Source organism: Rhizobium sophorae, assembly GCF_013087515.1.
Classification (GTDB): Bacteria; Pseudomonadota; Alphaproteobacteria; order Rhizobiales; family Rhizobiaceae; genus Rhizobium; species Rhizobium sophorae.
Genome location: NZ_JABFCN010000019.1, coordinates 55588 through 170531, shown reverse-complemented (window position 1 = coordinate 170531; position 114944 = coordinate 55588). Strand labels below are relative to the sequence as shown.

At 61.2% G+C, this 114944-nt stretch carries 94 protein-coding genes, 1 tRNA gene, 1 other RNA gene and 2 pseudogenes (1 of these 98 running past the window's edge); 44 read left to right on the top strand and 54 right to left on the bottom strand.

Annotated features, from left to right (window positions below; all coding sequences use genetic code 11):
• Positions 1-295: 295 nt before the first annotated feature.
• From G9X64_RS12055 to G9X64_RS12025, 7 genes are all read right to left on the bottom strand, one after another.
• Positions 296-3676 carry a DEAD/DEAH box helicase gene (locus tag G9X64_RS12055; protein WP_171376610.1) on the bottom strand — a complete coding sequence of 1127 codons (3381 nt, stop codon included), beginning with the start codon at positions 3674-3676 and terminating at the stop codon, positions 296-298.
• Positions 3677-3811: 135 nt separating this feature from the next.
• The gene (locus G9X64_RS12050) at positions 3812-5464 is read right to left on the bottom strand and encodes a GNAT family N-acetyltransferase (protein ID WP_171376609.1); all 1653 of its coding nucleotides are present in this window, start codon (positions 5462-5464) and stop codon (positions 3812-3814) included.
• Between the two features lie 267 nt (positions 5465-5731).
• Positions 5732-6223 carry a hypothetical protein gene (locus G9X64_RS12045; protein ID WP_168313615.1) on the bottom strand — a complete coding sequence of 164 codons (492 nt, stop codon included), beginning with the start codon at positions 6221-6223 and terminating at the stop codon, positions 5732-5734.
• 118 nt (positions 6224-6341) lie between these two features.
• Entirely contained in the window at positions 6342-7691 is a 1350-nt protein-coding gene (locus G9X64_RS12040) for an HlyD family type I secretion periplasmic adaptor subunit (protein ID WP_168313616.1), read from the bottom strand.
• Positions 7692-7696: 5 nt separating this feature from the next.
• Positions 7697-9994, bottom strand: a complete 2298-nt coding sequence (locus G9X64_RS12035) for a type I secretion system permease/ATPase (protein ID WP_171376608.1) — start codon at positions 9992-9994, stop codon at positions 7697-7699.
• Positions 9995-10019: 25 nt separating this feature from the next.
• Positions 10020-12056, bottom strand: coding sequence for a hypothetical protein (locus tag G9X64_RS12030; protein WP_171376607.1), 2037 nt, complete (start codon positions 12054-12056; stop codon positions 10020-10022).
• Between the two features lie 141 nt (positions 12057-12197).
• On the bottom strand, positions 12198-13181 hold the full coding sequence (locus tag G9X64_RS12025) for a fibrinogen-binding protein (RefSeq protein WP_171376606.1): 984 nt from the start codon (positions 13179-13181) through the stop codon (positions 12198-12200).
• Positions 13182-14025: 844 nt separating this feature from the next.
• On the opposite strand from G9X64_RS12025, the gene G9X64_RS12020 reads away from it, so the two are divergent.
• Entirely contained in the window at positions 14026-14808 is a 783-nt protein-coding gene (locus tag G9X64_RS12020; RefSeq protein WP_168312034.1) for a helix-turn-helix transcriptional regulator, read from the top strand.
• 15 nt (positions 14809-14823) lie between these two features.
• On the opposite strand, the gene G9X64_RS12015 is transcribed toward G9X64_RS12020, so the two are convergent.
• A complete protein-coding gene (locus G9X64_RS12015; protein WP_171376605.1) occupies positions 14824-15144 on the bottom strand; it encodes a hypothetical protein in 321 nt (106 codons plus the stop codon).
• 383 nt (positions 15145-15527) lie between these two features.
• Between G9X64_RS12015 and G9X64_RS12010 the strand changes: the two genes are divergently transcribed.
• Genes G9X64_RS12010 through G9X64_RS11990 form a run of 5 tightly spaced genes read left to right on the top strand, consistent with a single transcriptional unit; the run spans position 15528 to position 20935 of the window.
• Positions 15528-16550, top strand: a complete 1023-nt coding sequence (locus G9X64_RS12010) for a UDP-glucuronic acid decarboxylase family protein (protein WP_171376604.1) — start codon at positions 15528-15530, stop codon at positions 16548-16550.
• A 1-nt stretch (position 16551) separates the two neighbouring features.
• Positions 16552-17535, top strand: coding sequence for a UDP-glucose 4-epimerase GalE (galE, locus tag G9X64_RS12005; RefSeq protein ID WP_171376603.1), 984 nt, complete (start codon positions 16552-16554; stop codon positions 17533-17535).
• Positions 17532-19403 carry a glycosyltransferase family 2 protein gene (locus G9X64_RS12000; protein WP_171376602.1) on the top strand — a complete coding sequence of 624 codons (1872 nt, stop codon included), beginning with the start codon at positions 17532-17534 and terminating at the stop codon, positions 19401-19403. The genes galE and G9X64_RS12000 overlap by 4 nt, the downstream gene beginning before the upstream one ends.
• A gap of 38 nt (positions 19404-19441) precedes the next feature.
• Positions 19442-19963 (top strand): DUF995 domain-containing protein, encoded by a 522-nt coding sequence (locus G9X64_RS11995; protein ID WP_171376601.1) that lies wholly within the window; start codon positions 19442-19444, stop codon positions 19961-19963.
• Between the two features lie 3 nt (positions 19964-19966).
• Positions 19967-20935 (top strand): glycoside hydrolase family 26 protein, encoded by a 969-nt coding sequence (locus tag G9X64_RS11990; protein WP_171376600.1) that lies wholly within the window; start codon positions 19967-19969, stop codon positions 20933-20935.
• A gap of 64 nt (positions 20936-20999) precedes the next feature.
• Here G9X64_RS11990 and G9X64_RS11985 read toward each other — a convergent pair whose 3' ends face one another.
• Positions 21000-22289, bottom strand: a complete 1290-nt coding sequence (locus G9X64_RS11985) for an ABC transporter substrate-binding protein (protein ID WP_168312041.1) — start codon at positions 22287-22289, stop codon at positions 21000-21002.
• Between the two features lie 145 nt (positions 22290-22434).
• On the opposite strand from G9X64_RS11985, the gene G9X64_RS11980 reads away from it, so the two are divergent.
• Genes G9X64_RS11980 through G9X64_RS11970 form a run of 3 tightly spaced genes read left to right on the top strand, consistent with a single transcriptional unit; the run spans position 22435 to position 26336 of the window.
• On the top strand, positions 22435-23463 hold the full coding sequence (locus G9X64_RS11980; protein ID WP_168317299.1) for a LacI family DNA-binding transcriptional regulator: 1029 nt from the start codon (positions 22435-22437) through the stop codon (positions 23461-23463).
• 9 nt (positions 23464-23472) lie between these two features.
• Positions 23473-25329, top strand: a complete 1857-nt coding sequence (locus tag G9X64_RS11975) for a DUF2264 domain-containing protein (protein ID WP_168317298.1) — start codon at positions 23473-23475, stop codon at positions 25327-25329.
• Complete coding sequence (locus G9X64_RS11970; protein ID WP_168317297.1) at positions 25326-26336, top strand: hydroxyacid dehydrogenase; 1011 nt, start codon at positions 25326-25328, stop codon at positions 26334-26336. The genes G9X64_RS11975 and G9X64_RS11970 overlap by 4 nt, the downstream gene beginning before the upstream one ends.
• A 28-nt stretch (positions 26337-26364) precedes the next feature.
• Here G9X64_RS11970 and G9X64_RS11965 read toward each other — a convergent pair whose 3' ends face one another.
• From G9X64_RS11965 to G9X64_RS11945, 5 genes are all read right to left on the bottom strand, one after another.
• Positions 26365-27642, bottom strand: coding sequence for a Gfo/Idh/MocA family protein (locus tag G9X64_RS11965; RefSeq protein WP_171376599.1), 1278 nt, complete (start codon positions 27640-27642; stop codon positions 26365-26367).
• A gap of 42 nt (positions 27643-27684) precedes the next feature.
• Positions 27685-28515: a sugar phosphate isomerase/epimerase family protein gene (locus G9X64_RS11960; RefSeq protein ID WP_168317295.1), complete on the bottom strand. Its 831-nt coding sequence runs from the start codon at positions 28513-28515 to the stop codon at positions 27685-27687.
• A 137-nt stretch (positions 28516-28652) separates the two neighbouring features.
• A complete protein-coding gene (locus G9X64_RS11955) occupies positions 28653-29816 on the bottom strand; it encodes a dihydrodipicolinate synthase family protein (RefSeq protein WP_171376598.1) in 1164 nt (387 codons plus the stop codon).
• Positions 29817-29819: 3 nt separating this feature from the next.
• Positions 29820-30968 carry a Gfo/Idh/MocA family protein gene (locus G9X64_RS11950; RefSeq protein ID WP_171376597.1) on the bottom strand — a complete coding sequence of 383 codons (1149 nt, stop codon included), beginning with the start codon at positions 30966-30968 and terminating at the stop codon, positions 29820-29822.
• Positions 30969-31099: 131 nt separating this feature from the next.
• Positions 31100-31777, bottom strand: a complete 678-nt coding sequence (locus G9X64_RS11945; protein ID WP_168290922.1) for a TetR/AcrR family transcriptional regulator — start codon at positions 31775-31777, stop codon at positions 31100-31102.
• Positions 31778-31975: 198 nt separating this feature from the next.
• Between G9X64_RS11945 and G9X64_RS11940 the strand changes: the two genes are divergently transcribed.
• The 7 genes from G9X64_RS11940 (at position 31976) to G9X64_RS11910 (ending at position 40702) form a co-directional block, all read left to right on the top strand.
• Entirely contained in the window at positions 31976-33262 is a 1287-nt protein-coding gene (locus G9X64_RS11940) for an ABC transporter substrate-binding protein (protein ID WP_168317292.1), read from the top strand.
• 6 nt (positions 33263-33268) lie between these two features.
• Positions 33269-34228, top strand: a complete 960-nt coding sequence (locus tag G9X64_RS11935; protein ID WP_168312050.1) for a carbohydrate ABC transporter permease — start codon at positions 33269-33271, stop codon at positions 34226-34228.
• The gene (locus G9X64_RS11930) at positions 34221-35108 is read left to right on the top strand and encodes a carbohydrate ABC transporter permease (RefSeq protein WP_131643888.1); all 888 of its coding nucleotides are present in this window, start codon (positions 34221-34223) and stop codon (positions 35106-35108) included. The genes G9X64_RS11935 and G9X64_RS11930 overlap by 8 nt, the downstream gene beginning before the upstream one ends.
• Positions 35108-36205 (top strand): Gfo/Idh/MocA family protein, encoded by a 1098-nt coding sequence (locus G9X64_RS11925; protein WP_171376596.1) that lies wholly within the window; start codon positions 35108-35110, stop codon positions 36203-36205. Before G9X64_RS11930 ends, G9X64_RS11925 begins: the two co-directional genes overlap by 1 nt.
• Before the next feature lie 32 nt (positions 36206-36237).
• A complete protein-coding gene (locus tag G9X64_RS11920) occupies positions 36238-37314 on the top strand; it encodes an ABC transporter ATP-binding protein (RefSeq protein WP_171376595.1) in 1077 nt (358 codons plus the stop codon).
• Between the two features lie 62 nt (positions 37315-37376).
• Complete coding sequence (locus tag G9X64_RS11915; RefSeq protein ID WP_171376594.1) at positions 37377-38255, top strand: choline/ethanolamine kinase family protein; 879 nt, start codon at positions 37377-37379, stop codon at positions 38253-38255.
• Positions 38252-40702: a GcvT family protein gene (locus G9X64_RS11910; RefSeq protein WP_171376593.1), complete on the top strand. Its 2451-nt coding sequence runs from the start codon at positions 38252-38254 to the stop codon at positions 40700-40702. The genes G9X64_RS11915 and G9X64_RS11910 overlap by 4 nt, the downstream gene beginning before the upstream one ends.
• Before the next feature lie 256 nt (positions 40703-40958).
• Here G9X64_RS11910 and G9X64_RS11905 read toward each other — a convergent pair whose 3' ends face one another.
• Both G9X64_RS11905 and uxaC read right to left on the bottom strand, forming a co-directional pair.
• Complete coding sequence (locus tag G9X64_RS11905) at positions 40959-42416, bottom strand: mannitol dehydrogenase family protein (protein ID WP_168312055.1); 1458 nt, start codon at positions 42414-42416, stop codon at positions 40959-40961.
• Positions 42413-43828, bottom strand: coding sequence for a glucuronate isomerase (gene uxaC, locus G9X64_RS11900; protein ID WP_171376592.1), 1416 nt, complete (start codon positions 43826-43828; stop codon positions 42413-42415). Before uxaC ends, G9X64_RS11905 begins: the two co-directional genes overlap by 4 nt.
• A gap of 450 nt (positions 43829-44278) precedes the next feature.
• On the opposite strand from uxaC, the gene G9X64_RS11895 reads away from it, so the two are divergent.
• The gene (locus G9X64_RS11895; RefSeq protein WP_168312057.1) at positions 44279-44488 is read left to right on the top strand and encodes a SlyX family protein; all 210 of its coding nucleotides are present in this window, start codon (positions 44279-44281) and stop codon (positions 44486-44488) included.
• 46 nt (positions 44489-44534) lie between these two features.
• Here G9X64_RS11895 and G9X64_RS11890 read toward each other — a convergent pair whose 3' ends face one another.
• Together G9X64_RS11890 and G9X64_RS11885 are read right to left on the bottom strand one after the other, a co-directional pair.
• Positions 44535-46016 (bottom strand): NAD-dependent succinate-semialdehyde dehydrogenase, encoded by a 1482-nt coding sequence (locus G9X64_RS11890; protein WP_168312058.1) that lies wholly within the window; start codon positions 46014-46016, stop codon positions 44535-44537.
• Positions 46017-46082: 66 nt separating this feature from the next.
• A complete protein-coding gene (locus G9X64_RS11885) occupies positions 46083-47363 on the bottom strand; it encodes a 4-aminobutyrate--2-oxoglutarate transaminase (RefSeq protein WP_065281747.1) in 1281 nt (426 codons plus the stop codon).
• Between the two features lie 167 nt (positions 47364-47530).
• On the opposite strand from G9X64_RS11885, the gene G9X64_RS11880 reads away from it, so the two are divergent.
• The 3 genes from G9X64_RS11880 to G9X64_RS11870 all read left to right on the top strand — a co-directional run bounded on the left by G9X64_RS11880 (position 47531) and on the right by G9X64_RS11870 (position 50920).
• A complete protein-coding gene (locus G9X64_RS11880) occupies positions 47531-48340 on the top strand; it encodes a MerR family transcriptional regulator (protein ID WP_168312059.1) in 810 nt (269 codons plus the stop codon).
• Positions 48341-48526: 186 nt separating this feature from the next.
• Positions 48527-49153, top strand: a complete 627-nt coding sequence (locus tag G9X64_RS11875) for a ribonuclease D (RefSeq protein ID WP_168312060.1) — start codon at positions 48527-48529, stop codon at positions 49151-49153.
• Between the two features lie 231 nt (positions 49154-49384).
• On the top strand, positions 49385-50920 hold the full coding sequence (locus G9X64_RS11870) for a hypothetical protein (protein WP_171376591.1): 1536 nt from the start codon (positions 49385-49387) through the stop codon (positions 50918-50920).
• Between the two features lie 77 nt (positions 50921-50997).
• Here the strand turns inward: G9X64_RS11870 and rpsA are convergent, their stop codons facing one another.
• From rpsA to aroA, 3 genes are all read right to left on the bottom strand, one after another.
• Positions 50998-52701, bottom strand: coding sequence for a 30S ribosomal protein S1 (gene rpsA, locus G9X64_RS11865; protein ID WP_003544285.1), 1704 nt, complete (start codon positions 52699-52701; stop codon positions 50998-51000).
• 176 nt (positions 52702-52877) lie between these two features.
• Positions 52878-53525, bottom strand: a complete 648-nt coding sequence (gene cmk / locus G9X64_RS11860; protein ID WP_168312062.1) for a (d)CMP kinase — start codon at positions 53523-53525, stop codon at positions 52878-52880.
• A 73-nt stretch (positions 53526-53598) separates the two neighbouring features.
• Positions 53599-54957 carry a 3-phosphoshikimate 1-carboxyvinyltransferase gene (gene aroA / locus G9X64_RS11855; RefSeq protein ID WP_168312063.1) on the bottom strand — a complete coding sequence of 453 codons (1359 nt, stop codon included), beginning with the start codon at positions 54955-54957 and terminating at the stop codon, positions 53599-53601.
• 275 nt (positions 54958-55232) lie between these two features.
• On the opposite strand from aroA, the gene G9X64_RS11850 reads away from it, so the two are divergent.
• From G9X64_RS11850 to G9X64_RS11830, 5 genes and pseudogenes are all read left to right on the top strand, one after another.
• Complete coding sequence (locus G9X64_RS11850; protein WP_011649932.1) at positions 55233-55616, top strand: TIGR02300 family protein; 384 nt, start codon at positions 55233-55235, stop codon at positions 55614-55616.
• Positions 55617-55766: 150 nt separating this feature from the next.
• Positions 55767-55842: transfer RNA gene (locus G9X64_RS11845), tRNA-Ala, on the top strand.
• A 101-nt stretch (positions 55843-55943) separates the two neighbouring features.
• On the top strand, positions 55944-56228 hold the full coding sequence (locus G9X64_RS11840; RefSeq protein ID WP_171376590.1) for a GIY-YIG nuclease family protein: 285 nt from the start codon (positions 55944-55946) through the stop codon (positions 56226-56228).
• Positions 56229-56406: 178 nt separating this feature from the next.
• A pseudogene (locus G9X64_RS11835) lies at positions 56407-57128 on the top strand (YoaK family protein).
• Positions 57129-57196: 68 nt separating this feature from the next.
• Entirely contained in the window at positions 57197-57985 is a 789-nt protein-coding gene (locus G9X64_RS11830) for a YdcF family protein (RefSeq protein ID WP_168312066.1), read from the top strand.
• 3 nt (positions 57986-57988) lie between these two features.
• On the opposite strand, the gene G9X64_RS11825 is transcribed toward G9X64_RS11830, so the two are convergent.
• Positions 57989-58462 (bottom strand): hypothetical protein, encoded by a 474-nt coding sequence (locus G9X64_RS11825; protein WP_168312067.1) that lies wholly within the window; start codon positions 58460-58462, stop codon positions 57989-57991.
• A gap of 172 nt (positions 58463-58634) precedes the next feature.
• On the opposite strand from G9X64_RS11825, the gene G9X64_RS11820 reads away from it, so the two are divergent.
• On the top strand, positions 58635-59270 hold the full coding sequence (locus tag G9X64_RS11820) for a trimeric intracellular cation channel family protein (RefSeq protein WP_168312068.1): 636 nt from the start codon (positions 58635-58637) through the stop codon (positions 59268-59270).
• A gap of 22 nt (positions 59271-59292) precedes the next feature.
• On the opposite strand, the gene irrA is transcribed toward G9X64_RS11820, so the two are convergent.
• Entirely contained in the window at positions 59293-59712 is a 420-nt protein-coding gene (irrA, locus tag G9X64_RS11815; protein WP_168312069.1) for an iron response transcriptional regulator IrrA, read from the bottom strand.
• Between the two features lie 301 nt (positions 59713-60013).
• Between irrA and fabA the strand changes: the two genes are divergently transcribed.
• From fabA to fabI, 3 genes are read left to right on the top strand one after another with little or no spacing between them, the layout of a single operon-like run.
• Positions 60014-60529: a 3-hydroxyacyl-[acyl-carrier-protein] dehydratase FabA gene (fabA, locus tag G9X64_RS11810; protein ID WP_017962726.1), complete on the top strand. Its 516-nt coding sequence runs from the start codon at positions 60014-60016 to the stop codon at positions 60527-60529.
• Between the two features lie 45 nt (positions 60530-60574).
• The gene (gene fabB, locus G9X64_RS11805) at positions 60575-61807 is read left to right on the top strand and encodes a beta-ketoacyl-ACP synthase I (protein ID WP_168312070.1); all 1233 of its coding nucleotides are present in this window, start codon (positions 60575-60577) and stop codon (positions 61805-61807) included.
• Between the two features lie 7 nt (positions 61808-61814).
• Positions 61815-62621, top strand: coding sequence for an enoyl-ACP reductase FabI (gene fabI / locus G9X64_RS11800; protein WP_168312071.1), 807 nt, complete (start codon positions 61815-61817; stop codon positions 62619-62621).
• Positions 62622-62714: 93 nt separating this feature from the next.
• On the opposite strand, the gene G9X64_RS11795 is transcribed toward fabI, so the two are convergent.
• The 10 genes from G9X64_RS11795 to rimP all read right to left on the bottom strand — a co-directional run bounded on the left by G9X64_RS11795 (position 62715) and on the right by rimP (position 74987).
• Complete coding sequence (locus tag G9X64_RS11795; protein WP_168312072.1) at positions 62715-63731, bottom strand: class I SAM-dependent methyltransferase; 1017 nt, start codon at positions 63729-63731, stop codon at positions 62715-62717.
• A gap of 75 nt (positions 63732-63806) precedes the next feature.
• A complete protein-coding gene (gene pnp / locus G9X64_RS11790) occupies positions 63807-65945 on the bottom strand; it encodes a polyribonucleotide nucleotidyltransferase (protein WP_168317280.1) in 2139 nt (712 codons plus the stop codon).
• A gap of 342 nt (positions 65946-66287) precedes the next feature.
• The gene (gene rpsO / locus G9X64_RS11785) at positions 66288-66557 is read right to left on the bottom strand and encodes a 30S ribosomal protein S15 (protein ID WP_003544317.1); all 270 of its coding nucleotides are present in this window, start codon (positions 66555-66557) and stop codon (positions 66288-66290) included.
• A 152-nt stretch (positions 66558-66709) separates the two neighbouring features.
• Positions 66710-67561: an alpha/beta fold hydrolase gene (locus G9X64_RS11780; RefSeq protein WP_168312074.1), complete on the bottom strand. Its 852-nt coding sequence runs from the start codon at positions 67559-67561 to the stop codon at positions 66710-66712.
• A 114-nt stretch (positions 67562-67675) separates the two neighbouring features.
• Entirely contained in the window at positions 67676-68608 is a 933-nt protein-coding gene (gene truB / locus G9X64_RS11775) for a tRNA pseudouridine(55) synthase TruB (protein WP_168312075.1), read from the bottom strand.
• Between the two features lie 13 nt (positions 68609-68621).
• Positions 68622-69026, bottom strand: coding sequence for a 30S ribosome-binding factor RbfA (rbfA, locus tag G9X64_RS11770; protein ID WP_129422267.1), 405 nt, complete (start codon positions 69024-69026; stop codon positions 68622-68624).
• A 149-nt stretch (positions 69027-69175) separates the two neighbouring features.
• Entirely contained in the window at positions 69176-71929 is a 2754-nt protein-coding gene (gene infB, locus G9X64_RS11765; RefSeq protein ID WP_168312076.1) for a translation initiation factor IF-2, read from the bottom strand.
• Positions 71930-72030: 101 nt separating this feature from the next.
• Entirely contained in the window at positions 72031-72723 is a 693-nt protein-coding gene (locus tag G9X64_RS11760) for an RNA-binding protein (RefSeq protein WP_171376589.1), read from the bottom strand.
• Positions 72720-74321 carry a transcription termination factor NusA gene (nusA, locus tag G9X64_RS11755; protein WP_168312077.1) on the bottom strand — a complete coding sequence of 534 codons (1602 nt, stop codon included), beginning with the start codon at positions 74319-74321 and terminating at the stop codon, positions 72720-72722. The genes G9X64_RS11760 and nusA overlap by 4 nt, the downstream gene beginning before the upstream one ends.
• Before the next feature lie 60 nt (positions 74322-74381).
• On the bottom strand, positions 74382-74987 hold the full coding sequence (rimP, locus tag G9X64_RS11750; RefSeq protein WP_003544329.1) for a ribosome maturation factor RimP: 606 nt from the start codon (positions 74985-74987) through the stop codon (positions 74382-74384).
• 198 nt (positions 74988-75185) lie between these two features.
• On the opposite strand from rimP, the gene G9X64_RS11745 reads away from it, so the two are divergent.
• Entirely contained in the window at positions 75186-76865 is a 1680-nt protein-coding gene (locus G9X64_RS11745; RefSeq protein ID WP_171376588.1) for an MFS transporter, read from the top strand.
• 23 nt (positions 76866-76888) lie between these two features.
• Positions 76889-77344, top strand: coding sequence for a GNAT family N-acetyltransferase (locus G9X64_RS11740; protein ID WP_168317278.1), 456 nt, complete (start codon positions 76889-76891; stop codon positions 77342-77344).
• A gap of 6 nt (positions 77345-77350) precedes the next feature.
• Here G9X64_RS11740 and G9X64_RS11735 read toward each other — a convergent pair whose 3' ends face one another.
• Together G9X64_RS11735 and recR are read right to left on the bottom strand one after the other, a co-directional pair.
• Positions 77351-78622 (bottom strand): lytic murein transglycosylase, encoded by a 1272-nt coding sequence (locus G9X64_RS11735; protein ID WP_171376611.1) that lies wholly within the window; start codon positions 78620-78622, stop codon positions 77351-77353.
• A gap of 185 nt (positions 78623-78807) precedes the next feature.
• The gene (gene recR, locus G9X64_RS11730) at positions 78808-79413 is read right to left on the bottom strand and encodes a recombination mediator RecR (RefSeq protein ID WP_168317276.1); all 606 of its coding nucleotides are present in this window, start codon (positions 79411-79413) and stop codon (positions 78808-78810) included.
• Between the two features lie 57 nt (positions 79414-79470).
• On the opposite strand from recR, the gene G9X64_RS11725 reads away from it, so the two are divergent.
• Positions 79471-80100, top strand: coding sequence for an MOSC domain-containing protein (locus tag G9X64_RS11725; RefSeq protein WP_171376587.1), 630 nt, complete (start codon positions 79471-79473; stop codon positions 80098-80100).
• A gap of 134 nt (positions 80101-80234) precedes the next feature.
• Here the strand turns inward: G9X64_RS11725 and G9X64_RS11720 are convergent, their stop codons facing one another.
• The 3 genes from G9X64_RS11720 to ffs all read right to left on the bottom strand — a co-directional run bounded on the left by G9X64_RS11720 (position 80235) and on the right by ffs (position 82600).
• Positions 80235-80558 (bottom strand): YbaB/EbfC family nucleoid-associated protein, encoded by a 324-nt coding sequence (locus G9X64_RS11720; RefSeq protein WP_003555794.1) that lies wholly within the window; start codon positions 80556-80558, stop codon positions 80235-80237.
• A 22-nt stretch (positions 80559-80580) separates the two neighbouring features.
• Positions 80581-82458: a DNA polymerase III subunit gamma/tau gene (locus G9X64_RS11715; protein WP_171376586.1), complete on the bottom strand. Its 1878-nt coding sequence runs from the start codon at positions 82456-82458 to the stop codon at positions 80581-80583.
• 45 nt (positions 82459-82503) lie between these two features.
• An RNA gene (ffs, locus tag G9X64_RS11710) (signal recognition particle sRNA small type) lies at positions 82504-82600 on the bottom strand.
• Between the two features lie 89 nt (positions 82601-82689).
• Here ffs and G9X64_RS11705 point away from each other — a divergent pair.
• From G9X64_RS11705 to G9X64_RS11685, 5 genes are all read left to right on the top strand, one after another.
• Positions 82690-83100 carry an HIT domain-containing protein gene (locus tag G9X64_RS11705; protein ID WP_171376585.1) on the top strand — a complete coding sequence of 137 codons (411 nt, stop codon included), beginning with the start codon at positions 82690-82692 and terminating at the stop codon, positions 83098-83100.
• Positions 83097-84056, top strand: coding sequence for an NAD(+) diphosphatase (gene nudC / locus G9X64_RS11700; protein ID WP_168312084.1), 960 nt, complete (start codon positions 83097-83099; stop codon positions 84054-84056). The genes G9X64_RS11705 and nudC overlap by 4 nt, the downstream gene beginning before the upstream one ends.
• A 4-nt stretch (positions 84057-84060) precedes the next feature.
• A complete protein-coding gene (locus tag G9X64_RS11695; RefSeq protein WP_011649958.1) occupies positions 84061-84756 on the top strand; it encodes a helix-turn-helix transcriptional regulator in 696 nt (231 codons plus the stop codon).
• 70 nt (positions 84757-84826) lie between these two features.
• Positions 84827-85087, top strand: coding sequence for a hypothetical protein (locus tag G9X64_RS11690; protein ID WP_168312085.1), 261 nt, complete (start codon positions 84827-84829; stop codon positions 85085-85087).
• 190 nt (positions 85088-85277) lie between these two features.
• Positions 85278-85646, top strand: coding sequence for a VOC family protein (locus tag G9X64_RS11685; RefSeq protein WP_003555800.1), 369 nt, complete (start codon positions 85278-85280; stop codon positions 85644-85646).
• Positions 85647-85759: 113 nt separating this feature from the next.
• Here G9X64_RS11685 and G9X64_RS11680 read toward each other — a convergent pair whose 3' ends face one another.
• Entirely contained in the window at positions 85760-86614 is an 855-nt protein-coding gene (locus G9X64_RS11680) for a prephenate dehydratase (RefSeq protein WP_003544355.1), read from the bottom strand.
• Between the two features lie 10 nt (positions 86615-86624).
• A complete protein-coding gene (locus tag G9X64_RS11675; RefSeq protein WP_168317273.1) occupies positions 86625-87380 on the bottom strand; it encodes a 3-deoxy-manno-octulosonate cytidylyltransferase in 756 nt (251 codons plus the stop codon).
• A gap of 154 nt (positions 87381-87534) precedes the next feature.
• On the opposite strand from G9X64_RS11675, the gene G9X64_RS11670 reads away from it, so the two are divergent.
• Entirely contained in the window at positions 87535-88098 is a 564-nt protein-coding gene (locus G9X64_RS11670) for a c-type cytochrome (RefSeq protein ID WP_168312102.1), read from the top strand.
• Positions 88099-88184: 86 nt separating this feature from the next.
• Here G9X64_RS11670 and G9X64_RS11665 read toward each other — a convergent pair whose 3' ends face one another.
• Positions 88185-89132 carry an AEC family transporter gene (locus tag G9X64_RS11665; protein ID WP_168312088.1) on the bottom strand — a complete coding sequence of 316 codons (948 nt, stop codon included), beginning with the start codon at positions 89130-89132 and terminating at the stop codon, positions 88185-88187.
• A 488-nt stretch (positions 89133-89620) separates the two neighbouring features.
• On the opposite strand from G9X64_RS11665, the gene G9X64_RS11660 reads away from it, so the two are divergent.
• Positions 89621-90613, top strand: a complete 993-nt coding sequence (locus tag G9X64_RS11660; RefSeq protein WP_168312089.1) for an adenosine kinase — start codon at positions 89621-89623, stop codon at positions 90611-90613.
• On the opposite strand, the gene G9X64_RS11655 is transcribed toward G9X64_RS11660, so the two are convergent.
• Positions 90606-91145 carry an SH3 domain-containing protein gene (locus G9X64_RS11655; RefSeq protein WP_168312090.1) on the bottom strand — a complete coding sequence of 180 codons (540 nt, stop codon included), beginning with the start codon at positions 91143-91145 and terminating at the stop codon, positions 90606-90608. The two genes, G9X64_RS11660 and G9X64_RS11655, sit on opposite strands and share 8 nt — an antisense overlap.
• A gap of 185 nt (positions 91146-91330) precedes the next feature.
• Here G9X64_RS11655 and G9X64_RS11650 point away from each other — a divergent pair, with 185 nt between their 5' ends.
• On the top strand, positions 91331-92332 hold the full coding sequence (locus G9X64_RS11650; protein ID WP_171376584.1) for a 2-hydroxyacid dehydrogenase: 1002 nt from the start codon (positions 91331-91333) through the stop codon (positions 92330-92332).
• A gap of 11 nt (positions 92333-92343) precedes the next feature.
• Here the strand turns inward: G9X64_RS11650 and G9X64_RS11645 are convergent, their stop codons facing one another.
• From G9X64_RS11645 to recF, 3 genes are read right to left on the bottom strand one after another with little or no spacing between them, the layout of a single operon-like run.
• Positions 92344-92832: a GNAT family N-acetyltransferase gene (locus G9X64_RS11645; RefSeq protein WP_168312091.1), complete on the bottom strand. Its 489-nt coding sequence runs from the start codon at positions 92830-92832 to the stop codon at positions 92344-92346.
• Complete coding sequence (locus tag G9X64_RS11640; RefSeq protein ID WP_171376583.1) at positions 92829-93653, bottom strand: molybdopterin-synthase adenylyltransferase MoeB; 825 nt, start codon at positions 93651-93653, stop codon at positions 92829-92831. Before G9X64_RS11640 ends, G9X64_RS11645 begins: the two co-directional genes overlap by 4 nt.
• Complete coding sequence (gene recF, locus G9X64_RS11635) at positions 93650-94774, bottom strand: DNA replication/repair protein RecF (RefSeq protein WP_171376582.1); 1125 nt, start codon at positions 94772-94774, stop codon at positions 93650-93652. Before recF ends, G9X64_RS11640 begins: the two co-directional genes overlap by 4 nt.
• Before the next feature lie 380 nt (positions 94775-95154).
• Between recF and G9X64_RS11630 the strand changes: the two genes are divergently transcribed.
• Entirely contained in the window at positions 95155-95520 is a 366-nt protein-coding gene (locus tag G9X64_RS11630; protein ID WP_168312094.1) for a helix-turn-helix domain-containing protein, read from the top strand.
• A 159-nt stretch (positions 95521-95679) separates the two neighbouring features.
• On the opposite strand, the gene G9X64_RS11625 is transcribed toward G9X64_RS11630, so the two are convergent.
• From G9X64_RS11625 to G9X64_RS11595, 7 genes are all read right to left on the bottom strand, one after another.
• Positions 95680-95880 carry a hypothetical protein gene (locus G9X64_RS11625; RefSeq protein ID WP_003544370.1) on the bottom strand — a complete coding sequence of 67 codons (201 nt, stop codon included), beginning with the start codon at positions 95878-95880 and terminating at the stop codon, positions 95680-95682.
• Between the two features lie 323 nt (positions 95881-96203).
• Entirely contained in the window at positions 96204-97331 is a 1128-nt protein-coding gene (gene dnaJ / locus G9X64_RS11620; protein ID WP_168312095.1) for a molecular chaperone DnaJ, read from the bottom strand.
• Positions 97332-97416: 85 nt separating this feature from the next.
• Complete coding sequence (gene dnaK, locus G9X64_RS11615) at positions 97417-99333, bottom strand: molecular chaperone DnaK (protein WP_129422290.1); 1917 nt, start codon at positions 99331-99333, stop codon at positions 97417-97419.
• A gap of 384 nt (positions 99334-99717) precedes the next feature.
• A complete protein-coding gene (locus tag G9X64_RS11610; RefSeq protein ID WP_168312096.1) occupies positions 99718-102072 on the bottom strand; it encodes a transglycosylase domain-containing protein in 2355 nt (784 codons plus the stop codon).
• Between the two features lie 210 nt (positions 102073-102282).
• Positions 102283-102504 carry a hypothetical protein gene (locus G9X64_RS11605; RefSeq protein ID WP_168312097.1) on the bottom strand — a complete coding sequence of 74 codons (222 nt, stop codon included), beginning with the start codon at positions 102502-102504 and terminating at the stop codon, positions 102283-102285.
• A 541-nt stretch (positions 102505-103045) separates the two neighbouring features.
• Positions 103046-103708: an SH3 domain-containing protein gene (locus G9X64_RS11600; protein ID WP_168312098.1), complete on the bottom strand. Its 663-nt coding sequence runs from the start codon at positions 103706-103708 to the stop codon at positions 103046-103048.
• Positions 103709-104095: 387 nt separating this feature from the next.
• Positions 104096-105484 carry a dipeptidase gene (locus G9X64_RS11595; RefSeq protein ID WP_168312099.1) on the bottom strand — a complete coding sequence of 463 codons (1389 nt, stop codon included), beginning with the start codon at positions 105482-105484 and terminating at the stop codon, positions 104096-104098.
• A gap of 214 nt (positions 105485-105698) precedes the next feature.
• On the opposite strand from G9X64_RS11595, the gene G9X64_RS11590 reads away from it, so the two are divergent.
• Positions 105699-108083 (top strand): bifunctional diguanylate cyclase/phosphodiesterase, encoded by a 2385-nt coding sequence (locus G9X64_RS11590; protein WP_171376581.1) that lies wholly within the window; start codon positions 105699-105701, stop codon positions 108081-108083.
• Between the two features lie 109 nt (positions 108084-108192).
• On the opposite strand, the gene G9X64_RS11585 is transcribed toward G9X64_RS11590, so the two are convergent.
• Positions 108193-108609 carry a MarR family winged helix-turn-helix transcriptional regulator gene (locus G9X64_RS11585; protein WP_003583451.1) on the bottom strand — a complete coding sequence of 139 codons (417 nt, stop codon included), beginning with the start codon at positions 108607-108609 and terminating at the stop codon, positions 108193-108195.
• Between the two features lie 545 nt (positions 108610-109154).
• Between G9X64_RS11585 and polA the strand changes: the two genes are divergently transcribed.
• Both polA and G9X64_RS11575 read left to right on the top strand, forming a co-directional pair.
• Entirely contained in the window at positions 109155-112154 is a 3000-nt protein-coding gene (gene polA / locus G9X64_RS11580; RefSeq protein WP_168312101.1) for a DNA polymerase I, read from the top strand.
• Positions 112155-112427: 273 nt separating this feature from the next.
• Positions 112428-114773, top strand: coding sequence for a DNA translocase FtsK (locus G9X64_RS11575; protein WP_171376580.1), 2346 nt, complete (start codon positions 112428-112430; stop codon positions 114771-114773).
• Between the two features lie 36 nt (positions 114774-114809).
• Here the strand turns inward: G9X64_RS11575 and G9X64_RS11570 are convergent.
• A pseudogene (locus G9X64_RS11570) lies at positions 114810-114944 on the bottom strand (GrpB family protein) (it continues 371 nt past the right edge of the window).

Sequence of the window (114944 nt, the reverse complement as noted above, 5' to 3'; positions counted from 1 at the left end):
GTAGCTCGTCAGGCTCATAACCTGAAGGCCGCAGGTTCAAATCCTGCCCCCGCAACCAAACAAACAGCCCGCCTCGCGCGGGCTTTTTGTTTGGTAACGGGTCGAGGATTTAACGCCTAATCAGGGGCCCGCAAGGAGGCAAAGCCGACGCAGCGGGACAGAAAACAACAAATCCTGCCCCCGCAACCAAATTCCAAATAGACCACCATAGACACAAACATGAAAAGCCCGCCTCGTGCGGGCTTTTTGATTCCTGAAGGAATTAAGCCAAGGCTTCATCGCGCAGATTCGATCCTCAGTCCAATCCGTTCTGAGCCAGGAAGTCCGCTGCCTGCATTGTGTCCAAGGCGCCGGCCGTCTCCCCGAAGTAAGGCAGGCCTTCCCAGAGGTTGCGATCGCCGACGATATAGAATCGCCGCTGGGCGCGGGTGAGGGCGACGTTCAAGAGGTTTGGCTTCGATGCGGCCCAGCTCGCCGCCCCGTGATGGTCGGGATCGGCGCCGAGCACCATGAAAACGATGTCTTCCTCCTTGCCCTGGAAGGTATGCACCGTGCCGATCCGTTCCTGCAGCCATTTCGATAGTCTCGGTGGAGACGAGCGCGTATTTCCGTTCCAATCACCCCATGCTGCATGGGCCAGAGCCTGCCTCAGACTGTTCTTGATCTCCTTGAACGGCGAAATGATATAGAGATCCGGCAATGCGCCGTCCCGGCGATAAGTGGCAGTGAGGAGATCGACAATGAAACCCGTCTGTTCTGGAACGGCCTGTTTGCCGGACACCCTTCCCCTGACGTCGATCCAGGCGCTGTCGCCATAAAACGGTGGAGCGTCGCCGGCCGGCCGGCGCTCTTCCAGCCCGAAGACCATCTTGTTCTGATAAGCGATCTGGTTGGCAAGACTGAACATCGGGTCGATGCAGCGACGATGGACCCTGAGGGGGCTGCCGATCCAGAGGCCGTCCGCTTCCTCGCCCTGTACAGTCGTTCCATAGCGGTTGGCCGAATCGGCCAGCATCTGCACCGACGCCCTGTTCGGCGAATAATGTCCCGCGGCGGTGTTGGGCGAGAGCGTAGAGGTGGCGGTGATCAGTGCGCTGGGTAGCGTGAAGACCGGTTCAATCTGCTGGGGATCACCGATCACCATAACGCGTCGCGCCCGCAACAGGGCGCCAACGGCCGCTTGCGGCACTGCCTGACCGGCTTCATCGATGAAGACCCAGCCGATCGAACCGGCTTCGAGGCCATGGAACTGCCGAGCAAAGGAGGCAAACGTCGTCGACACGATCGGAACGATCATGAAAAGGCTCTGCCAGATCAACGCAATGTGCTGGCTGTCGGCGGGACCGTTGTTGGAAAGCAGTTTGTTGATGGCGACGATGTTTCCGCCAAAACCTCCGCCCTTCTTGCCAACATCTGCCAGCCACGCTTCCTGCAGCGTCAACGCTGCTTCCAGCAATGCCGAACGCAGACCTGCCAGCTCGTCCTGATGCCAAAGACCGTCAATCTGGAACCGGTCGGTTTCGAGATCGGCGAGACGCACGGGTAGGGTCGGATGACCGAGAATTGTCCCGAGATGATCGAATTCTTCTCTCTTCCGAGACCAGATTTCCCGTTGCGATCTGAGCGCCAGTTCGGCCCGCTGAAGTCCGCGCAACGCCCGTTTCAGCGCAGGTCCATATGTTTTTGCAAGTTGACGCTCGCATTCCGCCAGTGCCTTGCGCAGTTCCAGCTGCCCGCGCGCATTGGCGCCGACATCTTGCCGATGCTGCCGGACAGGAGTGGTCGGCAACACTCTCTCCCACCACGCAGGAGCGCTGCGGTCGAGCAACTGTTCCTCCTCCTTCAGATGAGACAAACCTTCCCTGATACGAAGTATTTCGGCTTTGACCATGTCGCATCTGTGCTGCGCTTGCCGAAATTCGCTTTCGGCTGCTCTGACCCCTTCAAGGGCCTCGCGGCAGAAGGTATCCTGCGAAACCAGGGCGATTTCGTCACAGAGATCGGCATAGCGTGCACATTGGCCGATCTTGCCGCGGACCGCGCCGTCGGCGGCATGAAAAGCCGCCGACGCTTCGGCAAAGGTCGGTCCTTCATAGCTTTTCAGCCATTCCCAAATGGTCTGTGGCTTAGCAGTGCCAGACCAGCCGGGCTTCGGCCTGTCGGCGATCTCCATAAAGCCGAAACGTTCCTTGAAGGCTCGGCGGTTCCTGGAGTTGCCGAGCGCACAGGCGATCAGACCCCACGGGCGGTCGTCGTCGGAGAGCTTGACGGTGGCACCATTGTCCTTCTGGCAAGCGATCTTGTGTGCGACCGTCTGCAGATATTGGAATGAAGACGTCTTCGCGATTGCGCTCTGCTTGGGAAGGTCACGCGAAATATTCTCCACGGCGGCGTTGTTGGAGGAGGCGACGACCATTTCGAATCCTGCCAGGGCCGGGATCAGCGCCGATATCGAGGCCGTGCTCCGGTCCGAGAAAATGACGCGGCGCGGCGCGCCATTGAAGGCATCGCGCGCCGTCTTCAAGGAGGCCAGGATGCGGGCGCGCCGGACGATATTATCCGCGAACATGTCGCGAAGCAGCGTCGTCTTTCCCGTCCCTGGCGGGCCATTGATCGAGAACAGTCCCGTTTCCGACAAGGCGTCGATTGCCGAATTGATCGCGAACTGCTGCATGAGGCTCATGGCGTGGTGAGGCTCGCTGAGCCAGCGCCCGCGGTTGAGTTTTCCAGGATGCAAGGCCCGAACGATCGCCCGGCGCCCCTCCTCCGAGTAGAGGTCGATCCGTTTCTCACGCGCCAGCGGGGTAAGATATTGCCTGAGCGGCGCGGGGATATCGCCATGCGTGACGCGTATCATCGCCCGCTCGATGTCCTCGATGAAGAAGCTGTTCAGGATGCCGATGTCGTCGTCAACGTTTGCACTCTCGTCCTCCTCGTCGTCGGCATCGAGCGCGTTGCCTTCCGGCGGTGGCGGCAAGAAGATGACCTCGGGTTTTTCCACCCGGTCTCGATAACGTATTTCAACGGCGGCGATGGGCTTTTCCTGCTTCGAGGCAAAGCCGGCCCAATCGCAGAGCAATTCATACAATGTCAGGAGTTCAGTGGCATCGATCGGCTGATCGGCCATGTCCTCGGAAGATGAAGATCTCAGATTCCGTTGTGCCCGAAAGTTTTGAAGCAATTCCGAGAGCTGCCGCTTGCTGTCGGCAAATGCCTCGTAGCCGAGCGAGGAGAGGCCGGATTTACGCACCCGTCCCAGAGCCCATGGCAGCGTGGAAACCGAAAATGTTTCGAACATCGGCTGTCCCAAGGGAGAGAGTTGCAGACTGGCAAAGCAGGTATCGCCATCGAGGTCGCTGCGTTCGGCATCGTCATATTCGGCGATATCGGGCGCAACGTTATCGAAGTGTCTGCGGATATCGGCAATTTCCGACTTGCTGAAAACGCCGAGGAACAAGGTAAAACCCGTGATCTGCTTTTCCTGGGGGATCGCTGGACGGCTGAGTGCGGCACCGTCATCCGCGAGCGTTTTCGCATGTAGCCAGAAAACACTTCGGCCTTCACCGGAGACGACGCGACTGGAGAGATCGTAAGGAATGAAGAACTCGATCTTGTGCCAGAAGTCGAGAATGGCCAGAAGCCGTTCCCTTTCGGCGCCGTCTGCATTTGTCTGCATGACTTCTCACTGAGGAGTTGCAAAAATAGGCTAGCACCTTGCTTTTAGCAACGATCGCAGCTCAAAATCAAAGACCATGGTGACTGCGCTTCCCGGAGCCGCCGAACCGCATTTCCGCACCATGGCAAAGCCACGTCAATGCAGACGGGGTCGGCGCCGCTCGCTGAGTTGCCGTCCCCGGTTCCAGCGGGCGATGGTCTCCGGCACGACGTCCGTCTTGCCAACGGCGGGCTCGGCGATCGAGCGCAGGCGCTCGAGGGCAACACCCGCCTTGGCGGCATAATCGATCGAGGTCGGATCGTCCGAATGCACGTCCTGGATCGCGGCGAAGACGGCCTCCGCCTCGGCCAGCCGTTTGCTGGCCGCAAGGGCGATACCGCGCTTGTAATGTGCCTGGATAAGATGCGGCCCGATCTCGCCGGCCCGGCGGAAGGTCTCTGCGGCCTGCTCATATTGCTGCAGGGCAAGCTGCGTGTCGCCAAGCCGCATTTGGATCGGTGTCGGATCGGGCGCTTGCTCGACGAGAGCCTTGTAGGCAGCCAGTGCCTCCGTCAGTTTGCCGCGGTCGAATAGCAGATTGGCGAGCCCGAATTCCGCGCCGGTATGGCCTGGAGCCGATTGCAGGACCTGGTTGAAGGCGATCTCCGCTTTACCACGGGCGCCGTTGCGGTACATGTCGAGCGCCTGCTCGTAGACGAAACGAATGCTGCGCGGATTGAGCACGCCATGTAGATTCTGGCCGTTGCGAGTGCGGAATAGGGTGCAGCTGATCCGCCTTTCCTCCACCCCGAACATATATTTATAGGGTTCGTTTCCGCGCAGGAAGTCATAGGTCTTGAAGCCGTGCTCGATCGCCCGCCGGATGCCGTAACCATGCAGGATGAGACCGGGGGACGGCGTCTTCCAGTTCTCGTCGCGGCCGGTGATATAAAAGAGGATCGCCTTCTTCTGCCGGTCGACGATATTCGCCAGCGCGCCGAGCGGCTGATCGCCATACCAAAGGACTGGCACTTCGAGATTGCCGCTGTTGAAACAGTCCATCAGCATTTCGCGCGTGGTGATGATCAGCCGTTCGGTCCGCTCCGTGCCTTTGCGGGCACTCCACTTGATCCGCCAGAGATTGAAGAGGATGTCCAAGTCCCGATCGATGGTCTCGGCGGTTGCCATCGTGATCCGGTAAATATCGTTGCCTTCGACCTTGCGCAGGAAGCGCCGGAGCTTCTGGCGCGTCTGGCTGCTCATGCGCTGTTCGAGATAGTCGTCGAAGCTCGCCGGTAGGGGGACGATCGGGCAGATCGTATTGTCGACATTCTCGCTGTTCTTGGGTGAGCTGTCGCGAAACATCACCTCCGGCCCCTGCAGCGCCTCGATCATCTTCTCGCGCCGGCGGGCAGGACCGCTGAAATATTCGAGCTTCAGTTCTGTCCAGTTCTGATGTTTGAGAAACGAAGCAAAGCCGGCAATGGCGTGATGCTCGAAATCCGGTCTGGCGATGAAGCCGGTATAATCGGCCGCAAAATTCCCGGCCATGATGATCTCGTCGTAGAAGAGCCCGGTCTTCTCGTTCAGATGCGTGATCAGGCGCAGCGGAAAGAAGGCGACATAGGCTGCTTCGGGATCGCGTTCGCGAAGGGCGAGAATGAACCAGCGGCGCCGGCGGCAGAGATAATTCTTCAGCCATATCCAGGAGAGGAAATGCTGCGCGTCGGGATCTTCCATGAAGACCTGATCCCAGTTCTCGCGTACCGCCTCGAACCCCGCAATGGTGTCGATGATATCAATGCGCATGTCCGCCCCCATACCCCATACGTCACTCGGGAGGCTTCATTCTAATGGGAAACACCGATCTTCAAATAAACCGTCCGGATAATTTACGGGGCCTAAATGGGATTAGTCCTGAGCCGGCGCACAACCCAAAATCACATCCGGTTTTGGTGAAAATTATGCGCAGATTCAAAGTGATAGAGCGAAACTTGTCCTGAAGGATGCTGCGCTTCAACGGACCTCGCCCGAAAGTGTGCATCGGTTTTGAGGCCTCCATACATAAGGATTAGATCAGAGCTCGCCGGAGATCTGCGGGCTCGCATGGATGAAGGCCCAGAGCGTCCGGCTGATGGCGACGATCTCGGCGATCGACTTTTCGAGAAGGTCGATCTCGCGCGCGTCCATCTGTTCGATCTTGCCGTAGCGGATCTGTTTGTCGTCCTCGACGAGCCGCATCAACTGCGTGCTCGAGATCTCTCCCTTTTCGTCGAAGGAATAGATACAGTGATTGTATTTGTTGCGGACCTTGGATTCCTTCTTCAGCCGCGACATGGCTGAAAGGATCGCCTTCCGGTCGGAAGGGGAGGTCGAAGCGAGCTTGGACAGCCGTTCGATGAGATCTATCCGGGCGCGCGTGGTGTTGAGCGTCAGGAACACGACGATTGCTGCATCCTTTTCGACCCGGAGAAGATGGGCGATGATGTAGATCAGCAGGCTTTCGGTGTTCGTCCAGACATAGTTCAGGCGACCGACCCGCAGCAGGACATCGGACATTGCCGCCATGCTTGACCCTTTCTCCCCGGAGGGGATCATCCCTCAAGGGATGACATGTGGACATTGCATCAGAACAACGGGCAAGTCCGTCATGTTTACCGGACCGCCCATGCCGGATCGTCAGCGATCAGCGCTCCTTGAAAGCCCGGGACATGCTGTCGGTGATCGGTTTGCTTAGATATTCGAAGAAGGTGCGTTCCGACGTCTGAATCAGCACTTCGGCTGGCATGCCGGGAACGGGATGGAAATTGTGCACCCGCGCAATCTCGGAATCGGGTATTGCGACGCGGACGATATAGACGTCCTTGACCGACGCTCCCGAATTTTCCTCGATCGAATCGGCTGAGACGTAGAAGACCTTGCCCTGCAGAACAGGGGTCGTGCGCCGGTTGAGCGCCGTGAGGCGGATCGAGGCCGTTTCTCCCTCATGCAGCTGATCGATCGAGGTGCGCAGTACCTGCGCTTCCAGGATCAGCGGCACATGCGACGGCAGGATCTCCATGATCGGCTTTCCTGTCGTGATGACACCGCCGGCTGTGTGAAAATAGGAGCGCACCACCGTGCCCGACACCGGCGAACGGATGGTGGTGCGTTCGAGCACCCCGGCGGCCTCGCGCATCTGTTCGCGCACACTGTCAAGATCGGTTTCGGCCGTCTCGAGCGCATCGAGTGCCGCCTGCTTGTTGGAGTTGACGGCGATGACGGCTTCCTGGCGGAATTTGGCGATCTCCGCCTCGCTCTCGTTGAGCTCGCCGTTCAGTCGAGCAATGTCGCCCATCGCATCGGCGATCGCCCGCTCGATTGCCAGCAGATCCGTCTTGCGCATATAGCCGACCTTGACCAGCCGAGCCTTGGAGTCGCGTTCCTCGATCAGCAGCGACAGCTGCCTTTCGAAGGATTCTCGCTGGCCCCTATAGCCGGCGAACCGGAATTCGAGCGATGCGATGTTCTTCCCGATCAGATTGAGCTGCTCCTCGAGCTTGATCTGCTTGCTGTGGAAGACGACGTTCTGGCTCTGGATGATTGCGTTGATGTCGGGATCACCGGCCTCCTTCGTCACGATATCGGGAAGCTGGAATTCGCGCAGGCCCTGCGCTTCGGCACGGAGCCTTGCGACAACGGCTTCCAGGCGCAGGCGGCGAAGCTGGAGCATCCGCTCGTTTGAGCGGGATGCTGTGGGATCGAGGGTCAGCAGGATGTCGCCTTCCTTGACCGTATCGCCTTCGCTGACGCGCATCTCCTTGATGATGCCGCCTTCCAGATGCTGGACGATCTTGTTGTTGCCTGTTGCGACGAAGCTTCCCTGTGCGATAACGGCGGAGGCAAGCGGCGCCGTCGCCGCCCAGAAGCCGAAGCCGCCGAAAGACGTGAAGAGAACCGTCAGGCCGACGATGCTGTGCACACGAATCGAGCGCGGCACATCGCTATACCATTCGAGCTGCGCCGGACCGGTTGTCTCCCGATTTTTCCGTCCCATGTCGTTCATCCCTCAATGCGCGGTGCTTGTTGACCGCTATTGCCGTTGTTCTTGGAAAGCGCCTGCAGCACCTCGATCCTTTCACCGAACATGGCGACAGTGCCCTCCTTGAGCACGAGGATCTTGTCGACGCATTGGAGAAGAGCCGGGCGCTGGGTAATGGTGACGGTGGTGATGCCCTGCTTCTTGGCGTGGATCAGCGCCTTGGCAAGTGCTGCCTCGCCCTGGGTATCGAGGTTTGAATTCGGCTCGTCGAGGACGACGAATTTGGGATTGCCGAAGAAGGCGCGGGCCAGCGCGATGCGCTGCTTCTGGCCGCCCGAAAGCGGAGCGCCATCGGCCGCCACGATGGTTTCGTAGCCCTGCGGGAAGCCTGCGATGAGTTCGTGCACGTCGGCCAGCACCGCGGCCTCGTAGATCTGGTGATCGTCGACGTCGTCGCGCATGCGGCAGATATTGGCCTTGATCGTGCCGGGAAAGAGCTGCACGTCCTGTGGCAGATAGCCGATGCTTTCGCCGAACTGGCGCTGGTCCCAGTTGCGCAGATCCATCAGGTCGAGGCGCACATTTCCCGATGTCGGGACGATCGAGCCGACGAGCATCTTGCCGAGCGTCGTCTTGCCGGACCCGGAATTACCGATGATCGCAAGGGATTCCCCCTTCCGGAGCGAGAAGGAGATGCCGTTGAGAATGACCTTCTTTTGCGGTGGCGGCACGAAGAGAATGCGTTCGACATCGAGCCGGCCTTCGGGATTGGGAAGACGCAGGCGCGGGAAGTTCAATGGGGAATTCAACAGCAGTCCCTTGATCCTGCCATAGGCGGCCGCCGACCGGTTGAACTGGTTCCAGCCTTCGATGGCGCCTTCGATTGGCGCCAGCGCGCGTCCTGAGATAATCGAGGCCGCAATCACCATGCCGCCCGTCAACTCGCCAGAGAGCGACAGATGCGCGCCCCAGCCGAGCAGGGCAACCTGGGTGATCATGCGGCAAGCCTTCGATATGCCGGAGAAGATGATGTTGCGGTCCTGTGCCTCGACTTGCGATTTCAGCGAACCCGCCGTTTCCCGGCCCCACATCTTCACGGCCTCGGGGATCATCGCCATTGCGTTGATGATCTGCGAATTGCGCGACATGGAATCGAGATGGAAATTCGCCCGGCTGAGATAACCGTTGGATTCGGCGAATTGCCGGGCGGTGAATTTCTGGTTCAGATAGGCGATGACGAAAAGCACCGCGCAGCAGACCATGATGATGATGCCGAGATGCGGATGTACGAAATAGACGACGACCACGAAGAACGGCATCAGCGGGGCATCGAGAAATGCGATCAGCGTGCCTGATGTCAGGAAGCCGCGCAGCAGCTGCAGATCCTGCAGCGTCTGATAGTCCTTGCCGCTGCCATGCAGCGATGCCCGCGCTGCAGCGCTGAGAATCGGCGCGCCGAGCTGCACTTCGAGCTCCACCGCGGTGCGCATCAGGATGAAGCGCCGCACCGAATCCATGAAGGCCTGCAGCAGCACGGCACCAAGCACGGCGATCGAGAGCATGACGAGCGTGTCGATGGAGCGGCTTGTCAGCACCCGGTCGGATATCTGGAAGAGATAAAGCGGTATCGCCAGCAGAAGGACGTTGATGGCGATCGTGAACATCATGACGACCACCATATTGCGTCGTACCGCCGCCATGCCGCGCGAGAGGCTGGCGGCGAAATTCACAGGCTCGCTGCGCTTGTGAAAACCGCCGCCACTTCCCCCGCCCCCGCCCCCGCCGCCCCCGGGATCGGAATCCTTGCCGTTTCCGCCGCCGCCGGTGCGCAGCCGCCTGTCGTTCTCGCTGATCGGACCGCTTTCACCTTCGATGGTCTTGCCGAAAGGCATCGTCGGGCTCGATTTGAGCTCGGTCTTCTCTTTCGGCAGTTCGGGAGTCACCCGCGCTTCGATCTGCGGTGGGGCCGGCGCTTCCGCCGGTTTTGCTGTCGCCAGGCCCTGCGCCACCGCGACAGGAGGTGCTGTTTCCACTTTAGCTTCCGGCACCGCCGTCTTTTCCGGGAGGGGCGCCTGCGTTGCGCTTGCGCGTCCGGTATCGGCAGCCTCGTTTGCCGCAGCTTCGGACGTCTCCTTGCGCTTATCGGGAGACGAAGCAGCGGCGCCGCTCAGCCTGCGAAGGTTCTCGACCGCCTCGTCGATCGCGGAGATGCACACATCGGCCATCGCCGTTTCCGAAGGGGCAGCGGAAGGAATACTGCCCGACCTCAGATCGAGGGCGCTGCCTGCCGCAAAGACTTGTTTCGAAATCTGGTTCATCGTGGTTCCCTCGCAATACTCAAGGTCAGGCGACCATGGCTTGCATTACGTCGGCGGGATGCGTCGACGACCATGAAAAGTCATGCCCGGCATTCATGACGCCGTCCGCAGAATCGCTGCCTGCCGGATCGTCGTTGTCGAGAAAGGCGATGACCTCGTTGGCGAGCCTGCCGTCGGCCGGGTGCGGCAGTGTCGTGTCATGCTCCACCAGCCCGCCCTGAATGAGGATGGCGTCTGAATAGAGCTGGCCTGCCAGATAGGTCGTCTGGCCGAAACTGTCGTAGTCGACGATCTCGGCGATGTTGATGACCGCATTGCTGCCCGTGTCGATCGTAACCGTTGCATCGGGATTATTGTCGAGGAGCGTCGATGCCGCCTGGGTGACATCGTCGGAATCGCCGAGGATGCTGACCTGCTTTATGATCGTCATGTCATAGAGATTGCCGGTGATGTAGAGCACGTTCAGCCCGGCATATCCTTGGAAATTCGCATCGAAGGACAGCCCCTCCGGCATATTGGGATCGCGATCTTCGACCGCCTTCTGCGCGTCGACCATGTAGTCGGGCATGGCCTCGAACGGGCCGCCGGTCCCCACATTGTGGATCGAGGCGAAATTCCAGATCAGGTTGTTGCCCGTTTGTATGTCGGCGCCGGGATCGAGGTCGCCCTCTGCCCGCACCCAGTCATTGTCGTAGAGCAGCGAGACCTGGGTGATGCTGTTGATATCGAGCACATTGCCGCCGATGATCACCAGATCATATTGCAGGCCCATCTGGAAAAAGGAGGAGAAATTGATCGAAGTATTGCCGCCCGTCAGAACCGTGGTTTCGGACCCTGAGGTGGTGACCGTCATCGTGTCGTTGTCGGTGACGAAGTGATACTGCTCGATCCACTGGACGAAGGATACGTCGCCGTCGATGACGCTGACGCGCCAGCTGTTGGGGAACGTCGGCTCGGCAGGATCGGGTTCGGCATAGCTCGATGCTTCGAAGGTGCTTTGTTCGAAGACGGCGATATTCTTGGCGATCGTTCCGGCTTCCTCGGCCGAGTGACCGGATGAGCGCAGCGCCGAGGCGATCTCGTCATTGTCGCTGTAGACGAAGGCCTGGGAGACCGCGTCGATCTGATGATAGTCGCCCATGACGGCGGTGACCGACGCAATGACGCCGGTATGGATCACGGAGGCGACGTTGACGACGACGTTCGAACCGGCGGTCACCTCAAGGCTGTTGCCGCTGGGGTCGGTCTGCTCGACGGATGTTTGGGTGTCGTCGGGCTCTTCCGGGAGCTTGGCGAGACCGCGATCGGGCAGGAAGTCGTCGAGGACCGGTATATCGGTCTCGGCCTTGCCGTTGATGTAGACGGTGTCGTTGACCTCGGGGTCGAGGCGGACAAAATCATGCGTCGCGTCGGTGCCGAGCGAGGTTGCGCCGCTATCCTCGGTATTCTGGGCATTCTGGATATAGCTTTTGAGATCCTCGGCGATCTTCAGGGCACCATCATACGTATCGGTGCGGTGGAGGCTTGCAAAAGGCGTGAAGATCTCGGCCTTGGTACTGAAATCCGCCAGCCGCTCGATGACGAAACTCGTGTCTCGAGGCGCATGGACGCCGTCCGTCATATCGAGATAGTCGTCGTCATAGAGGGCGTTGACCTGCAGGACATGACTGATCGCCGAACCAGGCCCGGCAAAGACTGTCAGTTCCGGCTCCTCCGTGAGCACGATATCGGTAGGATCGCCGAAATGCGGTAACGGGATGTCCTTTCCGGCAATCGCCGCCAGCTTCTCGATGCTCTCTTCGAAGACGCGGCCGAAATGGCGCGCCGGGCCAAATTCGATTTCGTAGCTGCCGCTTTTGTAATTGATGCCCGGATCGTAATCCTTGAGCTGGAGATCGGAAGCGAAGGCGGCGGTAAAGGCATCCTGATCCGGCAGAGCCGTTCCATCCGCGCCCGGCCCTGCGCCTTCGGCATAGTTGGTGCGCAACCTCATCTCGTCGGTCGTCATCTCGAAGAGACCGATGAAGTGCGCAATGATTTCCGAAATTTTCTCGATATGCATGGTTCGGCCCTCCCATTCGAGATGACGATCGGCCTAAGGGGCGCCCGCCGGGAGCCGTGGTGTGGTCGTCAAATCGTTTTCAAGCAGTCAAACTGCACCGGCGGAGCCGGTGCAGTTCCTCTTGGTCGTTGGAGGTCAGTATCAGGTGCCGGTATCCTCGCCGACGTCGGAGGCGTGAGAATTGCCGCCGATGACGCTGGAGTCGACCGTATTGCTGAGCAGGTTCGCACCCTGAACGAGCTCGAGGTGGAAGCCGGAATTGGCAAGGATCGCCGAAGCATCGGCCGCGCTCGAACCAGCGGCGTCGTCGCCGGCCTTGAGATCCCAGCCTTTGCCGTCCATGTCCAGGCCTTCTGCACTATTGGCGGTGCCGCCATTGGCATTCAGGTGGTTCTGGGCTCCTTCGTTCTCCATCTTGATGTTCCAGGCGCTATCCTGGTCGGCCAGATGGTTCGCCTGGACGGCGCTGAAGCCGCTGTCATTGCCTTCGCCGGTCAGCGAATTGTTCAGAATGCTGTCGACGTCGAGAGTGAAGGAGAAGTCGTCCCCGAGGTTGAAGGTGAGGTCGTGTCCGGCAACGCCGAGATTGGAGTCCTTGACGTCCTCGATGACGGCGAAGTCTGTGTCCGTCTTGTTGAAGCTGTCGGAGGTGTTGTTGCTGTCGGTAACCGTCTTCGTATCCGTATCCGTCTCGGTAACGGTCTTGATGTCGGTATCGGTCACGGTCTTCGTATCGGTGTCCGTGATCGTCTTGGTGTCGTTGTCGCTGTACGACTTGCTGTCATAGCTCCAGTCGTAGTCGGTCTTGGTGTCGGTATCGGTGATCGTCGTGGTCTTGGTGCTCGTATCGTCGTCGGACTTGTAGCTCCAGTCGTATTCGTTGTCGCGGTTGTCGCCATTGTTGGTAGCGACATCGATTTCCGCCTTGACGTCGACGTCGACGCTGTTGTCGGTATTGTCGCGATTGTCGCCATTGGCGAGGCCGCCGACATAACCGGTCGAACCGTCGTCGATTTCAGTCGAATTGATGGCACTGTTGGCAAAGCCGTCGGCGAGCGCCCCGACCTTTGTGATTTCGGTTTCGTCGCCCGAGGATTTCGGGTCGTGCTTGTAGTCGTCAGACATTGCACTCTCTCCAGAAAAAAACCGGAGCAGCTTTTCGAAATCCCTCTCATCTCAAATGGGATTTTACGCGCGCTAGCTCCGATGCGGTTAACATCGGCAGATGTATTCGATACTATTCATCTGCAGCTTCCTCGCGATTTGTTGATCAAACCGTTGGTATTGGGAACGTACGTACTCAGTACAAGGCCGCACATATCCGGCTCCGAATCCTGCAAAGGATGGGAGTAGTCAGGTTTTCTTTTCGTTGAGTTGCCCTATAATGGAGGCCAGCATCAAGAACGCATAACGATGCCTGGCTTTTCCATGTCGCCACTTGGACGACGATCACAGGATGCTGGAAAAAATGCGGATCCGATAGACACCAATTCGGGCTAAGGAGGATCTGCCCTGCCCGAATAGCCCTCGGAAAGCTCCTGTCGTCGGAGCGCTAAGATCTGTCGGCGGCGGCGTCGGCGAGCAGCGATAATCCGGGGCTCCCGGCATTCGCCGCAGGGTTGAGGGGCACCTTTCGTCCTTTCCCTGTCTCATATCCGGCTCGTCCTGCATGACGGAAATATGACAATTTGTACTGAAATATTACACTCAACTGTTCTTCTATAGTCGGAGAAAATATAGCCTTGAAGTATCTATTGCGGTGAAAATACAACCGAAGATTTGTATCGTGTCGTTTTTCGTCCGCCAAAACTAATTACTTTGGGCCATTTCCTTCCTTCTCAATCCGTATTAACATAATTAAGAAATGTCTAAAAAATAAGGCGATGACATTCGGGGCCGGCATTTCATACTATCTAATACCCGCCATCGCTCCACGTTTGAGTAAAGTGTAACGCTAGGGGAGGCGTATATGTTCATGACAGGCTCAGGAATGGAGAATGCGGACCAAGGGAGGAAGTTGAGTTCGTCCGGAGATACTATACTAGTGGTAGCCAAGGCGGATCTGTTTTCAGAATGCATGGTAGAAGCACTGGCAAAGAAATTTCCGAACTGTGAAGTGGCAAGCATAACGAGTACAAAGCCGATACTGGAAAAAGATGCCAGCGATCTGAAACTCGTTTTATTCTATCATATACCCGGCCCGGAGCTTCATGAAGCGCTGCAGGCTGCCCGCGAAAACCACCCTGAAACCTCGATCGGACTTGTCGTCGAAGCTATCGACATGCTCGAGCCCTATGTCAGCCGGCTGGTAGAAGCGCGGATCATCGATGGCGTCCTGCCACTCAACCTGCGGCTTGATGTCTTCATGGCTGCAGTGGACCTGCTGATGAAGGGCGGCGAACATTTTCCGTCAGCACTTCTCAATCGTCTCACCAACAAAAACGCCCAGCTGGAGCCTTCGCTCTATCAGACAAAATCGGTCGATGCGGCCCGCAGCAATGCGCTCAAGCTGAGACGCGACAGCATCTCCGCTTTGACCACCCGGGAGGTTCAGATCCTGGATCTCATATGCAAGGGCACGCAGAACAAGATCATCGCCGACAAGCTACATCTTTCCGAAAATACCGTGAAGGTTCACGTCCGCAACATCTACAAGAAGATGAATGTCCGAAACCGCACGGAAGCTGCGTCCCGTTTCTTCAATGAGCATCCCGGCGGTGAAGACGATATGTCCGGCCGTTGGCGCAATTGACCTGACGCTTTTGCTTCAGATCGAGGGGCGTGCAAAGCAGCGTGACTTCTGTCCGAAGCCGCTTGGAGAGCAGATATAGGGCGCCGAGCCATGATAGGCTACGGTGCGGACCGTTGCCCCCGCCGGGCGCTCGGCCCGATTTGCCGGATAGGCATAGGCCTTGGAAACGCGCGGCGCCTCGACCACGGCGATATTCTTCTTCGCGACGACCGCGATATCGTCGCCGACGACCGTGCAGGCCGTCGGTCCGATCGCAAGAAGCGCCGTTCCCCAGGCAAACATCGCCGAGCGGATACGCCGGCCTTTCATCTGCGCTGCATCTTGTTTTTTCAACATGCCAAAACCCCTCGCATATGGCGCTTCCGGATGCAAGACCGGCGGTGCAGCTGAGCGCAGCCAATCTCCCGTCTTCCCTTTTATATTAGCTGCGTTGAGTGAAGCTTGAGCGCGGGCGAGAGCATTGTCGCGGAGAAGGGTTAAGTGTGATTAATCATCCGTTATCTTGAAGAATACTTGTGTAATTATTTTGGATACTAGAACTTTTTAAAGTTGATCTTCACGCTAATCGTCTTATCATTTGAGTAGTAAATCAGTTATGTGAAGAATAACTATAAAGTTATTCATGTCTTGATAGGGGGTTCACGAACATCCAGACGGATAAGGAAGACTTGATGTGCATAAATAAATCAAAAGACTAAATACATGGGAAGGAGTTTGTAATGCGTAGTTTCGTTCCCAGCGAAAGCTATTCTGAAGTGTCAGGCATACCGGTCGCGCAAGCGTTGCGCACCGTTCTTGTGAATGGCGGGGGAGGTTTCCTCGGTTCACATCTCTGCGAGAGGCTTCTGCAGCGCGGCCACCGTGTCATATGCCTCGATAACTTTTCCACCGGCCGCCGCGCGAATGTCGATCACCTTGCGTCGAACACTCGCTTCCACATCGTCGAGCATGATGTTCGCCAGCCCTTCGACATCGAAGCGTCGCTTATCTTCAATTTCGCCTCTCCGGCCTCTCCGCCCGACTATCAGCGGGATCCTGTGGGAACGCTGCTCACCAATGTGCTCGGCGCCGTCAACACCCTGGATTGTGCGCGAAAGACCGGTGCGATCGTCGTCCAGTCGTCGACGTCGGAGGTTTATGGCGACCCGATCCACAGCCCGCAGCACGAATCCTATTGCGGTTATGTCAACCAGATCGGACCGCGCGGCTGCTACGACGAGGGCAAGCGCAGCGCCGAAACCCTGTTTTTCGATTATCACAGGACTTATGGCGTCGACATCAAGGTCGGCCGCATCTTCAACACCTATGGACCGCGCATGCGCCTGGACGACGGGCGGGTGGTTTCCAATTTCATCGTGCAGGCCCTGCGCAACGCGGATCTGACGATCTATGGCGATGGTCAGCAGACCCGTTCTTTCTGCTACGTCGACGATCTCGTCGAAGCTTTCCTGCGTTTTTCGGTTGCCGGCAGCGCCTGCAACGGCCCGATCAACCTCGGCAATCCTGCCGAAATGACCGTTCGGCGCCTGGCGGAAGTCATCCGGGACCTGACGAACTCGCGTTCCCGGATCGTCCACCTGCCTGCGGTCACCGACGACCCCCGTCAGCGGCGGCCGGATATTTCCCGGGCCATGGCCGAGCTGGGCTGGCAGCCCCGCATCGGGCTCGAAACCGGCTTGGCTCGCACCGTCGACTATTTCGACGGACTGCTCGCCGGCACAGAGAAGGCTGAGGTCGTATGAGATGCCCCGCTACATTCTCGTCACCGGCGGCGCCGGTTTCATAGGCAGTCATATCTGCAAAGCGCTGTCGCGCGCCGGCATGATCCCGGTTACCTACGATAATCTCTCGACGGGACATGCCGACAGTGTCCGCTGGGGGCCGCTCATCCGGGCGGAACTTGCCGATGCAGCCACGCTGCGCCGGACTCTTGAGGAGTTTTCGCCCGATTGCGTCATCCATTGTGGCGCCAATGCCTATGTCGGCGAATCCGTCGACATGCCCAGGAAATATTACCGGAATAACGTCGTCGGCAGTCTGACACTGCTCGAGGCCTGCCTCGATCAGGATATCGACCGGATCGTCTTTTCGAGCAGCTGCGCCACCTATGGCGTTCCCGCCTCGCTGCCGATACGGGAGGAAAGCCCGCAGCACCCGGTCAATCCCTATGGGCGCACCAAACTGATCTTCGAAATGGCGCTCGAGGATTTTGCCGCCGCCTACGGCATCCGCTTCGCCGCACTGCGTTATTTCAATGCGGCCGGAGCAGATCCAGACGGCGAGCTCGCCGAGCGTCATCACCCCGAGACCCATCTCATCCCGCGCGCTCTTCTCGCCGCCGCCGGCAGGCTGGAGCGGCTCGATATCTTCGGCACCGATTATGCGACCGAGGACGGAACCTGTGTTCGCGACTATATTCATGTCAGCGATCTCGCGCAGGCGCATCTCGCCGCCGTCAATCATCTCTTGGCGGACGGCGGCTCGCTCAGCGTCAATCTCGGCTCCGGCCGGGGCACCTCGGTGCGCGAGATTCTCGAGGCGATCCATCGCGCCAGCGGCCGCGAAGTCCCCGTTCGTTATCGCTCCCGCCGCGCCGGCGATCCGCCGATCCTCTTTGCCAATACCGCAAGGGCGAAAGCGGAACTCGGCTTCGCGCCGGTTTTCTCGGATATCGATACGATCATCCGCACCGCCGGTCCCACCTTCGGACTGGAGATGACGGCATGAGCGACGCTTCGCAAATCGGCCACGGCGTCGGGATGGCGAAAGCCGCTACCGCGGCCGATGCATTCGATCCTGTTTTCACCGGCTGGAACCGGGTCGCCTATGGCTTCGGCATCCTCTGCTGGCTGACGGCACTCGGCTATTTCTGGATCTGGTGGTGCCAGTTCGCCCATATCATTTCCTGGGCCGCCTTCGTGCTCATCACCCTCGTGCTTGCCTGGATAACGCTCGTGCCGGCCTATTTTATCCTGATCTTCCTCGATGCAAGGACGGTCAGCCCTCGCGCGCAGCTGCCGGAAGGGCGGGTGGCTATGGTCGTCACCAAGGCGCCGTCCGAGCCCTTCGCCGTCGTCCGCGCCACGCTGCAGGCGATGCTCGACCAGATCGGCGTCGATTTCGATGTCTGGCTCGCCGACGAGGACCCCTCGGAGGAAACCAGGCGCTGGTGTGCGGCGCACGGCGTGCTGATCTCCAGCCGAAAGGATGTGGCGGAGTATCATCGCACCACCTGGCCGCGCCGGACGCGTTGCAAGGAAGGCAACCTTGCCTATTTCTATGACCACTTCGGCTATGCGCGCTACGATTTCGTCGCCCAGTTCGATGCCGACCATGTGCCGACGCCGACCTACCTCCGTGAAGTTCTGCGCCCCTTCGCCGATCCTGAGATCGGCTATGTCTCCGCTCCGAGCATTTGCGATGCCAATGCCGGGACAAGCTGGGCGGCGCGTGGCAGGCTCTATGCGGAGGCAAGCCTGCATGGTTCGCTGCAGACGGGTTACAATAATGGCTGGGCGCCCCTTTGCATCGGCTCCCATTATGCGGTCCGCACCGCCGCCCTTCGTCAGATCGGCGGCCTCGGCCCGGAACTTGCGGAAGACCATTCGACGACGCTGATGATGAATGCCGGCGGCTGGCGTGGCGTGCATGCCGTCGATGCGATCGCGCATGGCGACGGACCGGCGAATTTCACCGACCTCGTCGTCCAGGAATTTCAGTGGTCGCGCAGCCTGGTCACCATTCTGTTGCAGCATTCGCACCGCCACATCATGCGCCTGCCCTGGCGGCTGAGGTTCCAGTTCGTGTTCTCGCAACTCTGGTACCCGCTCTTTTCCGCCTTCATGGCCATGATGTTCCTGCTGCCGGTTGCCGCGCTGCTGACGGGCCGTGTCTTCGTCAATGTCACCTATCCGGATTTCCTGCTGCATTTCGTGCCGATGTCGATCGTGGTGACGCTGTTTGCCTTCTTCTGGCGGGCAACGGCAACCTTCAGGCCGCACAATGCGAAACTGCTCGGCTGGGAAGGGCTTGCCTTCATCTTTCTGCGCTGGCCATGGTCGCTCGCCGGCAGCCTTGCCGCTGTTCGCGACCATATCTCCGGCTCCTTCGTCGATTTCCGCATCACGCCGAAGGGAAGGCAGCAGCAGCGGTCTTTGCCGCTGCGCGTCATCGCGCCCTATATCGGGCTCGCCGGCCTTTCCGCCGCCGCAATGATGTTTGCGACCGATGCCGCGGCCGCCCAGGGTTTTTATGTTTTCGCCATGATCAACCTCTCGGTCTACCTGTCGCTGACGGTACTGATCGTCGTGCGCCATGCGGTCGAAAACGATCTGCCGCGGCTGCCGCAATCGCGCGGGCTGTGGCTTGCTACAGCCACCGGGCTTGCGATTTTTGTCGCCGGCGGCACGCAGGCGGGGAGCCACGGCCTGCGCGGCCTCGAAGCTCTTTCGCATGGCCAGACGTTCGTCAGTTTCACCGAAACGCAATTTGCCGTGGCCGGCGCCGGCCTCGGCGGCGGCAAGACCAGGATCGTGAAATTCCACCTGAGATGGAATGGTTTCGGCAGAACCGGCCGAGACGAACAGGGTGCGTGAGCCGGCGGAACCGGCAAGTGTCGAGTATGGAGGAAGTAATGAGTATCGGATCGAGACTATGGGGAGCAGCGCTTGCTCTCAGCCTGTGCCTGCCGGTGGCAGCGCACGGCGTCGAGGTGGCCAAAAAGAAGGCGCCGACGCCGCTCAGCGCCTATGAGCTCTATCGGATCTACGGCGACAAGACCTGGACCTGGAACACCGGCGGCGGCCGTTTCTTCGATGACGGCCGGCGGTTCGTCGCCTGGAGCAACGACAAGGGGAATCCATCCTTTGCTGAAGGCAGATGGGTGGTCGACGATCTCGGCCAGCTCTGCATGCGCGCCACCTGGACGAATGCCGAGGGTGCGGCCCGCGCCAGCACCTGTTTCGGACATCGCAAGATCGGCAACACGATCTACCAGCGGCGCCAGCCGAACGGCGAATGGTATGTCTTCCGCCACGCATCGGTCCGTCAGGATGATGAATTCCAGAAGCTTGTTCCCGCCGATACCGTGAGCGCGAAGGCAAGCGAAGTGAAGCAGATCCTGCTGAGCCAGGAAGTAGCCCGAAAAGGAGGGTGAGCCGTGAAGAAGCTGATAAAAAACCACCTCTCGACCGCCGCGATAGCGCTGCTGCTACTGTGTGTCGCGGATCTGCCGGGCCGAAGCGAAGTGCAATATGCCGGCATTGCCCCGAACCCGGCCGCGGCCGTGCGGACGATCATCGACAAGCGCCCCGTGCTTCACGCCGGCGGCATCAAGTTCGGTGCCTACGATCCCCACGGCGATTTCGGCGCGCAGGCGAATGTCGCGACCGAAGCCCTGTTCCTGCCATGGGAGGACGTCGACCTCGAGACGTTGCGCGTCGCCGATGCCTATGCGCAGGCCAGAGGCCGCAACCTGCTGATCACCGTGGAGCCCTGGTCCTGGGACGTCGATTGGCGGCTGACCTCCGCTGAGCTCCGCGCAAAGGTCCTGCGCGGCGACTACGATGTCAACATGCGTGCGATCGCACAGATGATATCTGAGCTGGAAAGCCCGGTGATCGTCCGCTGGGGGCAGGAGATGGAAGACAAGTCGGGGCGGTTTTCGTGGTCCGGCTGGAGCCCGCAGGACTATATCACGGCCTATAAGCGGATGATGGATATCGTCCGCGAGGAGGCGCCCGGCACAGAGATCATGTGGTCGCCGAAGGGAGAGCCTGGCCTTGAGGCCTATTATCCCGGCGACGATTATGTCGATCTCGTCGGACTCTCGGTCTTCGGCCTGCAGCGCTATGACGAGCTTGCCTATAATGAGCACCGGACGTTCTCGGAAGCGTTGAAGCAGGGCTATGGTCTCGTTGCCGGCTACGGAAAGCCCATCTGGGTAGCGGAACTCGGTTATGAAGGCGGCGACGCCTATATGAAGCCTTGGATCGAAACCGCCACGTTGAAGCAGAGCGCCTTCCCGAATCTGCAGGAAGTGGTCTATTTCAACGACCGGGATGTGCATGCCTGGCCCTTCAATCTCGGCCGGCCGGACTGGCGCGTGGTCGAAAGCCTGGGCAACTGACATTCTGAAAAAAGAGAGGTCCGCCGGGGTGTTGCGGGCCTCTCCTCTCATGTCCGGCGACCGATCATCCCTTGATCGTTGCCTTACCCTCTTCGATCAGCCGGGTTGCCGCATCGGCGGGCGAGACCCGTTCGAAGGCGAGTTCGTCACAAATCGGGCGCAGCACGCGCTGATCGAACTGCGTCGATCCCATCGGCGCCGGCGCCGGATACTCGCCGACCTGATCCTTGAGGAGATTGACGTATTTGACCGTTTCCTGCTCCGTCGGGTTGAGCTGGGGCAGGATGGCTTCGCGCACCGTCGGCGACATCGGCACGCCGCGCTCGACGCCGAGGATCTTGCCGGCCTCGACATCGTTGACGAAGAAATTGATGAATTTCGCCGCCTCTTCGGCGTGTTTGGTCGTGGCCCCGATGCTCCAGATCAGCGCCGGACGGTAATAGTGGCCAGACGGCCCGCCTTTCTTTTCGCGCGGAAGGGTGGTGATGCCGATCTTGTTCTTCATGATCAGCTGGTAGCCGACCATCTGGTTGGAATAGGCCATGCCGATCGCCGATTTGCCGAGGGCCAGGCAATTCGTGTCGATTGTGTTCTGGTCGAGCGTCTGCACGTCGGCGGCGACAGTGCCGCCTTTCTTGCGCAGCTCTTCCCAGTAACTGAACCATTCCTTGGCGTCTTCGGCATTGAAGCCGAGGGCGCCGCCTTGGTAGAGGCTCTTGCCGCGCTGGCGCAGCCAGGCGTCGAAAACATAGGCGTAGCGGGCCGCGTACGGTCCGCCGGCAAAACCTTCCTTGCCGGCTGCCTGCGTCAGTTCGACGGCAAGCTTGGCGTATTCTTCCCAGGTGAGATCGGGCGTCGGCAACGGCAGGCCGGCCTTTTCGAAGGCAACGGTGTCGAAGAACATCGAGAAGGAGTTGAGACCGAGACCGACGCCGTAGAGCTTGCCGTCGACGGTGGTGAGCTTCAGCATGTCGGCGCCGAAACTATCGACCTTCAGCGTCGCGGGCACGAATTCGTCGAGCGCCAGGCTGGCGCCGCGCCTCGAATAGTCCGAAATCGTGCTGGGCTCCAGCTGGAAGACGTCGGCGACGGCGCGGCCGGCCATCTGGGTGGCGAGCTTCGTCCAGTAGCCGTCGCCGGAGAGCGATTCACCCACCACGGTCACGCCAGGCGTTTTCGTCTGGTAGAGCTTGGCGACATCAAGCGTGCGCTTGGCGCGGTCGTTGGACCCCCACCACATGGCGCGTAGCTGTGCGTCTTCGGCAAAGGCCGGAATGGCGCTTCCGGCGCCGAAGGCGAGGCCGGCGGCCGCACCGGCAGAACCCATCAGGAATGAACGGCGATTGACCTGCATGATATCCTCCTTGTTCCAATATGCCCGGAGCCATCCTCCAATGGCCTTACCGGACATTTCAGCAAACAGAGTACGCAAAAAAAATTCTATTGCAAGAACCAACCATTTTCTTGCAAATTTGCATTATTTGCATAATGTTTGTTGTATGAACGACCAAAAAATCAGACGGCCGCGTCAGGCCGATATAGCCACATTGGCCGGCGTCTCGGTCTCCACAGTGTCACGCGTGCTCGCCAACGAACCTGGCATCAGCGAAAGCGTGCGCCGGCAGATATTGAAAGTGGCAGCCGAGAACGGTTATCCCGTCAAGCCTGCTTCCGAAGCCGTTGCGGGGGGACTGGCACTGATCGCCAGCGACGGCGTCACCGGCACTCTCAGCGTCTTTTATGAAGCGATCGTCGACGGCCTGCGTGCCGGCGCTGCCGAAGCGGGCATGCCTTTCGAAGTCCGGCTGGTCCGCGAGGATCGAACCACGCCGGATGCCGTGCGCGACTATATGCAGACCGCGAGCGCTGAAGGTCTCTTTCTCGTCGGTATCGATCCGAACGACATGTTGCGCGGCTGGCTGCAGGCTAGCATGACTCCCACCGTTCTCGTCAACGGCACCGACCCGAGGATGCAGTTTGATGGCGTTTCGCCGGCTAATTTCTTTGGTGCCTATGAGGCGACCAGCCGGCTGATAAAGGCCGGCCATCGCCGCATCCTGCATTTGAGCGGCTCTCACCGCCATACGATCCGGGAGCGAGTGCGCGGTTTCGAGGCGGCCATCGCCGCCGTCGCCGGCGCCGAGGGCCGCCTCGTGTCCCTGGCCCTTCAAGGCAGCGCCAGCCGGGAGGCGCATGAACGCACGGCAGAAGCACTTGCCGAGAATGCCGGTTTTACCGCCGCCTTCTGCATGAATGATTTCATCGCCGTCGGCGTGCTCGAGGCCGTCACCGAGGCCGGGCTGCGTGTGCCGGAGGATTTTGCGATTGTCGGCTTCGACGATCTGCCCTGCGCGCTGATGACCAATCCGGCGCTCTCCACCATGCGTGTCGACCGCGCCGCCCTCGGGCGCGAAGCCGTTTTGTTGATGCTGTCCCGTTTCCGCAACAGGACGGCCTTGGCGCGCCATATCTGCCAGGCGGTCGTTCCCATTCCGGGAGGAACCGTTCCGAACATCGAAAACCCGTGAGTGATGCCGATGACCTATGATCCCGCCAGCGCCAACCCGCTCGCAGGCAATCCGCTGGAAACCCGCGCCGATATGAGCCGTGCTCTGCTTGCGCTCTTCGATCCGCTGCTTGCCTGTTTCTCGAAGGGCAATGCCCGCGTTAGGCTCAATGGCGGCGGCGCCCATTTCGACCGGGCGGCGGCCGATCTCGAAGGGTTCGCCCGCCCGCTGTGGGGATTGGCGCCGTTTGGCGCCGGCAATGGCGACTTCGCCGATTGGCATCGTTTTGCCGAAGGCCTCGCAAACGGCACGGACCCCGCCCATCCCGAATATTGGGGAGCGGTCAATGGCCGCGATCAGCGGATGGTCGAGCTTGCCGCTCTCGGTTTTGCCCTGGCACTGGTGCCGGAAAAGATCTGGGAGCCGCTCGATGCCCGCGCTCGCAGCAATGTCGTCGCCTATCTCAAACATGTAAGGCAGTTCGATTATGCCGACAACAATTGGAAATTCTTCCGGATCTTCGTCGATATCGCGCTCGATCGCCTCGACGCCGATTTCGACCGCAGCCTGACACGGCAATATCTCGAGGAGCTTGAAGGCTTCTATATCGGCGACGGCTGGTATCGCGATGGAAACGTGCGCCGTATCGACCACTACATTCCCTTCGCCATGCATTTCTATGGCCTGATCTATTCGAAACTCGTCGACGACGATTATGCAAAGCGCTACCGCGAGCGCGCGGTCCTCTTCGCCCGGGATTTCCGGCATTGGTTTGCCGCTGACGGGGCGACGATCCCCTTCGGCCGCAGCCTGACCTATCGTTTCGCCTGCGCCGGCTTCTGGTCGGCGCTTGCCTTTGCCGATCTCGAGGCTCTGCCCTGGGGCGAGGTCAAGCATCTCTGCCTGCAGCATCTGCGCTGGTGGAAGGATAAGCCGATTGCAGATCGAGACGGCGTGCTGTCGATCGGTTTCGGTTATCCGAACCTACTGATGTCGGAGAGTTACAATTCCGCCGGCTCGCCCTACTGGGCCTTCAAGGCCTTCCTGCCGCTGGCGATCGCTGAGGATCACCCGTTCTGGACGGCGAAGGAAAAAGTGCCGGAGCAAGCACCTGACATCGTCTCCCAGCGTCATCCCGGCATGGTGATCATGCGGGCAGGCGGCGATGTCGTGGCGCTGTCTTCCGGCCAGGAAAACCTGCAGATGCGGTGCGGCACGGAAAAATACGCGAAGTTCGCTTATTCCGCCCGCTACGGCTTCAGCGTCGAGGCCGATGAGCGCGCCTTTGCGCTTGCCGCCTTCGATTCAGCGCTTGCCTTCAGCGATGACGGCCTGCACTACCGCGTGCGCGAAACGAATGAAGAAGCCAAGCTCGCAGGCGAGGTGCTGTTTGCGAAATGGTCGCCTTTTGCCGATGTCGACGTCGAAACCTGGCTCGTGCCCGCCGCACCCTGGCATATCCGCCTCCACCGGATCAGGACAAGCCGATCGCTACGGATTGCCGAAGGCGGATTTGCCATCGGCCGCCGGGACTTCGAGCTGGATACGCTGTCGGCTTCGGATGGGATTGCCTATGCGGTCGGCGAAGCCGATTTCACCGGCATTCTCGATCTCGGCTCTTCGGTCAAACGTGCGGGCCTCGTCCAGAAGGCAATGCCCAACACCAATGTGATCGTCGCGAAAACGCTGGTGCCGCAGCTGCGCGGGCAGATTCCGCCCGGTGAAACCATCCTGATGACGGCGGTGCTGGCGCTCGACGATCCCGCTGCCGTCTCGTCTGCCTGGGCGACACCGCCGAAAGCGCCTGACATCGCAACGCTGGAAGCCTTGGTGAGGGAAAAGGGCGTGACAGTCAGCGCCATCGAAGCGCCTGGGCAAATGCCATGAGCCAGCCGGCCATTATCCTTGCCATGCAACCGTCGCGCACGCAGCATGTCCTGCCGGATGAAGTCCTGCGCCGGCTGGACGACATCGGTCGCCTGCTGGATTCCAAGCCGCTGCAGCGCTTCGACGACGAGCGTGCGAGACGTCTGCTGGCCCAAGCCGAAATCCTGATCACCGGCTGGGGCGGGCCTTATGTCGGGCCTGAAATCCCCGCCGCGGCGCCGCATCTCAAGTTGATCGTCCATGCGGCGGGTACGGTCAAGGGCGTCATCGACGACGCCATCTTCGAAGCGGGTATCCCGGTCAGCCATGCGGCCGAGGCCAACGCCGTGCCAGTGGCCGAATTCACGCTGGCGGCGATCATCTTCGCCGGCAAGCGTGTTTTCCGTTTCCGCGATCTCTACGTCGCCGATCGAAACCGCAACCGGACCTATCCGATGCAGCGCGAAGCGATCGGAAACTACCGCCGCACTGTCGGCATCGTCGGCGCTTCGCGCATCGGGCGGCGCGTGATCGAGCTCTTGAAACCGTTTGACTACAGGCTGTTGCTCTCCGATCCGACGCTTGATGCCGCCGAGGCCGCCGGCCTCGGAACGGAAAAGGTCGATCTCGACGAATTGATGCGGCAATCGGATATCGTTTCCCTGCATGCGCCATCGCTGCCGTCGACACAGCATATGATCGATGCGCGAAGGCTGTCGCTGATGAAGGACGGCGCGACGCTCATCAACACGGCGCGCGGCATTCTCATCGATGAGGCCGCCTTGCTTTCGGCACTGAAGACCGGCCGTATCGACGCGGTCCTCGATGTTACCGATCCGGAGATCCCGGAGGCGGGTTCTGCTTTCTATGATTTGCCGAACGTCTTTCTAACGCCGCATATCGCTGGCGCCATCGGGCTGGAACGGGCGCGCCTCGGCGAGATGGCGGTGGACGAGATAGAGCGCTTCGTGACCGGCCAGCCGCTGCTCTATCAGATCCATCAGGCAAATCTCGAAAACATCGCCTGAGTCGCGTCGAGGGCTTAGGCGAAGGGTATCAGCGCGACGTCCTCAGCGAATTTGGCGAACCGTCATTGGCAAGTTCAGGCATGAGATCGGCAATGTTGACCACCTTGCCGGTGCGCGAACTCGTCAGTGCCGCAATGCCGCAGAGCACCGACATGGCGCCGGCCCGCGTACCGGCGCGCTGGGCAAGCTTGTCTTCCATTTCGGGCTTGAAGATCATGTTGCGCATCCGGTCGTCGCCGCCGTAATGGCCGCCCGTGAAATGAGGAACGACGATGCGCTCCACCGCCTCCTTACCATCAGGGAAATTGCGGATGAGCTGGATCGTGTCCTCCTTCGGCTCTTCCCAGGGCTGAGCCTCATATTGACGAAGCTCGATCCGCCCTTTGGTGCCGTTGAAGGCAAGGTGATGGCCTTCGATCGGCTGGAAGGTGTTCAGCGAATAGGAGACATGGACATTGTTGCGATAACGGAGCGACACCACCATCGTATCGGGAATGTCGATGTCCTCGCGGAAGACGCAGCCGTCTCGGAAGTAGCCGTCGATCTTCGAGGGATCCTCGTAGAGTGAATCGAGAAAGGGATCAGCCTCGAGATCGAGATAGTAGTCGCATTCATGCGCATGCGGACAGAGTTTGCAGCGCGGGCCGCGGAACGGGCCCTTGCGGCCGTAATTCTGCAGGTCGGCGAAGGAGGTAACGGCTTCGGGATCGCTATCGAGATACCAGTTCAGCAGATCGAAGTGATGCGTCGCCTTGTGGACGAACAGGCTGCCGGAATTTTCCGTATAGGCATGCCAGCGGCGGAAGTAGTCGGCACCGTGCTTGGTGTTCAGATACCAGTGAAAATCGACCGAGGTGACCCGGCCGATCTCGCCGGCATTCAGCAATTCCTTGATCTTCGCAGCCGTCGGCGCATAGCGATAGTTGAAGGACACGTCGACCCGGCGACCAGTGCGCTTTTCGGCATCCAGAATCCGGCGAATTTTTTCGACCGAGGTCGTCATTGGCTTTTCGGTAATGACGTCGATACCGGACTCCAGCGCCCGCACGACGATATCATCATGCGTATGGTCGGGCGTACAGACGATGACGAGATCCGGCTTCTGCTCGGCAAGCATAGATTCGATGTCTTCATAGAGCGGCGCATTGCTGCCGATCATGTTGCGGGCGCGCTCGCCGCGCAGCGAATTCTTCTCGACGATCGCGGTCAGGTCGACATGTTCGCGCCAGCCGGCAAGCAGATCCTTGCCCCACATGGTGGTGCCGCGGTTTCCCGTACCGATCAGGGCAAAACGGCGTTTCTCCATCGAATGATCCTCCTGCATGCGTGATGAAACAAATACTGAAAATCAGATCTGGCAGCTGCTCCGGAAGCGTTCGACGCAGGTGGCGATCACTTCATCGGCCGGGCGTTTCCACCAGGTCTCGGCCGAAAAGATCTCCACCTCCTGTGCGCCGAAGAAGCCGGCAGCCTCGATCATCCGTCTTATGCCTTTGAGGTCGATGATGCCATCGCCCATCATGCCGCGGTCGAGCAGCATGTCCTTTGTCGGCACCAGCCAGTCGCAGATGTGATGGGCAAAGATGCGTTTCATGCGGCCGGCGCGGGCGATCTGATTGGCAAGATCGGGATCCCACCAGACATGATAGACATCGACCGCAACGCCGACATCCTCCCCGAGCTGTTCACACATGTCGAGCGCCTGACCGAGCGTGTTCACGCAGGCACGGTCGGCGGCATACATTGGATGCAGCGGTTCGATGGCGAGCTTCACGCCCGCAGCCTGGGCATGCGGCAAAACGGCGGCAATGCCGTCGAACACCATCTGGCGAGCCGCGACGATATCCTTCGAACTATCAGGCAGGCCGCCAACGACGAGCACGAGGCAGTCGGCCGACAATGCGGCCGCCTCGTCGATGGCGCGCCTGTTGTCGTCGAGATTTTTCTGCCAGTCGGCATCGTTTGCCGCCGGGAAGAAACCGCCGCGGCAAAGCCCGGTCAGCTTGATGCCGTTCGATTTGACGATCCGCACCGCCTCGTCGAGACCGACCTTGGCGACCTGGTCGCGCCAGGGGGCGATCGCGGTGATGCCGTGTTTCAGGCAGATATCGACGGCCTCGGCAAAGCCGCATTGCTCGCGGATCGTCGCCAGGTTGATCGAAAGTCCTTCGACGTGCATGTCATTCTCCTCCCATCACTACAGCGCCGCGCGTCTCTTCAGATGCGCAAAGGACGCTGTAGCACTTTGAATTGCTGCATAATTTTGTCCTCAAATCGGTTCCCACTTAAGGGCAAAATTATGCAGCAGCTCGTGCTTCAGTTGACGCCGTGGACGGCAAGCACCTGTTTCATGCGCGTCGTTGCGAGTTCCGGATCGGCGAGAACCCGGGCCTTGTCGGCCAGGCGGAAGAGTTCGGCCAGATGCGTCAGCGAGCGGGTACTCTGCTGGCCGCCGACCATCACGAAATGGTCCTGCAGGCCGTTGAGATAGGCGAGGAAGACGACGCCGGTTTTATAGAAGCGGGTCGGCGCCTTGAAGATGTGGCGCGACAGCGGCACGGTCGGCTCCAGCAGATCGAAGAATTCATGGTTGCTCTTGCGGCCGAGCGCTTCGAGGGCTGCCGAGGCAGCCGGAGCGATCGCATCGAAGATGCCGAGCAGCGCGTCGGAATGGCCCTCTTCATCGCCGGCGATCAGTTCGGCATAGTTGAAATCATCGCCGGTATACATGCGCACGCCTTTCGGCAACCGGCGGCGCATCGCCACTTCCTTCTCCTTGGAAAGCAGCGAGATCTTGATGCCGTCGACCTTGTCGGCATGGGCCTCGATCACCTCGAGGCAGGTGGACATGGCCTCGATATGATCACTGTTGCCCCAATAACCCTCAAGCGCCGGATCGAACATTTCGCCGAGCCAATGGATGATGACGGGTTCCTTGACCTGGCGAAGGATCCGGTCATAGACGCGGATATAGTCGTCCGGCCCCTTGGCGGCGGCGGCAAGCGCCCGGCTCGCCATCAGGATAATGCGGCCGCCGGCCGCCTCCACCGTTTCGATCTGCTCCTCATAGGCCCTGAGGATCGTGTCGACGGTGACGTCGGGTCCCGGCGTCAGATGGTCGGTGCCGGCACCGCAGGCGATCAGCGCGTCCTTGCGGCCGGCCGCCTCACTGAGCGCCCGGCGGATGAGGTCGCGCGCTTCCGGCCAGCCGAGCCCCATGCCGCGCTGCGCCGTATCCATCGCTTCGGCAACGCCGAGGCCGAGATCCCAGAGGCGGTGGCGGAAGGCGAGGGTGCGCTCCCAATCGATCGCCGGCGTCAGCCAGGGATCGTTGTCGGCGAGCGGATCGGCGACGACATGGGCGGCGGCAAAGGCGATGCGCGGAAAGGCCTTGGCGTCGCGCTTGGCGAGCGCGATCGGCGTGCTGGTCAGCGTGTAGGGAACGATCTTGCCGTCGAGAGGGAGATTGATCGTCGTCACGGCTCAGAACTCCAGTGCGGGAACGTCGAGCCAGCGCCGCTCGACCCAGGATTTCAGGCCGAGTTCGGCAAGCTGCACACCCTTGGCGCCGGCTTCCAGGCCATAGGGCCACGGCGCATTTTCGACGACATGGCGGATGAACATTTCCCACTGCGCCTTGAAGCCGTTGTCGAAGGCCTGCGTGTCCGGAACCTCGTCCCAGGTCTTGTAGAAGTCGATCGTCTGCGGTTGGTCCGGGTTCCACACCGGCTTCGGCGTGTTGACGCGGTGCTGGCTCCAGCATTTCGTCAGGCCGGCGACGGCCGAACCATGTGTGCCGTCGACCTGGAAGGTGACGAGGTCGTCGCGGCGGACGCGAACGGCCCAGGAGGAATTGATCTGCGCGATAGCGCCGCCTTCGAGCTCGAAGGTCGCATAGGCCGCATCGTCGGTGTCGCAATCATAGGGCTCGCCCTGCTCGTCGATGCGCCGGCCGATATGAGTGGCGCCGAGGCAGGAGACAGCCTTGACCTCCCCGAACAGATTGTCGAGCACGTAGCGCCAGTGGCAGAGCATGTCGAGGATGATGCCGCCGCCGTCGCACTTGCGGTAGTTCCAGGACGGGCGCTGCGCGGGCACGCCCCAATCGCCTTCGAAAACCCAGTAGCCGAATTCGCCGCGCACCGAGAGGATCTTGCCGAAGAAGCCGGAATCCCTGAGCAGCGCCAGCTTACGCAGGCCGGGCAGGAAGAGTTTGTCCTGCACGACGCCATGCTTGAGGCCGGAGCCGCGCGCCTTGCGGGCAAGTTCGAGTGCCACCTGCAGATCGTCGGAAATCGGCTTCTCGCAATAGACATGCTTGCCGGCATCGAGCGCCTTGGACAGAAGTTCGGCGCGCATCAGCGTCGTGCCAGCGTCGAAGAAGATCGTGTCGTCGGGATTGGCGAGCGCGGCATCCAGATCGGTCGACCAGCGCTTGATGTTATGCTTCTTCGCCAGCTCTTCCATCTTGGCGCCGTTGCGGCCGACGATGATCGGGTCGATCTCGAGTTTCTCACCCGATTTCAGCGCGATGCCGCCTTGGTCGCGGAAGGCGAGAATCGAGCGCACCAGGTGTTGATTGTAACCCATGCGGCCCGTGACGCCGTGCAAGATGATCCCCAAGCGTGCCATTTTTTCCTCCCAGCAAATTTTTGCGGCGGGAGCGGGCATCCTCGTCCGGTCCTCCCGAGCCGGTAACTAAACAGTTACTTGATGGCAGAAGAGCGGCGCGGCTGTCAATAGTCAAATCCGATTTTAGAAATTCAGCGCTTGATCGAGGCGAGCGTGACGTGGACGATATGTCTTTCCCAGGCATTGAGATGGGTCGGCTCGATCAGGTCGCGGCCGAAGATCGTCGAAAGCGTGTACTGGTTGGACAGGTAGAAATAACCGAGCGAGGCGATCGTCAGGTAGACATGCAGGGGATCGGCGGTCTCGATGAAGACCCCCTGCTTCTTTCCCCGCTCGAGCACGTCGGAAAGCTCGCCGATCAGATGCGAATGCAATTCCTTGAGCCGGACGGACTGGCGCAGCCAGCGGGCGCGATGCAGATTTTCCGTGCCGAGCAGGCTGAGGAATTCCGGGTGCTGCAGAAAGTAACGCCATGTGAAGAGCGCCAGTTCGCCAATGCCTTCCTCGGGGCTGCGGTCGCCGATATGCAGCGCGCGTTCGGCGGTGCGGATGCCGACATAAGCCTCTTCGAGCACTTTGAGGTAGAGCTGCTCCTTGTCGCCGAAATAGTGATAGAGCATCCGCTTGTTGGTGCCGGCGCGCTCTGCAATGGCGTCGACACGAGCTCCGCCCATGCCGTTTTCGGCAAATTCCCGGGTTGCCGCGTCAAGGATAGCGGCGCGCGTCCGCTCCGGATCGCGTTGGGTCGTCCGTTCCGCGGGTGGGCGCCGAGACCTTTTCTTGTCCCCGTTCTCGCCGCTGTCGTTCATTTCTCCGCCTCCGCCTTCATATGTTGCGCTCATAAGCCTTCGGTGCGAAATTGTAAAAACCGAATTTGAAAGCCCCGCGAGCGACACCGCTTGACACGCTCGCCGCTTTGCCCGTAGCTTGTAACCAATTAGTTATTTATGCAAGGGTAACTAGGTTTCGGAAGCGTGTGGAGGCGCTTCCCTTTGGAGGAGGAAAAAATGAGCCTACGTGTAAGCAGACGTAATTTCGTTGCGGGAGGAGCGACGCTTCTTTCGCTCTCGGCGTTGGGAACCAGCGCTTTGGCACAGGAAACGCGCCTGCGTCTCCTGTGGTGGGGCTCGCAGCCGCGCGCGGATCGCACCAATAAGGTCTCGGAACTTTACAAGGCGAAAAATGCCGGCACCACCATCAACGGTGAGTTTCTCGGATGGGCCGATTATTGGCCACGACTTGCGACTCAGGTCGCCGGCCGCAACGCCCCCGACATCATCCAGATGGACTACCGCTATATTGTCGAATATGCCCGGCGCGGCGCCCTTGCCCCTCTGGAATCCTATATGCCGTCGAAGCTGCAGCTCGAGGATTTCGATCCTGCGCAGATCGAAGGCGGCAAGGTCGATGGCCATTTGTATGGTGTCAGTCTCGGCGCCAACTCGGCCGCAACCGTGGTGAACGCCGCGGCCTTCAAGGAAGCCGGCATCGATATGCCGACGCAGAAGACGACCTGGGAAGAATTCGGCAAGATCGGTGCTGAGATGACCAAGGCCGGTAAACGCAAGGGTTACTTCGGTTTTGCCGACGGCAGCGGTGTCGAACCGGCCCTTGAAAACTACCTCCGCCAACGCGGCAAGGCGCTCTATACGGCGGACTCGAAGATCGCTTTCGGTCCTGAGGAAGCTTCTGAATGGTTCGATATGTGGGCTAAGTTCCGCGAAGCCGGCGCTTGCGTCACCCCTGATATCCAAGCCCTATACAAGGATACGATCGATACCAGCCCCCTCACCGTAGGCAAGGCTGCTTGCGACTACGCACACAGCAACCAGTTCGTAGGCTATCAAGCCATGGTCAAGGATAAGTTGGCCCTGACCAACTACATGCGCATCACGCCGGACTCAAAGGGCGGTCATTACCGGAAGCCATCGATGTTCTTCTCCGTCTCGGCGCAGTCGAAGGTGATGGATCTGGCGGTCGACTACGTCAACTTCTTCGTCAAGAATCCGGATGCCGCGGTGATCCTCGACGTCGAGCGCGGCATTCCGGAATCGAAGGCAATGCGCGATGTCGTCGCCACCAAGCTCGACGAAACCGGCAAAGTTCCGCTCGACTATGTCGCCGGCCTCGGTGATCTTGCCGGCCCACTGCCGCCCCCGCCGCCAACCGGCGCAGGCGAAGGCCAGCTCATTCTGCGCAACATCGCCGAACAGGTAGCCTTCGGACAGCTGACTCCTTCGGATGGCGGTAAGCAGCTTGTCACCGAAATTACGCAGATTCTCGCTCGAGGCTGATCCCGTATGAGCAATGCGATGCGCACGCCCGCAGGGGCCATCAATGTGGAAAGATATCAGGGGGCCGTGGCCGAAGGACGCTTCCGGCGCCTTTGGAATGCCAATGCTCCCGGTTATCTCTTCCTTCTGCCATGGCTCGTCGGCTTTTTCGGGTTGACGCTCGGGCCGGCCCTGATGTCGCTTTACCTCTCCTTCACCGACTTCGACATGCTCCAGTCGCCGCGGTGGGTGGGAATGGCGAATTACGTGCGCATCGCCACGGCGGATCCGAAATTTTCGGCCGCCATGCACGTCACTTTGACCTATGTCGTCTTCTCGGTCCCGTTCAAGCTGACCTTCGCATTGCTGGTCGCCATGGCGCTGAATCGCGGCCTCCGCGGGTTGCCGATCTACCGCGCCATCTTCTATCTGCCGTCATTGCTGGGCGGCAGCGTGGCGATCGCCGTGCTCTGGCGTCAGCTTTTCGCCAGCGATGGCCTCGTCAATGCCGCGCTCTCGCATTTCGGCATCGAAGGTCCGAGCTGGATCTCGCATCCGAGCTATTCGATCTATACGCTGGTGGCTCTGTCCGTCTGGCAGTTCGGCTCGCCGATGATTATTTTCCTGGCCGGCCTGCGCCAGATCCCGCAGGATATGTATGAGGCGGCCAGCCTCGACGGCGCCTCCAAGTTCCGGCAATTCTACAAGATCACCCTGCCGCTTCTGACGCCGGTGATCTTCTTCAATGCCGTCGTCCAGACGATCGAAGCCTTCAAGGCCTTCACGCCGGCCTTCATCATATCAGGCGGAACCGGCGGTCCGATCAACTCGACGCTCTTCTACACGCTCTACCTCTATCAGGAAGCCTTCGGCAATTTCCGCATGGGCTATGCCTCGGCGCTCGCCTGGATCCTGGTGGTGATCATCGCGATCTTCACCGCCTTCTCCTTCCTGACCTCGCGTTACTGGGTGCACTACGATGACTGAGATGACCGCTTCCGTCACTGCGGCCAGGCCGCCATCTGATATCACCAAACGCAGCCTGCCGGCGTCGCTCATCATCCATGCGCTGCTGATCGCCGCTTCGCTTCTCATGCTTTATCCGCTGTTGTGGATGGTTTCGGCATCGGTCAGGCCGGAAAACGAGATCTTCTCGTCGACCTCGCTCATCCCGTCGTCGATCGATCTCTCCTCCTATGTCCGCGGCTGGAATGGCCTCGATATCAGCTTCGGCCGGTTCTTCTGGAATTCGCTCGTCATCTCGCTGCTGGTGGTGACCGGCAATGTCATCGCCTGTTCGCTGACGGCTTTCGCCTTTGCGCGGCTGCGTTTTGCCGGCCGGAATTTCTGGTTCGCGATCATGCTCGGCACGCTGATGATCCCCTATCACGTGACGCTGATCCCGCAATATGTGCTCTTTCTCGATCTCGGCTGGGTCAACACCATCCTGCCGCTTGTCGTGCCGAAGTTCCTGGCAAGCGATGCCTTCTTCATCTTCCTCATGGTGCAGTTCTTCCGAGGTATCCCGCGCGAATTGGACGAGGCGGCGATGATGGATGGCTGCAGCGCTTGGCGCATCTACTGGAAGATCATGCTGCCGCTGTCGCTGCCGGTGCTGGCAACAGCCGCGATCTTCTCCTTCATCTGGACCTGGGACGATTTCTTCGGCCCGCTGATCTACCTAAACGACATGAACACCTATACGATCCAGCTCGGCCTGCGCACCTTCGTGGATTCCACCAGCGCATCGGATTGGGGCGGTTTGTTCGCCATGTCGACCCTGACGCTCGTGCCGGTGTTCTTCTTCTTCCTGTTCTTCCAGCGCCTGCTGATCGAGGGCATCGCCACGACGGGCATGAAGCGTTGATGGCGATGACGGGAAAGAGCGACATGAGCATCAGGACGGTCGCGATCGTTGGCTGCGGCATCGGCCGCTCCCATATCGTCGAGGGTTACCTGCCGCATTCCGACAAGTTCAAGGTCGTGGCGGTCTGCGACCTGAACGAGCAACGCATGGCAGCGGTCGGCGACGAGTTCGGCATCGAACGACGCACGACTTCCTTCGCGGAATTGCTGGCCGACGACACGATCGACATCATCGATATCTGCACCCCTCCCGGTATCCATCTGGAACAGGTGGTCGCAGCACTTGCCGCCGGTAAACATGTCGTCTGCGAAAAGCCGCTGACGGGCTCGCTTGCTGCCGTCGATACCATCATGGCAGCGGAAAAGGCCGCCAAAGGCGTGCTGATGCCGATCTTCCAGTACCGTTACGGCGACGGCATCCAGAAGGCCAAGCGGATCATCGACGCCGGTATTGCCGGCAAGCCCTATACCGCTTCGGTCGAAACCTTCTGGCTGCGCAAGCCGGAATATTACGCCGTTCCTTGGCGCGGCAAATGGGCGACGGAACTCGGCGGCGTTCTCGTCACCCATGCGCTGCACCTGCACGACATGCTGATGCATCTGATGGGTCCGGCGGCAAGGGTCTTCGGCCGCGTCGCCACCCGCGTCAACGATATCGAGGTCGAGGATTGTGCCTCCGCCAGCCTGCTGATGGAAAGCGGCGCCTTTGTCTCGCTGTCCTGCACGCTTGGTTCGCAGGAACAGTTGAGCCGGCTCAGGCTGCACTTCGAGAATGTCACTTTCGAGAGCAGCCACGAGCCCTATACGCCCGGCAAGGATCCCTGGAAGATCATCGCCGCGAATGACGACGTGCGGGAGCAGATCGACAAGGTGGTTGGCGACTGGCAGCCGGTCGCGCCGCGTTTCACCACGCAGATGGGCCAGTTCCACGCTTTCCTTAGCGGCCATGCGCCGCTGCCGGTGACGACAAAGGACGCCCGCCGCGCGCTGGAACTCGTCACCGCCATCTACCAGTCTTCCGACAGCGGCGCCGACGTGCCGCTGCCGGTCGGTCCCGATAGTCCGAAATACGCCGATTGGCGCGCAAGAACGAAGTAACCGACAAAATAAAAAGAGAGGGTTTTGAGAAGATGGCAACCAGTGTCGTTCTTCAGAAGGTCGAGAAGCGCTACGGCGCGATGGATGTGATCCATGGCATCGACCTGACGATCGATCCCGGCGAATTCGTCGTTTTCGTCGGCCCCTCCGGCTGCGGAAAATCGACCCTTCTGCGCATGATTGCCGGCCTCGAGGAGATTTCGGGCGGCGCGCTGCTGCTCGACAGCGAGCGCATGAACGAGGTGGCGCCGGCCAAGCGCGGCATCGCCATGGTTTTCCAGTCCTACGCGCTCTATCCGCATATGTCGGTTTACAAGAACCTCGCCTTCGGCCTGGAGACGGCGGGTTACAAGAAGGCCGAGATCCAGCCGAAGGTGAAGCGCGCCGCCGAAATCCTGCAGATCGAGAAGCTGTTGGAGCGCAAGCCGAAGGCGCTCTCCGGCGGCCAGCGCCAGCGTGTCGCCATCGGCCGGGCCATCGTGCGTGAGCCGCGCATCTTCCTGTTCGACGAGCCGTTGTCGAACCTCGATGCCGAACTGCGCGTGCAGATGCGCGTCGAGATCTCCCGCCTGCACCGCAGCCTCGGCAATACGATGATCTATGTCACCCATGACCAGGTCGAAGCCATGACGATGGCGGACAAGATCGTGGTGTTGAATTCCGGCCGTATCGAGCAGGTCGGCGCGCCGCTCGATCTCTACAACAACCCGGCCAACCGCTTCGTCGCCGGCTTCATCGGCAGTCCGAAGATGAATTTCCTGAAGGCGCGCATCGAGCAGGTCGGCGAGACCGAAACCAGCATCCATGTCTGCGGCAATTCTGTCCGCCTGCCGCGCCGGCTGAGAGGCGAGGCGGGAGAGGAGGTCACCTTCGGCATCCGTCCCGAGCATCTTTCGCTGGCCGAAGGCGCAATCACGCTCTCGACCGTCAACGTCGATCTCGTCGAAAATCTCGGCGGCGCCACCATGCTCTACACCACGACGCCGGATAACCAGCTTCTGACCGTCGCGCTCGACGGCCAGCAGAAGGTGGAGCGCGGCGCCAATGTGAAGACCTTCTTCGATCCGGCCCGCTGCCACGTCTTCGATGCCGCCGGCAAGACGATCTAATCCCGCTGCTTGACAGCCGATCCCTCTCTGCCCCATCATTTCCACAGGGCAAGGGGGATAGCATGACGCCTGAAGATAGGATTCATGCGCTCGGCATCTGGCAGGGCCCGATCGACATTTCGCCGATAGCAGGCGGCATCACCAATCGGAACTATCTGGTCAGCGATGCCGTCGCGCGTTGCGTGGTGAGACTCGGCACCGATATCCCGATCCATCACATCAACAGGCAGAACGAGCTTGCCGCAAGCCGTGCGGCCCATGCCGCCGGCATTTCGCCTGCCGTCATCCACCATTCGCCGGGCGTGCTGGTGCTCGAATATATCGAGGCGCGATCGCTTTCGCCGGAGGATATCAGGGCGCCACAAATGCTCGCCCGGGTCTTGCCGCTGGTGCGTGCCTGCCATCGCGACATCGCCCGGCATTTCCGAGGTCAGGCGATGATCTTCTGGGTCTTCCACGTCATCCGCGATTACGCCGCCAATCTGAAGGCGTCGGAGAGCGCCTATCTTCCTCTGCTGCCGGGGCTCGTCGGCCGGGCAGAGACGCTGGAAGAGGTGGCAGGGCCTTTCGAGATCGCCTTCGGCCACAACGACCTGCTGGCCGCCAACTTTCTCGATGACGGCAAGCGGCTCTGGCTGATCGACTGGGACTATGCCGGTTTCAATACACCGCTTTTCGATCTTGGCGGATTGGCCTCCAACAATGAACTCTCGCAAGCGGCCGAGCGCACGATGCTGGAGACCTATTTCGACCGGCCGCTGACCGATGATCTCGCCACGCGCTATGCCGCGATGAAATGCGCCTCGCTACTGCGCGAGACGCTCTGGAGCATGATTTCGGAAATTCATTCCAGCATCGATTTCGATTACGTCGGCTACACGGCCGAAAATCTCGCGCGCTTCGAACGCGCTTATCAAGCCTTTGAACGGGATCATAAATGACGAAGGAATTACCGAAGACGGCGAAAGCCGTGGTCATCGGCGGCGGCATCATCGGCTGCTCGACAGCCTATCATCTCGGCAAGCTCGGCTGGACCGATACCGTGCTGCTGGAGCGCAAGAAGCTTACCTCGGGCACCACCTTCCATGCCGCCGGCCTTGTCGGCCAACTGCGCACCAGCGCCAACATCACCCAGCTTCTCGGCTATTCCGTCGATCTCTACAAGGGGCTGGAGGAGGAAACGGGTCTCGGCACCGGCTGGAAGATGAATGGCGGCCTGCGCCTTGCCTGCAACGAGGAACGCTGGACCGAGGTCAGGCGCCAGGCGACCACCGCCCAGTCCTTCGGCCTCGAAATGCAGTTGCTGACCCCGCAGGAAGCCTTCGATCTCTGGCCGCTGATGACGGTCGACGATCTCGTCGGCGCTGCCTTCCTCCCGACCGACGGCCAGGCCAATCCCTCCGACATCACCCAGGCGCTGGCAAAGGGCGCCCGCATGTCGGGCGTTTCGATCTTCGAGGATACCGAAGTCCTCGACCTTGAAATCGACAGGGGGAAGATTCGTGCCGTCGTTACGGCGCAAGGGCGCATCGAATGCGAGCGCGTCGTCGTCTGTGCCGGCCAATGGACGCGCGCCTTCGCCGCCCGCTTCGGCGTCAACGTGCCGCTGGTCTCCGTCGAGCACCAATACATCATCACCGAATCTTTCGGCGTGCCCTCTAACCTGCCGACGCTGCGCGATCCCGATCGCCTGACCTATTACAAGGAAGAGGTCGGCGGCATCGTCATGGGCGGCTACGAGCCGAACCCCATCCTCTGGGCGAAAAACGGTATCCCCGACGGTTTCCACTACACGCTGCTGGACAGTAATTTCGACCATTTCGAGCAGATTATGGAACAGGCGCTCGGGCGCGTTCCGGCGCTGGAAAATGTCGGCGTCAAGCAGCTGCTGAACGGCCCGGAAAGCTTTACGCCGGATGGCAACTTCATTCTTGGCGAGGCGCCGGAGCTGAGGAATTTCTTCATCGGCGCCGGTTTCAACGCCTTCGGCATCGCTTCGGCCGGCGGAGCCGGCATGGCGCTGGCCGAATGGGTGACGAAGGGCGAGCCGCCCTATGATCTCTGGCCGGTCGATATCCGCCGTTTCGGCCGGCCGCATTTCGATACCGACTGGGTGCGGACACGCACGCTTGAAGCCTATGGCAAACATTACACCATGGCCTGGCCGTTCGAGGAACATTCGAGTGGCCGCCCCTGCCGCAAATCGCCGCTCTATGACCGGCTGAAGGCGCAGGGCGCCTGTTTCGGCGAAAAGCTCGGCTGGGAACGGCCGAACTGGTTTGCCGATCTCTTCGCCAACGAGGAGCCGAAGGATATCTACAGCTACGGCCGCCAGAATTGGTTCGACGCCGTTGGCCGCGAACACAAGGCGGTGCGCGAAGCGGCCGTCATCTTCGACCAGACGTCCTTTGCCAAATTCGTGCTGAAGGGCAGGGATGCCGAGGCAGCCTTGTCCTGGATCGCCTCCAACGATGTCGCAAGGCCTGTGGGATCGCTCGTTTACACACAGATGCTCAACGACAAGGGCGGCATCGAATGTGATGTGACGGTCGCCCGCATCGCCGAGAACGAATATTACATCGTCACCGGTACCGGCTTCGCCACCCATGACTTCGATTGGATCGCACGTAATATCCCGGCGGCGATGCATGCCGAACTGGTCGACGTCACCTCCGCCTATTCCGTGCTGTCGCTGATGGGACCGAATTCCCGTGCCGTGCTGGAAAAGGTGACGGGCAGCGACGTCTCGAATGCGGCCTTCCCCTTCGGCAAGGTCAGGACCATCGGCATTGCAGGCTGCCCGGTGCGGGCGCTGCGCATCACCTATGTCGGGGAGCTCGGCTACGAACTGCATGTTCCCGTTGAATATGCGACCACGGTCTACGACGTGCTGATGGCATCAGGCGGCGAGCTCGGCCTCGTCAATGCCGGCTACCGCGCGATCGAGAGCTGCCGCCTGGAAAAGGGTTATCGCGCCTGGGGGTCGGATATCGGTCCCGACCATACGCCGGTCGAGGCCGGTCTCGGCTGGGCGGTGAAGACGCGGAAGAATATTCCCTTCCGCGGCCGTGAGGCGATCGAGCAGCAGCTTTCGGGAGGCGTCAAGAAGCGCCTCGCCTGCTTCATTCCCGAGGATGCGGATGCCGTGCTGCTCGGCCGCGAAACGATCTATCGCGACGGCAAGCGCGTCGGCTGGCTGTCGAGCGGCGGCTTCGGTTATACGCTGGGCAAGCCGATCGGTTACGGCTACGTCCGCAATCCCGACGGCGTGACGGAAGATTTCGTCCTCTCCGGCACCTATGAGCTTGATGTCGCGCGGGAACGCATCCCCTGCAAGGTATCGCTGTCGCCGCTCTACGATCCCGATATGGCGCGGGTGAAGGCCTGACAACACAGGTGACCCGGGAGAGGGCGTACAGTGTGGTACCCCCCTCTGCCCTGCCGGGCATCTCCCCCACAGGTGGGGAGATCGGCAGGAGGTTGGATCATCGTTTCCTCTCTACCGTATTGGGAATCGTCCTACCTTCATTGTTTGGGGAAGCCATCTCGCCCATCCGATCTCCCCCCTTGTGGGGGAGATGCCCGGCAGGGCAGAGGGGGGTACCGCATGACACACCCTCTCTTTCGCCAGCAAGCTCCAAATCTCAGAACAGCGGCAACCGGTCGTCCTGGATCAGGATCTCCAGTTTGTCAGCCACATCCTGCGTCCACGCCCGGTGGCCTGTCAAAGCCGCCGGGAAAAGTCCGGGAAGGGTAAAGAGAGCCGCCGAGATCGCAAGGCCAGTGCGCGGGACATCGGCGATGAGGGCGGCGATTTCGCCAGCCCTGGGATCGCGCAGTTCGTAGCGCTCGCCGTTGCCGTGTTCGCCGATCGCATAGCGCATCCACGCCGCTACGGCGATCGCATAGGTCTCCGCCCTGTCGCCATGCGCCAGCGCCTCGCTTGCCGGCTCCAGCAGCCGCTGCGGCAGTTTCTGCGTTCCGTCCATGGCGATCTGATAGGTGCGATGGGCGATCGCCTTGTTTGCAAAGCGTGCTATCAATTCATTGGCGTAGGCATCGAGATCGATGCCGGGCACCGCGTCGAGCGTTCTGGCGGCCGCATGCATGTGCCGGTAGGCCAGTGCTGCCAGGGCTGCATCGTCCATCACGTCGCGGATGAATTCATAGCCGCCGATATAACCGAGATAGGCAAGCAGCGAATGCGCGCCATTCAGCATCCGCAGCTTCATCTTCTCGTAGGCCGAGACCTCCTCGACCATCAGTGCGCCGCGGACCTTTTCCCAGGCCGGCCGGCCATTGGCGAAATGGTCTTCGATGACCCATTGCGTAAAGGGTTCGGTCTCGATCGCCGCCATATCCGTGCGGCCCGTCAGCCGTTCGGCATCGGCATAGGTCGCCTCGGTGCTGGCCGGCGTGATGCGGTCGACCATCGTCGACGGGAAGGGCACATTCGCTTCGATCCAGCGATGCAGGTCGGGATCTATGCGGGAGGTGAATTCCAGCACCAGGCGCTTCAGCACAGCGCCGTTGCTCGGCAAGTTGTCGCAGCTCAGCGGCGTAAAGGGTGCGATCCCCTTCTGCCGGCGGCGCGCAAGGCCTTCGACGAGGTAGCCGATGACGCCGCGCGGCGCATGCCGGCTGGCGAGGTCGGCGACGATATCGGGGTGCTTCAGGTCGAGGCCGCCGGTTGCCGGATCGAAACCATAGGCCTTTTCCGTCACCGTCATGCTGACGATGCGGATAGCGGGATCTTCGAGCCGCGCCAGCAGGCCAGCCGGATCGCGCGGCGCCACATGTGCCTTCAGGATCGAGCCGACCACCTCAGCCGTCGTGCCTGAGGTATCGCGGATCAACGTCGTATAGAGCCCGTTCTGGGCGCTCAGATTGTCGGCGACATCGGGCGTGCGCAGGCTTGCCACCTCGATGCCCCAGTCTCCGCCTGCGGCTGCGAGCGCGCCGTCCGTGAAGGGCGCGAAATGGGCGCGGAAGAAGGCGCCCGGGCCGAGATGCAGGATGCCGGCCTTCAGCGCATTCCTGTCATAGGCGGGAAGTTTCGCCGTCGGCGCAAGGCCGGTCAGGTTTTGTAGTCTGTCGCTCACAGCTTGTAGGCCTTCTTTGCATTGCCATAGGAGAGCTCGCCTGCGACGATCTCGGCTTCCCGCTTGGAAATCCGGTGCTCGGCGGCGAGCTGGGCAAGGAAGCGGCAGACTTCGCGGCGCCAGACGTCATGCCGCGCCGGGATCGAAAGCAGCGCCCGAGTATCGTCGTTGAAACCCGCCATATTGGCAAAACCCGCCGTCTCCACAACCTGGTCGAGGTAACGGCGGATGCCGAGCGGGCTGTCGTGGAACCACCATGGCGGGCCGATCATCAGGCAGGGCCAATGGCCAGCCATCGGCGCCAGCTCGCGTGCATAGGTCGTCTCGTCGAGCGTGAAGAGCAGCACACGCAAACCCGGTGCGTGACCATACTTTGATAGCAGCGCATTCAAGCCGCCGACCCAGTCCGTGGGTGTGGGGATATCGGCGCCCATATTCGGGCCGCGGGTCGCAAACAGCCCGCTGTCGGTATTGCGTCGCGAGCCGGCATGGATCTGCATTACCATGCCGTCCTCGGCCGAAAGTCCGGCCATCTCGGTCATCATCTGGCCGCGGAAGAGCTCGGCATCCTCGGCCGAAAGCGGACCCTTCAGCGCCTTGTCGAGCAGCGCTTGTTTTTCCGCAAGCGGCAGATCTGATGTAAAGGCGGTAGGCACGCCGTGATCGGTCGCGGTGGCGCCGAACTGGCGGAAATAGGCGCGCCGGCGCCGATGCGCCTCGATAAGACCGTCCCAGCGTGTTACCTCAGTGCCGGTGATCTCTCCGAACTTGATGAGATTGTCGCGGAAGCCGACGGCATCGGGATCGGTGACGCTGTCCGGCCTGTAGGTGGTGCGCACCTTGCCGATCCAGCCGTCGGCCGCCATCTTCTGGTGATGCGCCAGAGGATCGAGCGCTCCATCCGTCGTCGCGATCGTTTCGATGCCGAATCGCTGATGCAGCGCCCGCGGGCGGAATTCCGGAAGGGCAAGCTGGGCATTGATATGATCGTAGAGCGCATCGGCATTGTCTGATGTCAGCGGCTCGGTGCAGCCGAGCACGGCCGACATGGCGTGGTCGACCCAGAGGCTCGAAGGCGTCCCGCGGAAAAGGCGGTAGTGTGCGGCAAAAGTCCGCCAGATCGCCCGTCCCGTTGCCACCGGCTTGCCGTCGAGCCGCGGCACGCCGAGCTCGTCCAATGTGACGCCGACGCTGTGCAGCATGCGGAAGAGATAGTGATCGGGAATGACCAGCAGCGAGGCCGCGTCTTCAAAGGGCTTGTCGTCGGCGAACCAGGAGGGTTCGGTATGCCCGTGCGGACTGACGATCGGAAGATTGCGCACCGTCTCGTAGAGGTCGCGCGCGATGGTCCGTGTTGCCGGATCAGCCGGAAAAAGCCGGTCCGGATGAAGAAAGCCGTTTCCTGCATCCATCAGTATTCCTCCCTGATGGATAACGGCCTACCCCACAACATCAGGCACGGCAAGGTCTTTTAGTAACCAAACGGTACAGTTTTGCGCATGGCCGCGCCGGGCATGGAAAGCATTGACGAGGCGACCTATTTCCGCTTTGCAGAACCATCTGTTCTGCCGGTTTCGGCAAAGGAGGATGTAGAGCCTTTCCGGGTTAGATTGTAGCATTCTGTTGGCTCAAACGGAGTCGGATGGTCGACCGGCCGGCGCGCGTGGTAGCCCGGTTCTACGGCCAAGCCGGCCGGTCGAGCAGGCGGCCCGTTTCAGCCAACCCGAAGGGCCGGGCATCTTTTCGCCAGGGCAAAGGCGATCGGCTCGGACGTACCAAGAGGTATGCCCTTCGCCAATCGCCTTTGCCCTGACGAAAATCTGCTCCGGCAGAATGCTGCAATCTAACCCGGAAAGGCTCTCATGTCCGACGAGACGAACCGCATCACCCGGCTGGAAGAAATGCTGGCCTACCAGGCAAAGACGATCGAAGAGCTTTCCGATCAGCTCGCCGAGCAATGGAAAACGGTCGAGCAGATGCGCACCAAGCTCGACCGGCTGACCGAACGCTTCCTGTCGCTGGAGGAGCAGTCGCTGGACGCGCCAGCGATCACCCGCCCGCCGCATTATTGACGACACGCGGCTGAATGCCGCGTGCCCTTCTCACTAGGATGGTGAATCAAACGCCGCCGATGCAGAGATATTTCATTTCCAGATAGTCGTTGGCGCCGTGCCGCGAGCCTTCGCGGCCGAGACCGGATTGCTTGATGCCGCCGAAGGGTGCCGTCTCGGATGACATCAGGCCGGTATTGATGCCGATCATGCCGTATTCCAGCGCTTCCGCCACCCGCCAGACCTTCTTCAGATCGCCGGCGTAGAAATAGGCGGCGAGGCCGAACTCCGTGTCGTTGGCCTGTTGAATGACATCCTCGACCGTGTCGAAGCGAAAGAGCGGCGCCACCGGCCCGAAGGTCTCCTCGCGCGCCACCTTCATGCCGCGTGCAACGCCTGTCAGCACCGTCGGCGTGAAGAAAGTGCCGGCGCCGTCGATGCGCTTGCCGCCGGTCAGCACCTTGGCGCCCTTGGCAAGCGCGTCGCTGACATGATCTTCCACCTTGGCAAGGCCTTGCTCGTCGATCAGCGGCCCGATCACGACACCCGGCTTGAAACCGTCGCCGACCGACATCTCGGCGACCTTGCCGGCAAGCTTGGCCGCGAAGGCGTCATAGACGTTCGACTGGACATAGAGGCGGTTGGCGCAGACGCAGGTCTGACCGGCATTGCGGTATTTCGAAGCGATCGCGCCCTCGACGGCAGCGTCGAGATCGGCATCGTCGAAGACGATGAAGGGCGCGTTGCCGCCGAGCTCCAGGCTCACCTTCTTGATCTGGTCGGCGCACTGCCGCATCAGGATGCGGCCGACCTCCGTCGAACCGGTGAAGCTGATCTTGCGCACCTTTTCGTTGCCGCAGAGCTCGCGGCCGATTGCCGGACCGTCGACCCCGACGATGACGTTGAAGACGCCGGCCGGAATGCCGGCCTGCTCGGCGAGCACGGCAAGCGCGATCGCCGTCAGCGGCGTCTGCTCGGCGGGCTTCGAGACCACGGTGCAGCCGACGGCAAGCGCTGGGGCGATCTTGCGGGTGATCATCGCCGCCGGGAAATTCCACGGCGTAATCGTGCCGACGACGCCGACCGGCTGCTTGATGACGATCATCCGTTTATCGTCGGAAGGCGCGGGGATCGTCTCGCCGTAGATGCGCTTTGCTTCCTCCGCATACCATTCGATATAGGCCGCGGCGTAAAGGATCTCGCCGCGCGCTTCCGGGAACGGCTTGCCCATTTCGGCGGTCAGGATTGCCGCGAGTTCGTCAGCATTGGCAACCATCAGGTCGAACCATTTGCGCAGGATCGCGCTGCGCTCCTTGGCCGGGCGGGCAGCCCAGCCCGGCTGGGCGGCATGGGCTGCGTCGATCGCCGCCCGCGTCTCTGCCGCACCCATATCGGGCAGCGAGGCGAGCAATTCGCCGGTTGCCGGGTTCAGCACGTCGAAAGTCCTCGTGGCATCGCCTGATGTCCAGACGCCGTCGATATAGCCGGCATCGCGCAGCAAGGGCGAGGAGAAGGGAACGTGTCTGGTCAGTGCAGTGGTGAAAGCCATGTCATATCCTCCTTGGGAGTGCGGCTGCCGGTTGCCGGCAGCCATTGAAATCCGGTTCGGGTGCGCTTAACGGCCCGCGCTTGCTTCCAGCATCGAAGCTTCGAGGATATCGAGCGCTTCGCCGAGGATCTCGTCCTGGATGGTGATCGGCGCGAGGAAGCGGATGACGTTTCCGTGGACGCCGCAGGTGAGCAGGATCAGGCCCTTGTCGAGCGCGATCAGCCGCACCCGGTTGGCGAATTCCGCGCTCGGCAGTCCCGTCGTCCGGTCGTTGAATTCGACGGCGTTCATGAAGCCCGGTCCGCGGATATCGACGATCTCCGGCACCGTCTCGCGCAACGATTCCAGCCGCTGCTTCAGCCGTCCGCCAAGCTGGTTGGCGCGGTTGCAGAGATCTTCGTCAGCAATGACGTCGAGCACGGCGTGGGCAGCGGCGATCCCGAGCGGATTGCCGCCATAGGTGCCGCCGAGCCCGCCCGGTCCTGGCGCATCCATGATTGCGGCGCGGCCGGTGACGGCGGCGAGCGGAAAACCGCCGGCAAGGCTCTTTGCCATCGTCGTCAGGTCGGGCGCTACCTCGTGGTGATCCATTGCGAACATCCTGCCGGTGCGGGCAAAACCGGTCTGCACCTCGTCGGCGATCAGCAGGATGCCGTGCTGGTCGCAGAGCTCGCGCAGCGCCTTCATGAAGGCGGCGGGTGCGGAGTAGAATCCGCCTTCGCCTTGTACCGGCTCGATGATGATGGCCGCGACGCGCTGCGGATCGACATCGGCGGCGAAGAGCTTCTTCAGCGCCGCCAGCGACTGGTCGGCGGTGACGCCATGCAGCTCGACTGGGAAGGGAATATGGAAGACATCGCCGGGCATCGCGCCGAAACCGACTTTGTAAGGCACGACCTTGCCGGTCAGCGCCATGCCCATGAAGGTGCGGCCATGGAAGCCGCCGCCAAAGGCGATGACGGCCGAGCGGCCGGTTGCGGCGCGCGCGATCTTGACGGCGTTCTCGACAGCCTCGGCGCCCGTCGTGACGAAGATCGTCTTCTTCTCGAAATCACCAGGCAGCAGCGCGTTCAGCCGTTCGGCAAGGTGGACGTAGCTTTCGTAGGGCACCACCTGATGGCAGGTATGGGTGAAGCGGTCGAGCTGATCCTTGACCGCTGCGATGACCCGAGGATGGCGGTGGCCGGTGTTGAGAACGGCGATGCCGGCGGCAAAATCGATGTAACGGCGGCCTTCCTTGTCCCAGATCTCCGCATTCTCTGCACGATCGGCATAGATCTGAGTGGTCATGCCGACGCCGCGTGAAATAGCGGCGTTCTTCCGGTCGGTAAGGCTTGTCGCGTTCATTGGTGGCTCCTGCGCGGAAAGGGTTTGAAAGTTATCTTGTATAATTTCTGCAAGATGCATATAAAACTCCTACATTTTTCCTGCAAGAAAACAAGAGGCATTTTTTGCTTCAAACATCACGCTTTTTGATGGAGGCTCTGGGCGATTGGAATCGGGGATAGTTTCGGATGAATGATATTGGGCCTGTACGCTACAAGGTGGCGGAAGCCGCGCGGCTGGCGGGTGTTTCGGCCTCGACGCTGCGCCTCTGGGAAAGCCAGGGTCTGGTGGTTCCCGGTCGTTCGGAAACCGGCCATCGGCAATACAGCGCCGACGATGTGGCGCGGCTGAAGCGCATCTCCTGGTATCGTGTCGAGCGCGGCCTCAATCCCGCGGCAATCCGCGAGGCGCTGGAGAGTGAGGAACCTTCCGCCGACGGCGCCGAGGCAAGCCAGGATACCGGCCTCGGCCGCAAGCTGCGCAGCCTGCGCCATGCGAGCGGCAAGACACTCGATCAGGTGGCCGGCGACATCGGCGTCACCTCGTCGACGCTCTCGACGCTGGAGCGCACCTCGCAGGGCGTCAGCTTCAAGACGCTGCACGATCTGGCAGAGTATTACGGAACCACCGTCTCGCGCCTCTCAGGTGAGAAAAGCGGGGACGTGTCAGAGCTGGTGCGCGCCGGCGAATGGCGCGCTTGGCCGGAAACGACGCCGGGTGTCGCGGTGCAGCTCCTCGCCGAAGGCCGCCGGATGATGGATTGCCATCGTTTCGTGCTGGCGCCGGGTGCTGCCAGCGAGGGCGCTTATCGCCACGAGGGCGAGGAATTCATGCATGTTCTGTCCGGCCGGCTCGAACTGGTGCTCGACGGCGATCAATTCTTCGATCTCGGACCCGGCGATTCACTCTATTTCGAAAGCCGCCGCGATCATTCCTGGCGCAACCGCCACGATGGCGAAACCGTGCTTCTCTGGATCAATACGCCGCCGACATTCTGAACCGCAGCGCCTCGGCCCGAAAAAATCGAAATCGATTTCCGGAAAGCGCGATGCAGAGATTAAAAAAGGTAGAGCGTCCTTTGTGCGTCCAGAGGACACATGGCGCTCTACCGCAGCAAAGCGGTTTCGCACTCTGCGCCTTTGCGCTATAGCCCAAAGAGATGCATTCGTACGAAAGACAGTCTCATGGCAGCGACCATACGTTATCACGAAGGCGATATTTCCGCGGTCGATGCCGCCCGCTACACCGGCGCGATTGCGATCGACACCGAAACGCTCGGTCTGGTGCCGCGCCGCGATCGGCTCTGCGTCGTCCAGCTTTCGCCGGGTGACGGCACCGCCGATATCATCCGCATCGCCGCCGGTCAGAAAGAGGCGCCCAATCTCGTCGCCCTGCTTGAAGACCCCACCCATCAGAAGATCTTTCATTACGGCCGCTTCGATATTGCCGTGCTCTTCCATACCTTCGGCGTCACCACGACACCGGTATTCTGCACCAAGATCGCCTCGCGCCTGATCCGGACCTATACGGATCGCCACGGCCTCAAGGACAATCTCAAGGAGATGCTCGACGTCGATGTCTCCAAGGCGCAGCAATCTTCCGATTGGGCGGCCGAGACGCTGTCTCCGGCCCAGCTCGAATATGCCGCCTCCGACGTGCTCTATCTGCATGCGTTGCGCGATAAGCTGACGGAACGGTTGATCCGCGACGGCCGCTACGATCATGCGACGGCCTGCTTCGAATTCCTGCCGACCCGCGCCAAGCTCGACCTGCTCGGCTGGGAAGAGGCCGATATCTTCGCCCACAGCTGAGCGAATTGCTTTCATTCTACGGTTGCGAATAGCCGTGCGGCAGGCTTGCCGGCGGCCGTTAGCGATTCGTTAACGCCTGTTCATTAATATTCCTGTTAATTTTTATGCATTTCGATGACGCCGGAACTGCGTCATGCGGACAGGAGGATCTGCTGGGATGCAAGGGGACCGGATGAGCGCGGTCCTTTTCTAGAGCCTGCTTTCATCGTCACTTTGCGAAAGGAGCATGCCATGTTGACTCCCGTTCGTGCAGCGTCCAATGCAAGCTTTTCGTCCCAGGGTCAGACAGCGGCGATCGTCGCCGGTGGTATCGGCCACTCGGTGATCGCCCCAGCACCTGTCAACGCCGTCGAAGCAGCCGACCTCAATTCCGCCATTGCCGGCAAGCTCAATATTCTGCTCCTTGCCGCGCGCGAGCGCATGGTCGAAGCGCTTTTCGATGTCATCGATGCGGCAGGCCGCTCGATCTCGCTGGATCGTGGCGAGGACGAGAGCAATCTTGCTTTCGCCTCCCGGCTTGCCGATGCCATCCGGCGGCTGCCAGCAGCCAGGATCGATGAGGTCGAGCGCCAGCTCACCGAGCAGGGGCATAGCGTGCCGCTCCGGACGATCGCCGAAGCCCTGAAGAACCCGACAGGCCCTGAAGCCGCCCGCATCGTCGCCTATCTGGAAATCGTCCGCTACAAGGATCGCGATCTCGCCGCCCGCGCCGTCGTCCGCTCCTATGGCCAGAACGATGCATCGCCGATGCGCGCCGAAGCTCGCCCCGAGATCCAGCTACATGAGGACAGCCTGCCTGCCGCCATTCGCCAGTCGGCAGACAAGCTGCCCATGCCCGCCGATTCGCTGATCGAGGTCGCAACACCGGTGACTGTCGAGGAAGCGGTCATCGCCGAAGCCGTGGAAGCTGCCGATCCGGAAATGCCGAAGGGTGAAAACCGGGCTCAATCCGCCCCGGCGACGGCAAAGGAGATCGCCCCGGAAAAATTTGCGTCGCAGGAGATCGAAACCGCGCAACCCTTGCCGACGGAAGCCGCAGCGGCAGACGAAACGCCGGAGCCGCCTGTCATCCAACCCAGCGCGACGCCGGAAAAGGTCGATCCTGTCATTCCCAGGAACTGGGCAGGAATTGTCGCCTCCATGACGGAAGAAGTCTCCGAGATAATCGCCACCATCATCCGCGAGCAGGACGTCGAAACCGTGCTGGAGGATGTTCCCGTCGAGGCGGCGGTGGAGATCGATACGATCCTCGACGACGCCGTCATCAGCGATGCGACCGAGACCTTGACCAGGCAGCCGGCCGAATTCACCGCACCCGATGCGCGCCAGTCCGCAGCACTCCGCCCATCGCAGATGGATATCGAGACCGTGGCTGCGGCTGTCCGTCAGCCGAAAGAAATCTCCGCGCAACCGCAGCTGATGCCGGTTCCTGAGACGGCCGAGGCTTCCTATGTGCCGCTGGTGGCAAGGATGCCGGAAGGACTTGCCTATACCCAGCTGCCTTATCAGTTCGCCAAGGATACGCCGTCGAAAGAGAAGGCGGGCGAAACGCACCACCAGCATCAGCATCACCGCGACGACGCTCAGCAGGACGAGCAGCAGGCGCAGTCCGGGGGCGAGGATGCCGAGCCCGATGCCGAAGAAACCGTCGCCACACCCGAGCGTAGGACGCCGAGGATGATCGATACCGAACCATCGGCCTATCAGCCAGGCGCGGCCGCCGATCCGGTCTATGCGCTCTATCAGCGCATGGTTGGTTGGGAATAACACATTTCATCGCCTGAAAATGAAGAACCCGCCGGATCGCTCCGGCGGGTTCTTCAATTCAAAGGCGGATGCGAGGATTATTCGCCGCCGCGGTTCTTCAGGGCTGCGCCCAGGATGTCGCCGAGCGAAGCGCCGCTGTCGGACGAACCGAACTGGGCAACGGCTTCCTTCTCTTCCGCAATCTCCAGAGCCTTGATGGACAGCATGATCTTGCGGTCCTTCTTGGAGAAGTTGGTGACGCGGGCGTCGAACACCTGGCCGACCGAGAAGCGCTCAGGGCGCTGCTCGTCGCGGTCGCGGGCGAGGTCGGCGCGACGGATGAAGGAAGTGATGTCTTCGTGGTTGACGAGCTTCACTTCGACGCCGCCGTCGTTGACCGCGATCACTTCGCAGGAAACGACTGCATTCTTGCGCAGGTCGCCAGAAGCAGCGGCGTCGCCGACTGCATCCTTGCCGAGCTGCTTGATGCCGAGCGAGATGCGTTCCTTCTCGACATCGACGTCGAGAACGACGGCCTTGACGACGTCACCCTTGTTGAACTCCTCGATGACCTGTTCGCCCGGACGGTTCCAGTCGAGGTCGGAGAGGTGCACCATGCCGTCGACATCGCCGTCGAGGCCGATGAACAGGCCGAATTCGGTCTTGTTCTTGACTTCGCCTTCGACTTCAGTGCCGGCCGGATGGCTGCGGGCGAATGCTGCCCACGGGTTTTCCAGCGTCTGCTTGAGGCCGAGCGAAATACGGCGCTTGGACGGATCGACTTCGAGAACGACGACTTCGACTTCCTGGCTCGTGGACAGGATCTTGCCGGGGTGAACGTTCTTCTTGGTCCAGGACATTTCCGAGATGTGGATCAGGCCTTCGATGCCCGGCTCCAGCTCGACGAACGCACCGTAGTCGGTGATGTTCGTGACGGTACCGGAAATCTTCTTGCCTTCCGGATACTTGGCCTGGATGCCATCCCACGGATCGCTCTCGAGCTGCTTCATGCCGAGCGAGATACGGTGGGTTTCCTGGTTGATGCGGATGATCTGGACCTTGACCTGCTGGCCGATGTTCAGGATTTCCGACGGATGGTTCACACGGCGCCATGCCATGTCGGTGACGTGCAGCAGGCCGTCGATGCCGCCGAGGTCAACGAACGCACCGTAATCGGTGATGTTCTTGACGACGCCGTCGACAACCTGGCCTTCTTCGAGGTTCTGAACGATTTCAGAACGCTGCTCGGCACGGGATTCTTCCAGAACCGTACGGCGCGAAACCACGATGTTGCCGCGGCGCTTGTCCATCTTGAGGATTTCGAAGGGCTGCGGGTTGTGCATCAGCGGGGTCACGTCGCGGATCGGGCGAATATCGACCTGAGAGCGCGGCAGGAAGGCGATCGCACCGTCGAGGTCGACCGTGAAGCCGCCCTTGACCTGGTTGAAGATCACGCCTTCGACGCGCTCGCCAGCTTCGAACTTGGCTTCGAGCTTGACCCAGCTTTCTTCGCGGCGAGCCTTCTCGCGCGACAGAACGGCTTCGCCAAGCGCGTTTTCGATGCGCTCGACATAAACTTCGACTTCGTCGCCGACCTTCAACAGGCCGTCCTTGGCGCGCGCGCCGAATTCCTTGAGCGCGATGCGGCCTTCAACCTTCAGGCCGACGTCGACAACGGCGACGTCCTTCTCGATGCCCGTGACGATGCCCTTGGTGACATAGCCTTCGGCCAGGTCGTTCTTGGCAAAGGACTCTTCGAGAAGAGCCGCGAAATCCTCGCGGGAGGGGGTGGCTACTGACATAAAATCTCCTGCGTGTCCTGAAACGGAAGCGGACACGTATGCGCCGGTTGGTTTGCGTTGAACGGGCCTGAACCCAGTCCGCCCTCTCTGACGAAGGCAATCCGGCGCTTGGACGGAATTTCAGGCTTGCTGTATTAGAAGCGATCCATGCTCAGAGCACGCAAAATCGCTTGAATTTAGGCATTTCGGCTCAAGACCGCATCGATGATCGATTGAGCAGCTTGAAACGCGGCCTCTATACTCATTTCCGACGTATCAAGCAAGTGCGCATCGTCAGCTGGTTTCAAAGGGCTGTCGGCCCGTCCCATGTCGCGTTCGTCGCGCCGCTTGACGTCCTCGAAAATCGCATCGAAATCCGCCGTCAGGCCTTTGCCGAGGATCTCGTCATAACGGCGTCTTGCGCGGACCTCCGGCGACGCCGTTACATAGAGCTTCACCGGCGCATCCGGGCAGACAACCGTGCCGATATCGCGCCCGTCGAGCACGGTTCCCGGCGCTTTCGCCGAAAACCGGCGTTGCGCCTCGACCAGGGCCCGGCGCACCGCCGGCATGACGGCAATCTTCGAGGCAGCTTCGCCGATCTCATGTTTGGAAAGTATATCGCGATCCAATCCAGCGAGTTCAACCTCTCTTGCGATCTTTTCCGCCACCGCCTCGTCGTCGAGCGGCAGGCCGGCATCGAGCACCGCCTTGGCCGTGGCGCGATAGGTCAGGCCGGTATCCAGATGATGGAAGCCGTAGCGCTCTGCGATGAGGCGCGAGAGCGTGCCCTTGCCCGCTGCCGCCGGGCCGTCGATGGCGATGGTGAAGGTCTCGTTCGTCATCAAATCAATCCTGCGGCAGCGCACGATCGCGGCGAAGGAGATCGTCTTTGCGGAAACTCGGCAGCTGGTACCATTATTCCGGCACCTCTTCGATCCTTGCCCCGAGACCCTTCATCAACGTCATGAATTCGGGAAAGCTGGTCGCGATCATCGCCGCGTCGTCGATCGTGACAGCATGCTCCGAGGCAAGCCCCATGACAAGGAAGCTCATGGCGATGCGATGGTCGAGATGTGTGCTGACCCTGCCGTCGGCAGCGTTGCCGAGGCCCTTGCCGTCTGGCCGGCCGCGCACGATGAGAAAATCCTCGCCCTCGTCGCAATCGACACCATTGAGTTTTAGCCCGTCGGCGACGGCGGAAAGACGGTCGGACTCCTTGACGCGCAATTCCTCAAGCCCCTTCATGGTGGTCACGCCCTCGGCGAAACAGGCAGCGACGGCGAGAATAGGATATTCATCGATCATCGACGGCGCGCGGTCTTCGGGAACGGTCACGCCCCTGAGCTCGGAATGGCGCACGCGCAGATCCGCCACGTCCTCGCCGCCGGCAAGACGTGCATTCAGCACCTCGATATCGGCCCCCATCTCCTGCAGCGTCAGGATCAGCCCGGTGCGGGTCGGGTTCATCAGCACGTTGACGATGGTGATGTCGGAGCCGGGGACAAGCAGCGCTGCAACCAGCGGGAAGGCGGTGGAAGAGGGATCGCCCGGAACGTCGATCACCTGGCCCGTCAGCTTGCCGCGCCCTTCGAGCCGGATTGTGCGTACACCCTCGCTATCCGTCTCGACGGAAAGGGCAGCACCAAAGCCCTGCAGCATCTTTTCGGTATGGTCGCGTGTCATCACCGGCTCGATGACCGTGGTGACACCCGGCGTATTGAGGCCGGCAAGCAGCACGGCCGATTTCACCTGGGCGGATGCCATCGGCACGCGATAACGGATCGGGCTCGGTGTTCCCGGGCCTCTGAGCGTCACCGGCAGCCTGTCGCCCTCGGAGGCGCTGACCTGGACGCCCATTTCGCGCAGCGGATTGAGCACGCGGCCCATCGGCCGTTTCGAAAGCGAGGCGTCGCCTGTGAAGATGGAGTGAAAGTCGTAGGTGCCGACCAGGCCCATGGTCAGCCGCACGCCGGTGCCGGCATTGCCGAAGTCGAGCGGCGCGTCGGGCGCAAGCAGCGCACCGTTGCCGGTGCCGTCGATCACCCACTGCGCGCCCTCCTTGCGAATCCTGGCGCCCATCGCCTGCATCGCCCGGCCGGTATTGATCACGTCCTCGCCTTCGAGCAGGCCGGTGATCCGCGTTTGCCCGGAAGCAAGCCCGCCGAACATGAAGGAACGATGCGAGATCGACTTGTCGCCCGGAATACGGACGCTGCCGGTAAGACCGGCGGATTTGCGGGCGGTGGCGGGCCTGGGCGCGGAGCCGTGCAGCATGCGTAATCCTTTGCAAATGCAGTCTATTTTTGCCGCAAGATAGGCTTGGCCGGTCGCAACTCCCGTCCGCTTCTGCAGCTGTTGCGGCTCGTTAACATAAACCCGCCGGGCGGTCATCCGCCGGCTTGCCAAAAACCCGGCGCTCGGATCGCAAAGTTTGGCTTTGACATGGGAAGCCACAGCGATTAAGGGGACCGGCTTATAAATTCCGATGGAACGCCGGCTTGAACGGCATCTGCCGAATCTCATATTCGGCTATTCACACGAGGCTTATAGTGGCGAAAGCGGAACTTGGAACCAAGCGTACCGATCCGGAAACCGGCAAGAAGTTTTATGATCTGAACCGGGATCCGATCGTCTCTCCTTATACCGGCAAGTCCTACCCTCTGTCCTTCTTCGAAGAAACCTCGGCGATCGCCGAAGTTGCCGAGGAAGACGAGGTCGCGGAAGTCGATACTGAAAACACCGAAGTCGAACTGGTTTCGCTCGAGGATGCTGATGACGCCGCCTCTGGCGACGACATCCCCGATATCGGCGACGACGATGTTGAAATCGAAGGCGATGACGACGACGATACCTTCCTTACACCCGACGAAGACGATGACGACGACGACATGAGCGATATCATCGGCGTGACCGGCGACGAAGACGAAGTCTGAGACTGCATTTCGGCCCGGCGAGGAAAAAATTCTCCGGGCCGCATTTTTTTAGGCTTGCTATCTCCGGAATCCGGAAGTAAGAAGCCGCCACTCCGAAGGGCACGCGCCTTGAGGAACATCCCAGGACCGGCCAGACCGGACCACCTTGATGGGGCTATAGCTCAGCTGGGAGAGCGCTTGCATGGCATGCAAGAGGTCAGCGGTTCGATCCCGCTTAGCTCCACCACGCTTCGCCCTTACGGGCTTCGCGTGGCGCAGCCGCGGGAAACCGTTAGGCCGAAGCAGTGCCCGGCATAGCCCGAAGGGCGACGACGGGCTGAAGCGCTGATGTGGTACGTCTATATTCTCCGCAGCATCGAATTTCCCGATCAGGAATACACCGGGTCTACCGCAGATCTGAAACAGCGGCTTGCGGCCCACAATGCTGGAAAATCCACCCACACCGCCAAATTCGCACCATGGAATTTGCTTTGGTATTGCGCCTTTCCTGACAAGCACAAAGCGCTTGAATTCGAAAAATGCCTGAAATCGCATTCCGGCAGAGCTTTTGCCAGCAAGAGATTGGTCCAGTCGAATCTGGATCCGGGTCGCCTCGCCAATTGGAAGGACTGATTCCGATTAAGTGCCGCCTACCGCCGTGCAAAGTGTTCCGCAACGCCGACCAGCAGGTCGCGCGTTGATTGAAGTAAACGCTCCCATCCAGCTTCCAATCGCCTTTGCCAATTCCTCAATAGGACGATGTATGTTTGTTGCCGCAATCTCAGTGATTCGGCTTCAGGACCTTCAGCCAATGACCAGAGCAAGACGCCGCCGCATCATCCGGACCCGACGAACCCTGACCGGGCTCGCCCTTGTCGGCTCGATCTCGTTTCTGGCCGGCATGACCGATGCCACCGGTCTTCTGCTGACCGGCGACTTTGTCTCCTTCATGACGGGGAACACGACGCGGGCGGCACTGGCCTTGAGCGAGGGCAATCTTTATCACGCCGCAGTCCTGATCTCTGCCATCGTCGTTTTCGTGCTTGGCAATGCGGCAGGCATCGTCATTTCCCATGTCTCGCAACGCCGCATTTTCGTGGTGCTTGGCTGCGTCGGGCTGGTTCTGGCGCTCGCCTCGATGATGACGGTGCAGAACATGCTGTTCGTGCGGTTCTATATGATCGTTTTTTCCATGGGGATGGTGAACGCCGCCGTCGAGCATATCGAAGGCCTGCCGATCGGCCTGACCTATGTGACCGGCGCCCTGTCGCGCTTCGGCCGCGGCATCGGTCGCTGGATCATCGGCGATCGTGATGTCGAATGGACGATCCAGATCGTGCCCTGGGGCGGCATGGTGCTCGGCGCGATCGTCGGCGCCGTGCTGACGCGGCTGACGGGCGCGCATGCATTGTGGCTGGTCTCCCTCTTCGCCATGGTGCTTGCGCTTGCCGCGATGCTTATCCCGCGGCCGCTTCAGCGGCGCTTTAACCAAAGATTGCGCCGCATCGATCCGCCGTTGCGCGGATGAAATAGAACCGTCGCATTCCTGTTACCGTCGAATCGGATAGGAAGGACCGCCGCCAATCCTCGAGGAGTAGGTCTTGTTCGTCATTTCGAAGCTTGTCTGGATTTTCGCTCAGCCGCTGTCGCTGGCATTCTTCCTCGTCTTCTTGGCCCTCATTGCCGGCCTTCTGCGCTGGCGGATCTTAAGCATCCTCGGCGCGACTGGTTCGGCCCTCATCCTCTTCGTCACGCTCTACACCACGGTCGGCAACCTGCTGATGCAGGGCCTGGAGCAGCGCTTCGCAAAGCCGGCTGCCGATCCCGATAGCCTGCAGTGCATGATCGTGCTCGGCGGCGCCTTCGAAAACGAGGTGAACACGGTCCGCCACGGCATAGAATTCAACGCCGCGGCCGACCGCTTCGTCGAAGCCCTGCGGCTCGCGCAGAAATTTCCGCAGTCGCGCATTCTGGTATCGGGCGGCGACGGCTCCCTCTCCGGCATCTATGAAGGCGATGCGGCGGCATCCGAGCGTTTCTTCCCGCTCTTCGGCGTTGGCAAGGATCGCCTGATCGAAGAGAGACAATCGCGCACGACCTTCGAAAACGCCGTCAACACCAAGGAATTCCTGGCAAGCCAGGGGCTTTCCAATTGCCTGCTGATCACCTCGGGTTTTCATATGCCGCGATCCGTCGGCATTTTCCGCAAGCTCGGCATCGATATCGTGCCCTGGCCGACCGATTATCGTACCGACGGTGAGGTGCGGCCACGGCTCGATTTCACACAGCCGAACCTCAATGCGCAGAACTTGGCAACCGCGATCCGCGAATGGTACGGCCTGGTCGGCTACTATCTCGCCGGCCGCACGTCGGAACTCTATCCAGGCTGAGAGCTATTTCTTCGAGATCGTGACGAATTTCGTGCCGCGGACACGCGCCGTCACGATACAGGGATCACCTTCGGTGCGGTCGCAGAAGCGCGGATGCATCTTCATCGCCAGCACCATGTTGCCAAAGCGCTGGACGAAATCGTAGCCATAGATCTGCGCCGTCGCGATCATGAAATAACCGCCCTCGGCGACCTGCAGATAGAAATTATAGGTGCAGCCGTCGTCATTGCATTGCGGCCCCTTCTGCCCGTCGCAGGTCAGCTGGCCCTCGTTGACCACCGCGTCGATCAGGCCGTCATTGTTGATGTCCTGCCGGGTGACGAAGCCGTCGGCAAACTCGGCCGTCTTGCACTGCTCCTGGAAATGTTTCTTCTCGTAGATCTCAGGGTCGGAGATCAGCGATTGCTGACCGAAGGCGGCAGCCGGCATGGCAAGCAGCAGGACGATATTCAGAACGGCGAGCACCAGCGTTTTCACGGCTTTCCTCTTTCGGATAAAGGTCCCCAATGCATGTCGCCCAAAGTGTGCAGCGGTTTTGGGACAACGACATGCAGCAAACAAAGACTTCACCTTTATGGCCGCGCCGCCTTGCGCCGCCCTTGCCGCCGTGGTTCTTTCCGGAAATTGTTCGCCGGTTCCGGGGGGCCGCATGTCCTTGCTCGTCTATCTCGATTATGCCGGCATTGCGCTGTTTGCCGCGACAGGCGCGCTCGCCGCCTCGCGCAAGCAACTGGACCTGATCGGTTTTTTGTTTTTCGCCATGGTGACGGGAACGGGCGGCGGCACCGTGCGCGATATCGTGCTCGGCCGCGTGCCGGTCTTCTGGGTGCTGAACCCCGCCTATATCCTCGTCTGCTGCATCGTGGGCGTCATTGTCTTCTTCACCGCCCACCTGCTGGAATCGCGCTATCGCCTGCTGATATGGCTGGATGCGATCGGCCTTGCCGCCTATTGCGTGATCGGCGCCGCCAAGGGCCTCGCCGCCACCGGTTCGCCCACGATTGCAATCGTCACCGGCACGCTGACGGCGACCTTCGGCGGCATCCTGCGCGATCTGATGGCAAACGAGCCTTCGGTGCTGTTGCGGCCGGAAATTTACGTGACCGCAGCCCTTATCGGCGCCGGTGTGTTCACGGCCGCCAATGCGCTCGGAATGCAGCTCTATCTGGCGTCTGCCTGCGGCGTCGCGGCGGCCTTTGCGGTGCGCGGTGGAGCCCTGTGGTTCGGCTGGACCTTCCCGACCTACAGGCACAAGCCCGGCCGACATCCCGACGATGTCATGTGAGGCCTATAATTTAGAAGTGTCGTCAGGCCTGCTTCGCCCGCAGGCGGATCACCACGTCGACATGGGCGATCTCCATGCCCTCAGGCGGTTCCGGCAGATTGGCGATCGTCAGGTTGCTGACGGGAATGTCGAGCACCTCGTTCTCGCCTTCGACGAAGAAATGGTGATGATCGGAAACATTGGTGTCGAAATAGGTCTTGGCGCTCTCGACGGCGAGAACGCGGATGAGACCGGCTTCCGTGAATTGGTGCAGCGTGTTGTAGACGGTTGCCAAGGACACCGGCACGCCGGCGGCAACCGCCTCTTCATGCAGTTCCTCGACGGTCAAATGCCGGTCGCCCTTGGCAAACAGGAGATCGCCGAGCGCGACGCGCTGGCGGGTGGGGCGCAGGCCTGCACCGCGCAGCCTTACCTCTATTGCGATCGGGAATGCACCCGTCATCAAAACCAACTCCGGTTATTCTGGCATAAAGCAATCATGTTTCTTTAAGCGGTATAACTTTTGCATCGGAGCCTTTCAATAGTTCAATGGGGACGGGAGCCCGATAAACGCGGCAAAAACGGGCTTTTGACGCAAATAGGTCTGGTCCCAGCCCTAGCCTTCCTGTATGCGACCACCAAATAATGGCGCAAGCCTGGTCCGGGGCGATGAATGAAGCTGCCTTGCTTGTGCTTCATTTTCTGAAGAACTTGGACTACACGTTCACATCCATCGGCTTGACGCGGGGGGAAAAAGAAACTTTATGACGACCAGACAGTCCAGCTTCTCGTATGAAGAACTCATCGCTTGCGCACATGGCGAGCTGTTCGGCCCCGGCAATGCGCAGTTGCCCCTGCCGCCCATGCTGATGGTTCACCGCATCACGGACATTTCCGAAACGGGCGGCACCTTCGATAAGGGCTACCTCAGAGCGGAATACGACGTACGCCCGGACGACTGGTATTTCCCGTGCCATTTCGAAGGCAATCCGATCATGCCGGGCTGCCTCGGTCTCGACGGCATGTGGCAGCTGACCGGTTTCTTTCTGGGTTGGCTCGGCGAAGAAGGCCGCGGCATGGCGCTTTCGACCGGCGAAGTGAAATTCAAGGGCATGGTCCGGCCACAGACGAAGCTGATCGAATATGGCATCGACTTCAAGCGTGTCATGCGCGGCCGTCTGGTCCTCGGCACTGCCGACGGCTGGTTAAAGGCGGACGGCGAGACCATATATCAGGCGGCCGATCTTCGCGTCGGTCTATCGAAAGACAAGACGGCCTGAAACCGCATTTCGAGCGGCTGACGAAAACAACAAAGGTTTGATCAGATGAGACGGGTAGTTGTCACAGGTCTGGGTGTCGTGTCCTCGATCGGAAACGACGCGGCCGAAGTCACCGAATCCTTGCGGCAGGCAAAGTCGGGTATCTCCTTTTCGAGCGATTTCGCCGAACATGGGTTCAAGTGCCAGGTCTGGGGCAGTCCGAAGCTCGGTTCGGCGGAGCTTGCCGAACTGGTCGACCGCCGCGCCATGCGTTTCCTGTCGCAGGGCGGCGCCTGGAACCATGTCGCCATGAAACAGGCGATCGCCGATTCCGGCCTGGAAGAGAAAGACTACGCTCAGAACGAGCGTACTGGCATCATCATGGGCTCTGGCGGTCCGTCCACTCGCACCCTGATCGAGGCCGCCGAAATCACCGTCAAGAACAACAGCCCGAAGCGCATCGGCCCCTTTGCCGTGCCGAAGGCGATGTCCTCGACTGCATCGGCCACGCTCGCCACCTGGTTCAAGATCCATGGCGTCAATTATTCGATCTCGTCGGCATGCTCGACGTCGGCGCATTGTATCGGCAATGCCACCGAAATGATCCAGTGGGGCAAGCAGGACGTGATGTTCGCCGGCGGCCACGAAGATCTCGACTGGACGATGTCCAACCTCTTCGACGCCATGGGCGCCATGTCCTCCAAGTACAACGACACGCCGGACAGCGCCTCGCGCGCCTATGACGTCAACCGCGACGGATTCGTCATCGCCGGCGGCGCCGGTGTGCTGGTGCTCGAGGAGCTGGAGCGCGCCAAGGCCCGCGGTGCCAAGATCTATGCCGAAGTCGTCGGCTACGGCGCAACCTCCGATGGATACGACATGGTCGCCCCCTCGGGTGAAGGCGCTATCCGCTGCATGCGCCAGGCGCTCGCCACCGTCAAAGGTGATGTCGACTACGTCAATACCCACGGAACCTCGACGCCGGTCGGCGACAGCAAGGAAATCGGCGCCATCCGCGAAGTATTCGGCTCAAAGATCCCGCATATCCAATCGACCAAGTCGCTGACCGGCCATTCGCTGGGCGCTGCAGGTGTGCAGGAATCGATCTATTCCCTACTGATGATGCAGCAAGGCTTCATCGGCGAAAGCGCCCATATCACCGAGCTCGATCCCGAATTCGAAGGCGTGCCGATCGTGCGCAAGCGTATCGACGACGCGAAGATCGACATTGCCCTCTCCAATTCCTTCGGCTTCGGCGGCACCAACGCCACGCTCGTCTTCCAGCGCTATAACGGATAATAACAATATGACGGGAATCATGCAGGGTAAGCGCGGGCTCGTCATGGGCGTCGCCAACAACCACTCGATCGCCTGGGGGATTTCAAAAGCTCTCGCCGCACAGGGTGCGGAACTCGCCTTCACCTATCAGGGCGATGCGCTCGGCAAGCGCGTCAAGCCGCTTGCTGCCGAGGTGAACTCGGATTTCGTCCTGCCCTGCGACGTCGAGGACATCGCCTCGATCGATGCCGTCGTCGACGCCATAAGCGAGCGCTGGGGCAAGCTCGATTTCATCGTCCATGCCATCGGCTTTTCCGACAAGAACGAGCTGAAGGGTCTCTACGCCGATACGACGCGGGAGAATTTCAGCCGCACCATGGTCATTTCCTGTTTCTCCTTCACCGAGATCGCCAAGCGCTGCGCTCCGTTGATGGAAGATGGTGGTGCGATGCTGACGCTGACCTATAATGGCTCGACGCGCGTCATCCCGAATTACAACGTCATGGGGGTTGCCAAGGCAGCGCTCGAGGCGTCGGTGCGTTATCTCGCCGCCGACTACGGCCCGCGCGGCATCCGCGTCAATGCCATTTCCGCCGGCCCGATCCGCACGCTTGCCGGCGCCGGCATCTCCGATGCGCGCGCGATCCTCTCCTGGAACCAGCGCAATGCGCCGCTACGCAAGACCGTGACCATTGATCAGGTCGGCAACTCGGCTCTCTACCTGCTTTCCGACCTTTCCGCCGGCGTCACCGGCGAAATCCACTTCGTCGACGCCGGCTTCAACGTCACCTCCATGCCGACGCTGGAAACGCTGCGCAAAGCGGACGTCGAGTAAACACTAGTCGATTGAAACTCAAAGGCTGTGCGCAGATGATGCGCACAACCTTTTTCTATCGGCAAAAATGATCGTATCGCGGCCGCTTGAGCCTTATTTCTTCGCCCAGAGAACCTTGAACCGGGCGTTGCGGCAGGTTTCGCCGCTTTCCCTGAAATTCGCCGCCAGAACCGGCTCGTAAGGCAGGCCGCGATTGGCGACAAGCATCAGGCGGCCGCCGCCGCGAAGGGCGGATGCGGCAGTCTTGATCATTGCCTGGCCGAGCGCCGGCTCGGCCGCGTGCCCCTCATGGAAGGGCGGGTTCATGATGACGAGATCGTATTTATCCTTGACCGGCTCACCCGCCAGATCGTGCCAGAAGAAGCGCACAGGCGCGTTCGGGCAGTTTTGAGCCAGATTATCCCTGGCAGCCTCCAGAGCCGCGTGATCGGCCTCGTAGAGGTCGAGGCGCGTTAGTCCACGCGACTTCCGCGCCATCTCGACGGAGAGATAGCCCCATCCGGCACCGAAATCCGCCACGTCGCCGGTGAAATCCTCAGGCAGGCGCGAGGCGAGCAGCTCCGATCCGGCATCGATGCGGTCATGCGAGAACATGCCGGCGGTTGCATTGAAACGGCCGTCGACGCGGACCGGCGCCTTTGCCAGCTTGGAGATAATCTCGTCTGCATCCGCCGGCCGGCCGAACCAGAAGGCGACGCCGTGATATTTCGGCATATGGTCGACTGCGAGATTGAAACCTTCCATCCGCTTGCGCAGCGGCTGGATGCCGTCCTCCTTGGCGCCGGCAACGACGATCAGGCCGCCGAGCCGCGTACGGGCGATAGCGGCAGCAAGATTGGCCTCGTTCTCACCCTTGTGCTTGGTACAGAGCACCAGAGCCGCATCGTAGTCCTCGCCGTCGATCTCCGGCCTCGCGTCGATCCGCTGGGCCAGCAGCTGCCGATAGAGCGGCCGGAAGCCCTGGACGGCGCTGAGCGAGGCGGCAAAGCCGTCCGGCAGCGCAAAGCCTGCCTCGGCGCCGAGGAAGAGCACGCGCTCGCCCTCGCCGGGCGCCGCGACTGTGCCGCTGGCAAAGGGATGGAACAGGGTCTTCAGCGTCTCGCTGCTCATGGTCTCGTCTCGTCTTCTCATACAAAAAAGGGCGCGGAAGCATTCCCGCGCCCGGTATTGAATCTGGAAGGCGGCTTATTCGGCCGCTTCTTCCTTCTTCTTCTCGTTCGGGATTTCCTGGCCGGTGGCCTGGTCGACGACCTTCATCGACAGGCGAACCTTGCCGCGTTCGTCGAAGCCGAGCAGCTTGACCCAGACCTTGTCGCCTTCCTTGACGACGTCCTGCGTCTTGGCAACACGCTCGGAAGCAAGCTGCGAGATGTGGACGAGACCGTCACGGGCGCCGAAGAAGTTGACGAAGGCGCCGAAGTCGGCGGTCTTGACGACCGTGCCTTCGTAGACCTGGCCGATCTCAGGTTCGGCAACGATCGAGTGGATCCACTTGCGGGCCGCTTCGATCTCCTTGCCGGAGGAGGAGGCGATCTTGACGGTGCCGTCATCCTCGATGTTGATCTTCGCGCCGGTCTTTTCGACAATTTCGCGAATGACCTTGCCGCCGGAGCCGATGACTTCACGGATCTTGTCGACCGGGATGTTCATGACTTCGATGCGTGGAGCGAATTCGCCGAGTTGGCCGCGGCTTTCGGTGATGGCCTTGGACATTTCGCCGAGGATGTGGGCACGACCGCCCTGGGCCTGGCCAAGGGCGACCTTCATGATCTCTTCGGTGATACCGGCGATCTTGATGTCCATCTGCAGCGAGGTGATGCCGTCGGCGGTACCGGCGACCTTGAAGTCCATGTCGCCGAGGTGGTCTTCGTCACCGAGAATGTCGGAGAGGACAGCGAAGCGATCGCCTTCCAGGATCAGACCCATGGCGATACCGGCAACCGGCTTTGCCAGCGGAACGCCGGCGTCCATCAGAGCGAGCGAGGTGCCGCAGACGGTCGCCATCGAGGACGAGCCATTCGACTCGGTGATCTCGGAGACGACGCGCAGCGTGTAGGGGAACTGCTCGGGCGTCGGCAGCATCGGACGGATCGCGCGCCATGCGAGCTTGCCGTGGCCGATTTCGCGGCGACCCGGGGAGCCCATACGGCCGGTCTCGCCAACCGAGTAGGGAGGGAAGTTGTAATGGAGCAGGAAGCGCTCCTTGTACATGCCCGTCAGGCTGTCGACATACTGCTCGTCTTCGCCGGTGCCAAGGGTGGCAACGACGATCGCCTGGGTTTCACCACGGGTGAAGAGCGCCGAACCGTGGGTGCGCGGCAGAAGACCGACTTCCGAAACGATCGGACGAACGGTTTCGAGGTCGCGGCCGTCGATGCGGCTCTTGGTGTCGAGGATGTTCCAGCGGACGATCTTTGCCTGCAGGTGCTTGAAGATCGCGCCGACTTCCTCGGGCGTGTACCGGGCTTCGCCTTCCTCGGGGAGGAAGTGTGCCTTCACCTTCGCCTTGACGGCGTCGACGGCGGCGTAACGGTCAGCCTTCTGGGTGATCTTGTAGGCTTCGCGAAGTTCACCTTCGGCAAGGCCGAGCATCTCGGTTTCGAGAGCGGAGTAGTCTTCCGGCTGGAAGTCGCGCGGCTCCTTGGCGGCCACTTCGGCGAGCTTGATGATCGCGTCGAGAACCGGCTGGAAGCCCTTGTGGCCGAACATGACGGCGCCGAGCATGACGTCTTCGTTAAGTTCCTTGGCTTCGGATTCCACCATCAGCACGGCGTCGTAGGTGCCGGCGACGACGAGGTCGAGGCTCGATTCGTCCATCTCGTCGAGATGCGGGTTGAGAACGTATTCGCCGTTGATGTAGCCGACACGCGCACCACCGACCGGGCCCATGAAGGGAACGCCGGACAGCGTCAGTGCTGCCGAGGTGGCAACCATCGACAGCACGTCGGGATTGTTTTCAAGGTCGTGCTGGATGACGGTAACGACGACCTGCGTGTCGTTCTTGTAGCCTTCCGGGAAGAGCGGGCGGATCGGGCGGTCGATCAGGCGGGAAACGAGGGTCTCGTTCTCGCTCGGACGGCCTTCACGCTTGAAATAGCCGCCGGGGATCTTGCCGGCCGCGTAGGTCTTTTCCTGGTAGTTGACGGTGAGTGGGAAGAAGTCCTGGCCGGCCTTCGGCGCCTTGGCCGAGACGACGGTGGCGAGAACGACGGTTTCGCCGTAGGTGGCGAGAACCGCGCCGTCGGCCTGACGGGCGATCTTGCCGGTTTCGAGCTTCAGTGGGCGGCCGGCCCACTCGATTTCCACTGTGTGTGTATCAAACATGTCTTGTCCTTCAATGCGGGAGCACGCGCCATCGCCGATTGTCAGGCGCAGCGCACAGTCGACCGCAATCAATGTGACGTATCACGGGCAAGACAACGGGAGGCTTTTCATCCTCAGTTTCCTCGGGCGAGAAACCGGGCCAAAGCTCATTGACAAGCCCTGGCCGAAAGCATCCGGCAATCCTGCCCCATGACAGGTCAACGGTTGGTTTGGCAGATACGGCCCATCCGGGTCTGCCGGTCGTTCCACCGCTAAAAGATAGGGCGCGGCTGGAACATTTCATCGGGAGCCTTGTCCCGAAACAGATGCGGCGGGCGCTCGGAAAGCGCCCGCCGGACAATCTTAGCGGCGGATACCCAGGCTGGTGATCAGCTTGGAATAGCGGCCTTCATCCTTCTTCTTGAGATAATCAAGAAGCGAGCGGCGGCTCGAAACCATCGTCAGCAGGCCACGGCGGGAATGGTTATCCTTCTTGTGGTCCTTGAAGTGTTCGGTCAGGTTGTTGATGCGTTCGGTCAGGATCGCGACCTGGACTTCCGGAGAACCGGTATCGCCTTCAACGGTCGCATATTCCTTGATCAGCGCAGACTTGCGCTCAGCAGTGATCGACATCGGGTGATCCTTTCTAAGAGGAGGAGATTAAAGTCGCCAAAAGCCGGGATGTCGTCCAGCTTTGGCCGTGAATGCAAACAGGCGTACCCGATGCTGGCGCTGCCTATAAACCAAATATGGATCGATGGAAAGAGGGGTCGTCCTTGGCGGCTTCAACGGCCCGCCATGGCGCCCCGGATCATCCCGTCATAGGCTGCAGGATCCTGCAGCATGGCGAAATGGCTCACATCTTTCAGGATGACGAGTTTGGCGCCCGGAATCTGTTTTGCCATCATTTCCGTATGGTCGAGCTTTACGGCTTCATCATGATCGCCGATGGCAAGTGTGACCGGCACCGAGATCTTGCCAAGATCGGCGGCCGTCCAGGTCGGCTGGGTTGCCCACATTTCGGAGATCTGCTTGACGAAGGCGTCGTATTCGTTCGGCGTCGGCGAAAGCTTCCGGTACTGCTCGCCGGCGACGTCGATGTAGTCGTTGAAGGTCTTATTGTCCATGACGTCAGCCTTGACGCCGTCTGTCGTGACGTTGGCTGCCTGGGCAATGACGCGAGTCAATTTTTCCGGGTGTTTCATCGCCATGTCGATGCCGATGATGCCGCCGTCCGACCATCCGACAAGCGTCACCTTGTCGATCTTCAGATAGTCGAGAAGTGCCACATAATCCGATGTCATCAGGTCATAGCCGAAGGGCTGCTGGCTGCGCGTCGAACGTCCATGGCCGCGGCTGTCGGCAACGATGACCAAGTGGTCCTTGGCAAAATCGGCGACCTGATGACCCCAGACCTCGGCATTTCCAAGTCCGCCGTGAATGAACAGGATGGGGTCGCCTTCGCCGTATTCGGCATAATACATCTTGATGTCGTTCACTTCGGCCATGCCGCTCGTCTTTGCCGCCGGCATCGAAGGAAAGGCCGGGAGCTCGGCCCAGCGCTCGGCGGATCGAGCGCCGGCGACGGCGAGAAACATCGAAAAGAACGTCAGGATTCCGATAGCAGTTCCACGCATGATCTTTCCCTCTGTCTGGCCCCCATGGCCCCTCGGGCCGCTATGGCCCGACAGGGAAGATATCGCATCGCTACCGGCTGACAATCGCTGTCGTTGTCAGAAAGCAAGATAGGCTCAGGCGAAAACCCGCTTCGGGCGAAACTCGCCCTGGCCGATCTCGCCGATCGCGATCAGCTTGCCGCGGGCCGTCGCATAGGCTTCGCTTTCGGCAACCGGCGCATCGCGGCCACGCACCAGGATCGGGTTGCCCATCTTCAGCCGGTGCGCCTGGTCGTCGTTGATGACGAGATGGGGCAGGGAGGATAGCGCTTCGCAGGTGTCGATCAGCAGCGCGTCGAGGGCCGCCAGGCGCTCGTCCATATCCTCAATCGCCTCCAGTGCCACGAGATCCGCGAGCGGCACCATGGCCTCTTCCGCGAACGGCGCGACGAAGGTGCGCCGCAGCCCGGACACATGGCCGTAGCAGCCGAGCTCGCGGCCGAAATCGCGCGCCAGCGCCCTAACATAGGTACCCTTGCCGCATTCCACTTCGAAATGCGCGCTGTCGGCGTCCGGGCAGGCGAGCAAGGTCAGCCGGAAGATATCGACCTCACGCGAGGGGATTTCGACGGTTTCGCCTTCGCGCGCCAGATCATAGGCGCGTTCACCCGATATCTTGATAGCGGAGAACTGCGGCGGCACCTGGCTGATGGTGCCGATATATCCAGGCAGGATATCGCGAATCTGCTGTTCGCTCGGGCGATTGTCCGAACTCTTGGTCACCTCGCCCTCGAGATCGTCGGTCGCGCGCTCCTCGCCCCAGCTCACCGTGAATTCATAGATCTTGCGGCCGTCCATCACGTAGGGAACGGTCTTCGTCGCGTCGCCGAGCGCGATCGGCAGCATGCCGGAGGCGAGCGGGTCGAGCGTGCCGGCATGACCGGCCTTCTCAGCCTTATAGAGCCACTTGATCTTGGAAACGGCTTCCGTCGAGCCGAAATCCACCGGCTTGTCGAGGATCAGCCAGCCGGAAATCGGCCGGCCCTTGGGTTTGCGTGGTTTGGACATGCGTCTCTTCTGTTTATTGTTCGTCATTATCGCCGTCGAGGTCGCGGCTCACCTCGGGCGAACGCAGCAGCTCGTCGATCTTCTTGTAGTTGTCGAAGCTGGTATCGTCGCGGAAGCGCACCTCCGGCATGTATTTCATCTGCCGGAGCTGCGGCCCGAGCCGGCCGCGGATGAACCTCGCATGGCGGTTCAGGGCCTCGATGACGATGCTGTGGTCGGAAACGCCGAGCGGCGTCACATAGGCGGTGGCGATCTTGAGGTCCGGCGACATGCGCACTTCCGAGATCGAGATCACGGTCGCCTCGATGACGTCGTCACGCACTTCGCCGCGCTGCAGCACCTGGGTGATAGCGGCGCGAACCTGTTCGCCAATGCGCAGCATGCGCTGTGAAGGCGCGGAAGAAGTTGCTCTGGTCATTGTTATCTCTATTTGCCGATGCGGCTGGGAATCGAACCCGTCAAAGGAGAGCGTCCATGACTCTTTTGGTCGAAAAGGTCAAGTCGGCAGATGCCCGAAAGCCATCCGCCGGTGGCGGATGGCTTTCGGAAAAGTTCAGGCGCAGTTGTTTAGAGCGTGCGCGTGATATGCTCGACGCGGAAGCACTCGATGACGTCGCCGGCGCGCATGTCCTCGTAGTTTTCGAAGGCCATGCCGCATTCCTGACCCATCGGCACTTCGGACACTTCGTCCTTGAAGCGCTTGAGCGTCTTGAGCTTGCCTTCGTGAACGACGACGTCGTTGCGGATGAGGCGGACGCCGGCACCACGTTCGACCTTGCCTTCGACGACACGGCAGCCCGCGACCTTGCCGACCTTGGTGATGTTGAACACCTCGAGGATCTCGGCATTGCCGATGAACGTTTCGCGCCGCTCCGGAGACAAGAGGCCTGACATCGCTGCCTTCACGTCATCCACGAGGTCGTAGATGATGTTGTAGTAGCGGATCTCGATGCCTTCGCGCTCGGCGAACTGGCGTGCTTGCGTATTCGCACGAACGTTGAAGCCGATGATGGCCGCGTTCGAGGCTTCGGCGAGCGAGATATCCGACTCGGTGATGCCGCCGGCGCCCGAATGGACGATGCGGGCACGGACTTCGTCGGTGCCGAGCTTCTCCAGCGCGCCGGCAATCGCTTCGATCGAACCCTGCACGTCGCCCTTGATGACCAGCGGGAACTCCTTGATGCCGACGCTCTGGCGCTGCATCATCATCTGTTCCAGCGAACCGCGCTGTCCCGACTGGCGGGCAGCCGCCTTGTCGCGGGCCAGACGCTGACGATATTCCGAGATTTCGCGGGCGCGGCTTTCGCTTTCCACCACGGCGAACTTGTCGCCCGCCTGCGGCGTGCCGGACAGGCCGAGAACCTCGACCGGCGTTGCCGGACCTGCTTCCTTCACATGGTCGCCCTTGTCGGTGACGAGAGCGCGCACGCGGCCCCAGACGTCGCCGGCGACGATGATCTGACCCGGACGCAGCGTACCCTTCTGGACGAGCACGGTCGCGACCGAACCACGGCCACGATCGAGCTGGGCTTCGATGACAGTGCCTTCCGCGGTTCGGTTCGCATTGGCCTTGAGATCGAGAATTTCTGCCTGCAGCAGGATCGCCTCGAGCAGCTTGTCGAGGTTCTTGCCGGTCTTAGCCGAAACCTCGACGTCAAGCACTTCACCGCCCATGGATTCCACGAAGACTTCGTGCTGCAGCAGCTGGTTGCGGACCTTCTGCGGATCAGCCTCGTGCTTGTCGACCTTGTTGATCGCCACGATGATCGGAACACCGGCCGCCTTGGCGTGGTTGATCGATTCGATCGTCTGCGGCATCACGCTGTCGTCGGCTGCGACGACCAGGATCGCGATGTCGGTCGCCTGCGCACCGCGGGCACGCATTGCCGTGAAGGCGGCGTGGCCGGGCGTATCGATGAAGGTGATCTTCTGACCGTTCTGCTCCACCTGATAGGCGCCGATATGCTGCGTGATGCCACCGGCTTCGCCGGAGACCACGTTGGCATGGCGGATGGCGTCGAGCAGGGAGGTCTTGCCGTGGTCGACATGGCCCATGATGGTAACGACGGGTGGGCGCGAAACCAGTTCGCCATCGTCGTCGGACACGTTGAAGATGCCGAGTTCGACGTCGGATTCCGACACGCGCCTGACCGTATGGCCGAATTCGCCGGCGATGAGTTCGGCAAGGTCGGCGTCGATGACGTCGCCCGGCTTCATCATCTGGCCTTCCTTCATCAGGTACTTGATGACATCGACGGCGCGTTCGGACATGCGCTGCGACAGTTCCTGAATGGTGATGGTCTCGGGCAGAACCACCTCGCGGGAGATCTTCTCGCGGGTTTCCTGCATCTGGCCGCGGCGGAACTTCTCCTGCCGGCGACGCATTGCCGAGAGCGAACGACCGCGGGCATTGTCCTCGCCGTCGACGTTGGCAGTGGTGATCGTCAACTTGCCGCGACGACGCTCTTCATCCGTCTTCGGACGAGTCGTGACCGGTTTTGCGGGTTCCGGGCGAACAACGCGGCCACGGACCGGACCGCCGCGCGCTGCGCCACGATCGTCGTCTTCCTTTTCCTCGCGACGGCCGCGAACGGCGCCGGGAACAGCAGCGCCGGGTGCCGGACGGGCAGCAGGCGCTCCGGCCGCATCGGGCCGGCGTGCGACCGGTGCCGACGATGCGGGCTGCGGCGGCCGTGGCGCGTCGGAGCGTGCTTCGGCCGGAGCCAGTTCTGCGGCTGCGGGTTCGGCAACAGCAGGTGCTTCAGCCTGCCGGATAGCCTCTTCAGCGGCCCTGCGGGCAGCTTCTTCTGCTTCGGCGGCCTTGCGGATCACCTCTTCGGCGGCACGGCGCTTTTCTTCCTCGGCGCGGCGGATCGCATCCTGGGCGTCACGCGCCTGGGAGTCGGCAAGCGCGCGGCGGCGGGCGTCCATCTCTTCCGGCGACAGATGGTTCAGCACCACCGGGCGCGGACGATCGTTCTGGCGCGGCGGCTGGTGAGACTGCTGCGGCGGACGTTGGTTCGTCTGGTTGTTGTTGCCCTGCTGAACCCGCGGTGCCGGCGTCGGCTGTTGCGGACGCGCCTGCACGGGTGCGGGCGCCGGTTCGGCTGCGCGGACGGGGGCCGCCGGAGAGACGGGCGTGATCGGCTTTTCATCTTCCGGGCGCATCGGGCGCCGCTTACGGGTCTCGACGACGACCGCCTTGGTGCGACCTCGACCCATATCCTGGCGAACGGTGCCCTGGCTCATCCCCGATGGTTTCAGGGTGAGTGTCTTTTTGCCCGCTACGCTGATTGTCTTGTCGTCGTTACTATCGGTCATTCGTTCCCGTTCCTTCGGACAGGGAGCGATGACTAGATCAGACCCTGTCGTTCAATACTGTCGATCAATGAGGATGGGACCGGCCGATGCCGGTGACCGCCTCATTGTTTTTGCCGGCCAGCGCCGCCCGCTGCCCGGGACTGACCGCCAATACGGTACTGTTCGAGCATCTTTGCGCGCTTCACTACACCTTCACCCGCCTGCCCTGCAAGCACTGCGGCATGGATAAAAGCATTCTGGCCCATCAGGCCTTCCATTTCGCTCTCCGAGAAGAGACGGAAGGAAGGTATCTCCTCCTCGGTCTCCATTCCGAGGTGCCAGGCCTTGCGGGCCTGGTCGATTTTCCGGACGCCGTCGTCCGCTGCGCCAGTCGCGTGGAACACCGCAAGGGCTGCTCCGCTTCTGACCGCGGCATCCACTTTCGCGGACCCGCTGACGAACTGGCCGGCTTTCCGCGCCATGTTCATCATCTGCATCAATTGCGCCGCGAGCAGCCGATCGACGCTCGCGCCGAGATCGTCCGCCGCCTTCACATCCATTTTCAGCGCGCGGGCGAAGAGCTTCTTCGCCACCGCCCTGTCGACCAGCGACCGGTCGATCTTCACCCAGCATCCGCGTCCCGGAAGCTCGCGCTTCAGATCGGCGACAACTGTTCCATCGGGAGCGGCGACGAAGCGGATCAGCTCTTCCGGCGATCCGCTTTCGCGCGTCACGATGCACATGCGTCCGTTCACGTCATAACCTGCAAGATCGTCGTCCTCGAGAGGAGCGTCCGGTTCATGCGCGGTCATCATGCTTCTTGTTCGGCTTCGGTGACCTCTTCTTCGGTCCCCTTCGCCAGGTCCTCTTGGGTGATCCAGCCAGCCGAAAGGCGGGCCTGGACGATCATCTGTTCGGCCTCGACGCGCGAAACGTCGAACTTCGAGAACAGACCCTCGAACTTCTTCGTTTCGCCGTTCTTGCGCTCTGTCCAACCGACGAGATCGTCGGCAGCGCAGCCGGCAAAGTCTTCAATCGTCTTGATGCCGTCTTCGCCGAGCGCCACCATCATCTGGGCGGTCATGCCGTTGATTTCACGCAGTTCGTCCTGGACACCGAGCGCCTTGCGCTTCTCGTCCATCTCGGCTTCGAGACGCTCGAGGAATTCGCGGGCGCGCTGCTGGATTTCCTGCGCCGTCTCCTCGTCGAAACCGTCAATCGAAGAAATTTCGTCGAGATCGACATAAGCCAGTTCTTCAACCGCGGCAAAACCTTCCGAAGCCAGAACCTGGCCGACCATCTCGTCGACATCGAGCGAATCCATGAACAGGTTGGTGCGCTCGTTGAATTCCTTCTGGCGGCGTTCCGATTCCTCGGCCTCCGTCATGATGTCGATATCCCAGCCGGTCAGCTGCGAGGCGAGGCGGACGTTCTGGCCGCGGCGACCGATCGCAAGCGACAGCTGCTCGTCGGGAACGACGACTTCGATACGCTCGGCATCCTCGTCGAGAACGACCTTGGCGACCTCAGCCGGCTGCAGGGCGTTGACGACGAAGGTCGCCGGATCTTGGCTCCACGGAATGATGTCGATCTTTTCGCCCTGGAGCTCGCCGACGACGGCCTGAACGCGTGAGCCGCGCATACCGACGCAGGCGCCGACCGGATCGATCGAGCTGTCGTTCGAGATCACCGCGATCTTGGCACGCGAACCCGGGTCGCGGGCGACCGACTTCACCTGGATGATGCCGTCGTAGATTTCAGGTACTTCCATGGTGAACAGCTTCACCATGAATTGCGGATGCGTGCGCGACAGGAAGATCTGCGGGCCGCGCTGCTCGCGACGGACATCATAAACATAGGCACGGACGCGATCGCCATAGCGGACGTTTTCGCGCGGGATCATTTCGTCGCGGCGGATGATGCCTTCGCCACGGCCGAGATCGACGATGACGTTGCCGTATTCGACGCGCTTGACGGTGCCGTTGACGATTTCGCCGGTGCGATCCTTGAATTCGTCGAACTGGCGGTCGCGCTCGGCTTCACGCACCTTCTGCACGATCACCTGCTTGGCCGACTGTGCGGCGATGCGGCCGAAATCCATCGGCGGCAGCGGATCGGCGATAAAATCGCCGAGTGCGGCGTCCGGGTTGCGATCGCGGGCCAGCTCCAGCGGGATCTGGGTCGAATAATCCTCGGCCTTCTCGACGACTTCGAGCAGGCGCTGCAGGCGGATTTCGCCGGTCTTCGGATTGATGTCGGCCCGGATGTTCGACTCGGTGCCGTAACGGGAGCGTGCCGCCTTCTGGATGGCATCGGCCATTGCGGCCAGCACGATCTCGCGGTCGATGACTTTTTCGCGCGCCACTGCATCTGCGATCTGCAGAAGTTCGAGCCGGTTCGCACTGACTGCCATTGTCTTGTTTCTCCGTCTTTACTCGCCGGGTTCCCGTCCCTGGAGCGGTCTGTTGATCGGTTATTCTTCGTCGTCCGCTTCGTTCTGATTGGCGGCCTGGGCTTTCGCCAGCTTGTCGGCGCGCAACGCGTCGCGGATCAGGTCGTCGGTCAGAATGAGCTTCGCATCGCTAAGCGCCGTGAAGGGAATGGTGACCTTCTGCTCTTCCCCATAGGCGATCTGGTCACGCTCAAGCGTGAAACCATCTGTGCCTGCTTCGACGATCTTGCCGCGGAAGCGTTTGCGATTGTCGATCAAGATCGACGTCTCGCATTTCACAAGGTGGCCCTGCCAGCGGACGAAATCGGATTTCCGCACCATCGGACGGTCGATGCCGGGCGAAGACACTTCCAGATGATACTCTTTATCGACCGGATCTTCCACATCGAGGACGGGAGAAATCGCCATCGAGACTTCTTCGCAATCCTGAACCGTCATCGTACCGTCGTTGCGTTCGGCCATGACCTGCATCGTCGCGCCGTTCTGGTTCATCATGCGGACGCGGATAAGCCGGAAGCCCAGGTCGACGAGAACGGGTTCGATGATATCGGCAAGACGCTGGTCGAGCCCGGTTTCGGTAATCAGCCGCGGCTCACGTTCATTGTCTGCGTTTGTCAGATCCGACAAGCGGTGCGCTCCTCGCAATTTCATGCTTTTTCGGCGATCGCGCTAATAAAAAAGAGCGGGTCCTTGCGGCCCACTCTTCATCAAGCGATCAAGAATTTGAGAGGCATATAGTCGGGTTTTTCCGAAATTGCAAGGTCTGCGACCGATTCGGCCAATTCGCTTCCGGCGGCGTGAACAGGCCTATGGCCAGCGCCGGTCTTGCGCATATATTGCCGTTGGCGCGCAATAACAAAAGCGGGAGAAATCGTGGCCTACACTTCGTCGACATTGGCGCCTCTGCGGCACGATGCCTACCGCACCATCTGGTTCGCGAGCCTTTCTTCGAATTTCGGCGGCCTGATCCAGGCGGTGGGAGCCGCCTGGATGATGACGACGATCACCGCCTCAGAGGACATGGTAGCGCTGGTGCAGACCGCGACGGCGCTGCCGATCATGCTGTTTTCGCTGATATCGGGTGCGCTGGCCGACAATTATGACCGCCGCCGGGTCATGCTGACGGCGCAGTGCATGATGCTCACGGTCTCGGCGCTGCTGACGGCCTCAGCCCTTCTCGGCTGGATCACGCCCTGGCTGCTGCTCTTCTTCACCTTCCTGATCGGCTGCGGCACCGCGCTCAACAATCCCTCCTGGCAGGCCTCGGTCGGCGACATGGTGCCGCGCGCCGATCTGCCGGCCGCGGTCACGCTGAACAGCATGGGTTTCAACATCACCCGCAGCGTCGGCCCGGCGATCGGCGGCGTCATCGTCGCCGCTGCTGGCGCGGCCGCGGCCTTCGCGGTGAATACGCTGAGTTACCTCGCCCTGATCTATGCCCTGCTGCGCTGGCGGCCAGCCGCGCCCGTCTCGACCCTGCCGCGAGAGGCGCTCGGCAGCGCCATCTTTGCCGGCCTGCGTTATGTCTCGATGTCGCCCAATCTCGAAAAGGTCCTCGTCAGAGGGCTGCTCTTCGGCATCGGCGCCAGCTCGATCCTGGCGCTGCTGCCGGTCGTCGCCCTCGATCTCGTTGCCGGCGGCCCGCTGACCTATGGTTTCATGCTCGGCGCCTTCGGTATCGGCGCGATTGGCGGCGCGGTGCTGAATGCGAGGCTTCGCCAGGTGCTTTCCAGCGAGGTGATCATCCGCCTCTCCTTTGCCGGCTTCGCATTGAGCGCGGTCATCGCAGCCGTGAGCCCGAGTGCCGTCCTCACCTCTGCCGGGCTGCTTGTTTCCGGCGCCTGCTGGGTCTCTGCACTATCGCTGTTCAACACCATCGTCCAGCTTTCGACGCCGCGCTGGGTGGTCGGCCGGGCGCTGTCGCTCTACCAGACCGTCACCTTCGGCGGCATCGCCGGCGGCAGCTGGCTGTGGGGCGTTGCCGCCGATCGCTACGGCGTCGCCGATGCGCTGCTGATGTCATCCGTCGTCATGCTGCTCGGCATCGCGATCGGCCTGCGTTTTTCGATGCCGGCCTTCGCCTCGCTCAATCTCGATCCGTTGAACCGCTTCACCGAACCGGCCCTCAGTCTCGACATCACGCCGCGCAGCGGCCCGATCGTCATCCAGGTCGATTACGAGATTGCCGATGATAACCTTGCCGAGTTCATGGAACTGATGGGCGAGCGCCGCCGCATCCGCATCCGCGACGGCGCCCGAAACTGGGCACTGATGCGTGATCTCGAAAATCCCAGCCTGTGGACGGAAACCTATCACACGCCGACCTGGGTCGAATACATAAGACACAACCAGCGGCGCACGCAGGCCGATGCCGAAAACACCGACAGGCTTCGTGCGCTTCATCGCGGCGAAGGTCCGCTGCATGTCCACCGCATGATCGAACGCCAGGCCATTCCACCGGGCGACGACGTCTTCCACAAGGCGCCGATCGATCTGCATCATTGAGACCAGGTGTGCAGAGGTTAAACATGTATAGATTCAGGCTCGCCCGCCAATCCGATCTGGCCGCCATCATCCGGCTTCTGGCCGATGACGATCTTGGCACCACCAGGGAGATCGTTTCGGATCCAGTCGACGCGCGTTATCTCTCGGCCTTCGCCGCGATCGAGGCGGACGCCAATCAGCTTCTGGCCGTCGCCAACGACGCTGCCGATCGGGTCGTCGGCTGCCTGCAGGTGAGTTTTGTTCCCGGTCTTTCGAGGACGGGCATGTGGCGCGGCCAGATCGAAAGCGTGCGTATCGCAAGCGATCTTCGCGGTTCTGGCCTCGGCGCACAATTCATCGAATGGGCGATCGCCCAATGCGCCGAGCGCGGCTGCGGATTGGTGCAGCTGACATCGGACAAGAGGCGAGGGGATGCGATCCGCTTCTACGAGAGGCTCGGTTTCGTCGCCAGCCATGAAGGTTTGAAACGCAATCTCTGAATCTGCTTACTTCAGCTTGCCCTTCATCGCAGCCTCCGGAAAGCATGTCGGCTTCATGCCGTTCTTTGCCTGCCACTGGCCGATCGAACGCCGGGTCTTGTAGCCCGGCAGACCGTCGGAACCGCCGACATCATAGCCCTGCCGTTCCAGCGCCTTCTGCATGGCGGCGACATCCGAGCGCAGCATCTTGCCGACATCGCCCCATCTGCCCTGGAAGGCGCCGCCGTTATAGGCGATCCGGTCGGCAAGATTGCCGATATAGAGCGCATAGAGATCGGAATTATTGTATTCCTTGATGATGTAGAAATTCGGCGTGACGATGAATTCCGGTCCGTCGCGGCCGGCCGGAACCAGCATCATGGCCTCAGCCTTCATTTCGCCGGAGGGAAAGCCCTTGCCGGAGATGCGGTCGATGCCGAGCGAGGCCCAGTGCGACAGTGGCTTTGCCAGATCAGGTCCCTCCTGCGCGCAGGAGACGGCCTCCGGTATCGACACCTCGAAGCCCCAGTCGCGGTTGCGCTGCCAGCCTTTCTTGACCAGGTAATTGGCGATCGAGGCGAGCGTGTCGGGCACCGAGGTCCAGATATTGCGGTGGCCGTCACCATCGAAATCCACGGCATATTTCAGATAGCTGGTCGGCATGAATTGCGGCTGGCCGAGTGCGCCCGCCCACGAACCCTTGAAGTTGGCAGGCGTGACGTCGCCGCCGTCGAGAATATGGAGTGCGGCCATCAGCTCGGTGCGGAACATCTCCTTGCGCGTCGACATGAAGGCCTTGGTCGCCAGCACCTCGATCGCCGAATTCGGGATCTTCGCCGCACCGAAGCCCGTCTCCCGGCCCCAGATGGCAAGCACGATCGAGCCCGGCACGCCATAGGTCTTTTCGATCCGCTTTAGCGTCGAGCCATATTGGGCGGCAAAGCCGCGTCCCGTTGCGGCAAGCTTCTTCAGTTGGTCTTCGTTGAAATAGGGAGCGGGCGAGGAAAATTCGGCCTGCGTCTGCTTCTGTTCCTTCGGCGGCGGGAAACCGGGCGGGGCGAGATCGGGCAGGTTCCAGTTCAGCGTGATGCCGGAGAAAGCGGCTTGAAAGACCTTCTCCGAAATGCCGTTCGCCTTCGCCTCCGGCCAGAGGTCGCTCTGCACCCATTTCTCGAACTGCACCTCGACATCGGCTTTCGAAGGAGCCGCGTATGAGGGGAGGGGGAGGAGAGCGGCGGTTATAGCGAGTGCGAATATCCGGAGCCGCCGTGGAACACCCCCCTCTGCCCTGCCGGGCATCTCCCCCACAAGGGGGGAGATCGGCAAGACGCGGCGGCCTGGCCAAATATTGATCGTGTGCCAAGCGGCTTCGGCCACTTGTGATCTTTGATCCGGGCGAGCGGGCGCTCCCAGCCAATCTCCCCCCTTGTGGGGGAGATGCCCGGCAGGGCAGAGGGGGGTGTGGTGCAACATACGAAAGCCTCTCATATCACCGTCCGCGCTCGAAGCGCGGCCGCAAGCGTGCCCTCGTCGAGATAGTCGAGCTCGCCGCCGACGGGCACGCCATGCGCCAGCCGCGTGATCTTCACGTCGAGCCCCTGCAACTGGTCGGTGATGTAATGCGCCGTCGTCTGCCCCTCGACCGTGGCATTGACAGCAATGATCAGTTCCCGGATGCCGCCTTCGCCGATCCGGTCGATCAGGCCGCGAATGTTGAGATCGTCGGGCCCGATCCCGTCGAGCGGCGACAGCGTGCCGCCGAGCACGTGATAGGCGGCGTTCATCGCGCCTGCCCGCTCCAGCGCCCAGAGATCCGATACGTCCTCGACGACGATGATGACGGATTGATCGCGTTGCGTGTCGGTGCAGACGATGCAGGGATCGACCGTATCGACATTGCCGCAGCGCGAGCAGATCTTCACCTTGTCATAGGCCTCGCCCATTGCATTCGACAGCGGGCCAAGCAGCTGGTCCTTCTTCTTGATCAGATGCAGTGCCGCCCGGCGCGCCGATCGCGGCCCGAGGCCCGGCACCTTCGCCAGAAGCTGGATGAGTTTTTCGATTTCGGGTCCGGTGACTCGTTTTGCCATGCGCCGTTCTTAACTGATATGGAACGAAAACGGAATCGCGGAAGGATCGGTCATCCCATGAAAATCCTGGCCTTGTGCACCGGCAATCCGGAAAGACTGCCGGGCAAGAGTTACAAGACCGGCATCTTCAAGCACCCCGTCAACGGCGCTGTGATGATCGACGCCGAAGGTCTTGTCGGCGATGCGATCTGCAACCGTAAACACCATGGAGGCGTCGATCAGGCGGTCTATGTCGAGGGATCGCTGACGCTCGACTGGTGGGCGCAGGAGCTGGGCCGACCCTACGAGGCCGGTACTTTCGGCGAGAACATGGTGATATCAGATCTGGACAATCGCGACGTCGCCGTCGGCGACCGCTTCGCCGCTGGCGATCTCATCCTCGAGGTCACAGCATGCCGTATGCCCTGCGCCACCTTCGCCGCCAGGATGGCCGATCCGAAATTCGTCAAGCGTTACACCGCCGCCGCCCGTCCCGGCATCTATTGCCGCGTCATCCGGGGCGGCGTGGTCGAGCCCGGGATGCCGATGGAATACACGCCTTTTTCGGGCGACAAGATTGCGATGCCCGAGCTAATGGAGACCTTCGGCCGAAGGCTTCAAGGCGCAGATCGGGCGCGATATCTCGCGGCCCCAATTCACTACAAGCTTCGGACCATGCTGGAATCCCAAGCCGACGAAGCGTACTAGAGCGGTTCAGCTTTTCATGGAAACGCAGAACCGCTCTAACCTTTTGTTTTCACGCAATTCCGGACGGAAAACCGCTTCGCACTTTTCCTGGAATTGCTCTAGATCACGCATTACACCTTGATATGTGGGCCGCCTCAGAACGGCAGCTTGAAGCCGGGCGGGATCGGCAGGCCGGCCGTCAGCGCCTTGGTCTTCTCGGCGGCCAGCGCCTCGGCCTTGTCCTTGGCGTCCTTGTGAGCGGCGACGATCAGGTCCTCGAGGATCTCGACATCGTCTTCCTTGAACAGCGACGGATCGATCTTCAGGCTCTTCAGCTCGCCCTTGCCTGATATGACGACGGCGACGAGCCCGCCGCCCGCCTTGCCTTCGGCCGTGAGCTCGGCGATTTCCGCCTGCATCTGCTCCATCTTGGCCTGCATTTCCTTGACTTTGCCCATCATGCCCATGATGTCGCGCATCGTCTCGCTCCTTGTTGAAACTTTAGAATTCTATGTCATCGCCCGGCAGGATGTCACCTTCCTCGGATTCGGCGGCGGCCGGCGGCGTCGCCTCGCCCTCCTCCTCCGCTTCGGGCGCCCGCACGCGCACGTCGATGATCTTAGCACCGGGGAAATGCGCAAGGATTGCCGCCACGTCAGGATCCTGGCGCGCGTCGATCACATGCTGTTCCCGAGTCCTGGCCTCCGCCTCCACCTGCGTCGGCTGGCCCTCGTCGCGGCTGAGGCTGACGATCCAATGGATGCCGGTCCATTCCTTCAGCTTGACGGCAAGCTCGTTGAGCAGCGTCGTCGGTGCACCGGGAGCCAGGCTGACGTCGAGCCGGCCGGCTTCGATCCGGACCGGGCGCAGGAAGGTGCGCACCATCGCCTTCAGCTTCGGATCGCGTTTCTCGGTGGCGAGGTTGACGATATCATTGACCGAATTGACCGGGACGAGCGGCTTCAGGGCTTCCGCCGGTTTTGGTTCGATCCGCCCGACAGCCATCGTCTCTGGCTGGCTGCTCGGCACGGCACGCAACATCGCCACCGGCGCCGAAGGCGGCGGCTGGCTCGGTGCGGTTTCCGCGGCGCGCGCCGCGACACTGTTCTGATAGGAAACCCGTGTCCCGTTGCCGCCGCCATTGCCGGACGGCGGAACCGCGGGCCGGGGGCCGGCATTGTCGCCCGAAAATTCGGCAAGCCGCCGCGCGGCATCCTCGGGCGCCGGCAGATGCGCGGCATGCGCAAGCCGGATCAGCACCATCTCGGCTGCCCCTGCCGTCCGCGACGAGCCTTCTGTCTCCGGAATGCCTTTGAGCAGCATCTGCCAGATCCGCGACAGCGTCGTCACTGCAACGCCCTTGGCAAATTCCGCCGCCTTGGTGCGTTCGACCTCGCTGAGCGAAGGATCGTTTGCCGCATTCGGCACATATTTCAGCCGCGTCACCAGATGGGTGAAATCGGCAAGGTCGGTCAGCACCACCACAGGATTGGCGCCGGCTTCGTACTGGTTCTGGAACTCGCCGAGGGCTGAGGCCACATCGCCTTTGACGATATGCTGGAAGAGATCGACGATCCGGGCGCGGTCGGCAAGGCCGAGCATGCCGCGCACGGCTTCCGCCTGCACGACGCCTGCGCCATGAGCGATCGCCTGGTCGAGCAGCGACAGGCCGTCACGCGCCGAGCCTTCGGCCGCACGCGCGATCATCGCCAGCGCTTCCGCTTCCGCCTCGATGCCCTCCTTGGCCGCGATCGTCGTAAACAGCCCGACGAGATCCGACGCACTGATGCGGCGCAGGTCGAAGCGCTGGCAGCGCGACAGCACGGTGATCGGCACCTTGCGGATTTCTGTGGTAGCGAAGATGAACTTCACATGCTCCGGCGGCTCTTCCAGCGTCTTCAACAGGCCGTTGAAGGCCTGCGTCGACAGCATGTGCACTTCGTCGATGATATAGACCTTGTAGCGCGCCGCAACCGGCCGGTAGCGCACCTGCTCGATGATCTCGCGGATATCGTCGATCCCGGTATGCGAAGCGGCATCCATCTCGATCACGTCGACATGCCGGCCTTCCATGATCGCCTGGCAGTGTTCGCCCGGCGTGCGAAGGTCGATCGTCGGCTTGTCGATCTCCGATGTCTTGTAGTTCAGCGCCCGCGCCAGGATGCGCGCCGTCGTCGTCTTGCCCACACCGCGCACACCCGTCAGCATGTAGGCTTGCGCGATGCGGCCGGTTTCGAAGGCGTTGGTGAGGGTCCGGACCATCGGCTCCTGGCCGACCATCAGGTCCGTGAAATCCTTGGGGCGGTATTTGCGAGCCAGCACTCGGTATCCGGTGCCCGTCGAGGCGGCATCTTTTGATTGTCGCTCGGTGTCGCTCATCGCCCTGCTTGTCGCCCGGACTGTCGGGCACTTCGTGGAGAGAAGGTGGGAGGCTGGCACGATGACCCGTGCCGGGCTCGTTAGGGCTGCTTCCTTCCGGACCTGACCCGGTTGGCGAGTGGCTCGTCCACCACCAACCTCCCGGATGCACATATCGGCAATATCGCCATCAAAAGCAAGCCAACATGCAAAAAAACTGCTAGTCATTGGAAAAGACAGGAGGAATGCCCTTTGAACGGTTTCGTGCTCGACCCCAGGCTGGAAAATGACAGCGTCAGCATCATGCTCACCGGCCTCTGCGATCTGAGATTGTCGAAGGACGCCCGCTGGCCCTGGCTCATTCTTGTGCCGCGCCGGGCTGATATAACCGAAATCTTCGAACTGACGCCGCTCGACCAGGTGCTGCTTGCCTTCGAGACGGAGCTGGTCGCCAAGGCGCTGAAGAAGATCACCGGCGCGACAAAAATCAATGTCGGGGCTCTTGGCAACATCGTCCGCCAGCTTCATGTTCATGTCATTGCCCGCTTCGAAGGCGATGCCAACTGGCCGGGTCCCGTCTGGGGCTTCGGGCGCGCGCAGCCCTACGAAGACGGAAAGAGAGACGAATTTACAGCGAAGCTGCGGGAAGCCCTTTCATCATGAGTCATTCGCTTTTCGATTCGGATGTGCCGCATCCGGAACCCAGCAATCTCACGGCCTTTGCCGCCAACGACCTCAACCGCGATTCCGAGCATCGCGACGAACAATCCGTCGAAAAGGCGCTGGCCAAGGAAGGCACCCATATCTTCGCCTTCGCGGGAGATAAGCTGGTGCTGAAGCATGACGGCCAGGTGCTCGATCCGCTCTTTGCCCGCTACGAGCTGCAGGAATTGCAGCCGGATTGGGACGAGACGGTGCTGCTCGGCTACCGCAAGACCGGCGAGCCGCGCCTTGCCGTTCCCGTCAGCATCGACGTCGACGACCTCACCAGCCACTACAAGCCTGCCGACGGCCGCACGCTGTTTCGCGAAATGCTGATCGACGAGGTTTTGCTCGGCGAATTCGCCCAGGCCGCAAGCCTCATCCGCTGGAATGGCGACAACCGCTTCTGCGGCCGCTGCGGCTCGGCGATGGAAATCCATATCGGCGGCTACAAACGTGTTTGCACCGCCTGCGAGCACATGATCTTTCCCCGCACCGACCCCGTCGTCATCATGCTGACGGTTGACGAGCAGCGCGACCTCTGCCTGCTCGGCCGCAGCCCGCATTTCGCGCCCGGCATGTATTCCTGTCTTGCCGGCTTCCTCGAACCCGGCGAGACGATCGAGAACGCCGTGCGCCGCGAAACGCTGGAGGAATCGGGCATCCGCACCGGCCGTATCCGCTACCACGCCTCGCAGCCCTGGCCGATGCCGCATTCCCTGATGATCGGCTGTTACGCCGAGGCGAAATCCACCGAAATCAGCCGCGACGAGACCGAGCTGGAAGATTGCCGCTGGTTCACCCGCGAGGAAACGATCGAGATGCTGGAACGCCCGAGCGCGACAGGCAGGGCTTCGCCGCCGAAAGGGGCGATCGCCCACCGCCTGATGCGCGACTGGGTGGAGTGGAAGCGGTAGCGCCATGCCGGTCGCCCGCTCGGAACGGCTGCTGACGCTGCTCCAGACGCTCCGGCGTTACCGGCGGCCGGTGACCGGCACGGTGCTGGCACAAGAGACCGGGGTCAGTCTGCGCACGCTCTATCGCGATATTGCCAGCCTGCAGGCCCAGGGCGCGATGATCGAAGGCGAAGCCGGCATCGGTTATGTGCTGAAGCCCGGCTTCATGCTGCCGCCGATGATGTTTTCCGAAGAAGAGCTGGAGGCATTGGTCCTCGGCTCGCGCTGGGTGGCTCGCGCCGCCGAGCCGCGCCTTGCCGGCGCCGGTGCCGACGCCTTGGCCAAGATTGCCGCCGTGCTGCCGGCCGATATGCGCGAGATGATCGATTCGGCAGCGCTTTTCGTCGGTCCCAAACGCAGGGACGAGGACAAGGCTGACGTTTCGGCCATCCGCAGGGCGATCCGCCTGGAGCGGATCCTCGAATTGCATTATGGCGACGAGCAGGGCCGTATCTCGCGCCGCCGCGTCTGGCCTTTCGGGCTCGGCTACTACGAGCATGTGCGCGTCCTCATGGCCTGGTGCGAACTGCGCCAGGATTTCCGCCATTTCCGCACCGACCGTATCATCGACATGGCTTTGCACGAGGTGCGTTATCCGCGCCGCCGCACGGTGCTCCTCAAGGAATGGCGCGAGACGCAGGACGTACCGATGGAGAACTGAACGCTGCTGCCATAAACTGTCAGCAGATGGAGTTATTATCGGTACAGTTCACCAGGAAGGAGTACTGATCATGGTAACGCCTCCAGCCATTCATTTCACCAACGACCGTTTTGCAGCCGAGTCCTTTGCCGATGTCATTTCGGCCGAGACTTTTGCCGATGTCCGCCAGTCGGCGCGCTCCGGCCTGCTGCAAGTGGTCATGAGCGTTTTCCGCTTTCGCAGGGGAGATCGCACCAGCCTCGACCTTGAAGCGACACCGGATTATCTGAAGCGCGACCTCGGCTTCATCGACGGACGCGACCCGCACTGCGAGGACCGTTTCCCGCTCTAAAGCATATCGCGCAAAAGCGCAGCGGTTTTGCGACAACGAGATGCGCGACCGCTTTAGGTCGCCTATCCTTATCAACATTCTACTCGACGAGAACGGGCGTTGCGATCGCAACGCCGTCGATTGTCTGCTGCCATGATTTGTCAGCAGACGATCTCTCGCGGCGCCATTCTTAAACAACGGGAGAACCGAAATGACCAGCCCCAATCTCATCATTCTTTACGTCAAGGACCCGGGTGAAAGCGCCAGCTTCTACCGGAATCTGCTGAACCGCGAACCGGCCGTGGAAGCGCCGAATTTCGTCGCTTTTCCGCTTGAGGGCGGTTTCACGCTCGGTCTCTGGCGGCGCAGCAAGGTCGAGCCGCAGCCCTCCGCCATCGGCAATCGCGGCGAAGTGGCGTTCATGGTCGAAGGAGAAAATGCCGTCGCCAGGCATTATGAAGACTGGCGCCAGCGCGGCCTGCCGATCGCCCAGGAACTGACCGAATTGGATTTCGGCCCGACCTTCGTCGTGCTCGATCCGGATGGGCATCGGCTGCGTGTCTGTGAGCCGGATAAATAATTCAGGCGACTTGCGGGGCTTGCCTTGGAGCATGATGCCGAAAAGTGTCAGCGGTTTTCGGACAACATCATGCTCTAACTATTTAATTTAGAACAGGATGACTTCATCCTGTTCTAAAGTAGGCCTCGCATCGCATGCCCCTTGTAGACGCCGAGGATGCGGACTTTCTCGGAAAAGAACCGCAATTCCTCCAACGCCCGGCGCACGTTCGGATCGTTCGGATGGCCTTCGATATCGGCGTAAAACTGCGTCGCCACGAATTTTCCGCCGAGCTGGTAGCTTTCCAGCTTCGTCATGTTGATGTTGTTGGTGGCAAAACCGCCGAGCGCTTTGTAGAGCGCGGCCGGAATGTTGCGGACGTTGAAGACGAAGGTGGTGACGACCTTTTCTTCCGCCGAATTCCGCTGCGCCCATTCCTCGTCGCGGGACAGGACGACGAAGCGGGTGACGTTGTTTTCCGTATCCTCGACATTTTCGGCGATGATCTCGAGCCCGTAGAGATCGGCGGCAAGACGTGGCGCCAAGGCGGCCATCGAGCGGTCGCCGGTTTCCTGCACGAGTTTCGCCGCCCCTGCCGTATCGCCGGCGATCACCGGCTTCCAGCCATTGGCGCGAACGATCTTGCGGCACTGGCCGAGCGCGTGGATATGGCTGTGCACCGTGCGGATCTCGTCCTTGGTAACACCGGGCAGCACCATCAGCTGGAAGCGGATCGGCATGAAATATTCGCCGATGATGTGCAGTCGCGACTCCGGCAGCAGATGGTGGATATCGGCGACGCGCCCGGCGATCGTGTTCTCGATCGGGATCATCCCAATATCGGCATCGCCGTTGTCGACCGCCGTGAACGCATCCTCGAAGGTCTGGCAGGGCAGCGGCTCCATGGTCGGAAACATGTCGCGGCTGGCCATGTCGGAATTGGCGCCGAATTCGCCCTGAAAGGCGATCCTGTTGGTCTTGATGTTCATGATGGTTCCGTCAGTTCGACTTTGCGGAGAGGATGCGCCGCGCTTTTTCGAGGTCGGCGGGAGTATCGACACCGAGCGGAACCGTGTCAACGATCTCGGCGTCGATGCGCATGCCGGCTTCCAGCGCCCGCAGTTGCTCCAGCGATTCGCGCCTTTCGAGCGTTGAGGGGCCGAGCGAGACGAACCGTTCGAGCGCCGCGCGCCGATAGGCATAAAGGCCGATATGATGGTAGAGCGGCCCCTGGCCGTAAGGGGCGGTTGCCCGCGTGAAGTAGAGCGCGTGCAGCCGGGCGGCGGAAATCGGCGAGCCGACGATCTTGACGATGTGCGGCGCGGTCTTGTCCTCCTCATTGTCGATTTCGGTCGTCAGCGTCCCGATATCGACCGCCTCGTTTTCGAGCGGGCGCAAGGCCGCGCGCACTGTTTCTGGATCGATCGTCGGCAGATCGCCCTGGACGTTGACGATGATTTTCGCCTTTCCATCCGGATCGACTTTCGTCAGCGCCTCAAAGATCCGATCGGAACCCGATTGATGATCCGTGCTGGTCATGACGACCTCGAAGCCGGCAGCGGCCACGGCATCGAACACCTGGGTGTCGTCGACGGCGACGACGACGCGGCCGATGGCTGCTTCCCTGGCGCGCATCGCCACCTGCACGATCATCGGCAGGCCGCAAATATCGGCCAGCGGCTTGCCCGGAAGGCGGGTGGAGGCCATGCGCGCCGGGATCAGCACCAGCACGCCATCTAAATTTGAATCACTCATTGTTCAGGCCTTCTATTCCGGGCTGGAAAGTGTCAAAAAGTCTCACGCGCAAGACCATTTAGACAGTTGCAACGAACAGCCAAAAGACATAGGTTCCGCGCGATTTCAAGATGGTCCGGTTTATGATCTGCCGGCTGCAAGGGGAGCATTGCAGATGAATTCATACGTCAATACGGCCGTCGGGGCGCTGCTCGGAACGATTTTCGTTCTGATGTCGGTCTCTATCGCGTCCGAAGGAATCTTCCATTCCGAAGCACCGGAAAAGGAAGGTTTCGCGATCGTTGCCGAAGAGGCGCCCGCTGCTGGCGGCGAGGCTGCGCCTGCCGTTGCCGTTCCGATTGCGCAATTGCTCGCTTCTGCAGATGCCAAGGCCGGCGAGACGGTCTTCAAGAAGTGTCAGGCCTGTCATGACGCCACCAAAGGGGGGCCGAATAAGGTCGGTCCCAACCTCTTTGGTGCCGTTGATCGCCCGATCGCCTCGCATGAAGGCTTTGCCTATTCCGCTGCCATGAAGGATTTCTCCAAGGGCGGCAGCGAGAAGTGGACCTTCGAAAACCTCAACAAGTTCCTGCTGGCGCCAAAGAAGGACATTCCAGGCACCGCAATGGGCTTCGCCGGTCTGGCGAAGGATCAGGACCGCGCCAACGTTATCCTCTACCTGCACACGCTCGCCGATTCGCCGGTGCCGCTGCCGGATCCGAACGCCGCGACGCAGTAGCACGGCAGACATCGCAGGACGTTGAAGCCCGGCCCGCAAGCCGGGCTTTTTCGTTGTGCGGTAACAACATGCGTAAAGCAAAGACCTCAGGCGCCGAGGAAATAGGCCCAGAGCGAAACCGTGATGGCGCCGAGCGCCGTCGTCACCGTGATCGTCGAGGCGGCGAGGCTGTGACCGACGCCGAAGCGATTGGCGATCAGCCAGGCGTTGACGCCTGTTGGGACGGAGGAGGTCAGCACGATCGCTGCCGTCCATTCGGAGCTGAGACCGAGAAGACGGCTCGCCGCCCACACGCAGCCGGGCAGCAGCAGCAGCTTCAGGCTCGAGGTGACGCTGGCGATGCCGAGATTGCCGGAGACGCCGTATCTCTCCAGCGCCATGCCGAGCGATATCAGCGCCGCCGGGCCGGCAATGCCGGCGATCTGCCCGACGACCGTTGCCATCGTTGTCGGCATGGTGAGACCGGAAAGGTGCATGGCCATGCCGGCCGCAAGCCCGATCACCAGCGGGTTGCGTACGAGATTGACTGCGATCTGGCGGAGCACGAGCATCATGCTGCGATCGCTTTTGCCGGCGATCTTGCGCTCGGCATGCTCCATCAGCACCGTGCCGGCGACCATCATCACCGGCAGATGCACGGCAAGCAGGATCGACAGCGCCACCAGCCCTTCGTCGCCGACGGTCCGCTCGACGAGCGGCAGGCCGATGAAGATATTGTTGGCGAAGGCCGAGGACACGCCGGCCAGCACGCCGATCCGTTCGTCGCGGTTAAAGAGGCGTGTGGCGGCGATATGGCCGGCCGTCCAGGTGATGGCGACGCCGGAAAAATAGACGATCCAGAGCCGGAAGGGCGAGGCGCCATGAAAATCCGCCTCGGCGATGGTGCGGAAGAGCAGAAGCGGCACGGCGATCTTGAAGACGAATTCGCTGAGCGCTTCGCCGACATTCGACGCCATCAATCCGCTGCGAACGATCACCCAGCCGATGAGAATCAGGATGAAGATGGGAAGGACGTCGAAAATGATGGCTGACATGCGGGAGGCTGCTCTGCGCGGGGGAGTATACGACTTCTACAGCGCCGCGTCTCTTCCAGAGGCGCAAAGGACGCTGTAGTACTTAGAATTAAGGATTATGCAGTAGCAGCAAACGGCTTGGATTGAAAAGCCAATCGCCGCCCGATCCGGCAGCCCGGGCATCCGAAAGCAAAAAAAGCGGGCACAGCCCGCTTTTCCGCTCCGGCCTTGCCGGATATCCGGATCACGAAGCTGCCAGTTCATCCGTGGTCAGCATCGCGCCGGTAAGATCGAAGGGATCATCCCTCGTAAGCCCGGCTGCAACTGAAAGCTGCTCCATGCCGGTCTTCTTGCGAGTATTTCTAGATATTGAAAATGACAGGGACATGACGAATAGGCGGCACTTTTGCGAAGAAATAGGGAGGCCATCCACCATTTATCCTTCCAAACCGCGGAAATTTCGCTAAGACCAAACCCCGGCTATCACAAACTCCGGGATCCCCCATTTCATGACAAGATTCGATGTTCTGACAGTCGGCAACGCAATCGTGGATATCATTGCCCGTTGCGACGACCAGTTCCTCATTGACAACCAGATCACCAAGGCGGCGATGAACCTCATCGATGCCGAACGCGCCGAACTCTTGTATTCGCGCATGGGACCGGCGCTCGAAGCTTCCGGCGGCAGCGCCGGCAACACGGCGGCGGGCGTTGCCAACCTCGGGGGCAAGGCCGCCTACTTTGGCAATGTCGCCCAGGATCAACTCGGTGACATCTTCACCCACGACATCCGCGCTCAGGGCGTCCACTACCAGACTCGGCCGAAGGGCGCCTTCCCGCCGACGGCGCGTTCGATGATCTTCGTCACCGAAGACGGCGAGCGTTCAATGAACACCTATCTCGGCGCTTGCGTCGAACTCGGCCCGGAAGACGTCGAGACCGACGTCGTGGCCGACGCCAAGGTTACCTATTTCGAAGGTTATCTCTGGGATCCGCCGCGTGCCAAGGAAGCCATCCTCGATTGCGCCCGCATTGCCCATGAAAACGGCCGCGAGATGTCGATGACGTTGTCGGACAGCTTCTGCGTCGACCGCTATCGTGGCGAATTCCTCGATCTGATGCGCTCCGGCAAGGTCGATATCGTCTTCGCCAATCGCCAGGAAGCGCTGTCGCTCTACGAGACCGACGATTTCGAGGAGGCGCTGAACAGGATCGCCGCCGATTGTAAGATCGCCGCCGTGACGATGAGCGAGGATGGCGCCGTCATCCTGAAGGGCCGCGAGCGTTTTTACGTCGATGCGATCAGGATCAGGGAAGTGGTCGATACGACCGGTGCCGGCGATCTTTTCGCCTCCGGCTTCCTTTATGGCTACACGCAGGGACGCTCTCTCGAGGATTGCGGCAAACTCGGTTGCCTGGCCGCAGGCATCGTCATCCAGCAGATCGGTCCGCGCCCGATGACCTCGCTTTCCGAGGCCGCCAAACGGGCAGGGCTTATTTGAAGGCTTCGCCGGGATAGGCGCCCCAGATCTCCGACTGCGCCACCCAGCCCGAGGCGCCGTCGGATTCGGCGCGGCACCAGTCGCCGTTGCATTCGCCGATCGTCAGCATCACGCCGGGTTCGAGCTTGGCGATGATCGAGGCGGAGGGCTGCGCCTCGCGGCGCAGATTGACATAGATGCCCTTGCCCTTGGTCTTCATCCACGGGGCGGCGATCGCCGCGCGCTGGCCTGACAGCAGCGACTGGTTGACCCAGCCTTCGGTGCCGTCGGCATCGCGGATGCGGCGCCAATTGTCGTATTCCTGGATGATCTCCACCGGCAGGCCGGATTTCAGGTACATCCACGACACGGCGTAATCCGTTCCTGGACCGATGCGCAGGTTGACGCGCTTGGATTTCAGCGTGACGAAACGCGGCAATGGCAGTCCGCTTGGCCCCTTGGCCGCCTGCGCATGGGCGAACTCGACGCCTCCCATGGATGCAGCCAGAGCGATGGCAAGGGCGAGGCAGGACTTTAGGACTTTGCTGCGCATGGAAGTTTCCGTTTGCTCGAATTCGCGGGCAGGCCCGGCCTGCTCGCGGTCCGGGCTCTGACATTCCCCGGCTGCACCACGAGTTTTGTTTGTCTTCGCGTGCGGGTCTGGTAGAAAATGCCCGGAATGGGAAAATTATCACCCCTCTTGGTTAAAGACCTCTGAACAAGGCACCACAGGCAGCCATGACAGCGAAGAAAAAACCGAAGGTCTACATCACCCGCAAGCTGCCGGATGCCGTCGAAACCCGGATGCGCGAACTCTTCGACGCCGAGCTGAACATCGACGACGCGCCGCGTTCCGTTCCCGAGCTGATCGCCGCGGTCAAGACCGCCGATGTGCTTGTGCCGACCGTCACCGATCGCATCGACGCAGCGCTGATCGAGCAGGCGGGGCCGCAGATGAAACTGATTGCGAGCTTCTCCAACGGCACCGATCATATCGACGTCGAGGCGGCTGCGCGCAAGGGCATCACCGTCACCAACACGCCGAACGTCCTGACCGAAGACACCGCCGATATGACCATGGCGCTGATTCTCGCAGTTCCGAGAAGGCTCGGCGAAGGTGCGCGCGTACTGACCGACAAGCCGGGCGAATGGGCAGGCTGGTCTCCCACCTGGATGCTCGGCCGGCGCATTCACGGCAAACGCATCGGAATCGTCGGCATGGGCCGCATCGGCACGGCGGTGGCCCGCCGCGCCAAGGCTTTCGGCCTGTCGATCCACTACCACAACCGCAAGCGCGTCAATCCGGCCGTCGAGGACGAGCTGGAGGCGACCTATTGGGAAAGCCTCGACCAGATGCTTGCCCGCGTCGACATCGTTTCGGTCAATTGTCCGTCGACGCCGGCGACCTTCCACCTGATCTCGGCCCGTCGTCTGGCACTGCTGCAGCCGACGGCCTATCTTGTCAACACCGCGCGCGGCGATGTGGTCGACGAAGCTGCGCTGATCAAATGCCTGAGGGAGAGCCGGATTGCCGGCGCCGGCCTCGACGTCTTCGAAAACGAGCCTGCGGTCAACCCGAAGCTCATCAAGCTCGCCAATGAGGGCAAGGTCGTGCTGCTGCCGCATATGAGTTCGGCGACGATCGAAGGGCGCATCGACATGGGCGACAAGGTCATCATCAATATCCGCACCTTCATCGACGGTCACAGGCCGCCGAATCGGGTACTGCCGGGGCGTTGAAGCTCTGTAAATCAGGTGACGTGGATCGGAGCCGCAAGAGCCTTGCGCATCTCGACAAATGTCGTCCTGGCAAAGCCGGGATGGGCCTTTTCGGCGGTTCTGGAAAATCCCCAGGCGGCAAAGACGGCGTGGTTGTCGGTGAGTTCGATGCGCGTTTCCAGCCGCAAGGCGGGAAGGTCGAGCGCCGCAGCGGTCTCCTCGGCAATTGTCAGCAGCCGTTTGCCGAGGCCCTTGCCCTGCACCTCAGGCAGAACGGCGAGCTTGCCGACGTAGAGACAATCGGCTTCCGGCCGCAGGAAGAGGCAACCGACCAGCTTTTCGCCGTCGATGGCGACGTGGCCGATCTCGGTCCCGGCCTTCTCGGCCAGTGATGCCGTCGTCAGCTTGAGCGCCGAAGATGGCGGGTCGATCCGGCCGTTCATGGAGGCGAAGGCGGAAAGGATGAGTGCCAGCAGTTCATCCCAGCGCGTGAAAGTCTGATCAAGCGGAACGATCCTCATCCCGCCTGTCTCTGTGTTGTGCGGCGTCGTTTGTAGCGGATGGTGTCGAAGCGGGCCGAGAGCGCGTCGTAGAGCAGCAACCGTCCGACCAGCGGTTCGCCGGTGCCGGTGACGAGCTTGATCGCCTCCATCGCCATCATCGTGCCGATGACGCCGGTCAGCGCGCCGATGATGCCGGCCTCGGCGCATGCGGGAATCAATCCGGCCGGCGGCGCTTCCGGAAACAGGTCACGATATCTAGGGTTGGGCGTTCCGTCCTCAGCCGTTTCATAGGGCTTGAGAACCGTCAGCGAGCCGTCGAAGCGCCCGACGGCGCCGGTGACGAGCGGAATGCGCGCTTCATCAGCCGCATCGGCTGCGGCATAACGGGTGTCGAAATTGTCGGAGCCGTCGATCAGCAGATCGAAGCCCGAGAGCTGACGGCGGGCGGCCTCCGGGGAGAAGCGTTCCTCGAAGCGGATCAGTCGGACATGCGGATTGAGCCTGGCAATGGCGAAGGCGGCGCTCTCCGTCTTCCATTCGCCGATCGTGCCGGAATCATGGATCACCTGGCGCTGCAGGTTCGACAGCGACACCCGGTCGTCGTCGACGATACCGAGCGTGCCGACACCGGCTGCGGCCAGATATTGCAGGACCGGTGCACCGAGGCCGCCGGCACCGATCACCAGCACGCGGGCGGCTTTCAGTTTCTGCTGGCCGGCGCCGCCAATCTCGGGCAGCAGGATGTGGCGGTGATAGCGCGCGATTTCTTCCGGGCTGAGCGGTTCCATGGCTCCGATGTTATCATGACGCCCAACGCCGGGAAAAGCCGCCTCCGTCATTCGAACACCCTTCCGTCGGCCACCGTGAAAAACTGTGCCCTGTCGCCGAGTGCCGAAAACATCGCGCGATCCGTTCCGGTCATGAAGGCCTGGCCGCCCAGCCCGTCGATGAGGTCGAATAGCGCGGCGCGGCGGCCCTCGTCGAGATGGGCCGCGATCTCGTCGAGCAGCAGGATCGGCGCATGGCCGGTGAGATTGCCGACGAGCCGCGCATGCGCAAGCACCAGGCCGACAAGCAGTGCTTTCTGCTCGCCGGTGGAGCAACGCTCCGCCTCCATCGCCTTTTCGCGGTGATGCACGATGAGATCGGCCCGGTGCGGCCCCTCAAGCGTGCGCCCTGCGCCGGCATCGCGGTAGCGGCTCTCCGCCAGCATCGCCGCGTAGTCGTCCTCGAGATCGACCGAGGGGCGCGAGAACTGACCGTCGATGAAGCCCGAGAGCTGCAGCGATGCCGAAGGGAAGGGCGACGTTTCGCGGGTTTCCTCGATCAGCCGGGTCAGCAGGCCGAGCATCTCCTGCCGGGCGAGCGCCATGGCGATGCCGAGGCTTGCCATCTGCTCCTCGATACCGGCAAGCCAGGAGGGATCGAAGCGCCCTTCATCCAGCAATTTGTTGCGGCTGCGCATGGCGCGCTCGAAATCGCTGGCGCGGCGGCCATGGGCGGGATCGAGCGACAGCACCAGCCGGTCGAGAAAGCGGCGCCGGTCGGAAGAGGCGCCGGTAAAGAGCCCGTCCATCGCCGGTGTCAGCCAGAGAAGGCGCAGATGGTCGGTCAGTTCGTCGGCAGTCTTTGCCGTCGTGCCATTGATGCGCAGCCTGCGGGCGGTGGTCTCCTCGCCCGTTTCGATGCCGGTGCCGATCTCGACGTCGCCCTCCATGCCGTCGAGCGCGGCGAAGATCGAAAAGCCGCCGGCCGCGCCGACGCGGGTAATGTCGCCATAAGCCGCGCGGCGCAGACCGCGGCCAGGCGAAAGCAGCGAGACTGCCTCCATGAGATTGGTCTTGCCGGCGCCGTTGTCTCCCGTCAGCACGGCATGCCGACCGTCAAGGGCAAGGGCCGCCGCCGCATAGTTGCGGAAGTCTGTCAGCTTCAGACGGGAAAGAGAAACCTTGTGCGGCATCGAATGTCCGGAATCGTAAAGCGTGACAGCTAAGCCCAAGCGGCGCTGATGGCAAGGCTGGCAGCTTTTTGGCCGCGGATCGTGTACCGCCGCTGCTGCCGAACGTCCGGACGCGGCGGCTGGCGCCACAGCCATGGACTTTCGAAATTCGGTTAAAAGTACAGCCATCGGAGATGGCCTGACATCGCCAAACCGATCCCGCCGACAGTCATTGCCAATGTCTTCCAGCTCCGGATATTCAGGGTTTGCCGCCATCCTCTAAGGCTACTGACGTTACGTAAAGCCCAAAAAAAGTTGGTTGAATTTTGCAACTGTAGGGTTGAGTTATCCGATGCAAACGATATGGTAAACGGACCGTTTATGTATAAGAGAGTGATGAAGTGCCAGATCCGGTTGATATTATCGTCGGTCGCAACGTCAGACAGTTTCGCGCCCTTCGCCGTGTTTCCCAGCTCGAGCTTGGCGAAGCACTCGGACTGACTTTCCAGCAGATCCAGAAATACGAGAAGGGGGCGAACCGCGTTTCCGCCAGCAAGCTGCATCAGATCGCGGTTTTTCTCGACGTCGACATCTCCGCTCTCTTCGAGGGTGCCGGCATGTCGCCATTCGGCAGCCGTGTCGAACTCAGCCCCGACGCTTATGCGCTTGCGCTGAGCTACGACAAGCTGAACTCACCGGCAGGCAAGGAAGCGGTCAAGACCATCGTCACCCTCATGATGGGCGAAACGGCCGAAACCACCGCCTGATTCCACCGCAGCAATCACGGTTCCCACGGAAAGCACGACCTATTCAAGGTCTGGATGGCTTCCGGGACACCTGCGGGTGTGCAGCAATATTGGGGGATGACCTGCATCAGAACAAAGACCGGAAGCAGACCGCCTGATTGAGGTTTGATGCCGCACGCTTCAGTGAATCTCGCATTCGTGCAGCGCCATCAGCAGATCGTCCTGCGTCTGGTGGCCGGCATGATAGAGGTCGATCGCGATGCTGGCGATGGAAAGGCCTTGCTGGCTGCGAAGCTTGATGTTGCGCTCGGCGCACCATGTGTAGATGGCGCCGGCGAGAACGTCGACGTCTTCGGACTGAGAGGAAAAGGCTGGCGCCATGGTCGATACCCTTGGGTTTGGTTGTCCCTCGCTAGAGCGCCGCGCTAAGGACGCTCTATCACTTTGATGTGGTGCATGACCCCGAAAATCGATTCCGATTCTCGGGGTCATGCACTGACGGCAGAGACTGAATTCATTTGGAAAACTTGCAAGCGGCATCATCTGGCTGCGTTAACGCAAGTCGTCGTCCCGTCCGCCGCCGTATCGATCCGGGACAGATTCGCCGGCGTGGACGGTGAATGTCGCAAATTGGGACTCGCGCAACAAAAAAGCCGGAGACGCTTCCGTCCCCGGCTTTTCGTAATGGGCATGTCGATCACAGCTCAGCCTTCGAAGAATTCCTTCATGCGGGCAAAGAAGCCCGTCGATTCGGGATTGTTCTCCTTGGAGGAAAGCTGCTCGAATTCCTGAAGCAGTTCCCGTTGGCGCTTGGTGAGCTTTTGCGGCGTCTCGATCTGGATCTGGATGTAGAGGTCGCCCGTCTGCACCGAACGCAGCACCGGCATGCCCTTGCCCTTGAGGCGGAACTGTTTGCCGACCTGGGTGCCCTCGGGCACGGTGACGCGCGACTTGGTGCCGTCGAGCGTCGCCACGTCGAAGGTTCCGCCGAGCGCGGCCGTCGTCATCGAGATCGGAACGGCGCAATAGAGATCGGCTCCGTCGCGCTGGTAGAATTCATGCGGTTTGACGGACAGGAAGATATAGAGGTCGCCTGCCGGTCCGCCGCGGGCGCCGGCCTCGCCTTCGCCCTGCAGCCGGATGCGGGTGCCGTCCTCGATGCCGGCGGGAATATTGACCGAGAGCGAACGCTCTTCCGTCACCCGACCCTGGCCATGGCACTTCGGGCAGGGATCGGGAATGATCTGGCCGCGGCCATGGCAGGTCGGGCAGGTCCGCTCGATCGAGAAGAAGCCCTGTGCCGCGCGCACGCGCCCCGTTCCCTGGCAGGTGCCACAGTTCTTCGGCTGCGTGCCGGGCTTGGCGCCCGAGCCCGAACAGACGTCGCAGGTGATCGACGTTGGAACCCGGATCTGCGCCGTCTTGCCGGAGAAAGACTCTTCCAGCGTTATTTCCATGTTGTAGCGAAGATCGGCGCCGCGCTCGCGGCCGCCTGACGAGCGCTGGCGCGCGCGCCCTCCACCCATCATCTCGCCGAAGATGTCCTCGAAAATGTCGGAGAAACCGCCGCCGGCAAATCCGCCAGCGCCGCCGCCCATGCCGCCATGCTCGAAGGCCGCATGACCATACCGGTCATAGGCCGCCCGCTTCTGCGGGTCCTTGAGCATCTCGTAGGCTTCGTTGATTTCCTTGAACTTCCGTTCGGCGTCCTTGTCATCCGGGTTCTTGTCCGGATGGTATTTCATCGCCAGTTTGCGAAAGGCGCTCTTCAGCTCTTTCTCGTCCGCCGACTTGGCTACACCCAGAGTTTCGTAAAAGTCCGCTTTTGCCATTAAGGATTAAACCCCGGAAATGGATTTCCGGCTGCCATGGTGAGCAGCCGGATCAGATGTTGAAGCATAACCACGCCGTCGCGGATTACGCGGACTTCTTGCGGTCGTCGTCCTTGATTTCCTCGTAGTCGGCATCGACGACATTGTCGCCGCCTTCCGCGGAGGCATCGCCAGCAGCGCCGCCTTCGGCCTGCTGTGCTTCATAGATCGCCTGGCCGAGCTTCATCGACACTTCCATCAAAGTCTGGGTCTTGGCCTTGATGTCGTCGGCATCGGGCTCGGATGCTTCCGACGCCGTCTTCAGTGCGGCGATCGCATCCGAGATCGCGGTGCGGTCGGCCTCGGAAACCTTGTCGCCATAATCCTTCAGCGACTTTTCCGTGGAATGGATCAGGCTTTCGGCCTGGTTCCGGGCTTCGACGGCCTCGCGGCGCTTCTTGTCCTCGGTGGCATGGGCTTCGGCATCCTTCACCATCTTCTCGATGTCGGCGTCGGAAAGACCGCCGGAAGCCTGGATACGGATCTGCTGTTCCTTGCCGGTGCCCTTGTCCTTGGCCGAAACCTGCACGATGCCGTTGGCGTCGATGTCGAAGGTGACTTCGATCTGCGGCATGCCGCGCGGCGACGGCGGCAGGCCGACGAGATCGAACTGGCCGAGCAGCTTGTTGTCGGCAGCCATTTCACGCTCGCCCTGCGAAACGCGGATGGTCACGGCCTGCTGGTTGTCTTCGGCGGTCGAAAACGTCTGGCTCTTCTTCGTCGGGATCGTCGTGTTGCGTTCGATCAGGCGGGTGAAGACACCGCCGAGCGTCTCGATGCCGAGCGACAGCGGGGTCACGTCGAGCAGCAGGACGTCCTTGACGTCGCCCTGCAGAACGCCGGCCTGGATGGCGGCACCAAGGGCCACCACTTCATCCGGGTTGACGCCCTTGTGCGGCTCCTTGCCGAACAGTTGCTTGACGACTTCCTGTACCTTCGGCATGCGGCTCATGCCGCCGACGAGAACAACTTCGTCGATTTCGGCAGCGGTGACACCGGCATCCTTGAGCGCTGCCTTGCATGGCGCGATCGTGCGCTGGACGAGATCGTCGACCAGGCTTTCGAGCTTGGCGCGGGTCAGCTTCAGCGTCAGATGCTTCGGACCGGATGCGTCGGCCGTGATGAACGGCAGGTTGATTTCGGTCTGCTGCGAAGAGGAAAGCTCGATCTTTGCCTTTTCCGCAGCTTCCTTGAGGCGCTGCAGGGCAAGCTTGTCGTTCTTCAGGTCGATGCCGTTGTCCCTCTTGAACTCAGCAACGAGATATTCGACAAGACGCATGTCGAAGTCTTCACCGCCGAGGAAGGTATCGCCGTTGGTGGATTTCACTTCGAAGACGCCGTCACCGATCTCGAGGATCGAAATATCGAAGGTGCCGCCGCCAAGGTCGTAGACGGCAATCGTCTTGCCTTCTTTCTTGTCGAGACCGTAAGCGAGCGCTGCCGCAGTCGGCTCGTTGATGATGCGCAGGACTTCAAGACCAGCGATGCGGCCGGCATCCTTGGTTGCCTGGCGCTGCGCGTCGTTGAAGTAGGCGGGAACGGTGATGACGGCCTTCTCGACCTTTTCGCCGAGATAGGATTCGGCGGTTTCCTTCATCTTCTGAAGGATCATCGCGGAAATCTGTGCGGGCGAGTAGCCCTTGCCATTGGCTTCGACCCAGGCGTCGCCATTGTCGCCCTTGACGATGGTGAAGGGAACGAGGTGCTTGTCCTTCTCGACGGTCGGATCTTCGTAGCGGCGGCCGATCAGGCGCTTGACTGCAAAGAGCGTATTCGTCGGGTTGGTGACTGCCTGGCGCTTGGCCGGCTGGCCGACGAGGCGTTCGCCATCATCGGAAAATGCCACCATGGAAGGGGTCGTACGCGCACCTTCCGCATTCTCGATAACCTTCGCGTCCTTGCCGTCCATGACTGCGACGCAGGAATTCGTCGTTCCAAGGTCGATACCAATTACTTTTGCCATGTCATTCTCTCCTTGAAGCAAGCTGTCGGAACCCCGAGAAGGCATTTCCCTGACAGCCCCTTACGGGATGGGTCTACTTAAGATTACGCAATCGTGATTGCGGTGATGCGGCGTATATAAGGAGCGGTTTTCTGGACTGCAAGGCGAGAAATGGCCCGGAATCCAGCAAAACGAATGTGTTGCATTCAATTTTTACAGTCGCCGGGAAAGAGGTCGCCCCATGTCCGGAATGCGGCCGATTTTTAGAGCATGTCGCGCAAAACTGCGCAGCCGTTTTGCGACAACGACATAGGTAAAACGAAGACCTGAAGCGCGAGGCGCGACTCCGAAAGATCGCGATGCGCTTTAGAGCATCGGGCTTGTGTCGGACATGCAGCAAAGATCTCACTGGCCCATGATCAGATCGAGCAGCGTCGTGCGCCGCGGCTGGACGGAAGAGGTTGTCTGCGCCCCTCCGACATCCCCAGGTGGCACCACGCCCTGATAGCCCGAACCGCCGCCTTCGGCAATGTCTGCGGGCGGAACCGGGCCATTGCCGGAGCTTGCCGCCTGCCGCCGGACAGGCGCTTGCGGATAACGATTTGCATTGTCGCTGCCGCCGAAGACGCCGGAAATGATGCCGCCGATCGTCGAAGGCGGCGCCTCGGCCGTCATCGGCTGCCCGCTGCCCAACTGCCCACCGCCCGTTTGTCCATTACCAGGGGCGGCCTCAGCCATCGGCTGACCATTGTTCGGATCGGCGATCAACTGGCCGTTGCCGAAGAGCGGTGCCGGCGAAAGACCCTTGTGGGCGGCGATCATGAATTCCTTCCAGGCCTTGGCGGGCAAGCCGCCGCCGGTCACCTTTTTCATCGGCTTGCCGTCGTCATTGCCGAACCAGACCCCGGTGGTCAGGTTGCTGGTGAAGCCGACGAAGAGCGCGTCGCGCGAATTCTGCGTCGTGCCGGTCTTTCCCGCCGCCTGCCAGCCGGGGATCTTGGCGCTCTTGCCGGTGCCGTTGTCGATGACGCCCATCATCATCGCATCCATCTGGGCGGCGATCTGCTCCGAGAGAACACGAGGCGGGCTGTCATAGGTATTTTCGTAGAGAACCTTGCCCTCGGCCGTCGTCACCCGGCGGATGACGTGCGGCGTCGCCTTGTAGCCGCCGTTCATGAAGGCGGCATAGGAGGCGGTGAGTTCCATCAGCGACACCTCGGACGTGCCGAGCGCGATCGAAGCGTTCGGCTGCAGCTCGCTTTCGATGCCGAGCCGGTGGGCAAGCTTGATCACCTGATCCGGCCCGTCATACATCACCAGCTGGGCGGCCACTGTGTTCAGCGACTTGGCAAGCGCGGTCGCCAGCGTCACTTCGCCATTGTATTTTTTCTCGTAATTTTCGGGCGTCCAGTCGCCGATCCGGATCGGCGCGTCGTTGAACACCGAATAGGGCGTCAGTCCCTTCTCGAGTGCTGCAGCATAGACGAAGGGCTTGAACGAGGAACCAGGCTGGCGTTTGGCCTTGACGGCGCGGTTGAACTGGCTCGTCGCATAGTCCCGGCCGCCGACGAGCGCCCGGATCGCGCCGGTGCCGTCGATCGAGACGAGGGCCGCCTGCGAGGCGTCGAGCTTGCCGCCCTCCTTGTCGAGTACGTCGACCAACGATTGCTCGGCCTTCTTTTCCAGCGACTTGTCGATGGTCGTATCGACGATGACGTCTTCCTTGACGTCGCCGATCAGCCCCGGCAGCTCGTCCATCACCATGTCGGCGACATAGTGCCCGGCGCCGGACCAGTAGCTCTTGGCCGAAGCCGGGGTCTGCGACATCGCCGTCTTGACCTCGGAATCGGTGATGAAGCCCTGTTCGCGCATCGCCGCGAGCACGAGCTGGGCGCGTGCATTCGCAGCTTCCGCATCGCGGGCTGGTGAGAGCCGCGACGGCGCCTTGAGCAGGCCGGCCAGTACCGCGGCCTCGCCAAGGTTTACGTCACGCGCCGATTTGTTGAAGTAGCGGCGTGAGGCTGCCTCGACGCCATAGGCGTTCGATCCGAAGAACACCCGGTTGAGATACATGGCAAGGATCTGGTCCTTGGTATATTTCTGCTCCAGCCAGAGCGAGAGCAGCACCTCCTGCACCTTGCGTTCCAGCGTTCTCTCTGGGGAGAGGAAGAGGTTCTTGGCAAGCTGCTGCGTCAGCGTCGAGCCACCCTGGACCATGTGGCCAGCCGCGAGATTGGTCACGATCGCCCGGCCGAGGCCGAGCGGATCGACGCCGAAATGCGAATAGAAACGCCGATCCTCGATGGCGATGACGGCTTCCGGAATATAGGGAGACATGTTTTCGAGCGACAGCGCCTCGCCGCCGGTGGCGCCGCGATTGGCGATGACGCTGCCGTCGACGGCGGTGATCTTGACGTTCGGCGGCCGCTCCGGGATCGCCCATGTGCTGGCGCTCGGCATGCGCGACCCATAATAGACCACGAGCCCGGCAACGCCGATGCCGGCCCAGATGAAAAGCACGACGCACCAGTAGACCATGCGGCGCATAAAGCCGAAAAACCCGCCGCCTTCACGCTCCCGCGGCTCGCGCCGCCGCCGGGGGGCGGCGCGCTTCGGCGGGGGGGTCGAGCCGCCGCGGCGCTGAGATCGGCCTCCGGCGATGCGATCGTCGGCATCGAGCGAGAATTCGTCATCGTCGCGTGCCGGGCGGCCGCTGAAGGAGGGTTCTATTCTGTCGCCTGATCTGCCTCTGCCTGCCATCGCGGACCGGTCACACCCCATGTTCGATCGCGAAGCCAGCTTCGCATAACGGTGCCCTTCTCCAGCGCCGCGCGTCTTTTCAGACGCGCAAAGGACGCTGGAGCACTTTGAGGGCCGCCGTGATCATCCGACTGAACTGTAAATGCGGCGATTTAACGGGGTGTTAATAATGGAAAGCAAAGCAGATCGCGCCGGGCGACGGCACTATCTTCAGAACTGGCGGGCTTCGTAATCGTCGAGCGTTTCCGGGTCCTGCTTATATTCCCACTCGCCCAGATGAAAGCGCCGCCAGATTTGACCGGAAGGGTTGAGGCTCGCCCCATCGGTGAGACGCACAGGCAGGATGGGGTTGTGTTTATGCCAAACGGTAACATCTGTGGCGGCTGCCCGAGGGCCGAAAAGCCCGAAGAAAGCCAGGTAGCCTTGTGTCATCAGGGTCCAGCCTCGAACGGATCAAGATCGATCCGCAACTTCACAAAAATGCAATAAAGCATCCCGCAAAACAAGAGCATCGCGGTGGCCTCACATCAAATTGTCGGTGACCGTATTCGAGAATCGACGCTTCCCCGGCGGCTCCTGTCTAGCGCTCGCCGGCCAAGCTGCACGCCTCATGAAAAAAAGACCTGAAGTGCGTCACGTGAATCACTGATGATACGACGCATTTTTCAGTGCAGCGCGTCTTTTCGAGAGACATAAAGAAGGCTGTAACACATTGAATTGCCGCATAGTGTTCCTCAAATCAGGTCCGTTTCAAGGAATTATGCAGCAGGCGGAACCAATAGGCTTTGCGATTGTTTATGAAGAAGCGGGACAGCCCCTCACGTCCCGCGAATGATCGGCCGTCTCCCCTCAACGCGTGCCGATCGACATCAGGCCCGGTGCATCCCTCCCAAGGGAGCGCCGGGCTTTTTCTTGGGTGTTTTCCCTTGGCTTCAAGCCTCTGAATGGGACGGCGCTACGTCCCCTTTCCGTTTCATTCGTCGCAGGAGGGATCGCCGGGGCGGCAATCAAAATTCCCGCGGTCCGGCCTGCGATCATCGCCTCTCCGGTCGTCCCTCTGCCGTTCACCTCTTTGCCGATCGTCCCTTTGACGATCGTCCCTTTGATTGTCGTCGCGCCAGTCACGATCGCGGTCGCGCCCATCTCGGCCGCCATCCCGCTCGCGCCAGTTACGGTCGCGATCCCGGTTATCCCGATCGCGATCCCGATTGTCGCGGTCGCGGTAGTAATAATCCGGGCCGCGGCTCCAGCGGTCACGATCGCGATAGAAATCACGGTTGCGGTAATAGCGGTCCCAATAACTGTCGACGCTGAAGCGAATCATCGGAATGCCGAGCGGACGGTAATATTGCGGGCCGACATAGACGCGGCGCTGCTGGTAGAGGGCCTGGACATACTGGCCGGAAACCCAGCCGCGGCCGCCGTAGAATTCGACGTCGCACCAATTGACGTCGGAAAGGCATCCGCGGATCTCGACGGAAGAACCGGCCGGGATGACCGCGACGGCAGGATATCGGGTGCTCGGACCGGCACGCATATTGACGTTCGCCGTCGAGTAGCCCTCGGCAGCCTGCGCCATGGCGGGAGCCAGCATAAGCATGCCGGCGGCTGCGATTTTAACAAAGAGATTTTTCACGCTTCTCAGTCCTTGTTGGCACGTTTTTCAGGCAGCGCTTGGCCGCGTTTCCTTGGCATATGCCATTGAAACAAAAGATAGAGCGATCGCCGAGCTGTGTCAGAGCGTTATCATTCGTCTTATCTTTCAATGGCTTATATGTCGCCCGCGATGAACGCAGCTTGAACGGCGAATGTCTGTCAGCGCCTTGGAGCCGCGCGTGGTGCTGCCGGTTCTGTTAACGGTTCGTTAACCTTTCGGCGGCAATCTCGTTGCAATACCCGCTTGCTCCTTGACCACGGATGAACTGGCACTGAGATGAGCGGATGACGAAAGGCCGGGTCGAACCGGCCTTTTTGTTATTGCGATTTTGCGTGGCGCATCTTGATGGAAGCCGCGCCTTTTCCTTCATGCAGCGAGCGCCTGAAGAATCCGCACCCAGGAGCGAATGCCCTTGTGGTAGGAGGCGAGCTCGTATTTCTCGTTCGGCGAGTGGATGCGATCGTCGCTGAGGCCGAAGCCGACGAGCAACGATTCCATGCCGAGCATCTTCTGGAAATCTCCGACGATCGGGATCGACCCACCCATGCCGATGACGATGGCGGGTTTCGGCCACTCGTCGGAAAGCGCGTTCTTCGCCTTGGTGAGAACAGGCGAATCATAGGAAAGATGAATCGCAGGCGAGCCGCCATGCGGATGGAACTCGACCGAGCAATCAGCGGGAATCTTCGCACTGATATAGCTGCGGAACGCCTCCCGAATGGCAGCCGGATCCTGCGTTCCGACGAGTCGGAACGAAACCTTCGCCGAAGCCTTGGCGGCGATCACCGTCTTGAAGCCTTCGCCGGTATATCCGCCCCAGATGCCGTTGATTTCGGCGGTCGGCCGCGCCCAGGTGAGTTCCAGCACCGAGCGGCCTTTTTCACCCGATGGAATGGAAAGGCCGACTTCGCCGAGGAAGCTCTCCGCGGTCTTGCCGAGCGTCTCCCATGAGGCCTTGATGTTGTCAGGCGTTTCCTCGACGCCATCATAGAAGCCGTCAAGCGTGATGCGGCCCGTCTCGTCATGCAGGCCGGCAAGAGCCTCGACGAGAATATGGATCGGATTGGCGGCCGCGCCGCCGAAGAGACCGGAATGCAGGTCACGGTCGGCGGCCGTCACGACCACTTCCTCGCCGACGAGGCCGCGCAGCGCAGCGGCGATCGCCGGCGTGTCGCGGTCCCACATGCCGGTATCACAGACCAGCGCATAATCGGCCTTGAGTTCGGCGGCATTGGCTTCGAGGAAGGGCTTCAGGGACGGCGAGCCGGATTCCTCCTCGCCCTCGAAGAGGATGGTGACGCGGCAGGGAAGCGCGCCGTTGATCTCCTTATAGGCGCGGCAAGCCTCGACGAAGGTCATCAACTGGCCCTTGTCGTCGGAGGTGCCGCGGCCGGTCAGGATCTTGCGGCCCTCGCCGACATCCTTGATCGATGGCTCGAAGGGATCGTTTTCCCAAAGCTCGATCGGGTCGACCGGCTGAACGTCGTAATGGCCGTAGAAGAGAACATGCGGCGCATCGGCGGAATCGCCGGCATGGTGAGCGACCACCATCGGATGGCCGGGCGTATCGCGCACCGAGGCCGTAAAGCCGAGCGTCCCGAGGTAGGCGACGAGCCATTCGGCAGCCTTTCGGCATTCGGCTTTATAGGCGGGATCGGTGGAAATCGACTGGATACGCAGAAGCTCGAACAGCTTTTCGAGGCTCGATGGAAGGTTCTGGTCCGCGCGCGCAAGCACCTGGCTTACATCGGTCATTTTCGACTCCTTTTTGAAATTCGGCCGGACGATAGACCAAACCAGAAAAGCAGGCGAGGCGGAAAAACAAAAAATCGGCGGCGCGAAAGACTGGCGAGACATGGATTAATATCAGCAAGATTTGCTGGATAATATAGAAGAGAATTCTAATTCAATTTACAGTTATTTAGCATAACCTAAATAACATGACCGAATTCAGCTGTGGGAGGGGCAGATGTTTTCGGTCATTACATGTATTCGCGACAACCACGATTGGCGGCTGGTGCTTGCCGCCGCCGCGGTCTGCCTGGTCGGCGCTATCGCGGCTATGCTGCTGCTTTCCCGCGCCCAGGAATGCGATGCCGGGCGGCGCAAGCTCTGGATCAGTGCCTCGGCTTTCGCTTTCGGCACCGGCGTATGGGCAACGCACTTCATCGCGATGTTGGCCTATGACGGCGGCATGCCGATCGGCTACCAGCTGGGCCTGACGACGCTTTCTTTCCTCCTGTCGGTTGTCGGTTCGTGGGCGGCGATCCTCGTCGCTTCGGAAAGTCGCGGCAGGTTTTCTCGCATCCGCGGCGGCGTCCTGATGGCGCTCGGCATCGCCTCCATGCACCTGACCGGCATGCAGGCGATCGAAACGCAGGCGGCAATCCTTTATGATCCCTTCATGACGCTGAGTGCAGTTCTCGCAGGAGCGCTGTTGTCGAGCGCCGCCTTCCACGCCTTTTTCCAATTGAAGGGACTGAGGCGGTTCCTCGCCTCGTCAATCACTTTCGTCCTCGCGATCTGCGCTCTCCATTTCATCTCGATGGCTAGCATCACGCTCGTGCCGGATCCCGGCAAAGAGGTTCCGGCAACGGTGCTCGACGCCAGCCTGCTTGCTGCGATCGTCGTGGTGGCGGCGACGGCGCTCATTCTGATTGCGCTCGCGGTGGTCTTTATCGAAAGCCACCTGACGGATCTGAGGGGGCTCGCGAATGCCTCACAGGAAGGGCTCCTGATCCTGCGGGAAGGCAGGATCATCGATGCCAATGAACGCTTCCAAGGGCTTTCCGGCTGGAAGCTTGCCGGTCTTGCCGGCAAGGCGCCCTCGGCTGTTTTGACCGCTGTTCAGGGGACTGGGCAGAACAGATCCAGCGAGACTCTGCTCAACACCAGGAACGGCAGGGAGGTCGCCGTCGAAGTGACCGCGAGCAGGATCGTCTATCGCGGGCACAATTGCGAGGTGCTGGCGGTGCGTGATCTCACCGAGCGCAGGCAGGCCGAGGAGATGATCGAGCATCTCGCCCACCACGATGTGCTCACCGATCTGCCGAACCGGTCGCTGTTCGATACCCGCATCCGGCAGGCGCTGCAGATGGCCGAACGAAAGAACAGCGAGGTTGCCCTCTTCTATCTCGACCTCGATCGATTTAAGGCCGTCAACGATATCTTCGGTCATGCCGAAGGCGACCGAATTCTTCGCAAGGTCGCCTCGATCCTGCGCCGCGTGGCCGATGAGAGCGATACGATCGCCCGCCTCGGCGGCGATGAATTCGCCATCATTCAGCCCGCCGGGCAGCAGCCGGCGGCGGCGCAAAAGCTTGCAGTGGCAATCCTCGACGAATTCGCCGCCGAGATGGACACCGCGCGCGACCCGACCGCCGTCGGCGTCAGCGTCGGCATCGCACTCTATCCCGCGGATGGCGCTGCTGCTGAAGAACTCTGCAACAATGCCGATACGGCACTCTACCGCGTCAAGCATGACGGTCGCGGCAAGGTCTGTTTTTTCGACGCGGAAATGGATAAGGCGGCACGGAACCGCCGCCAGATCGAAAGCGAACTGCGCCATGCGATCATCCGCAACCAGATCCATGTCGACTATCAGCCGATCCTCGATGCGCTGAGCGGCGAGATCGGCGGCTATGAGGCCCTGATGCGCTGGAACCGGCCAGGTCACGGCTTGACCGAGCCCGATATCTTCATCCCGATCGCCGAGGAAAGCGGCTCGATCGTCCAACTCGGCGAATGGGTGTTGCAGCAGGCCTGCAGGGAGGCTGTGCGCTGGCCGCTGCCGTTGATGATCGCCGTCAATCTCTCGCCGGTGCAATTCATGCTGCCGAACCTCTGCGAGCGGATCGAGGCGATCCTCGACGAAACCGGGCTTGCGCCGAGCCGGCTGGAACTCGAGATCACCGAGGCGGCGCTCATTCGCGATCGCGACCGGGTGATGACGACGCTGCTGCGGCTGCACAAGCTCGGCGTGCACATCGTCATGGATGATTTCGGCACCGGTTTTTCCTCGCTTTCCAACCTGCGTTCATTCCCTTTCGACAAGATCAAGGTCGACCGCAGTTTCACCGGCGTGCTGGAACATGATGCGGCGGCGCGCTCGATCGTGCGCGCCATCATCGGCCTTGGTCACAGCCTCGGCATGCCTGTCGTGACGGAGGGCGTTGAAACCGAGATGCAGCGCCGGATCGTCGTCGAGGAAGGCTGCGCGCAAGTGCAGGGCCTTTTACTCGGCAAGCCGGATATCGAGCCGAGCATCAAGCGTGCCGCCCAAGAAAACGTCCTGACCGCACAGATCGAAACCGGCGTGTCCTCGTTGCGACGCGCACAGCGTGCCGGCGAGTGATCTTACAGCGCCGCGCGTCTTTCAGACGCGCAAAGGACGCTGGAACACTTTTGGACTGCTGCATAATTTTATCCTTAAATCGATTCCGATTTAAGGAATTATGCAGTGATCAGAGCGCCTTGGCGTTTTCCAGAAGCCGGCGGATATATTCAAGCGTCAGCTCGCGCTCGAAAACCCGAAAACCTTTAAACAGCGCAAGGTCGGCCTCCCGCGCGGTCTCGATCGCCTCGGCCTCCATGGCGCGGGCCTTCGGCGTCAGGAAGAGCAGTTGCGCCCGCTTGTCGGATGGATGCGGCCGGCGTTCGATCAACCCATCGCGGACCATGCGCGAAAGCGTATTGGCCATGGTTGCCTGCTCGATATCGACCCGCTCGAGAAGCTGTTTCTGGGTCAGCCCGTCCTCGGCCCAGAGTTCCAGCAGAATGGGGAACTGCCCTGGAGAAAAACCGAGCCCGACCGCGCGCTGGTGCAGCGAGCGGGCAAAACCCTTCGCCAGCTGGCTGGCAAGGTAGGCTCCCGAATCCATGCGGTTAAATCCCATGATTGCAAGTTAGGCTCAAAACCATGCCGGAGACAATGCAGCAAATCGCATACGATGCTCCTAAACATGCAAGCGGCGATCAGAATTTCGAGTGCCTCGAAAAAACAAAAGCCGCCATGGCCTGGAGGTTGGCCACGGCGACTTTAAAGTGGGGACAAAGGCCCGGAGAGGGGGATAAGGCCTTTGTCCAAGCCTGACGCGGCGGGGGACAAGCCGGTAATCAGACCCGCGACGCAATCAAGCGCCGGTGACATGGATTTGTGGCTCAGAATGTGGTTTTTCAAGGGAGGGCAATCGTTACAAATCGGTAACAGTTTGGTGAGCCGGAATCCCTGCCGCACAATTCCTGAGATCGGAATCGATGGAAGGACAAAATTATGCAGCAACGCCAAGTGCTCAGCGTGCTTTGCACGTCCGAAAAGACGCGCGGCGCTGTGTGACGCTCCGAACGCCACAATCCTTTTTGCGCGCCGAACTTTATGCCGAACTCCGTATGGACCTCGTCCCATGCCCGCGCTATCCATGCACGCATGAAAAAAGGCGATCACCTCTTCCTAGTCGATGGTTCCGGATTCATCTTCCGGGCGTTTCATGCACTGCCGCCGCTGACCCGCAAGACCGACGGCCTGCCGATCGGCGCCGTGTCCGGTTTCTGCAACATGCTGTGGAAGCTGCTGAGGGATGCGCGTAATACTGATGTCGGCGTGACGCCGACGCATCTTGCCGTCATCTTCGATTATTCCGCCAAGACGTTTCGCAAGGATCTTTACGACGCCTACAAGGCGAACCGTTCCGCCCCGCCGGAAGAGCTCATCCCGCAATTCGGCCTTATAAGAGAGGCGACCCGCGCCTTCAATCTGCCCTGCATCGAGACCGAAGGCTTCGAGGCCGACGACATCATCGCCACCTATGCCCGCCAGGCCGAAGCGACCGGCGCCGATGTCACCATCGTCTCCTCCGACAAGGATCTGATGCAGCTCGTCAGCCCCAATGTCCATATGTATGACAGCATGAAGGACAAGCAGATCGGCATTCCCGATGTCATCGAGAAATGGGGCGTGCCGCCGGAAAAGATGATCGACCTGCAGGCGATGACCGGTGATTCCGTCGACAATGTTCCCGGCATTCCCGGCATCGGCCCAAAAACCGCCGCCCAGCTGCTCGAGGAATACGGCGATCTCGATACGCTGCTCGAACGCGCCACCGAAATCAAGCAGGTCAAGCGCCGAGAGACGATCCTCGCCAATATCGACATGGCCAGGCTCTCGCGCGACCTCGTGCGGCTGCGCACCGATGTGCCGCTCGATCTCGATCTCGACGCGCTGGTGCTGGAACCGCAGAACGGCCCGAAGCTGATCGGCTTCCTGAAAACGATGGAATTCACCACGCTGACGCGCCGCGTCGCCGAAGCTTGCGATTGCGATGCCGGCGCCATCGAACCGGCGATCGTCCGCATCGAATGGGGTGAGACGGCCCGCGGACCGGATCTCGATGCGGCCGAACCCGAGCCCGTTGCCGGCGGCATCCCCGACGTCTCGGGCGAATCCGTGCCGGTGCCGCCGCGTGCCAAGGCGAAGACCGTCGTCGAAGGCGCCTTTTCGCCCGCCGATCTTGCCAAGGCGCGGGCCCAGGCCTTCGCGACGCTGCCCTTCGATCATTCGGCCTATGTCACGATCCGCGATCTGGCGACGCTCGACCGCTGGATCGCCGATGCGCGCGCTACCGGCCTCGTTGCTTTCGATACCGAAACCACGTCGCTGGATGCGATGCAGGCCGAACTGGTCGGCTTTTCGCTGGCGATCGCCGACAATACCGCCGATCCCACCGGCACGAAGATCCGTGCCGCCTATGTGCCGCTCGCCCATAAGAACGGCGTCGGCGATCTGCTCGGCGGCGGCCTTGCCGACAACCAGATTCCCATGCGCGATGCCCTGCCGCGGCTGAAGGCATTGCTGGAGGACGAATCCGTTCTCAAGGTCGCCCAGAACCTGAAATACGATTACCTGCTGTTGAAGCGCTTCGGCATCGAGACGAGGAGTTTCGACGACACGATGCTGATCTCCTACGTGCTCGACGCCGGCACCGGCGCGCACGGCATGGACCCGCTCTCGGAAAAATTCCTCGGCCATACCCCGATTCCCTACAAGGACGTGGCGGGCAGCGGCAAGGCGAACGTCACCTTCGATCTGGTCGATATCGACCGCGCCACCCACTATGCCGCCGAAGATGCCGACGTGACACTGCGCCTCTGGCTGGTGCTGAAGCCCCGCCTGGCGGCAGCAGGGCTGACCAGCGTCTATGAACGGCTGGAGCGGCCGCTGTTGCCGGTACTGGCGCGCATGGAAGCGCGCGGCATCACCGTCGACCGGCAGATCCTGTCGCGCCTCTCCGGCGAACTGGCCCAGGGTGCAGCAAGGCTCGAGGACGAGATCTACGTGCTGGCCGGGGAGCGCTTCAATATAGGCTCGCCGAAGCAGTTGGGCGACATCCTGTTCGGCAAGATGGGCCTTGCCGGCGGCAACAAGACGAAAACCGGGCAATGGTCCACCTCCGCGCAGGTGCTCGAGGATCTGGCCGCCGCCGGCTTCGAGCTGCCGCGCAAGATCGTTGATTGGCGTCAAGTCACCAAGCTGAAATCCACCTATACCGACGCGCTTCCCGGCTATGTCCATCCGGAGACCAAGCGGGTCCACACCTCCTATTCGCTGGCATCGACGACCACGGGGCGCCTGTCTTCGTCCGAGCCGAACCTGCAGAACATTCCGGTGCGCACCGCAGAAGGCCGCAAGATCCGCACCGCTTTCATCTCGACGCCTGGGCACAAGCTGATCTCCGCCGACTACAGCCAGATCGAACTGCGCGTGCTTGCCCATGTCGCCGAGATCCCGCAGCTGACCAAGGCCTTCGAAGATGGCGTCGACATCCACGCCATGACGGCGTCGGAAATGTTCGGCGTGCCGGTGGAAGGCATGCCGGGCGAGGTGCGCCGCCGCGCCAAGGCAATCAATTTCGGCATCATCTACGGTATCTCGGCCTTCGGGCTCGCCAATCAGCTTTCGATCGAGCGTTCGGAAGCCGGCGACTACATCAAGAAGTATTTCGAGCGTTTCCCCGGTATCCGCGATTATATGGAAAGCCGAAAGGCCATGGCGCGCGACAAGGGTTATGTCGAAACGATCTTCGGTCGCCGCATCAACTATCCCGAAATCCGCTCTTCCAATCCATCCGTGCGCGCCTTTAACGAGCGTGCGGCGATCAACGCGCCAATCCAGGGCTCGGCTGCCGACGTCATCCGCCGGGCGATGATCAAGATAGAGCCGGCGCTTGTTGAAGTCGGCCTTGCCGACCGTGTCCGCATGCTGCTGCAGGTGCATGACGAACTCATCTTCGAGGTCGAGGACGAGGATGTCGAAAAGGCGATGCCGGTCATCGTCTCGGTCATGGAAAACGCCACCATGCCGGCGCTGGAAATGCGCGTGCCGCTGAGGGTCGATGCCCGCGCCGCCAGCAATTGGGACGAGGCGCACTAAAGCATGTCGCGCAAAACTGCGAAGCGGTTTTGCGGACAACGACATGCGTGCAAATAAAGCCTAAAGCGGCAGCAGCGATCTGAAAGATTGCGATGCGGTCAGAGCGCCTCCCAAAATTGGCAAAGATTTTTCTCGCCGCCAGAACTCATTGAAAGTGCAGCGATTTACCCAAAGGGGCCGTATCGGAACGATACGGCAGGAAGGAACTTATTAACCTTCCTTTTCTATCCCGGTAGGGTCGTAATTTGCAAAGCATGAGTGAGTAGCGGACGCATGCGTTTTCCCAGAACCAATTTGACGGATGCCGGAGATTTTTCCAGCGAGATTGAAACGGACCTTCCGGAGGAAAACCCAGGGGAGAAGCCGGCGGCACCCATCTGGCAGAGCAACTTTTCCCTCGCGCCGAACGTCCGTTTCACCCGCACGCCGGAAACGCTGATCAGCAGGCGGCGCGCGCCGAATGAGCCCGTTCGCGATGATTCGCAGATTGGACAGCAGGCGATACGGATAGAACCGGTTGCCGTCGATGTGCCGTTCGATATCTATCTGCCGGAGCCGGACGAGATTTCCGTAGCACCGCACAGGATCGAACTACAGCAGTCACCTTTGCTTGACGAGCCCGGCGCGCCGGCTTTCCGCGCCAGCGCCGAGCTTTCCTCCATTTCGGATTTCGCCTTCTGGGAAGTCATGGCCTTCGAAGAGGCGGAGCCGGTTCGCGCCCCGCCCTTGATATCCTTCCCGAAGACCGAGACCTCGCCCGAATCGATCACATCGCTGTTCCGGATCATGGAATGGCGCCCCGGCCGGCCGGCCCCCGCTCCCGTCGTCTCCCGCCCGGCCCCGCAGCCCGCTGCGGTCTCCGCGAAGGTTGCCATGCGCCCTGCGGCCGCAATATCCCTCGAAAAGCCCAGGCGCATTCCTGTCGAGGCACCTGTCGTGCCCGCACCTCAGGCGGCGCCAATCTCTCAGCTCGCGGCAGCTCCTCACATTGCATCAGCACCTCAGGCCGCGCCGGTGCCGCAGCGTACGCCCCCCGTCGCCGCGGTCCTGCCGTCGCCGCGCCTGGCCGCGAGGCCCGAAAGGATCGACGCATCCGGCTATGAATTCCCGCCGCGCGCCCTGTTGCAGGAGCCGCCGGAACGCCTCGGCGAGATCATGTCGCAGGAGACGCTGGAGCAGAATGCCGGGCTTCTGGAAAGCGTGCTGGAAGATTTCGGCATCAAGGGCGAGATCATCCATGTCCGTCCCGGCCCCGTCGTCACCCTCTATGAATTCGAGCCGGCGCCAGGCGTGAAATCGTCGCGCGTCATCGGCCTTGCCGATGATATCGCCCGCTCGATGTCGGCGCTCTCGGCCCGTGTTGCCGTGGTCCCCGGCCGCAACGTCATCGGCATCGAATTGCCGAATGTCACGCGTGAAACCGTTTATTTCCGCGAGATGATCGAGAGCCAGGATTTCGAGAAGAGCGGCTACAAGCTGGCGCTCGGCCTCGGCAAGACCATCGGCGGCGAGCCTGTCATTGCCGAACTCGCCAAGATGCCGCATCTGCTCGTCGCCGGCACCACCGGCTCCGGCAAGTCTGTCGCGATCAACACGATGATCCTGTCGCTGCTCTACCGCATGACGCCGGAACAGTGCCGCCTGATCATGGTCGATCCGAAGATGCTCGAGCTGTCCGTCTATGACGGCATCCCGCATCTGCTGACGCCCGTCGTCACCGATCCGAAGAAGGCGGTCATGGCGCTGAAATGGGCCGTGCGCGAAATGGAGGAGCGCTATCGCAAGATGTCGCGCCTCGGCGTGCGCAACATCGACGGTTACAACGACCGCGTGGCCCAGGCCCGCGAAAAGGGCGAGACCATCCATGTCATGGTCCAGGTTGGCTTCGACAAGGGCACCGGCACTCCGATCGAGGAAAGCCAGGCGCTGGACCTGACGCCGATGCCCTATATCGTCGTCATCGTCGACGAGATGGCCGACCTGATGATGGTCGCCGGCAAGGACATCGAAGGTGCGATCCAACGCCTCGCCCAGATGGCGCGCGCCGCCGGCATCCATCTGATCATGGCGACACAGCGTCCGTCGGTCGACGTTATCACCGGCACGATCAAGGCGAACTTCCCGACCCGCATCTCCTTCCAGGTGACCTCGAAGATCGACAGCCGTACCATTCTCGGCGAGCAGGGCGCCGAGCAACTGCTCGGTCAGGGCGATATGCTGCACATGCAGGGCGGCGGGCGGATTTCCCGTGTCCACGGTCCCTTCGTCTCGGATGTCGAGGTCGAAAAGGTCGTTGCTCATCTGAAGACGCAAGGGCGCCCCGAATATCTCGACACCGTCACCGCCGACGAGGAGGAAGAGACGGAAGAGGAAGAAGGCGGCGCCGTCTTCGACAAGAGCGCCATGGCCTCCGAGGATGGCAACGAGCTTTACGAACAGGCGGTCAAGGTCGTCATGCGCGACAAGAAATGCTCGACTTCCTATATCCAGCGCCGCCTCGGCATCGGCTACAACCGCGCCGCCTCATTGGTGGAACGCATGGAAAAAGAAGGCCTCGTCGGCCCGGCCAATCACGTCGGCAAGCGCGAGATCGTATCGGGACGGGGCGACGGCGAGTAATCGCCGCCGGCCAGGGCGTCTGACGGATTCCTTTTTTTACATCATCGAGGCAGCCAGCCGAACCGTCTCGCTGACAAACTCGGTCTTTCCGCCGGTATAAAAATCCCAATCGCCGTCTGCCTCCGCAGCCAGCCGGCGTTTCAGATCGGCATAGGCCTTGGCCCTCTCTCG

Coding starts and splice junctions, on each gene's coding strand:
- polA (WP_168312101.1), top strand. CDS start 109,155: ATGAAAAAAGGCGATCACCTCTTCCTAGTCGATGGTTCCGGATTCATC.
- G9X64_RS11675 (WP_168317273.1), bottom strand. CDS start 87,380: ATGAGTGATTCAAATTTAGATGGCGTGCTGGTGCTGATCCCGGCGCGC.
- G9X64_RS11910 (WP_171376593.1), top strand. CDS start 38,252: ATGACGAAGGAATTACCGAAGACGGCGAAAGCCGTGGTCATCGGCGGC.
- G9X64_RS12030 (WP_171376607.1), bottom strand. CDS start 12,056: ATGCATATCGAGAAAATTTCGGAAATCATTGCGCACTTCATCGGTCTC.
- G9X64_RS12055 (WP_171376610.1), bottom strand. CDS start 3,676: ATGCAGACAAATGCAGACGGCGCCGAAAGGGAACGGCTTCTGGCCATT.
- G9X64_RS12020 (WP_168312034.1), top strand. CDS start 14,026: ATGTTCATGACAGGCTCAGGAATGGAGAATGCGGACCAAGGGAGGAAG.
- fabA (WP_017962726.1), top strand. CDS start 60,014: ATGACGACCAGACAGTCCAGCTTCTCGTATGAAGAACTCATCGCTTGC.
- irrA (WP_168312069.1), bottom strand. CDS start 59,712: ATGACGGGTGCATTCCCGATCGCAATAGAGGTAAGGCTGCGCGGTGCA.
- G9X64_RS11575 (WP_171376580.1), top strand. CDS start 112,428: ATGCGTTTTCCCAGAACCAATTTGACGGATGCCGGAGATTTTTCCAGC.
- G9X64_RS11740 (WP_168317278.1), top strand. CDS start 76,889: ATGTATAGATTCAGGCTCGCCCGCCAATCCGATCTGGCCGCCATCATC.
- pnp (WP_168317280.1), bottom strand. CDS start 65,945: ATGTTTGATACACACACAGTGGAAATCGAGTGGGCCGGCCGCCCACTG.
- G9X64_RS11980 (WP_168317299.1), top strand. CDS start 22,435: ATGAACGACCAAAAAATCAGACGGCCGCGTCAGGCCGATATAGCCACA.
- G9X64_RS11595 (WP_168312099.1), bottom strand. CDS start 105,484: ATGACCGATGTAAGCCAGGTGCTTGCGCGCGCGGACCAGAACCTTCCA.
- G9X64_RS11645 (WP_168312091.1), bottom strand. CDS start 92,832: ATGAGGATCGTTCCGCTTGATCAGACTTTCACGCGCTGGGATGAACTG.
- G9X64_RS11970 (WP_168317297.1), top strand. CDS start 25,326: ATGAGCCAGCCGGCCATTATCCTTGCCATGCAACCGTCGCGCACGCAG.
- aroA (WP_168312063.1), bottom strand. CDS start 54,957: ATGCTGCACGGCTCCGCGCCCAGGCCCGCCACCGCCCGCAAATCCGCC.
- G9X64_RS11890 (WP_168312058.1), bottom strand. CDS start 46,016: ATGGCTTTCACCACTGCACTGACCAGACACGTTCCCTTCTCCTCGCCC.
- G9X64_RS11605 (WP_168312097.1), bottom strand. CDS start 102,504: ATGACACAAGGCTACCTGGCTTTCTTCGGGCTTTTCGGCCCTCGGGCA.
- fabI (WP_168312071.1), top strand. CDS start 61,815: ATGACGGGAATCATGCAGGGTAAGCGCGGGCTCGTCATGGGCGTCGCC.
- recF (WP_171376582.1), bottom strand. CDS start 94,774: ATGCCGCACAAGGTTTCTCTTTCCCGTCTGAAGCTGACAGACTTCCGC.
- G9X64_RS11725 (WP_171376587.1), top strand. CDS start 79,471: ATGAAAATCCTGGCCTTGTGCACCGGCAATCCGGAAAGACTGCCGGGC.
- rbfA (WP_129422267.1), bottom strand. CDS start 69,026: ATGACCAGAGCAACTTCTTCCGCGCCTTCACAGCGCATGCTGCGCATT.
- uxaC (WP_171376592.1), bottom strand. CDS start 43,828: ATGGATGCAGGAAACGGCTTTCTTCATCCGGACCGGCTTTTTCCGGCT.
- G9X64_RS12000 (WP_171376602.1), top strand. CDS start 17,532: ATGAGCGACGCTTCGCAAATCGGCCACGGCGTCGGGATGGCGAAAGCC.
- G9X64_RS11950 (WP_171376597.1), bottom strand. CDS start 30,968: ATGGCACGCTTGGGGATCATCTTGCACGGCGTCACGGGCCGCATGGGT.
- dnaJ (WP_168312095.1), bottom strand. CDS start 97,331: ATGGCAAAAGCGGACTTTTACGAAACTCTGGGTGTAGCCAAGTCGGCG.
- G9X64_RS12035 (WP_171376608.1), bottom strand. CDS start 9,994: ATGAACCAGATTTCGAAACAAGTCTTTGCGGCAGGCAGCGCCCTCGAT.
- truB (WP_168312075.1), bottom strand. CDS start 68,608: ATGTCCAAACCACGCAAACCCAAGGGCCGGCCGATTTCCGGCTGGCTG.
- G9X64_RS11680 (WP_003544355.1), bottom strand. CDS start 86,614: ATGAACATCAAGACCAACAGGATCGCCTTTCAGGGCGAATTCGGCGCC.
- G9X64_RS11780 (WP_168312074.1), bottom strand. CDS start 67,561: ATGCGTGGAACTGCTATCGGAATCCTGACGTTCTTTTCGATGTTTCTC.
- G9X64_RS11735 (WP_171376611.1), bottom strand. CDS start 78,622: ATGCCCGGCAGGGCAGAGGGGGGTGTTCCACGGCGGCTCCGGATATTC.
- G9X64_RS11760 (WP_171376589.1), bottom strand. CDS start 72,723: ATGATGACCGCGCATGAACCGGACGCTCCTCTCGAGGACGACGATCTT.
- G9X64_RS11880 (WP_168312059.1), top strand. CDS start 47,531: ATGAATGATATTGGGCCTGTACGCTACAAGGTGGCGGAAGCCGCGCGG.
- G9X64_RS12010 (WP_171376604.1), top strand. CDS start 15,528: ATGCGTAGTTTCGTTCCCAGCGAAAGCTATTCTGAAGTGTCAGGCATA.
- G9X64_RS11920 (WP_171376595.1), top strand. CDS start 36,238: ATGGCAACCAGTGTCGTTCTTCAGAAGGTCGAGAAGCGCTACGGCGCG.
- G9X64_RS11625 (WP_003544370.1), bottom strand. CDS start 95,880: ATGGCGCCAGCCTTTTCCTCTCAGTCCGAAGACGTCGACGTTCTCGCC.
- G9X64_RS11655 (WP_168312090.1), bottom strand. CDS start 91,145: ATGCGCAGCAAAGTCCTAAAGTCCTGCCTCGCCCTTGCCATCGCTCTG.
- G9X64_RS11660 (WP_168312089.1), top strand. CDS start 89,621: ATGACAAGATTCGATGTTCTGACAGTCGGCAACGCAATCGTGGATATC.
- G9X64_RS11590 (WP_171376581.1), top strand. CDS start 105,699: ATGTTTTCGGTCATTACATGTATTCGCGACAACCACGATTGGCGGCTG.
- recR (WP_168317276.1), bottom strand. CDS start 79,413: ATGGCAAAACGAGTCACCGGACCCGAAATCGAAAAACTCATCCAGCTT.
- G9X64_RS11925 (WP_171376596.1), top strand. CDS start 35,108: ATGGCGATGACGGGAAAGAGCGACATGAGCATCAGGACGGTCGCGATC.
- G9X64_RS11840 (WP_171376590.1), top strand. CDS start 55,944: ATGTGGTACGTCTATATTCTCCGCAGCATCGAATTTCCCGATCAGGAA.
- G9X64_RS11895 (WP_168312057.1), top strand. CDS start 44,279: ATGTCCGACGAGACGAACCGCATCACCCGGCTGGAAGAAATGCTGGCC.
- G9X64_RS11885 (WP_065281747.1), bottom strand. CDS start 47,363: ATGAACGCGACAAGCCTTACCGACCGGAAGAACGCCGCTATTTCACGC.
- nudC (WP_168312084.1), top strand. CDS start 83,097: ATGAGTCATTCGCTTTTCGATTCGGATGTGCCGCATCCGGAACCCAGC.
- G9X64_RS11915 (WP_171376594.1), top strand. CDS start 37,377: ATGACGCCTGAAGATAGGATTCATGCGCTCGGCATCTGGCAGGGCCCG.
- G9X64_RS12040 (WP_168313616.1), bottom strand. CDS start 7,691: ATGGGACGGAAAAATCGGGAGACAACCGGTCCGGCGCAGCTCGAATGG.
- G9X64_RS11665 (WP_168312088.1), bottom strand. CDS start 89,132: ATGTCAGCCATCATTTTCGACGTCCTTCCCATCTTCATCCTGATTCTC.
- G9X64_RS11870 (WP_171376591.1), top strand. CDS start 49,385: ATGTTGACTCCCGTTCGTGCAGCGTCCAATGCAAGCTTTTCGTCCCAG.
- rpsO (WP_003544317.1), bottom strand. CDS start 66,557: ATGTCGATCACTGCTGAGCGCAAGTCTGCGCTGATCAAGGAATATGCG.
- fabB (WP_168312070.1), top strand. CDS start 60,575: ATGAGACGGGTAGTTGTCACAGGTCTGGGTGTCGTGTCCTCGATCGGA.
- G9X64_RS11690 (WP_168312085.1), top strand. CDS start 84,827: ATGGTAACGCCTCCAGCCATTCATTTCACCAACGACCGTTTTGCAGCC.
- G9X64_RS11610 (WP_168312096.1), bottom strand. CDS start 102,072: ATGGCAGGCAGAGGCAGATCAGGCGACAGAATAGAACCCTCCTTCAGC.
- G9X64_RS11940 (WP_168317292.1), top strand. CDS start 31,976: ATGAGCCTACGTGTAAGCAGACGTAATTTCGTTGCGGGAGGAGCGACG.
- G9X64_RS11670 (WP_168312102.1), top strand. CDS start 87,535: ATGAATTCATACGTCAATACGGCCGTCGGGGCGCTGCTCGGAACGATT.
- G9X64_RS12045 (WP_168313615.1), bottom strand. CDS start 6,223: ATGGCGGCAATGTCCGATGTCCTGCTGCGGGTCGGTCGCCTGAACTAT.
- G9X64_RS11960 (WP_168317295.1), bottom strand. CDS start 28,515: ATGCACGTCGAAGGACTTTCGATCAACCTGGCGACGATCCGCGAGCAA.
- G9X64_RS11965 (WP_171376599.1), bottom strand. CDS start 27,642: ATGGAGAAACGCCGTTTTGCCCTGATCGGTACGGGAAACCGCGGCACC.
- G9X64_RS11945 (WP_168290922.1), bottom strand. CDS start 31,777: ATGAACGACAGCGGCGAGAACGGGGACAAGAAAAGGTCTCGGCGCCCA.
- galE (WP_171376603.1), top strand. CDS start 16,552: ATGCCCCGCTACATTCTCGTCACCGGCGGCGCCGGTTTCATAGGCAGT.
- cmk (WP_168312062.1), bottom strand. CDS start 53,525: ATGACGAACGAGACCTTCACCATCGCCATCGACGGCCCGGCGGCAGCG.
- G9X64_RS11985 (WP_168312041.1), bottom strand. CDS start 22,289: ATGCAGGTCAATCGCCGTTCATTCCTGATGGGTTCTGCCGGTGCGGCC.
- nusA (WP_168312077.1), bottom strand. CDS start 74,321: ATGGCAGTCAGTGCGAACCGGCTCGAACTTCTGCAGATCGCAGATGCA.
- G9X64_RS11930 (WP_131643888.1), top strand. CDS start 34,221: ATGACTGAGATGACCGCTTCCGTCACTGCGGCCAGGCCGCCATCTGAT.
- G9X64_RS11685 (WP_003555800.1), top strand. CDS start 85,278: ATGACCAGCCCCAATCTCATCATTCTTTACGTCAAGGACCCGGGTGAA.
- G9X64_RS11640 (WP_171376583.1), bottom strand. CDS start 93,653: ATGACGGAGGCGGCTTTTCCCGGCGTTGGGCGTCATGATAACATCGGA.
- G9X64_RS11795 (WP_168312072.1), bottom strand. CDS start 63,731: ATGAGCAGCGAGACGCTGAAGACCCTGTTCCATCCCTTTGCCAGCGGC.
- infB (WP_168312076.1), bottom strand. CDS start 71,929: ATGACCGATAGTAACGACGACAAGACAATCAGCGTAGCGGGCAAAAAG.
- G9X64_RS11715 (WP_171376586.1), bottom strand. CDS start 82,458: ATGAGCGACACCGAGCGACAATCAAAAGATGCCGCCTCGACGGGCACC.
- G9X64_RS12025 (WP_171376606.1), bottom strand. CDS start 13,181: ATGTCTGACGACTACAAGCACGACCCGAAATCCTCGGGCGACGAAACC.
- G9X64_RS11695 (WP_011649958.1), top strand. CDS start 84,061: ATGCCGGTCGCCCGCTCGGAACGGCTGCTGACGCTGCTCCAGACGCTC.
- G9X64_RS11975 (WP_168317298.1), top strand. CDS start 23,473: ATGACCTATGATCCCGCCAGCGCCAACCCGCTCGCAGGCAATCCGCTG.
- rpsA (WP_003544285.1), bottom strand. CDS start 52,701: ATGTCAGTAGCCACCCCCTCCCGCGAGGATTTCGCGGCTCTTCTCGAA.
- G9X64_RS11935 (WP_168312050.1), top strand. CDS start 33,269: ATGAGCAATGCGATGCGCACGCCCGCAGGGGCCATCAATGTGGAAAGA.
- G9X64_RS11820 (WP_168312068.1), top strand. CDS start 58,635: ATGTCCTTGCTCGTCTATCTCGATTATGCCGGCATTGCGCTGTTTGCC.
- G9X64_RS12015 (WP_171376605.1), bottom strand. CDS start 15,144: ATGTTGAAAAAACAAGATGCAGCGCAGATGAAAGGCCGGCGTATCCGC.
- G9X64_RS11995 (WP_171376601.1), top strand. CDS start 19,442: ATGAGTATCGGATCGAGACTATGGGGAGCAGCGCTTGCTCTCAGCCTG.
- G9X64_RS12050 (WP_171376609.1), bottom strand. CDS start 5,464: ATGCGCATTGATATCATCGACACCATTGCGGGGTTCGAGGCGGTACGC.
- G9X64_RS11875 (WP_168312060.1), top strand. CDS start 48,527: ATGGCAGCGACCATACGTTATCACGAAGGCGATATTTCCGCGGTCGAT.
- G9X64_RS11650 (WP_171376584.1), top strand. CDS start 91,331: ATGACAGCGAAGAAAAAACCGAAGGTCTACATCACCCGCAAGCTGCCG.
- dnaK (WP_129422290.1), bottom strand. CDS start 99,333: ATGGCAAAAGTAATTGGTATCGACCTTGGAACGACGAATTCCTGCGTC.
- G9X64_RS11720 (WP_003555794.1), bottom strand. CDS start 80,558: ATGCGCGACATCATGGGCATGATGGGCAAAGTCAAGGAAATGCAGGCC.
- G9X64_RS11585 (WP_003583451.1), bottom strand. CDS start 108,609: ATGGATTCGGGAGCCTACCTTGCCAGCCAGCTGGCGAAGGGTTTTGCC.